The following is a 113,735-nucleotide window of genomic DNA, read 5'->3' as shown; positions in this document are numbered from 1 at the left end:
CGCTGCGCCCCGTGCCCGCGGCATCCTTCACCGTCGAGGTCGCCACCGCCGACCTCGTCATCACCTGCACCAGCGCCGAGCACCCCGTGCTGTCGGCCGAGACGTTCGCGGCGGGCGTCGCCGCCGCGGATCCCGCCCTGGTTCCGGCCCGCCGCCTGGTCATCGACCTCGGGCTGCCGCGCAACGTCGACCACGACGTCGCCGAGGTCGAGGGGACCGACCTGCTGGACCTCGAGACCATCCGGCTGCACGCGCCGCTGGAGGAGCTGCAGGCCACCGACGACGCCCGCCGGCTCGTCGACGACGCCGCGCAGCGCTTCGTCATGACCGGTGAGCGCCGCAGCGTCGCGCCCGCCGTCGTGGCGCTGCGCGCCCACGTCGCAACGGTGCTCGAGACCGAGATCGCCCGCGCCCGCGGCCGCGGCGACGACGGGACGACCGAGCAGGCGTTGCGCCATCTCGCGGGCGTGCTGATGCACACCCCGACCGTGCGGGCGCACGAGCTCGCCGAGCAGGGACGTTCCGACGACGTGTTCGCGGCCGTGACGGCGTTGTTCGGCCTCGAGGTCACGGAGCCCGTCACCCTCGCCGCCCCCGGCGAGATCGCCACCGCCGGCTGACTCGCGAGCACACGGTGCGGCAGGCGCCGCTGCGCCGTCGCCCTTCGGCGCAGCAGCACGGGTGGTGGGAAACTGGTCCCATGGCACTGCACATCACCGACGACCCGGCCGCCGACGAGCTGCTCACGCGTGACCCCCTCGCGCTGCTCATCGGCATGCTGCTGGACCAGCAGGTGCCGATGGAGACCGCGTTCGCCGGCCCGTTGAAGATCAGCGAGCGTCTCGGCACGCTGGATGCCGCGACGATCGCCGGCACGGATCCGGAGCGGTTCGCCGAACTGTTCGCCCAGACCCCGGCTGTGCACCGCTTCCCCGGGTCGATGGCCGGCCGCGTACAGGCGCTGTGCGCCGCGGTGTCCGACGGCTACGGCGGGGATGCCGCGGCCATCTGGACCCAGGGCGACCCCGACGGGCCCGCCGTGCTGAAGCGACTGAAGGCACTGCCCGGCTTCGGCGAGCAGAAGGCGAAGATCTTCCTCGCTCTGCTCGGCAAGCAGTACGGCTACACCGGTGGCGGGTGGCGCGAGGCATCCGCCCCGTACAGCGAGGAGGGGTCGCACCGCAGCGTCGCCGACATCGTCTCGCCCGAGTCCCTGCAGCAGGTGCGGGCGTTCAAGAAGGCCGCCAAGGCGGCGGCGAAGGACGCCGCCGCGAACCCGGCCTGAAAAAAGCACGCCGCACACTCCCAGGTTTCTCATAGGGTGGGAGGACCGAACCCGACACCCGCGGAGGCCCGGCATGCTCACGCCGTTCATCATCATCGGCAGCATCGGTCTTCTGGTGCTGGTCATCTCGCTCGTGGTCGGCGACATCTTCGACCACTTCGAGATCGGCGAAGGCGCCCTGTCGGGCACCGCGCTCGGGATCGCGGCGGTGGTCTTCGGCGCGAGCGGTGTCTTCAGCGCCTCGTCGAACCTCGATGACGTGTATGTCTACGTCATCGCGGCGGCGCTCGCCCTGGTCACCTACGTCGTCGCGGTGCTGTTCATCCGCAAGCTCGCGGCGAGCTCGGACGGCACGCCCGTCAACGCCGTCGGACTGACCGGCGTCTGCCGCTCCCCGATCACCCCGGCCGGCGGCGAGGTCTCCCTCGACGGCCCGCACGAGATCGAGCGGCGTCTGGCGTACTCGGACACCCCCATCCCCGAAGGCGTGCGCATCCGCGTCGTCGAACACACCGGCACGCGCGTCAAGGTCGTCGCCGACTAAACCCGCGGCGACCAGCCGCGTCCACGGAAGGAACACCATGCCGGTCGACATCGTCCAGATCGCCGCCGTCCTCGCCCTCATCGTCGCGGTCCTCGGACTTCTGACCTTCATCGCCCGGCGCATCCGCCGCGTGCCCCCGAACGAGGCGCTCATCATCGTCGGACGCGGCGCCGGCAAGCCCGTGCCGGGCGAGGCCACCGGCCAGCGCGTGGTCATCGGCGGGCGCACGTTCGTGTGGCCGATCCTGCAGCAGGGATTCCCGATCTCGCTCGAGCAGCGCCAGATCGGCATCACCGTCGAGGGCGTCGACAAGAACCGCATCAAGATCGCCATCAAGGCGTCGATCAACTTCAAGGTCTCGGGCACCGAAGAGGGCGTCCGCCGCGCCGGCCAGCGCTTCCTGTCGCAGCAGGAGACCCTCACCGACATCATCCGCGAATCGCTCGAGGGCTCGCTGCGCTCGATCGTCGGCGACATGACGATCGAGCAGATCATCTCCGACCGCAAGAGCCTGTCGGACCGCGTCGTCGCCGAGACCAAGGCCGACCTCGTCGAGCAGGGCCTGCAGGTGGACCTGCTCAACATCAGCGACATCTCGACCCCCGGCAGCGACTACCTCGCCAACCTGGGTCGCGCCGAGGCCGCCCGCGCCCGCCAGGTGGCGGAGGTCAGCGAAGCCGAGGCTTCGCGCGCCAGCGAGTTCGCGCGCATCGAAGCCGCCGAGCAGATCGCCGAGCGCCAGAAGGCGCTGAGCCTGCGCCAGGCATCCATCAAGGCCGAGACCGACCGCGCCAACGCGGAAGCCGAGGCCGCCGGTACGTTCACCAAGGCCGAGCAGGACCGCCTCGTCGCCCAGCAGGAGCGCGAGGCGCTCATCGAGCAGGCCCTCGTGACGCAGGAGCGTCTCGACATCGAGATCCGCAAGCCCGCCGAGGCCGAGGCCTACGCCGAGGTGCAGCGCGCCACCGCCCTGCGCGACGCGGCCAACGCCGCGACCGAGGCCGACGCGTACAAGCGCACGAAGATCGCCGAGGCCAACAAGGTCGCCGCCGTGCAGGATGCCGAGGCATCGGCGACCTCGGTGCGCTTCGCCGGTGAGGCCGAGCGCGACAAGCAGGTGGCCCTGGCCGCCGGTATCCGCGCCGAGGGTGAGGCGCGCGCCGCCGCCATCCAGGCAGAGGGTATCGCCGAGGCGACCGCGACGGACGCGAAGGCCGAGGCGCTGAAGAAGTACGGCGAGGCCGCGCTCGCGCAGGAGATCATCTCGCGCCTTCCGGAGATCGTGCGCGCCGCCGCCGAGCCGATCAGCAACATCGATCAGCTCACCGTCATCTCCACCGACGGCGCGTCGGCGGTCACGAAGACGGTCGGCACCGTGCTCGGCGAGGGCACCGAGGTCGTCAAGTCGCTGACCGGGCTCGACCTCGGCACGCTGCTGGCCGGGTTCGCCGGCGCCCGCACCGGCGCCTCCGCCAACGGCAACGCCCCGGCGGCGCCCTCGAACAACTGACCGCAGCACCCCGCGCCCGTCACGAACGCCTGCGAGGGCGGTCGTGACGGGCGCAGGCCGTGCGAGGCCGCGCGCTACTTGCCGAAGCCCGCGGTCAGTCCCGCCACCAGCTGGCGGCGACCGAAGATGTACAGCGTCAGGATCGGCAGCACCGAGAGGGTCACGGCGGCCATGATCGCCGGAACATCCACGGTGAGCTCGCTCTGGAAGCTCCACAGGGCCAGGGGCAGCACGCGCACCGATGGGCTCTGCGTCAGCACCAGCGGGAAGAGGAAGCCATTCCACACCTGCATGCCGTTGTAGATGGCCACCGTGATGAGCGCCGGCTTGGACAGCGGCAGCACCAGCTGCCACAGCATCGCCCAGTTCGACGCGCCGTCGATGCGCATGGACTCGAAGATCTCGTTCGGGATGTCGCGCAGGAAGTTCACCAGGATGACGACCGTCAGCGGCAGCGCGAACGCGGCCGACGGGATGATGAGCGCCACCAGGGTGTCGTAGAGACCGAGCTGCGTGATCATGTAATAGATCGGGATGATCGCCGCTTGGAGCGGGATGGCCAGCCCCAGCAGGGCGAACGAGAACGAACCCCGTGCCACCGGGTGGGCGTTGCGGACGATCGTGTAGGCCGCCAGGAGCGAGCAGAAGACGGCGATCACGACGGTCGCGACGGTCACGATCACCGAGTTCATGAAGAACCCCAGGAATCCGGAGTCGAACACCTTGCCGTAGTTCTCCAGCGTCGGCTCCGACGGCAGGGAGAGGGGGCTGTCGACGAAGAACGTCGGACCCGATCGCAGGCTCGTCACCACCACCCAGTACAGCGGGAGCACGACGATCACGAGCCAGAGCAGCCCCAGGATGCCGCCGGGCACGTTGGGTCGTGAGCGGCGCGCGCGACGCCGGGTGCCCTGGGCGCGCGGCGGGAGTGCGACGGGGGAGCCGGACGCGGCGACGGGGGCGGTCACGGTCATCTCAGGCGCCTTCCTGCTGGCTCTGCATCTTGGTGAAGCCGCTGAGGCGGGTCAGCAGCAGCGCGAGGATGAGGCCGAACACCGCGAGGAACGTCGCGATCACGCTCGCTTTTCCCATCTCGGCCGAGCGGAACCCGGTGAGGTACATGTGCAGCGGCAGCACCCGGGTGGCATACCCGGGTCCCCCCGCCGTCATCACGAAGATGAGGTCGAAGTACGTCAGCGACCCCACGAGCATGAGCGTCGAGCTCGTGACGATGGTGTGTTTGAGCTGCGGGATGGTGATGGTGAAGAACTGCGTGACGCGTCCGGCGCCGTCCAACGAGGCCGCCTCGTACATCGAGGTGGGCACCTGCCGCACCGCCCCCTGGTACAGCAGCGTGTGCAACGGGATGAAATGCCACGAGATGATGAGGATGACCACGAGCAGCACGGTGTTCCGGTCCCCGAGCCAGTTGTGGGCGAGCCACCCGAAGCCGGTCTCGGTGGAGAGTCCGAAGTTCGGGTCGAGCAGGTTCTTGTAGGCCAGCGCGACGGCGGCCGATGACAGCAGCAACGGCACGAAGAAGACGAGGCCCGCCACCGACCGGAAGCCTCCGGAACGGGCGATCCACGTGCCCAGCAGCAGGCTGATCGGAGTCTGCACGAGCCAGCTGCCCACCATGACGAGCAGCGTGACCTGCAGGGTGATGTAGGTGACATCGTCGGTCAGGAACCAGGCCCAGTTGTCCCCTCCGGTCCACTCCGGCGAGCCGAGCCCACTCCACCGGGTGAACGACAGCCCCACCGCGCCCACGAGAGGGATCACGGCGAAGCCGAGGAACAGGATGCCGGCGGGGGCGAGGAACCACAGACTCGGCCCGCCGCCCCCGCGGGAGGGTCGCGAGCGCGGCCCTCCCGCGGTCCGCCGTGTGGCGGTGGTGGTCATCAGAGGGTCGCGTTCATGGCGTCGGCGAACTCCTGCGGGGTGATCTCGAGGAGGAAGATGCGGTCCAGCTGCGTGGTCAGCTCCGCGCCCTGTGCCGGCGAGAGCGCCTGATCCCACGACAGCTGGAAGGACGGGGCATCTTCGGAGAGGCCGAAGACGAACTCCTGGAAGTCGTTGTCCTCCCGCTCGGCGATGAGCTCGCCCGCTGCCTCGACGCCCGGCACGGCGGACCGGTCGAGGATCTCCGCCATGTAGTCGGTGCTCATGACCTCGGTCGCCAGGAACTCCTGCACGGTCTCCTTGTGCGCGTCGGATGCCGCGCTCGTGACCGACCAGAAGTTGGAGGGGTTGCCCACGAGCGCCCCCGGGTCTCCCTTGCCCCCCTCGACGATGGGGAAGGGTGCGTAGCCGAGCTTCCCGTCGGCGACGAACTGCTCGGCGTTGGTCTGGATGTTCGAGTAGGCCTGGGACAGCACCACCATCATCGCGGCCTTGCCGGAGTACAGGAGGGCGTCTGCGGCACCACTGGCGTAGTCGATGGCGGCGTAGTCGGAGTTGAACCCTCCGGCTTCGACGAGGGACTGGATCATCTCCAGCGACTCGATGACGGCCGGGTCCGACCAGGCATCCGCCTCGCCCGTCATGATCCGCTCGACGACCTCACTGCCTCCGACACGGTCGACGAGGTACGAGAGGTAGGGCAGCTGCGGCCATTTGCTGGCGCCGGCGAGCGCGATCGGTGCAACGCCCGCCTCGTTGAACACCGGCACCAGGTCGAGCAGCTCGTCCCAGGTCTCGGGCGGGCTCGCTCCCACGGCGTCGAAGACGTCGGTGTTGTAGAGCACCACCACCGGCTGGATGTTGTTGATCGCCGCGCCGTAGACAGAGCCGTCGAACGTCACGTTCTCGATCACCGAGTCGAGGTAGCGATCGGTGATCTCCGCGTCCCCGATCGGGTCGACGAAGCCGCCGTCGACATAGCTCTGGAGCACGCCGCCGCCCCAGCCGAACATCAGCGCCGGGCCCTCGCCGGCGCCCATCGCGATGCGCAGCTTGTCCTGGTAGCCGTCATTGCCGAACATCTGCAGTTCGATCGGCCGGTCGGGGTTCGCCTCGTTCCAGCGATCGACCGCGGCCTCGTACGAGGCGGACTGACCGCCTTCGACCCCCCAGACGACGGCCGCCGAGCCGTCGCCCGATCCGGTGTTCCCTGCATCGTCGTCCGACGGTCCGCATGCGCTCAGCGCCAGTGCGCCCACGGCGACGGCGGCGACCGCCACGGTCGCCCGAGTTCCTTTACCCAACATCATTGTCCTCGCTGTCTGTGACGGAGTACCGAAACTTTTCGGTGAACTTTCGGTAGGTGGAGGTGAGGATAGCCGCAGGATTACGCGGAGTCAAACATCGTCTTTTCTGGTGTGCCGCACCGTCTCCCGTATAGTGAGTGCAACTTTTCGAGGCCGCGACGACGTGGACTCAGAGCAGAGGAGCGATGGAAACTCACCGCAGCGAGCGCCCCACCCTCGCGGATGTCGCCCGCCACGCCGGTGTATCGATCGCGACCGCCTCGAAAGCACTCAATGGGCATCATGAGGTCGCCGCGAGCACCCGAGCGCGCATCGAGGCGGCGATCGCCGCCACCGGTTACGTGGGGCAGCGGGGGCGACGACGGGATGCGCGGGCGAGCGTGGAATTCCTCGTCGACCGCCTCACCAGCCCGTACGCGATGGAGATCCTCCGCGGCGCGACGCTGGCGGCGGAGGAGGCGGACATCGACATCGTGGTGGCGCGTTTCCACCACCCCGGCAGCGCGCGGACCGACGCCCAGGTCATCCGCCGGCTGGCAGCCTCCGACCGACTCGGTGCGATCGTGGTGACTGCCGAGGTCACCGAGACGACCTACAGCGCCATCTCGGGGTCGGGCATCCCCGTCGTGTTCGTCGACCCGTTGCGGGTGGACGACGCATCGATCGTGTCGGTCGCCTCGACGAACTGGACCGGCGGTCGCAGCGCGACCGCCCACCTGCTCGGGCTGGGCCACACGCGCCTGGGCATCGTGGGCGGCCCGCGCGAGTCGATGAGCGCGAAGGCGCGCATCGACGGCTTCCGCTCGGCCGCGGCGGAGGCGGGGGTGCCGATCGACCCCGCGTTCGTCGCGCACGCCCTGTTCACGCACGACGCAGCCCTGGCCGTCGCGCTGGAGTGGCTGCGCCGGCCGGACCGACCCACGGCGATCCTCGCCTCGAACGACGCACAGGCCATGGGGGTGCTCGAAGCCGCCCGACGCCTGGCCATCCGCGTGCCCGAGGACCTCAGCGTCGTGGGCTACGACGACACCTACGTCGCCGCGTGGGCGCATCCGCCGCTCACCTCGGTCTACCAGCCGCTGCAGGACATCGGCCGGGTGTCGCTGCGCACGATCCAGCGGCTGAGCGCCGGCGAACAACTGGACTCCCACCACATCGAACTGGCCACGCGTCTCGTCGTGCGCGAATCGACCGCCCCGCCCCCGACCGACAGGAACGCTCCGTGACCGACACCGCTCCCTCCTCCGCCGGGACCGCCTCATGGCAGGACACCACCCGCACGGCCACCGAGCGCGCCGAGGCTCTGCTGGCGCAGCTCACCGTCGAGGAGAAGGTCGCTCAGCTCACCGGCTACTGGTTCGACAAGCGCGGCGCCGGCGAGGTGGTCGCGCCGATGCAGGACACCCTCGGCGCAGGGCGCCCGCCGTTCGAGGTCGCCGCGCGCGACGGGCTCGGCCACCTCACGCGGGTGATCGGCACCACCCCCGCACCGACGGAAGAGGTGGTGACGCGCCTGGCCGACGTGCAGCGGGTGCTCATGCGCGACACCCGGCTCGGCATCCCCGCCATCGCCCACGAGGAGTGCCTGACCGGCGTCAACGCGCTCGGCGCCACCGTCTACCCGGCACCCATCGCGTGGGGCGCGTCGTTCGATGCGGCGCTCACGCAGCGCATCGGCGCAGCCATCGGCGCCGACCTGCGCGCACTGGGCGTGCACCAGGGGCTCTCCCCCGTGCTGGACGTGGTGCGCGACTACCGGTGGGGCCGCGTCGAGGAGACGATCGGCGAGGACCCGGTGCTGGTCGGCGGCGTGGGCGGCGCCTATGTGCGCGGGCTGGAGGATGCCGGGATCATCGCGACCCTCAAGCACTTCGTCGGCTATTCGGCCTCATTGTCGGGACGCAACCATGCCCCCGTCGCGGTGGGGCCCCGCGAGCTCGCCGATGTGCTGCTGGTGCCGTTCGAGCTCGCCGTCCGCGACAGCGGCGTGCGGTCGGTGATGAACTCCTACAGCGATCTGGACGGGCTTCCGGTGGCGGCCGACCGGCATCTGCTCACCGACCTGCTGCGCGGGGAATGGGGCTTCACCGGCACCGTCGTGTCGGACTACTGGGCGGTCGCCTTCCTCGCTACTGCGCATCGCGTCGCGCGGGATGCGGCGCACGCCGGCCGCCTCGCACTGGAGGCGGGGCTTGACGTGGAGCTCCCCAACGGCATGTGCTTCCCCCCGCTGGGCGAGATGGTGCGCGCCGGCGACCTCGACGTCGCCGTCGTCGACACCGCGGTGCGGCGCGTCCTGCGGCAGAAGGCCGAGCTCGGACTGCTCGACGCGCAGCCGGCGATCGCGGGCACCGCGGTCGATCTCGATCCGCCCGCCAACCGTGCGCTGGCGCGTGAAGCGGCCGAGGCATCCGTCGTGCTGCTGCGCAACGAGGGCGACCTGCTGCCCCTCTCCGCCCAGACGCGCCGTCGCATCGCCGTCATCGGGCCCACCGCCGACACCGCCCGCGCACTGCTGGGGTGCTACTCCTACCCGGTGCACGTGCTTCCCCGGCATCCGGAGCTCGGGCTCGGCATTGACGTGCCGACCGTGCTGGATGCCCTGCGTGCAGAGTTCCCGCACGCAGACATCGTCCACGAGCGCGGCGCCGACTTCCTCGACGCCGACGAGTCCGGCATCCCCGCCGCCGTGGCCGCCGCCCGCGACGCCGACCTCGTGATCCTCACCGTGGGTGATCTCCCCGGAATGTTCGGCCGCGGCACCTCCGGCGAGGGCTGCGACGCCACCGACCTGACCCTGCCCGGCGGCCAGTCCGCCCTCGTCGATGCCGTCCTGGCGGTCGGCACCCCGGTCGTGCTCGTGACCAACAGCGGCCGGCCGTACGCGTTCGACCACCCGGCGTCGATCGTGCCGGCAGCGGTGCAGGCGTTCATCCCGGGCGAAGAGGGCGCGGCGGCCGTCGCCGGCGTGCTGAGCGGGCGCGTGAACCCCGGCGGGCGGCTGCCGGTGCAGATCCCGCGCATCGCCGGCGGCGGTCAGCACGTGTACCTGGGAGCCCCGCTGACCCGCACGATCGACCGCATCTCGAACCTGCCCACCGAGCCGGCGTTCCCCTTCGGGCACGGCCTGTCGTACGGGTCGGTCGACATCGCCCCCGGCATCCTCGACGCAGAGGCGATCGCCACCGACGGTACCGCCGCGCTGTCCACGGTCGTCCGCAACACCGGGACGAGCACCACACCCGTGGTGGTGCAGCTGTACGTGTCGGACCCGGTCGCCGAGGTCGCCCGCCCGGTACGCCGACTCGTCGGGTTCGCCAAGGCGACCCTGCAACCGGGCGCCGCCGCGGCCATCGCCTTCACCGTGTCGCCGGAGCTGGCGGCCTACACCGGCATCGACCTGCGCCGGCGGGTGGATGCCGGCACCCTCGTGTTCAGCCTCGGTCGCTCGAGCGAAGATCTGGTGTCCGAGCACGCCGTCGAGGTGGTCGGCGACGCACGGCACGTGGGTGCCGAGCGGATGATCGTCGCGCCCGTCACCGTCGCGGCCGACTGACGCGCGGGTGCAGCGGTGCACTGCCGGGCGCAAGCCCGGCGTGCACCGCGGGTGCGCGTCAGGCGCCGCGCAGGCGCTCGGCCAGGTACCCCTCCAGCGCGTCGAGACCGATGCGCTCCTGCGCCATCGTGTCGCGGTCGCGCACCGTGACGGCGCGGTCGTCGAGCGAGTCGAAATCGACCGTCACGCACAGCGGGGTGCCGATCTCGTCCTGGCGGCGGTAGCGGCGGCCGATGGCGCCGGCGTCGTCGAAGTCGATGTTCCAGCCGCGCCCGCGCAGCGTCTCGGCGACCTCGCGCGCCAGCGGCGAAAGCCGCTCATTGCGCGACAGCGGCAGCACGGCCACCTTGACCGGCGCCAGACGGGGGTCGAGGTGCAGCACGGTGCGGGTGTCGACGCCACCCTTGGCGTTGGGCACCTCTTCCTCGTCGTACGCGTCGACGAGGAACGCCATCATCGCGCGGGTCAGGCCGAACGACGGCTCGATGACATACGGGGTGTACTTCTCGCCGGTGGCCTGGTCGAAGTAGGTCAGCGACTGGCCGGATGCCTCGGAGTGGCTGCCGAGGTCGTAGTCGGTGCGGTTGGCGACGCCCATGAGCTCGCCCCACTCCTTGCCGGTGAACCCGAACCGGTACTCCACGTCGATCGTGCCGGCGGAGTAGTGCGCACGGTCCTCCTCGGGCACGTCGAAGCGGCGCATGTTGTCGGGGTTCACCCCCAGGTCCACGAACCAGTTCCAGCAGGCCTCGACCCAGTGGTCGAACCACTCCGGCGCCTCGGCGGGCGGGGTGAAGAACTCGATCTCCATCTGCTCGAACTCGCGGGTGCGGAAGATGAAGTTGCCGGGGGTGATCTCGTTGCGGAAGGCCTTGCCCACCTGACCGATGCCGAACGGCGGCTTCTTGCGCGACGCGGTCAGCACGTTGGTGAAGTTGACGAAGATGCCCTGGGCGGTCTCGGGGCGCAGGAAGTGCAGCCCCGACTCGTCGTCGACGACGCCCAGATACGTCTTCACCAGTCCCGAGAACGCCTTCGGCTCGGTGTACTTGCCCTTGGTGCCGCAGTTGGGGCACGGGATGTCGGCCAGGCCGTTGGCGGCGGGGCGCCCCTTGCGGGCCTCGAAGTCCTCGATGAGGTTGTCGGCGCGGAACCGCTTGTGGCACTGCAGGCACTCCACCAGCGGGTCGGTGAAGGTGGCGACGTGGCCGGAGGCCTCCCACACGCGCTTGGGCAGGATGATCGAGGAGTCCAGGCCCACCATGTCGCCACGGCCGCGGACGAACGTCTGCCACCACTGACGGCGGATGTTCTCCTTCAGCTCCGTGCCGAGGGGGCCGTAGTCCCATGCCGAGCGGGATCCGCCGTAGATCTCACCGGCCTGGAACACGAACCCGCGGTGACGGGCGAGGGCGATGACTTTGTCGAGGCGGGACTGCTCGGCCACAGGTGGCTCCAAATGGTCGTGGTGCGGCGCGGAAAATCGCGGATGCCGCAAGGCGGCGGCATCCGTCGATTCTAGTCCGCGCCGATGGGCGCCCACCTGTGCGCGCGGGTCAGCGCACGAACGTGATCGACAGCGGGTAGCGGTACCACTGCCCCTGGGCGGCCTTGACGGCCGCGATGATCGAGAGGATCAGATCGAGGATCCCCACGGCGATCAGCACGAAGAAGCCGATCAGCACGAACAGCAGAACCGTTCCGACGGCGACGGCGATCAGCACCGTGAGCTGGAAGTTCAGCGCCGTCGCGGCGTGGGCGCGGATGAAGGGGCCGCGGTCGCGCAGCGCCAGGTATCCGATCAGCGCGGGAATGAAGCCGAAGAAGAGGCCGCCCACGTGGATGAGGGTGGCCCACATCTTCTCGTCGGCGGGGCTGAGGGGGGTGGGCCCGTAGGGCGCGCCGTACGGCGGCTGCGGGGGCGGAGGCGGCATGGTCACGATCTCAGCCTACGGCGGAGTGCCGATCGGTGCGGCGCGCGCCGTTCTGGGCGACGGCGCCGGCGCCTGCGCCTCAGCCGAACCCGCACCAGCGCGCCACCCACGCCAGGATCGCCCCCCGGTGCTCGGCCGTCGCGGCCACCTCGATCACGCCTTCGGCCCCGGCGGTCTCGACGGCGACGACGAAGACGGTGCCACGCTTGTCCTCCTGCACGGCGTGCGCGTCGCACCGCAGCGGGACGAGCGGCACCTGGATCGACGACGGCCCGTCCCGCCCGTCGATCTCGCGGCCGACCGGGAACGGGTCCGTGCTCGGCGCGGCGAACTGCAGCAGATTGGTCGGGCGCACGTCGACGATGCGCACCGTGCCGGCAGCGCCGGTCGGAACGAGATCCAGGCGCAGCGCGGCGGGTGCGCCCGGCGCCGACGGTGTGAACGCCCCCCACGACAGGGAGGTCACGGCGGCCACCGCGGCGGCGAGGCACTCCCGCTCGTGGAGCGCGGCGATGAAGCCGAGCGGGTCGGCGGCGCGCACGCGATGCGCCGTGCCGTCGGCGGTGGTGACCACGACGGTGCTCTCCGCCCTCGCGTCGGACGGCACACTGCAGTCCGACGCGCTCAGCTCGATCCGCAGGTCCACGGTGCGTCCGGCCGGCACGGTGCTGTCCCGCTCCCTCGCCAGGGCACCGATGAACCGGTCGTCCTGCAGCTCGACGCGGTCGATGCGCAGATCCTCCGCGCTGTCGTTGACCACCCGCACCTGGGCCGTGCGCGCGGCGACGTCGGACCGCAGCTGCTGCACCGTCACCGCGACCCCCTCGGGCAGCTCGGCGCGCTCCGCAGCGCACCCGCCCAGGGCCAGAACGACCGCGACCACCGCCGTCACCGCGCCGGCCCGTGCACCACGTCGCCTTTCCGTGCCGCCGCAGGCCCGCGCCCCCCTCGCGCGGCCCGCGCGAACCCGGATCGGCGACGTTGCGCACACGGCGTCGGCCTGCCCGCTACCGCCGCAGCGTCTCGCGGGCGACGGTGAAGTCCTCGAGCGCCACCGGGTCGATCTCGATCCCGATCCCCGGGCCGGTGGGCACGCGCACGTGGCCGTCCTCGAGCACGATCGGGTCGATGACGATGTCGCGGGGGTAGAAGCGGTCGGACGCGGACACGTCGCCGGGCAGTGTGAACCCGGGAAGCGCCGCGAGCGCCGCGTTGGCCGCGCGGCCGATGCCGGTCTCGAGCATGCCGCCGCACCACACCGGGATGTCGTCGCCGCGGCAGAGGTCGTGGATGGCGACGGCCTCGAGGTAGCCGCCGACCCGGCCCGCCTTGATGTTGATGACGGATGCCGCACCCAGCGCGCGCGCGTCCTGCGCGGCCTTGAGCGACACGATCGATTCATCGAGGCACAGCGGCGTGCGCAGCCGCCCGGCGAGCACGGCGTGGTCGACGAGGTCGTCTTCCTGCAACGGCTGCTCGATCAGCAGCAGGTCGAACCGGTCGAGTTCGACGAGGGTGTCCACGTCGGCGAGCGTGTAGGCGGAGTTGGCATCGACCTGCAGCGGGATCGTGCCGAACGCGTCGCGCACCGCGGCGGTGTCACCGACATCGCGCCCGGGCTTGATCTTGATCTTGATGCGCACGTAGCCGGCGTCGAGGTACTCCCCGACCGCGTCGACGAGCGCGGCGGGGTCGCGCTGGATGCCGACCGACACTCCGCTGGGCACCCGGTCGCGCGTCGCGCCGAGGTACGCGCCCAGCGGCCGCCCCTGCGCACGCAGGCTCGCATCGAGCACGGCCAGCTCCAGCCCCGCCTTGGCCATGCGGTGGCCCTTGAACGGCTGCAGAACGCCGGCGACCTCTTCGGGCGCGAGCGTGCCCCGGTCCAGCAGCGCCGGACCCAGCCAGCGCAGCGTCACATCCCACGCACCCTGCGTGTACTCGCTCGAGTACAGCGGCGCCTGCTGGGTGACGATCTCTCCCCACCCGTCGCCGTCGGCCGTCAGCGCCCTCACCACGATCACCTCGCGCTCGGTCTCGGTGCCGAACGAGGTGGTGAACGGTGAGACCAGCGGCATCCGCAGCACGCGCAGCTCGATGCCTTCGAGGGCGACGGATGCCGCGGGGGTGGCGATGGGCATGCGCTCAGGCTAGCGGGCGCCCGGGCAGCCGGGACAGGCGAGGCGGGAGCGCGGCGGGGCCGGCCTCATCTGCGCACGAACAGATACCCCGCCGTGTCGTCGAAGCCGCCGACAACGAAGCCGAAAGCGGTGTGCTCGGCGAACTGCTCGCGCACCCGCAGCCGCCACGCCGCAGCCTCGGCGGGCGTCTCCCGGCGCAGCCGTTCGATGTCGCGCGGCACGGCGACCGTCGCCACCACGGCGTCGGGGGCAGGCGAGGGGGCCGGGGCCGCGAGCGCCCACGACGCCATCAACCGGTCGGTCTCGTCGCCGCGGTTGACGCCGTCGTCCATGGGGCCGTAGTGGTCGACCAGATACTCGGTGACGCGCGCGCCCAGCACGGAGAGGTTGAAGTGGGCGTTGCGGGCGATCAGCGGATCGAAGGTCCACGTGATGTGCCCAACGCCGCGGTCGAACGCCCAGTCGCGCTGGTGCTGCTTGAGCAGCCGGCCGAGCCCCTGGCCGCGGTACCCGGCCAGCAGACCGGTGACGTGCGAGTGCATCGAACGCTCCCCCGGCGCGGCGAAGAACGCCACCGACGCCCCGACCATGAGGTCGCCGTCGTAGATCCCGACGGCGTAGTTGCCGGAGTGGGCGAGCGCCCGCAGCAGGTTCGGCGGCATCGCGTCGCTGTCCCCGTCCCAGACGTCGGAGAGCACCTGGGCGGCGGTGAAGACCTCATCCACGGTCTCGAGCTCGCGGATCCCGATCCCGGAGGGGGCGATGAGGCTGTTGAGATCGGCCATGCCCTCACCTTAGGACCGGACGGGCCGAGCCTGCACGGGCGGCAGTAGCCTTGACGGATGGGCCGGGAAGAGGACGCACGTCGGCGCCTCACCCGCATGCCCCGCCAGGGAGCGATCGTCGCGGTGCTGGCGCTGGCGGGCCTGGCATCCTCGTTCATGTTCACGCTCGTCGTGCCGATCCAGGCAAAGCTGCCCGAACTGCTCGACGCCAGCCGCGAGGACACCGCGTGGGTGGTCACGGCGACCCTGCTGGCAGCCGCGGTCGTCACCCCCATCGCCGGGCGGCTGGGCGATATGTACGGCAAACGTCGCATCGTGCTGGTGCTGCTGGGCGTGCTGGTGCTCGGCTCGGTCGTCGCCGCGCTGTCCACCGAGATCATCGGGGTCATCGTCGGCCGCGCGCTGCAGGGAGCCGTCACCGGAGTCGTGCCGTTGGCGATCTCGATCCTGCGGGACGTGCTGCACGAAGACCGGGTGGATGCCGCGATCGCGCTGATCAGCGCGACCATGGGCGTGGGCGGCGCTCTCGGCATGCCGCTGAGCGCCCTGGTCACGCAGTACAGCGACTGGCACGCCCTGTTCTGGCTGGCAGCCGGCCTGGGGGTCGCGGTCTTCGTGCTGGTGGTCTGGATCGTGCCGGTGAGCGTGCTGCGCACGGCGGGCCGCTTCGACTACGTCGGCGCGGCGGGACTCGCGGTCGGTCTCACGGGCGTGCTGCTGGCGGTCTCACGGGGGAACGAGTGGGGCTGGACCTCTCCGGCCGTGCTGGCCTGCGGCCTGGGAGGTGGCGCGGTGCTGCTGGTCTGGGGCTGGTACGAGCTGCGCATCGCCGAGCCGCTGCTGGACCTGCGGGTGGCCGCGCGCCGCCCGGTGCTGCTCACCAACATCGCCTCCCTCGCGATGGGGTTCTCCCTGTTCGCCTCGAACGTGGCCTATCCGCAGCTCCTCGAGCTGCCCGCGCCGGCCGGTTTCGGCCTGTCGCTGCTGAGCGCCAGCCTGGTGATCGCGCCCGCGGGCCTGGTGATGATGGTCCTCTCCCCCTACTCGGGACGTTTGGCGCGCACCGTCGGTCCGCGGCTGCTGCTTGTGCTCGGCGCGATCGCGCTCATCGTCGCGTACGGGTTCACGCTGCTGTTCTCCTCCGAGGTGTGGCACATCCTGGTGGCGAACCTGCTGGTCGGCGTCGGGATCGGCTTCGGTTACGCGAGCATGCCGATGCTGATCATGCGCAGCGTGCCGCAGAACGAGACGGGAGCCTCCAACGGGCTCAACGCCCTCTTCCGCTCCCTCGGCACCAGCGTGGCCGCGGCGGTCATCGGCGCGGTCCTGGCGAGCCTGTCGGTCACACAGGGCGGCGCGCAGGTGCCGACGGCATCCGCCTTCGACGTCGCGTTCGTGCTGGGCGGCGCCGCCGCAGTGATGGCCCTGGTGCTCGCCCTGTTCATCCCCCAACGCCCTGCGGGCGAACCCCATCCCTCTCTGCCTCGCTGAGGTCTACCCTTGGGCGCATGAGCGCGCACGAGCCTGAGCAGGTTCCGGTCGGCCCTCCGACGGGGCCGGTCGAGGTCGCCGAAGGCGACAACGGCGACCGCGACAGCCGGTTCTTCGGGCAGCCCTGGGCCCTCGCGCACATCTTCGGTGTGGAGATGTGGGAGCGGTTCAGCTTCTACGGCATGCAGGGCATCCTGCTCATCTACCTGTACTACTCGGCGACCGACGGCGGGCTGGGACTCGACCGCGCCGTGGCGGCGGGCATCGTGGGGGCCTACGGCGGTTCGGTGTACCTCTCGACGATCCTCGGGGCGTGGATCGCCGACCGCATCCTCGGCTCGGAGCGGGTGCTGTTCTACAGCGCGATCGTCATCGTCGCCGGGCACGTGGCCCTCGCCCTGATCCCCGGATTCCTCGGGGTGGGCGTCGGCCTCATTCTCATCGCGCTGGGGTCGGGGGGCCTCAAGGCCAACGCCACGAGCGTGGTGGGAACGCTGTACCGCAAGGACGATCCCCGGCGGGATGCCGGGTTCTCGCTGTTCTACCTCGGCATCAACCTGGGCGCGCTGGCCGGCCCCCTGCTGACCGGGCTGCTGCAGTCGACGCTCGGCTTCCACTGGGGCTTCGGACTCGCCGCCGTCGGCATGGCGCTCGGCCTCCTCCAGTACTCGTTCGGGCGCAAATCCCTGCCCGCCGCGTCCCGACGCGTGGCGAACCCGCTGCCGCGCAGCCGCTACGGGCTCGTCGGCGGCATCGCCGCGGCGGCGGTCGTGACGATCGTCCTGCTGGTGCTCGTCGGGGTGATCCGCGCCGACAACCTCTCCCTCATCGTGATCATCACGACGGTGGCGGCGACGATCGCGTACTTCGTCGTCATCCTCTCGAGCCGGCATATCGACGCCGTCGAGCGCAGCCGGGTGTGGGGGTTCATGCCGCTGTTCGTCACCTCGGTGGCGTTCTGGTCGCTGTACCAGCAGCAGTTCACGGTCGTGACGATCTACGCCGACGTCAAGCTCAACCGCGACCTCTTCGGCTGGGAGATGCCGGTGCCGTGGGTGCAGTCCATCAACCCGATCTTCATCATCATCCTGTCGGGCGTCTTCGCATGGCTGTGGACGAAGCTCGGCACCCGTCAGCCCTCCACCCCGGTGAAGTTCGGCCTGGGCGTGATGATCATGGGCGCGGCGTTCCTGCTGTTCCTCCCCTTCGCGGGCGGCGGGGCGGGGTCGACGCCGCTGCTGGCGATGGTCGGCATCCTGCTGGTGTTCACGGTGGCCGAGCTGCTGCTGTCGCCGGTGGGCCTCTCGGTGACGACGAAGCTCGCGCCCGCGCGCTTCCACACCCAGATGGTCGCGCTGTTCTTCCTGTCGGTGGCGCTGGGCACCGCGATCTCGGGCCTGCTGGCGGAGTACTACGACCCCGACAATGAGGTGCCCTACTTCTCGACCCTCGGCTTCATCGCGATCGGCGTGGGCGTCCTGCTGCTGGTGTTCGCGCGGCCCGTGCTGCGGCTCATGAAGGGCGTGCGCTGAGCCGAGGGGTCGCCTGCCCGCGCCCCGCGCCCGCTCCCGCGGAGCCCCGCCGCGCCCGCGCGCCCGCGGAGCCGCCCCGCGCCCGCTCCCGCGGAGCCGCTTCGGTGTCACTTTCGCACCATGCCCGCCCGTCGCACCCGCCATTCGCGACACCCGAGCAGCGCGCACACGGCCACACCCGCCATTCGCGTCACCCGAGCAGCGCGCACACGGCCACACCCGCCATTCGCGCCACCCGGGCAGCGCGCACACGGCCGCACCCGCCGATCGTCGCGCCCGGCACCGCGACGCGCGACTCCGGTGTCACTTCCGCACAATCCCCGCGCACGCCACCCACCATTCGCGACACCGGAGCAGCGCTCGCAGCGCTCGCAGCACTCGCAGCGCTCGCAGCGCTCGCGGCCGGCGCGCACGCGCACCGCTGCCGTCAGCGGCGCCAGTCCTCCTGCGCGGTGAGCGGAACGAGCGACGGACGCCGCGCGGTCGTGGTGAGCGTGACGCGCTCACCGGTGTGCGCGGAGTCGATGAGCGCGGTCATGATCTCGAGCACGTGCAGGGCGAGTTCACCGCTCGCGCGCCCCTCGCCGTCGCGCACGTGATCGATGACGCCGATCCCGCGCCCCGCGCCGACGTATCCGGCCGCGGCGGGCAGCGTCGTCCAGTCCGCCTCGCCGCGGCGGCGCACGCGCACATCGCCGGCGAACGTGTTCGGGTCGGGAACGCTCAGCGACCCCTCCTCGCCGTGCACCTCGATCGGCGCTGCGGTCGACCCGACGGCGTCGAAGCTGAAGGTCACCGTCGACAGCGCGCCGCCGTCGTGCTCGAGCACGCCGGTGACGTGGGTGTCGATCTCCACGGGGATGATCTCGCCCGCACGGGGACCCGAGCCGATCCGGCGCGTGTCGCGGGTGCGCGATGACGCGCCGCTGACCCGCACGACCGGGCCGAGCAGGTGCACGAGCGACGTGAGGTAGTACGGCCCCATGTCGAACAGCGGCCCCCCGCCGTCGCGGTAGTAGAAGTCGGGGTGCGGATGCCACGACTCGTGGCCGCCCGAGACCCAGGTCGCCGCCGCCGAGACGGGGCGGCCGATGTCGCCGGCCTCGACGGCGGCGCGCGCGGTCTGGATGCCGGTGCCGAGCACGGTGTCGGGCGCTCCCCCGAGCCACCGGTCGCCGGCGGCATCCCTCATCGCCGTGGCTTGGGTGAGCGTCGCCGCGAGCGGCTTCTCCCCGTAGACGCCCTTGCCCGCGGCGAGCGCGGCGAGCGCGATCTCGGCGTGCGCGGCGGGGATCGTGAGATTGATGACGGTGTCGACGGCCGGGTCGGCCAGCAGCTCGTCGACGGTGAGCGCCCGGCATCCGGGGATCTCGTCCGCCACCGCTGCGGCGCGTTCGGCATCCAGATCGGCGACCGCAGTGATGCGCACGCTGTCGACGCCCGCGAGGGTGTCGAGGTACTGCCGGGAGATGACGCCGAGCCCGATTATGCCGATTCCGTGCGGCTGGCCCACAGCAGGCCCCTCTCGATGATCGTGCGGACGTTGTCGTCCTGCAGCACATCCAGGCTGTGCCCGGGGGTGGCGACGAAGATGCGCCCCCGACCCCACAGCCGGGTCCACACCGCGGGGGACGTGATCGGCCGGTGCCACGGGTGGTAGGGCTGCACCGGGTGCGTGGTGGTGGCCAGCACGTCGATGAGGTCGTCGTGCAGCACCCAGTACTGCTCGGTGTGCAGGGTGAAGTCGTCGAGCCCCGCCATGATCTCGTGCTCACGGCCGAGGTCGGTGAGTTCGACGGTGTACGGCAGGAAGTTGTCGGACTCGTCGCCGGAGCACTGATCCGGATGCTTCGACGGGTGCGTCGCGAACTGGCCGCCGACGAGCTGCAGGTAGTCGGAGCTGTTGCGATACGAGTCGGCGATGCCACCGTGCCAGCCGGCCAGCCCGGTGCCGCGCTCCACCGCCGCCTTCACGCCGGCGAAGGCTTCGCGGGAGATCTCGGACATCGTCACCGACTGCAGGATCAGATCGGTGGATGCCATGACCTCCTCGTCGGCGTAGATCTCGTTGGATTCTTCGACCCGCACGTCGAACCCGCTGCGCTCGAGGAAGGGGAGGAACAGGTCGGTGGCCTCGACCGGGTGGTGGCCCTCCCACCCGCCCCGGACGACGAGTGCGGTGCGTGCGGTCATGCGGTTTCTCCTTCGACGGTGACGTACCGGCTGTCGCGTGCGGCGCTGTGCTCGACGGCGGCCAGCACCCGCTGCACGCGGGCGGCGTCGGCAAAGGTCGGCGCCACCGCGGTCCCGTCCGAGATCGCACGCACGAGGTCGACGATCTGGTGGGTGAACAGGTGCTCGTACCCGAGACCGTGGCCGGCGGGCCACCAGGCGTCGGCGTAGGGATGCTCGGGCTCGTTGGCCTGGATGCGACGGAATCCCTGCTCGCCGGCGGGATCGGTGGCGTCGTAGAAGTCCAGCTCGTTCATCGCCCGGAAGTCGAACGCGATCGAGCCGCGGTCGCCGTTGATCTCGATGCGGTTGGAGTTGCGGTGGCCCGTCGCCAGCCGCGTCGCCTCGAAGACGCCGAGCGCCCCCGAGCCGAAGCGGGCGGTGAACGCGGCCGCGTCGTCGACGGTGACGTCGCGGCGGGGAGCCTCCGCCGAGGCGCGGCCGCCGAGGCCGACCTGCTCCTCGAGCACGGGACGGGTCTCGACGAAGGTGCGCAGCATCGCGGAGACGCCCACGATGTCGTCGCCGGTCAGCCACTGCGCGGTGTCGATGCTGTGGGCTCCGATGTCGCCCAGGGTGCCGGAGCCCGCCCGGTCGCGGTCGAGGCGCCAGGTGAAGGGCGCATCCGGATCGCTCAGCCAGTCCTGCAGGTACTGCGCCCGCACATGCCGCACCTGTCCGATGCGCCCGTCCTCGATGAGACGCCGCGCGAGCGACAGCGCCGGCGTGCGGCGGTAGCTGAAGCCGCACATGCTGACGACTCCGGCGGCGGCGGCCCGCTCGGCGGCCGCCACCATGCGGTCCGCTTGCACCACGTCGTTGGCCAGCGGCTTCTCGCACAGCACGTGCTTGCCCGCGGCGAGCGCGGCCAGCGCGATCTCGGCGTGCGTGTCCCCGGGGGTGCAGATGTCGACCAGGTCGATGTCCTCGCGCTCGATCGCGGCACGCCAGTCGGTGGCGGCCTCGGCGAACCCGAGCCGGTCGGCCGCCTCCGCGGTGCGCTGCGGGTCGCGGCCGACCAGCAGGGCAGGCTCCGGCGTCAGCGGCAGGTCGAAGAAGCGGTGCGCGGTGCGCCAGGCGTGGGCGTGCATTCGCCCCATGAACCCGGTGCCGATCAGCGCGACCCGCAAGGGGGCGGTCGTCATCGTCGTCTCCTTATGGCGCCGACCGGACGGTGTCGACGGCGCATCGAGGGGTGTCAGCGGCCGGTGACCGCCGGCTCGGCCGCGTCGACGTCCACCGGGCCGACGCCCGGCTCGACCTCGACGCGCACCCAGGCGGGCGCCTGACCGGTCACATCGTTGACCGGGCCGGTCAAGGTGAGCTCGGCGGTCGCCTCCATGGTTTCGCAGTCGGGGCCGACCCAGAGTTTCAGCAGCCCCGGCTCGACGATGCGGCGCAGGTCGCGTCCGGTGAACGCCAGCTGCGATGCCGGCAGGCGGAAGGTCACCTCCGCCTGCTCACCGGGCTGCAGCGGCACCCGGCGGTAACCGAGCAGCTGCGCCACCGGGCGCGTGACGCTCGCGTACACGTCACGGCCGTACAGCTGCACGACATCGGTCCCGGCACGATCACCGGTGTTGCGCACCTGCACCCGCGCGACGATCTCACCGTCGGTCGGCGTCTCGGGGTCGACCCGCAGGTCGCTGTGCGCGAACGACGTGTACGACAGGCCGAAGCCGAACGGCCGCAGCGGCGTGCTGTCGGCGCTCGTGATCTCGTTCGCACCGCCCAGGATCGGGTGCAGGTAGCTGTACGGCTGTGCACCCGCCGACCGCGGCAGCGAGATCGGCAGGCGACCGGACGGCGTCACACTGCCGGACAGGATGCCGGCGATGGCGTGCCCGCCCTCCTCACCGGGGAAGAACGCCTGCACGACCGCACCGATGCTCCCGTCCAGTGCCCAGTCGATCGCATAGGGGCGACCGGTGAGCAGCACCATCACCACGGGGGTGCCGGTGGCGGCGACGGCCTCGACCAGCTCGCGCTGCACACCGGGCAGATCCAGGCTCTCCACGTCGTTGCCCTCGCCGACGGTGCCGCGGCCGAACAGGCCGGCGCGGTCGCCGACCACGACGATGGCCACGTCGGCACCGGATGCCGAGGCGACGGCATCCGCGAAGCCGGAGCGGTCATCGCCCTCGACGTCGGCGCCGACGGCGAAGCAGATCTCCGCGTCGCGGAACTGCTCGCCGAGCGCGGTGCGCAGGGTGGGCGCCTCGAGCTCGGACGGCACGTCGGGGTGATGGGCCAGCACGTGGTTGAGGAAGGAGTAGCAGCCGAACAGCGCACGCTCGTCATCGGCGTTGGGGCCGATGACCGCGATGCGCCGGGGGGATGCCAGGGGCAGCACGCCGTCGTTGGCCAGCAGCACCACCGACTCCTCGGCCAGCTCCCGGGCAACGGCCCGGTGCGCAGGGGTGTCGAGGTCGATCGCGGTGGGCGGGGCGTCGAAGGTGGCGTCCAGCAGACCCAGGTCCTCCTTCTGCGCCAGCACGCGCAGCACGGAGCGATCGACGAGCGCCTCGTCGAACAGGCCGGCGCGCACGCGCTCGGCCAGCGGCTCGAGGTAGGCGTCACCGGTCGGCAGCTCGACATCGATGCCCGCCGCCAGCGCGAGGGCTGCGGCCTCGCCGCGGTCGGCGGCGACGGCGTGCATGGTGTGGAGGAAGGCCACGGCGAAGTAGTCCGAGACGACGACGCCGTCGAACCCCCACTCGCCGCGCAGCAGGTCGGTCAACAGTGTCGGGTCGGAGGCCACGGGCACGCCGTCGATCTCGGTGTAGGAGTTCATCACCGACCGCACGCCACCCTCGCGCACCGCCATCTCGAACGGCGGCAGCATCACGTCGCGCATCTCGCGCTCACCGATGTGCACCGGCGCGTGGTTGCGCCCTGCGTGCGACAGCGAGTAGCCGACGAAGTGCTTCAGGGTCGCGTGCACGCCGGCATCCTGCATGCCCCGCACGTACGCCGTGCCGATGGTCCCCACCACGTAGGGGTCCTCCGCGATGCACTCGTCGACGCGGCCCCAGCGGGGGTCGCGGATCACGTCGAGCACGGGCGCCAGCGTCTGGTGCACGCCCAGCTCGCGCATCGACTCCCCGATGAGGTGGCCCATCCGCTCCACGAGGTCGGGGTCGAAGGCGGCGCCCCACGCCAGCGGCGTGGGGAAGGTGGCCGCCTTCCACGCGGCGAGTCCGGTGAGGCTCTCCTCGTGGACGATGGCCGGGATCCCCAGGCGGGTCTCCTGCTGCAGACGACGCTGCTCGCCCCAGAGCCACTCGGCGCGCTCCACGGGGTCGACCGGCCGGGTGCCGTAGACGCGGGTGAGATGCCCCAGCCCATGGGTCGTGGCGTCGTCGTACCGGGTGCTGGTGGCCATCTCGCCGGCCATGGGCGCGACCACCTCGTCGCCCTGGTCGACCCAGTAGCCGACCAGCTGTGCCAGCTTCTCGTCGAGCGTCATGCTCTCGAGCAGGGCGCGAACGCGCGCCGAAACAGGGGTGTCCACGGAGGAGTCCTCGATCTTTCTTTCAGCCCTTGACGGCGCCGGTGAGGCCACCGACGATACGACGCTCGAACAGGCTGAAGAAGACCAGAGCGGGGATCATCGACAGCGAGGTGAAGGCCAGTACGCGCGCCGTATCGACGGAGTACTGGGAGGAGAAGGCCTGCACACCCAGCGGGAGGGTGTAGCTGGCCTCGTTGTTGAGGATGAACAGCGGCAGCAGGTAGCTGTTCCAGCTGCCGATGAACGCGAGGATGCCGACGGTGATCACGCCGGGGAGGGCGAGTGGAATCACCATGCGCCAGAAGAATCCCAGCCGGCTGGCGCCGTCGATGAAGGCCGCCTCCTCGATCTCATCGGGGATGGCCTTGAGGAACGGCACCAGGATGATGATCGTCGTCGGCAGCGCGAACGCGATCTGCGGAAGGATGATGCCCGGCAGCGAGTTCATCAGGCCGAGGTCGCGCACCACGATGTACAGCGGGGTGATGGCGACGGTGATGGGGAACATCAGGCCGGCCGCGAACATCGCGTACAGCGCTCCCCGCCCGCGGAAGCGGTAGCGGGCGAGTACGTAGCTGGCCATGAGTCCGAGGATCACGGCGCCCGCGGTCGTCGACAGGGCGGCGATGGCGGAGTTGAGCACCTGTCGCCAGAACATCGACCCGCTGAGCACGTCGAGGTAGTTGCCGAAGTTCCAGGGGCTCGGAAGCCCCGACGGGTCGGCGGTGATCTGTGCGTTCGTGCGGAACCCGCCGAGGATGATGTACGCCACCGGCACGAGGATCACGGCGATGACCACCAGGGCGATGAAGTAGACCACCGGGTTGCCCCAGGGCAGCTTCTCCTTCGGCTTCCTGCCCGCCTTGAGCAGCGGCTCGTCGGGCGGAGTCGTGGTGATGAGGGCTGTCGCGGTCATCGACGCTTACCTCCCGTGAGGGCGCCGGCGGTATCGCGGCGCAGGACGAAGCGCTGATAGATCAGCGCGACGACCAGTGAGATGAGGAACAGGACGACTGCCACGGCGCTGCCGTAGCCGTAGTTCCCGGAGTTGCGGCCCTCGGACACCATGTAGGTCGCCATGGTCGAGGTGCCCGCCGTGGAGGCGACGTACTGGCCCCAGATGATGTAGACGAGGTCGAACAGCTGCAGGGAGCCGATGATCGACAGGAACGCCCAGATGCGCACGGTCGGCCCCAGCAGCGGCACCGTGATGCGCCACTGGGTCTGCCAGAACGAGGCCCCGTCGATCGCGGCGGCCTCCGACAGCTCCTCGGGGATGCCCTGGAGACCGGCGAGGAAGAGGATGACGGCGAAGCCGAAGTACTTCCACGTGATGATCACCATCAGGGTCCAGATGGCGATGTCGGGGTTGGCGAGCCAGTCCTGCTCGAGGCCGCTGAGCCCGACGTTCTCGAGGAAGCCGTTCAGGGCGCCGCGCTGCTGGAGCATGAGGCTCCAGCCGACGCCGACGACGACCTCGGCGATGACGTAGGGGACGAAGATCAGCACGCGGATGACCGACTGGCCGCGCATGCGGCGGTTCAGCAGAAGCGCCAGCAGCAGGGCTGCGGGGCCCTGGAGCACGAGCGACATCACGACGATGAACGCGTTGTGGCTGAGGGCCGCATGGAAGGCGGGGTCCTGCAGGATCAGCAGGTAGTTGTTGAAACCGACGAAGTCGGTGGGCGGGCCGTAGCCCTGCCACCGGAAGAAGCCGTAGTACGCGGCGGCGACCACAGGGAAGATGACGAAGCCGAGGAAGACCAGCAGCGCTGGCCCCACCAGGATCGCGATCTCGAGGCGCCCAGCCCAGCCCAGTCCCTTGCGCCGCCGCCGCACGGGCGGGGACGACACCTGGGTGTCGCCCCCGCCGCGCCGCGCGAGCTCGCCGGATGTGCCGCTCTCCGTCAACGAGTTCTCGCGAACAGACATGTGCGGATTCCTAGCCCTTCGCTGCGGCTGCGTTGACCGCCTCGACGAGCTGCTCCGGACCACTGTTGCCTGCCAGCATGTCCACGACCGCCACGTTCAGCGCGTTGCCGACGTTCAGGCCGTAGATGGTGTCGAGCCACTGCGAGACGTAGGGCGCCTCGTTGTAGGCCTCGATGATCTGCAGCAGGTAGGGCTCGGTGACGGCCTCCTGGGCGACGGTGTTCACCGGCGGGGCGTCGAAGGCGTCGTAGTACGCCTCCTGCACCTCGGCGGTGGCCAGGTAGTTCAGGAAGTCCACGCACGCGTCGGGAGCGTCCACATAGCAGGAGTAGCCGTCGATGCCGCCGAGGATCGAGCCGGGCTCGCCCTCACCACCGGGAACCTCGGGGAAGGGGAACCACGCCAGGTCGGGCAGCGGCTTCTCGTCGGGCGTCAGACCCGCGATGACACCCGGGTTCCAGGCGCCCATGAGCTCCATGCCGGCCAGGTGGTTGGCGATGAGGCCGGCCGACGAACCGGCGCCCTGCTGGGCCTCGGTGGTCAGGAAGCCCTGGTTGAACGGCTCGGTCTCGGCGAAGTCGGCGAGGTTCTGTGCGGCATCCAGCCAGCACGGGTCGCTGAAGTCCATCTCCTCGGCTGCGGTCGCCATGGTGTCCGGGCTGCAGGCGCGCAGAGCGAAGAAGTAGTACCAGTGGGCGGCGGGCCACGCGTTCTTGCCGCCGAGGGCGATGGGCTCGACGCCCGATGCCTTGAGCGCTTCGACAGCGGCGCCCATCTCCTCGATCGTCTTCGGGTTCTCGGTGATGCCCGCGGCGTCGAAGAGGTCCTGGCTGTAGAACATGCCGCCGGGGAGCACGGCGATCGGCATCCCGTAGAGCTTGTCGTCGACGCGCAGGTTGTCGAGCGTCGTGTCGGGGATCTCCTCGACGGCCGTGTCGGAGATCGAGTCGCTGATGTCCTTGATCTGGCCCGCGGCGACCATGGCCGCGAGCTTGCCGCCGCCACGCTGCAGGAACAGGTCGGGTGCGTCCCCGGAGTTCAGCGCGGTCTGCAGCTTGCCGTCGAGCTCCTCGTTCTGCACGACCTGCACCTTGATGGTGACGCCGGGGTTCTCCTCCGAGAATGCCGCGGCCGTCTGGTCCCAGAACTCCTTGCCGGGGCCGGTGGTCGAGTTGTGCCACAGCGTCATCTCGACGTCGCCGTCTTCGCCGGCACCGCCTCCGCCGCCGGAACAGCCGGCGAGCGCGAGCACACCGGCGGTGACCGCTGCCGCTGCTGCGAGCGTCCTCTTCGCAAACATGTGATTCCTCTCTTCGTTGAGTGCGCGCCGGGGTCGTCATGGACCTCTGCGTTGCACGTCATCCTCATGCCGCGCGGAAAGCCTGTCAAACGTTTTCGAAATCCTTTTCTATGCGTATGCTCACCTGCATGTCCCGCCGCGCCACCATCCACGACGTCGCCGCCGCCGCCGGCGTCTCGGTCTCGACCGTCTCCAAGGCCGTCAACGGCCGCTACGGCGTCGCCGAGGACACCGTCGCGCGGGTGCTCGAGGTCGTCGAGCGCCTCGGCTACGAGTCCTCGCTCGTCGCCAGCAGCATGCGCTCCCAGCGCACCGGCGTGATCGGAGTGCTGGTCGCCGACTTCGAGCCGTTCAGCGCCGAAGTGCTCAAGGGTGTCGGCTCGGCGCTGCGCGACTCCCGCTACGACCTTCTCGCCTACAGCGGATCGCGTCAGGCCGGCAGCGCAGGCTGGGAGCGCCGCTCGCTCAGCCGGCTGAGCGGCACGCTCATCGACGGGGCGATCATGGTCACGCCGACCGTGATCGGGGTGACCGCCGACGTGCCCATCGTGGCGGTGGACCCCCACACCGGGCGCGCGGATCTGCCCACGGTCGAATCCGACAGCTACGGCGGCGCCCTCCACGCCATGCAGTACCTCGTGCAGCTCGGCCACCGCCGCATCGGGTTCATCGCCGGCCGCCCGGACCTGCGCTCATCGGAGGCGCGCGAGGCGGGGTACCGGGCGGGGCTTCGCGAAGCCGGCATCCTGGCCGACCCGTCGCTCGTCAGGGTCGGTCTGTACCAGCCCGAGACGGTGCGCGAGCAGGCGTTCGCGATGCTGCAGCAACCCGACCGCCCCACGGCGGTGTTCGCCGCGAACGATCTCTCGGCCATCGCGGTGATCGAGGTGGCAGCGGAGCTGGGACTCCGGGTGCCGCTGGATCTGTCGGTCGTCGGCTTCGACGATGTGCCCGAAGCCTCACGGGTGCACCCGGCGCTCACGACCGTGGCTCAGCCGATGCGACGGCTGGGCGCGGTGGCGGCCGAGTTCGTCAGCGCGCTGCTGGCCGGCGAGACCCGCGACCAGCTTCACGTCACCCTGCCGACACGGCTCGTGGTGCGCGGCACGACGGCGCCGCCCGCCGGGGTCTGAGCGCCGCGACCGGCGCCGGCGTCACGGACCGTCACACACCGGGTCCGGCGACGGCCCCGAACCTAGACTCGGGGCGGCTCGAGAACCGGAAGCCTCCGCCTTGAGCAGTGCTGCGCGTGCGCCGCTGCGAGAGCCTCCCACCCGCCGCCGGCGCCGCGCGCGCCGGCATCCGTCCCCGGAGGAATCATGACCGACATCCAGACCACCACCGCCGGCAGCCTGCCCCGCACGCAGGCGCTCATCGAGGCGAACGCTGCGCGCACGTTCGCCGACGACGGGTTCACGCTGCAGTCGACGCCCGAGTTCGAGCAGCTCGTCGCGGACGCGGTCGACGATGTCGTGGAGCGTCAGCGCGAAGCCGGGATCACGCTCGTAGGCGACGGCGAGTTCGGCAAGGCGATGTCGAACGCCGTCGACTACGGGGCGTGGTGGTCGTACTCGTTCCAGCGGGCCGCCGGACTGTCGATGACCGAGGTCAACGCGTTCAACGAGCCGCCGGTGCGCTCGGAGCCCGGGCACATCCGCTTGACCTCGTTCCTCGACCGCCGCGACCGGCAGCTGTTCCCGGACGTCTACGCGGAGTCGGTGGAGGTCGGGCGCAACGCCACCGGCTTCCCCACGACGACGGGCCCCATCACCTATCGCGGCCAGGAGGCCGTGGCATCCGACATCCGTCACCTGAAGGCGTCGCTGCGCGAGGGTGAGCAGGGGTTCCTCACGGCGATCGCCCCCGGGTCGGCGGCGCGGGTGCGCAACGAGTACTACGCCACCGACGAGGAGCACATCTGGGCGTGGGCGGATGCCCTGCGCGAGGAGTACCGGGCGATCGTGGATGCCGGGCTCATCCTGCAGCTGGACGACCCGTCGCTGGCGGAGAACTTCGACCAGATCAACCCGGAGCCCTCGATCGCCGACTACCAGGCGTTCACGAAGATCCGCATCGACGCGATCAACCACGCGATCGCCGGGCTGCCGAAGGAGCAGGTGCGTCTGCACCTGTGCTGGGGATCGTGGCACGGGCCGCACACGACCGACATCGAGCTGCGGCACATCCTGCCCGTGGTGCTCGGCGCGAACGTCGGGTCGATCTCGTTCGAGGCCGGCAACGTGCGCCACGAGCACGAGCACACCGTGTGGGGCGAGGTCGCGGTGCCCGATGACCTCGTGCTCGTTCCCGGTGTCGTCAGCCACGCGACCAACGTCGTGGAGCACCCCGACCTGGTCGCCCAGCGCATCGGGCGCTTCGCCGACATCGTCGGCGCGGACCGCGTCATCGCCTCCACCGACTGCGGACTGGGCGGGCGCATCCACCCCGACCTCGCGTGGGCGAAGCTCGCGTCGCTGGGCGAGGGCGCGCGCCGCGCCGCCGCCCGCGCCTGACCCGGGGACCCACGCCGGGGCCCGGCGCCGCGGGGGCTCCCGCCCGCCGCGCCCATGCCGGGGGCCCGGCGCTGCTCGAGTGTCGCGTCCGCACAGTGGTGCGGCATCCCACCCACCACACGTGACACTCGAGCAGCGCGGGCGGGCGGGCAGCGCGCCGCGGGCGCGGGCGGGCAGCGCGGCGCGGCGGGCGCGGGGGCGGGTGCACGCGGCATCCGCTCGGACACGGCAGAATCGAAGGATGACCGCGCACGTCGCCACCCTGCTGCCCGCCCACGCATGCCTCATCGTGCACGGCAGGGACCAGCCCGGTATCGTCGCCGCCGTCTCGGCCATGATCACCCGCATCGGCGGCAACATCGTCGCGTTCGACCAGTACTCGGACGACCCGACGGGGGGCGCGTACTTCCAGCGCGTGGTGTTCCACCGGCCGGATTTCGCCGCGGCCCGCCCCGCGATCGAAGCCGAGATCGCCGCCACCCTGCAGGGATTCGATCTGCAGTGGTCGCTCACCGACCAGTCGGTGCCCAAGCGGATGGCGATCCTGTCGTCGAAGCAGGACCACTGCCTGCTCGACCTGCTGTGGCGTCACCGCCGGGGCGACCTCCCGGTCACCGTGCCGATGGTGGTGTCGAACCACACCACGTCCGCCGAGGACGTGCGCTCGTTCGGCGTGCCGTTCTTCCACGTCCCCTCGACCCCCGGCCCCGACAAGTCCGAGTCGGAAGCGAAGATCCTCGAACTCCTCCAGGGCAACGTCGACTTCGTGGTGCTGGCGCGCTACATGCAGATCCTCTCGGCGGACTTCCTCGACGCGCTCGGGGTGCCGGTGATCAACATCCATCACTCCTTCCTGCCGGCGTTCATCGGCGCCGAGCCGTACAAGAAGGCCAAGGAACGCGGCGTCAAGCTCATCGGCGCGACGAGCCACTACGTCACGACGGATCTCGATGAGGGCCCGATCATCGAGCAGGACACGATCCGCGTCACCCACGCCGACACGACGGCCGAGCTCGCCCGGCGCGGCGCCGACGTCGAGCGCCAGGTGCTCTCGCGCGCGGTGCTGTGGCACGCGCAGGACCGCGTGATCCGCCACGGCAACCACACCATCGTCTTCTGAGGCGGATGCCGCGACGCGGATGCCGTGACGCGGGCACCGTGAGGCGGGCACCGTGACGCGGGCACCGTGAGGCGGGCTCCGCGACGCGGATGCCGTGAGGCGGATGCCGTGAGGCGGATGCCGTGAGGCGGATGCCGTGAGGCGGATGCCGTGAGGCGGATGCCGTGAGGCGGATGCCGTGAGGCGGATGCCGTGAGGCGGATGCCGTGAGGCGGATGCCGCGACACGACCGCCGCCACCCCGGCGGCTGCCGCGGACGATCGCCGAAACCGGGTCAGGCACCCGCCGGATGCGCCTCATCGAACGGCACACGCAGGTACTTCGGCGCCTGCACCCGCCAGGCTTCGGTCACCAGCTCCGTCAGGTGCTCGGGATCGATCCCGGCCAGCCGGAACGCGACCTTCGGCTCGCTCCAGCGCGTCGTCTCGCGCAGGAACACCGACGGCGCCATCTCGATCAGAGCACGGGCGTCCACACGGTCGGCCACCCTCACCGCCACGACGGATTCGGCCGCGATGACCGCGCGCATGTCGGCGGGGATGCTCGGCCACGGATGGCACTCCCAGGCGTACAGCCGACCGCGCACGAACCACGCCGCGCCGCCCGTGGTGGCGCGCTCCTCGCTGCCGGGCAGGCCCGCCGCGATCCGTCGCACGTCGTCGAGGGTGGCCATGCCGCCAGGGTACGCGCGGGTGCGGACATGGACGACGCCGCGGGACGACCCTGCGACCGCCGTCCGCTCCCGGTCGGCTCAGCTTTCGCCGGCCATAACGGCGGGCGGGTTGTGCATGAACTCGATGCGGATGCCATCGGCGTTCTCCAGGAACGACGCGTAGTACCGCTCGCTGAAGCGCGGGTAGGTCTTCGGCTCGCGCACCACCGACCATCCGGCATCCACCGCCACCTGGTGCAGGCGGTCGACATCGGCGCGCGAGTCGACGGCGAAGGCCAGGTGCTGCCACCCGACGCGGCCGTGCCGGTGCGGACCCGACCCGGGCTCGCGGGCGGGCATGAGGATGAACTCGGTCTCCCCCTCGGCATACCACGCCGCCCCGTTGCCGTCGCCGCTCTCACGCGCGAGCCCCAGCGCCGTCAGCACGGGGTCGAACTCTGCGATGGCGCGGTCGAGGTCGTCGACGGAGACTCCGAGGTGATCGAAAAGCGGCATCCCTGCATTCTGGCGCAGAGAGCAGCGTCCCCGCCGGGGCCGGGCGCGCGCTTCGCCCCAACTGCTAGGTTACGAGCGTGACGACCTCCACCCCCGTCAGGACGTACATCGCCGCCCTCTTCCTCGGCGGGCTCGCGCTGGGCGTCTGGGGCACGATCCTCCCCCTCGGCGGCGGCACCCTGATCGCGCTGATCGGCGCCGCAGCGATCGGCGCCGCTCTGGTGCTCGTCGGCATCCGTCTGATGGGGCCGGAGCGCTGAGGCCCTCGGCACACCGGATGCCGCAGGCCCGCGGATACAGGGCGACACCGATCCTGGCGCTCGTCGCGGCATCCGCCGCCCTGATGGCCGCCGTCGTGCTGCTGACGGCGACACTCCCCTACACGCGCACGGGACCCGCGACGCCGCTCGCGGTCGCGCTGGGACTCGCCGGGTTCGTCGTCGCGGCGTGGGCGGTGGGCGACATCCGGCGCCTGGGTGCCCTGAGCCCCGAGGCGGTCGCCAGGAGGACAGGACTCCCCGACGGCGACCCGGGCCCCGCTAGTCCAGCAGCCTCGCCAGGCGGGCCGGAGCGGTCACCCGGTAGGAGGCGTCGACGAGCTCCGCGACCTCGTCCCAGTCCAGGTCGGCGAGGTCGATGCCGAGCCACCCCGAGGGGCCGAGGTAGGCGGGCACGAAGAATCGGGCATCCTGACGCAGCGCGGGCTCATCGACGGGGTCGGGCCGCACGATGATCGCCCCGTCATGCGGCACCCAATCGCCCGGTCCCACCCGGGCGCTGCCGCCGAAGTAGCAGAAAGTGCGCACGGTGAAGAAGTTCGGCCGGCCGTGGCTGATCCTCTCCTGCGCTTCGGGGAGCGCCAGGCACACCGCGCGCAGCCGCTGCAGCTGCGGATCGTCGTGGTCGAACATCAGCGGATGCTCCATGCCGACATCCTGCCGCGGGGTATGGCGGGGGGAAACCGCCGACCCCGACGACCGGGGCGTTTCGTCTCGCTGCGCTCGCTCAACGACCGAGGTGCCGCGACGCGGCGGTTGTTGAGCGAGGGAGCACAGCGACCGGGGCGGGCGGGGCGTTTCGTCTCGCTGCGCTCGCTCAACGACCGAGGGCGTACCGCTCGTTGAGCGAGGGAGCGCAGCGACCGAGACGAAACGCCGAAGGGCACGGGGCGTTTCGTCTCGCTGCGCTCGCTCAACGACCGGGGTCTCGCTGCGCTCGCTCAACGACCGGTCAGTACACGTACTCCATGAGCTCGACGCCCAGGGTGCGGAAGGCCTCGTGAACGCGCAGGCGGTGGGCGATCGACAGGTCATCGAACGCGACCAGCATCGCGTAGGCCACCCCCGCGCGGGGGCCGGCCAGGACGCCGCCCTCGGCCCGGATCCCGTCGCCTCGCCCGGTCTTGTTGACGAACAGCAGGCCGTGGGCGTCGTCCTCGTGCGCAAAGGGGTCGAGCCCCGTGGCGGATGCCGCGAGCGTGAGGTCCACGTTCAGGCTCAGCCACTCCGACACCTGAGCGCTGACCCCCGGAGAGACCGCCCGGGCGTTCACCAGCGACGAGAACAGTCCCGCCAGCTCACGAGCGGTGCCCAGCGCCACCTGAGGGGCGTCGTCGGGACCGCGCTCGTTGCGGAATCCGTCCATGAGCGCGGTGTGGTCGATGCCCAGAGACTCCAGCCGGGAGCGCACCGCCGGCAGCCCCACCCGCTCGAGCAGGGCGTTGGTGGCGAGCGCATCACCGGTCGCCGAGGCGAGCACGGCCAGGTCGGCCAGGGGCAGCGCCGGCGCCTTGAGGTGCTGCCAGACGCCGGCGACGGCCACCGGCGGCAGCTGCTGGCGGTCGACGATCTCCAGCGGATCCAGCCTTCCGTCTTCGAAGGCCGCCGCCGTCTCGAGGAGGAGGGGGACGACCCCCAGCCCGGCGACGGGCAGGGTGCGGTGGTCGTCACCCGCGAGCACCGCCTCGCCGTTGTCGAGGTCCTCCACGCGCACGGACAGCCGTGCGCCCGACGCGGCGAGCTCGTCGAGCACCTTCCACGTCGCGGTGAATGAGCGCCGCGCAGCTGCCTCACGGCGCGGCTTTCGTCGCGCACCCCGCAGGGGTGGCTGCTTCTCGCGGCTGCGCTGCGGGTCGGGATTGCCCACGCGTGCGTCCTTCCGAAATGAGGGGGTGCCGCTCACGCCGGCCGGAGTCGGCGTGAGCGGCGGGTGGTCACCAGATCGTGACCCGGTCGGCGGGAGGCATCCACAGGGCGTCGCCCTCGGTCACATCGAATGCGTCGTAGAACGCGTCGATGTTGCGCACGATCTGGTTGCACCGGAACTCGTTGGGCGAGTGCGGGTCGATCGTGAGCAGGCGGATCGTCTCGGCGTCGCGGCTCTTCTGCTCCCACACCTGCGCCCAGCTCATCAGCAGGCGCTGGATGCCGGTGTAACCGTCGATCACGGGCGCCTCGGCGGCGATGCCGTCCTCGTCGGTACCCAGCGAGAGGGCGTACGCCTTGAGCGCGATGCCGAGGCCGCCGAGGTCGCCGATGTTCTCACCGATGGTGAGCGCGCCGTTGACGTGGTGCTCCGCCGAGAGCCCGACCGGCACGAGAGCGTCGTACTGCGCGATGAGGTTCTTCGTGCGCTCTTCGAACGCGGCGCGGTCGGCGTCCGTCCACCAGTCGCGCAGCGACCCGTCGCCGTCGAACCGGCTCCCCTGGTCGTCGAAGCCGTGGCCGATCTCGTGCCCGATCACGGCGCCGATGCCGCCGTAGTTCGCCGCGGCATCCCGCCCGGCGTCGAAGAAGGGGTACTGCAGGATCGCGGCAGGGAAGACGATCTCGTTCATCAGCGGGTTGTAGTAGGCGTTGACCGTCTGCGGGGTCATGTACCACTCGTCGCGGTCGATCGGCTGACCCACGCGGGCCAGCTGGCGGTCGTGCTCCCACACGTGGGCGCGGCGCACGTTGCCGACGAGGTCGGTGGGGTCGATCTCGAGGGTGGCGTAGTCCTTCCACTTCACCGGGTAGCCGATCTTGGGTGTGAAGGCTTCGAGCTTGGCGAGGGCCCGCTCGCGGGTCTCCGGGCTCATCCACTCCAGGCCCGAGATCGATCGACGGTACGCCTCGACGAGATTGGCGACCAGCTCATCCATCGCGGTCTTGGCCTCAGGCGGGAAGTGCCGCTCGACGTAGACCTTGCCCACGGCCTCGCCCAGCGCCGCCTCGACGAGGCCCACGCCGCGCTTCCACCGCTCGCGGTTCACCGGAACACCGGTGAGCTGGGTGCCGTAGAAGGAGAAGTTCTCCTCGACGAAGTCATCGGACAGGAAGGCCGCCATGCTGTGCACGATCTGGAAGCGCAGCCACGCCTTCCAGTCCTCCAGTCGCTCCTCGGTGAGCACGGAGCCCAGTCCCTCGAGATACGAGGGCTGGTTGACGTTGAGCTCGGCGAACGCGCCGTCATGTCCGGGGGCGACGGCCTCGCGCCACGGGTCGAGGTCGACGCCGACCAGGGCGCGCACCTCGTCCCACGTCTTGAGGTTGTACGTGGCGACCGCGTCACGGCTGCGCACGTTGTCCCAGTGGTGCGACGCCAGTTCCGTCTCGAGCGCCACGACGCGGTCGGCCTGGGCGCCGGCGTCCGCGACGCCGGCCATCTCCAGGATGCGGTGGATGTGCGCACGGTGGGCGGCCCGCGTCTCGGCGAAGCTCTCGAGCCGGTAGTAGCTCTCGTCGGGCAGCGACAGCCCGTTCTGCAGCACGAACGGCACGTAGCGCTCGGGGTTGCCGGGGTCGGGCTCGATGTAGATGCCGAAGAAGCTGCCGACCCCGTCGCGCTCGAGACGACCGACCGTGCTCAGCAGCTCGGGCACCGTGGTGACGGCATCCACCTGGGACAGCAGCGCCTGCAGCGGCTCGGCGCCGAGGGCGGCGATGCGCTCGGTGTCCATGAAGCTCGTGTAGAGGTCGCCGATCTTGCGCGCCTCGGTGCCGGGCTCGGCGTCCTGGGACTCGTCGACGATCGCGCGGACGTGCTGCTCCGCCTGCTCGGCGAGGAGGTGGAACGATCCCCAGCGCGCCTTGTCTTCGGGGATCTCGGTACGGTCGAGCCACGCACCGTTGACGTGGCGGAACAGGTCATCCTGGGGGCGGATCTCGGGGCTCAGGTCGTCGAGCGCAAGGCCGGAGGGGAGGGCGTCGGTCATGCTTCCCAGGATAGGCGCGGCACCTGTGCCTGCGCGGCGCGGATGCCGCGCTCTCGCGGCCGTAGGCTCGACGGGTGACCACGCGCGACCCGCTCAACCGCGACATCCTGCGGCTGGCCGTGCCGGCGCTGGGCGCCCTGGTGGCCGAGCCGCTGTTCCTCATCGTGGATGCCGCCCTCGTCGGCCACCTCGGGGTGGTGCCGCTGGCGGGCCTGGGGATCGCCGGGGCGGTGCTGCAGACGATCGTGGGCCTGATGGTCTTCCTCGCCTACGCGACCACGCCGGCCGTCGCCCGCCGCTTCGGTGCGGGCGAGATGGGCTCGGCGGTGCGCGCGGGGATCGACGGGCTGTGGCTCGCGCTGGGGCTGGGCGCCGTGCTGGCCTTGGTCGGCTCGCTGGCGACCCCGACCGTCGTCGGCCTGTTCGGCGCAACGGCGGAGGTGGCCGAGCAGGCCGAGATCTACCTCGGCATCTCGATGTGGGGCCTGCCGGCGATGCTCATCGTGTTCGCGGCCACCGGCCTGCTGCGCGGGATGCAGGACACCGTGACGCCCCTGTGGATCGCCGGCCTCGGGTTCACCGCGAACGCCCTGCTGAACTGGCTGTTCATCTACGGTCTCGGCTGGGGCATCGCCGGCTCTGCAGCCGGCACCGTCGTCGCCCAGTGGGCGATGGTGGCCGCCTACGCGGTCGTCGTGCAGCGACTGGCCCAGCGCCATGCGGCATCCGTCCTGCCCCACCGCGAGGGCGTGCGCGGATCGGCGCGCTCAGGCGGGTGGCTGTTCCTGCGTACCGTGTCGCTGCGCGCCGCACTGCTGGCCACGGTGGGGGTGGCGACGGCACTGGGCACGGAGGAGCTCGCGGGCTGGCAGGTCGCGTTCACGATCTTCTCCACGGCCGCCTTCGCTCTGGACGCACTGGCGATCGCCGCGCAGGCGCTCATCGGCAAGAGCCTCGGTGCCGGCGACGAGCGCGCGGTGCGCAAGGTGCTGCAGCGCACCGTGGCGTGGGGTGGATGCTTCGGCGTGCTCGTGGGCGTGGTCGTCGCCGCGGCGTCGGGCGTGATCGGGCTGCTGTTCACCGGCGATCCCGCGATTGCGGCGCTGGTGCAGCCGGCGCTGCTCGTGCTGGCGCTGGCGCAGCCGGTGTGCGGGGTGGTCTTCGTGCTCGACGGTGTGCTGATGGGCGCCGGCGACGTGCGCTATCTCGCGATCGCCGGGGGGCTGAACCTGCTGCCCTTCGTGCCGGCGCTGCTGCTGGTCGGCGCGCTGCAGCCGCAGGGCGCGGCCGGGCTGGCGTGGCTGGCGGCGACGTTCTTCGGCGTGTACATGCTGGCGCGGCTGGCGACCCTCACCTGGCGGGTGCGGCGGCCGCAGTGGATCAGCGCCGGCGTGTGACGCTCACGCCCAGCGCCGGCACCACTCGTACATGACGATGGCCGCCGCGGCGCTGGCGTTGATGGAGCGGGTCGAGCCGTACTGCGCGATCTCGACGACCCCGTCGGCGGCGGCGAGCGCCTCCTCCGAGAGGCCCGGACCTTCCTGACCGAACAGCAGCACGCACCGCTGGGGCAGCTCGGCGCGATCCACGGGGACCGACCCGGGCACGTTGTCGACGGCGACGACCGGCAGGCCGGCCTCGTCCGCCCAGGCGGCGAATGCCGCGACGTCCTCGTGGTGACGCACGTGCTGGTAGCGGTCGGTGACCATCGCACCGCGCCGGTTCCAGCGCCGCTTTCCGATGATGTGCACCTCGGCGGCGGCGAACGCGTTGGCGCTGCGCACGATCGATCCGATGTTCATGTCGTGCTGCCAGTTCTCGATGGCGACGTGGAACGGATGCCGCTTCGCATCGAGGTCGGCCACGATCGCCGCCATCGTCCAATACCGGTAGTGGTCCACGACGTTGCGCCGGTCGCCCTCGGCGAGCAGGTCGCGGTCGTAGCGGGGGTCGTCGGGCCACGCCTCGGGACCACCCGGCCACGGGCCGACGCCGTAGGGCAGCGTCGGCTCGGCGGGCTCCGGCACCTCGGCGGGCACGACGGCGCCGTCGGGAGCGGAGGCGGCGCGGTCAGTCACCCCTTCAGGCTACCCAGCGTTCCCGGGGGAGCCCCGCGCAGACCCCTGTCCGGCCTGGTCATCCCGGAGGGGCGCAGGTGCGCAGAAACACTTTTCGGCGTACCGAAATCTCTGCTAATTTTTCGGCATGCCGAAAACTCCGCGCGGCCCGATCCCCGCTCTTCTGGCCATCGTCACCGCGAGCGCCCTCGCACTGACGGGGTGCTCGGAGGCTTCCACCGCGCGTGACGACGACCGTCCCGTCGTCGTCACGACCTTCACGGTGCTGCAGGACATCGCGCAGAACGTGGCCGGCGAACACCTGCGGGTGGAGTCGATCACCAAGATCGGTGCGGAGATCCACGGGTACGAGCCGACCCCCGGCGACGTCGCCCGCGCAGGCGAGGCGGACCTGCTGCTGGACAACGGGCTGGGCCTGGAGGCCTGGTTCGAACAGTTCATCGCCGACCTCGACGTCCCCCGCGTCGTCGTGAGCGAGGGTGTCGACACGATCGCGATCGGGGAGGACGCCTACGCCGGCCGAGACAACCCGCACGCCTGGATGTCTCCCCTCAACGCCCAGGTCTACGTCGACAACCTCGTCGCCGCGTTCACTGAGCTCGATCCCGACAACGCCGCCGCCTTCCAGAGCAACGGCGCCGCCTACACGCGGCAGCTGCAGGCGCTGCACGACGAGCTGACGGCGGTGCTCGACACCCTTCCCTCCGAGCACCGCGCGCTCGTGACGTGCGAGGGGGCGTTCTCGTACCTCGCCCGCGACGCGGGGCTCACCGAGCACTACATCTGGCCGGTCAACGCCGAACAGCAGGCCACGCCGCGCCGCATCGCCGCGACCATCGATGCCGTGCGGGACACCGGCATCCCCGCGGTGTTCTGCGAATCGACCGTCTCGGATGCCGCGATGCAGCGTGTCGTCGAGGCCACCGACGCGGTGTTCGGAGGGGTTCTCTATGTCGATTCGCTGTCGGATCCTGACGGGCCCGTGCCCACCTACCTCGACCTGCTGCGGCACGACGCCGCCGTGATCGCGGCGGGGCTGGCGGGGACGGAGCAGCAGTGACGCCCGCGCTGGAGGCGCACGACGTCACGGTGCGGTACGGCGACGTGATCGCGGTCGACCACGCATCCCTCACCCTCGGGCGGGGAGTGGTGTGCGGCCTGGTCGGGATGAACGGCTCCGGGAAGTCGTCGCTGTTCAAAGCGGTGATGGGTGTCGCACGACCCGTCTCCGGTTCGGTGCGCATCGGAGGACTCACCGCGCCGGAGGCACGTCGGGCCGGCTTGGTCGGCTACGTCCCCCAGTCCGAGGCAGTCGACTGGTCGTTCCCGCTCAGTGTGCGCGAGGTCGTCATGATGGGGCGGTACGGCTATCAGGGCCTCACCCGCCGGCCGCGCCCCGCGGACCGGGCAGCCGTGGCGGAAGCCCTCGACCGCGTCGAGCTCGCCGACCTGGCGGATCGTCAGATCGGCGCGCTGTCGGGAGGACAGCGCAAGCGGGCGTTCGTGGCGCGCGGTCTCGCACAGCAGGCGCGCGTGCTGCTGCTGGACGAGCCCTTCGCCGGCGTCGACAAGCGCACGGAGGCGACACTCACGGCGGTGCTGCGCGAAGCGGCGGCCGACGGGGCGAGCATCCTCGTCTCGACCCATGATCTCCAGGCCCTCCCGGCGCTGTGCGACGAGGTCGCGCTGTTCCTGCATCGCGTGCTGCTGAAGGGCAGCCCGGAGCAGGCGCTGCAGCCCGACAACCTCGCCCGCACGTTCGGCCTGGACGTTCTGCAGCGTCCGGCGGCGGAGGGAGGGGAATGAATCCCGTGGACTGGCTGCTGGAGCCGCTGCAGTACGACTTCATCGTGCGCGCGCTGATGGTCACCACGGTCGCGGCGATCGTCACGGGGGTGCTCAGCTGCTGGCTGGTGCTCATCGGCTGGTCGCTCATGGGCGACGCGGTCTCCCACGCCGTGCTCCCCGGCGTCGTGCTCGCGTACGTGATCGGCGCGCCGTTCGCGGTGGGCGCGCTCGTGTTCGCCGTCGCGGCCGTCGCAGCCATCGGAATCGTGCGCACCACCAGCAGGGTGAAGGAGGATGCCGCGATCGGCGTCGTCTTCACGACGCTGTTCGCGCTGGGGCTCGTGCTGATCTCGGTGACTCCCTCGCAGACCGACCTCAGCCATATCCTGTTCGGCAACCTGCTGGGCGTCGGCATGGCCGACCTCGTGCAGGTGCTCGGGCTCGGGGCGTTGACGCTCGCGGTGCTGATGGTCAAGCGCCGCGACCTGACGCTCTTCGCGTTCGACCCCGCGCATGCGCAGGCGATCGGACTGAGTCCGCGCCGCCTGAGCGCGCTCCTGCTGGGGGCGCTCGCGGTGACGGTCGTCGTGGCCTTGCAGGCGGTGGGCGTCATCCTCGTCGTCGCGATGCTGATCATCCCCGGGGCGACGGCATATCTGCTCACCGACCGCTTCGGGCGGATGCTGCTGATCGCACCCGCCGTCGCCGCGTTCAGCGCCGTCACCGGCATCCTGCTGAGCTACTACCTCGACGCCTCCTCCGGGGGTCTGGTCGTCCTGACGATGGGTGCGCTGTTCCTGCTCGCCTATCTGTTCGCCCCTCGGCAGGGGGTCATCGGGCGCGCGCTCGCCCATCGACGCTCTGCGGCCGCTGGGTAGGCTGGAGCGCTGATCCCGGAGGCCCGCATGCCCAAACCCGACCCGCGTCCCGTCGTCGACGACTACCTCAAGACGATCTACCACCACACCGAGTGGCAGACCGATCCGGTGACGCCGTCGCGGCTGGCATCCGAGTTGGGGCTCGCCCCCTCCAGCGTCACGGAGATGGTGCAGAAGCTCGCCGCGCTGGGCCTGGTCAGCCACCGCCCGTACGGACCGGTCACCCTCACCCCCGAGGGCACGCGCCGCGCGGCCGCGGTGATCCGGCGGCACCGCCTGGTGGAGACGTGGCTGGTGCGGGAGTTCGGCTACGCCTGGGACGAGGTGCACGACGAGGCCGAAGTGCTCGAGCACACCATCAGCGACCGCCTGCTCGAGGGCATCTCCGCGCGGCTCGGACACCCGCGTTTCGACCCGCACGGCGACGCCATTCCCGATGCCGACGGCGTCGTGCACCGCGAGCCCTTCGTGCTGCTGGCCCAGGCGGTCCCCGGCCACGAAGGCCGGGTGCTGCGGGTGAGCGACCGCGACCCGGCGCTGCTGCGCGCGTGCGAGGAGGCCGGGCTCGACGTCGGCCACACCGTCACGGTGGTCGGTGACGGCACCGTGTCGATCGATGGCGCGGCGCCCACCGCGCTGCCTGCGGGCGCCGACGACGCCATCTGGGTCACCGCCTGACCGGCGGGCTGGGCACGGCCGATCAGGCCCGGCTGCGGCGCCGCGTGCGCGCGGCCTTGTCGAACGGCCAGGCAACGCGCGTGGCCGTCTCGCAGAACGCCCACAGTCGTGCGGCACGATCGGTGTCGCGGGTGATCTTCGACGCGCGTGCCACACGCGGTGCACCGCGGACCACCGCTCCCGGACCCCAGAACGATCCGCTCTCCACGTGCGGATCGACCAGCGCACGCACGAGCGGCCAGGCGCCGCGCTCCTTCGACTGGGCGAACGCCGCCTGCAGGTTGTCGGTGAACCGCTTGGCGCGGTCGGGCTCGTTCACGCCGAGGATGCCGCGGGTGCGGCCGCCGATGGCGTAGCCGGGATGGGCGACGACGCTTCCCACCGGCACGCCCGCAGCGCTCAGCCGACGAGCGGCTTCGAAGCCGAGGGCGGTGGTCATCACCTTCGACTGCACGTACGCGCGCCAGCCGGTGTACCCCTCCTCGAGCTCAGGGTCGGCCGGGTCGAAAGGCCACAGCGTGGTGGCCATACTTCCCAGCCACACCATGCGCCCGCCCGCGGCGGCGAGCGCGGGAAGCATCTCCCCGGCGAGCGAGAAGTGGCCGAGCACGTTGGTCGCCAGCACCACTTCGTGGCCGTCGGCGGTCAGCTCGCGGGTCTTCGGCGGATGCACGACGCCGGCGTTCAGCAGCAGGCCGTCGAGCCCGCGCCGGCCGCGGGCCGTCGCTGCGGCGGCGCGCACCGAGCCGAGGTTGCTGGTGTCCAGCAGCAGCGTCTCGACGGTGACGGAGGTGGCGTGCGGCACCAGCCGCAGCAGTGCCGCCCTGGCCGCGGCGAGACGATTCGGGTTGCGCCCGGTCATCACCACCTGCGCTCCGGCGCCGGCGAGCTGCAGCGCGGCGAAGAACCCGAGCCCCTTATTGGAGCCGGTGATCAGGTAACGGCGGCCCTCGAGGTCGGGAAGGCGCTCGGGGTCCCAGTCATCGCGTCGCGGCACACGTCAGAGACTACGGGCAGAGCCGCCGATAGGCTGGCCACATGCGGACCCGCGCCGACATCGACTGCTGGCTGACCGACATGGACGGCGTGCTCGTCCACGACAACCGACCGGTCCCCGGTGCCGCCGAGCTGCTGACGCAGTGGCGCGACACCGGCACGCCGTTCCTGGTGCTGACGAACAATCCCATCTTCACGCCGCGCGATCTCAGCGCACGGCTGCGGGCGTCGGGGCTGGACGTGCCAGAGGAGAGCATCTGGACGTCGGCGCTGGCGACGGCGGACTTCCTCCGCTCGCAGCTGCCCGGCGGCAGCGCGTTCGTCATCGGCGAGGCGGGGCTGACGACGGCGTTGCACGAGGCCGGCTACATCATGACCGAGACCCAGCCCGACTACGTGGTGGTGGGAGAGACGAGGCAGTACTCGTTCGAGGCCATCACGAGGGCGATCCGGTTCATCAACAACGGCGCGCGATTCATCGTCACCAACCCCGACGCCACCGGCCCGACCCCCTACGGCGTGGTGCCGGCCACCGGCGCTTTCGCGGCCCTCATCACGAAGGCCACCGGCCGCGAGCCGTACGTGGTCGGCAAGCCCAACCCGATGATGTTCCGCTCGGCGCTCAACCGCATCGGCGCCCACTCCGAGTCGACCGGCATGATCGGCGACCGCATGGACACCGACGTCGTCGCCGCGATCGAGGCCGGACTGCACTCCGTGCTGGTGCTCACCGGCATCAGCGACCGCAGCGAGGTGGAGCGCTACCCGTTCCGTCCCGACGAGATCCTCGACTCCGTGGCCGACCTCCTCACGTCCGAACCGATCGAAACCGAGCTTCCCGAGGTGCTGTGATGGGCGTGCACGACGACGCCGAGGCGCTGCGGGCGACGGATGCCGCCGCCTGGCGGGCCTGGCTCGAGGAGCACCACGCCACGGCGCGCGGCGTGTGGCTGCTGCGCCCGCGGGCGGGGGTCGTGCGGGAACTCGTGGGCTACGACGACGCGGTGCGCCAGGCGCTGTGCTTCGGATGGATCGACGGCACCGTGCGCCCCCACGACGACGAGACGATCGGGCAGTGGTACTCGCCGCGACGACCCGGGAGCGGATGGGCGGCAACGAACAAGGCGCGGGTGGCGCAGCTCGAAGCCTCCGGCGAGATGGCCGAGGCCGGGCGGCGGGTCGTCGCCGAGGCGAAGGCGAGCGGCGCGTGGGAGCTGCTCGACGGCCCGGAGGCGGGCATCGAGCCTCCCGAGCTCACCGCGGCCCTCGACGCGGTTCCGCAGGCGCGGGCGAACTGGGACGCCTTTCCCGCCTCGGCGCGCAAGATGGGACTGACGGCGGTGGCGATGGCCAAGCGGCCCGAGACGAAGACGATGCGCATCGCCAAGATCGTGGCCGACGCGGCGGAAGGACGGCGCCCGTGAACGAGTTCGAACAGACCCTGTTGCTGCTGTCTGCGGCGGCCATGACCGCCACCACGCTGGTCGTCTTCGTCGTGCAGTACATCCGCGGGCGCGGGCGCGACCACTGACGGGACAGCTCGCGCGCGAGCCGCCGATCGCGGGCGGGCGGGCTACTGCGGCTGCAGCCCCAGGTCGTCGAGGTCGATGGCGGCCAGCCACTGCAGGCCCGCCGCTTCGACGGCAGCCTGCGCGCCGGTCTTGCGGTCGACGATGACGGCCACCGCGACCGGCTCGGCGCCCTCGCGACGCAGCGCCTCGACGGCCTTCAGCGCGGACTGCCCGGTCGTTGAGGTGTCCTCGACCACGATGACGCGCTTTCCGGCGACGTCGGCCCCCTCGACCTGACGGCCGCGACCGTGGTCCTTCGGCTCCTTGCGCACGACGAACGCGTCCAGCGGCGTGCCGGCGTGCACCGACTCGTGCATGATCGCGTTGGCGATCGGGTCGGCGCCGAGGGTCAGCCCTCCCACCGCCACGACGCCGTCCACGTCGCGCACCAGGTCGAGCATGATGCGCCCGATCGCGGGCGCGGCGCGGTGGTCGAGCGTGAGCTTGCGCATGTCGACGTAGTACGTGGCCTTCTTGCCGCTGGAGAGGGTGAAGTCGCCGTGGAAGACGGCCTCATCCTTGATCAGCGCGATGAGCGCCTGGCGGTCGGCTTCGAGAGCGGGCGTGGAGGCGACGGTCATGGCTTCGAGTCTACGGATGCCGCCCGGCCCGTCCCGCCCGCACTGCCCGCCCCGCGGCGGCATCGACGCGGTGGCCTGCTTTCCCGGCGCGGGGAGCGCCGTCTGCGTTCCCCCTAGAGTCATCATCGACAGTACGAACGCGGCGGCGAAGCCTGAGCGCGCGCCGTCCGCCCCGAGCACAGGAGTGCGCATGACGCCCATGGGGATCGTCGCGGAGCACGCGGGTGAAGCCCGCGTCGCCGCCACACCCGCGACGGTCGCGAAGCTGACTGCGCTCGGGTACGAGGTGATCGTCGAGACCGGCGCGGGTGCCGCGTCGTCGTTCCCGGATGCCGCCTACCGCGAGGCCGGCGCGCGCATCGTCGACCGACGCGCGGCCTGGGCCGCCGACGTCGTGCTCAAGGTGAATCCACCGACACCGGAGGAAGTGGCACTGCTGGCCGACGGGGCGACGCTCATCGGACTGCTCGCCCCGGCCCTGCGCCCCGACGTGCGCGCATCGCTGCAGACGCGTGGCATCACCGCGCTCGCGCTCGACGCCGTGCCGCGCATCTCCCGCGCGCAGTCGATGGACGTGCTCAGCTCCATGGCCAACATCTCCGGCTACCGCGCGGTGGTCGAGGCGGCGCACGAGTTCGGGCGCTTCTTCACCGGCCAGGTGACCGCCGCCGGCAAGGTTCCCCCCGCCAAAGTGCTGATCGCCGGCGCCGGAGTCGCGGGTCTGGCCGCCATCGGCGCGGCGTCGTCGCTGGGCGCGATCGTGCGCGCGACCGATCCACGCCCCGAGGTCGCCGATCAGGTGCGCTCGATCGGCGGCGAGTATCTGCCCGTGGTCGTCGACGAGCAGATGGACTCCAGCGACGGCTACGCCACGGCGACGAGCGAGGCGTACGACCGTGCCGCCGCGGCGCTGTACTCGGCACAGGCGCGCGAGGTGGACATCGTGATCACGACCGCGCTGATCCCGGGGCGTGCGGCGCCGCGGCTGCTGACCGCCGCCGACGTCGCGAGCATGAAGCCGGGCAGTGTCATCGTGGACATGGCCGCCGCGCAGGGCGGCAACGTCGAGGGCTCGGTGGACGGCGAGCGCGTCGTCACCGACAACGGTGTGATCATCCTCGGCTACTCCGACCTGGCATCCCGCCTGCCCGCCCAGGCGTCGCAGCTCTACGGCACGAACCTCGTGAACCTGGTGAAGCTGCTCACCCCCGGCAAGGACGGCCGGCTGGTCCTCGACCTCGACGACGTCGTGCAGCGCTCGATCACGGTGGTGCAGGACGGCGAGTCGACGTGGCCACCGCCCCCCGTGCAGGTGTCGGCGGCACCGCCGGCGGCGACGACGGATGCCGCGGCTCCCGTACCCGCCCAGAAGCGCACCCTGTCACCGGCCGGCCGCACCGGGCTGATCGCCCTCGGCATCGCCGCGTTGTTCGCCGTGTCGGCGATCGCACCCGCTCCGCTGCCGCAGCACCTCACCGTGCTGGTGCTGTCGGTGATCGTCGGCTTCTACGTGATCGGCAAGGTGCACCACGCCCTGCATACGCCGCTGATGAGCGTGACGAACGCGATCTCGGGCATCATCATCGTCGGCGCGATGCTGCAGGTGACGACCCCCGACCCGCCGGTGCAGATCCTCGCCGCGGTCGCCGTGCTGCTGGCATCGGTCAACATCTTCGGTGGGTTCGCCGTCACGCGGCGCATGCTCGCCATGTTCTCGAAGGGTGACCGATGACCGCCGCCGCCGTGGCCACCGCCGCCTACCTCGTCGCGGCGGTGCTGTTCGTGCTCAGCCTGCGCGGTCTCAGCACCCACGAAACGGCCCGCACGGGCGTCGGCTACGGCATCGCCGGCATGGTGATCGCGCTGGCGGCGACCGCCTGGGTGACGGTGCAGGATGCGTGGGGCGACCCGCAGGCGACCCTCGGGCTGGTGCTGCTGGCCGCGGCGGTGCTGATCGGCGCGGCGATCGGGCTGTGGCGGGCGCGCGTGGTGGAGATGACCGGCATGCCCGAGCTGATCGCGCTGCTGCACTCCTTCGTGGGCCTCGCAGCGGTGCTGGTGGGCTGGAACGGCGCCCTGCACGACCCCGGCCTGTCCGGCGCGCTGCGCGACATCCACCATGCCGAGGTCTTCATCGGCGTGTTCATCGGCGGCGTCACCTTCACCGGATCGATCGTGGCGTTCCTGAAGCTGTCGGCGCGCATGTCGTCGCGCCCGCTGATGCTGCCGGGCAAGAACGCGCTCAACGTCGGTGCGCTGGTCGCTTTCGTCGCCCTCACGACCTGGTACGTGATCACCCCGCAGCTGTGGCTGCTGGTGGCCGTGACCGTGCTGGCGCTCGCGCTGGGCTGGCACCTCGTGGCATCCATCGGCGGGGGCGACATGCCCGTGGTCGTCTCGATGCTCAACAGCTACTCGGGTTGGGCGGCCGCCGCGGCGGGGTTCCTCCTGAACAACGACCTGCTGATCGTCACGGGCGCCCTCGTCGGGTCGTCGGGCGCGTATCTGTCGTACATCATGTGCAAGGCGATGAACCGGTCGTTCCTGTCGGTGATCGCCGGAGGGTTCGGCATCGAGCGGCCCGTCGCGGGAGACGTCGACCACGGCGAGTATCGCGAGGTGGATGCCGCGACCGTCGCGGACATGCTGCGCGAGGCGTCATCGGTCGTGATCACCCCCGGATACGGCATGGCCGTCGCGCAGGCGCAGTATCCGGTGGCGGACCTCGCCCGGCGGCTGCGCGAACGGGGCGTGGACGTGCGCTTCGGCATCCACCCGGTCGCCGGCCGACTGCCCGGCCACATGAACGTGCTGCTGGCCGAGGCGAAGGTGCCGTACGACATCGTGCTGGAGATGGACGAGATCAACGATGACTTCGCCTCGACGTCGGTCGTGCTGGTGATCGGCGCGAACGACACGGTGAACCCCGCCGCAGCCGAGGACCCGTCGTCGCCGATCGCCGGGATGCCGGTGCTGCGGGTGTGGGAGGCCGAGAACGTGATCGTCTTCAAGCGGTCGATGGCCGCCGGCTACGCCGGAGTGCAGAACCCGCTGTTCTACCGTGAGAACACGCAGATGCTCTTCGGTGACGCGAAGGAGCGAGTGGAGGACATCCTTCGGGACGCCGAGTGAGTATGCGGCGCGGCGGGCTAGACCTCGTCGCGCCAGGAGTGCTGGGGCTCATAGCCGAGCAGCCGGCGCGCCTTGTCGGTCGAGAACAGCGACGCGTGCGGTGCGAGTTCACCCCGCACCGGCACATCGGGGAACACCTCCGCCACGAGCTCCGCCGCGGGACGGGACATCACGGTGTCGGCTGCCGCGATGAGGAATCGGTCGAAACCCGCCGGCGCGTTCTCGAGCGCGCGCAGCACCGCCTGGGCGCCGTCGCGGGCGTCGATGTAGGACCAGAGGTTCCACTTGCGCAGCGTGGCATCGTCGTCGAACGAAGGGAATTCCGCGTAGTCCTCGGGGTCCATGACGTTCGAGAACCGCAGCGCCGTGATCGACAGCGTCGGGTGCCACCGCACCAGCTCGATCGCCAGCTGCTCTTCGAGATGCTTGACGAGCGAATAGACCGACTCGGGCCGCGCGGGGTAGTCCTCGTCGACGGGGATGTACGGCGGCGGCGCATCGAACGGGAGACCCTGCACCGTCTCGCTCGAGGCGTAGACGATCTTCTCGACGCCGAGCCGCACGGCGGCCCAGAAGACGTTGAAGGTCGCGGCGATGTTGTTGTGGAACGTCGCGACGTCGGTGCGGATGCCGGGCGCGGGCACCGCGGCGAGGTGCACGAGGGCATCGATGCCGTCGTGCTGGTCGTTCACCCCGGCCAGCGCGTCGATGACCTGCCCGTAGTCGGTGAGGTCGACCTGCACGAAGCCCGGCCCCCGCTGCCCGACCTGATCCAGGCCGATCACGGTGTGCCCCGCCTCACGGAGGACACGGACGACGGTTCGGCCCAGCTTGCCGGATGACCCGGTGACGGCGATGCGCATGTGATCACCCTGTCACGGTCTGAGCCGAAGTGGCCCGAAGAGCAGCCCGGCAGAGCGAATACCCACCCGGCGGCGAAAGTAGGGTGGAGGACATGCGGCTTGCCACCTGGAACGTCAACTCCATCCGGGCGCGCGTCGTGCGCACCGTCGACTTCGCCGTGCGCGAAGGCATCGACGTGCTCGCGATGCAGGAGATCAAGTGCAAGCCCGAGCAATTCCCCTACGAGGCGTTCGAGGATGCCGGCTATCACGTCGTCGCGCATGGCCTGAACCAGTGGAACGGCGTCGCGATCGCCAGCCGCGAGCCGATCGAAGACGTCGCGACCTCGTTCCCCGGCATGCCCGGCTTCGCGAAGGGCCACGAAGGACCCGACCAGCCGCTGGAAGCACGTGCGCTCGGCGCCACGATCGGCGGCATCCGGGTCTGGAGCCTCTACGTGCCGAACGGCCGATCGCTCGACGACCCGCACTACGTCTACAAGCTCGACTGGCTGGGTGCCCTCGCCCAGCACGCCCGCGAGAGCCTCACGGAGAACCCCGACCTCGCCCTCGCGATGGTCGGCGACTTCAACATCGCCCCGACGGATGCCGACAACGGCGACCCCACCGTCGTCGAGGGGATCTCGACGCACGTCTCCCCGCCGGAGCGCGCGGCATTCCGTGCCATCGAGGATGCCGGGATGATCGACGTGGTGCGCCCGCTGGTGCCCACCGGGTTCACCTACTGGGACTACAAGCAGCTGCGCTTCCCCCGCAACCAGGGCATGCGCATCGACTTCATCCTCGGCTCGCACGCCTTCGCCGATCGGGTCACCGGAGCGTCGATCCACCGCGATGAGCGCAAGGGCGAGATCCCCAGCGACCACGTGCCGGTCGTGGTCGACCTCGACCTGGCTTCACCCGACGACGACGACGACCGTCCGATGATCTTCGGCTGACGCGAGACCGCTCTCGCCGCCGCGCGTGCCCGCTCGGCGGCGGCGTCAGCCCATGTCGGCGGTGGCGACCTCGGGGCCGGGGCCGTAACGCAGCAGCAGCGCGCCGGCCGGGCCCGCCACCGGCGGCTCCAGCAGCGTGAGCCCGAACGCGGGCCCGTCCGGCGGGAACAGCCGCTTGCCCGGCCCGAGCACCAGCGGATACACCCACAGGTTCAGCACGTCGAACAAGCGCTCCTGCACGAGGCTGCGAGCGAAGTCGATGCTGCCGATCACGTGCACCTCCTCGTGGCGCTCCCGCAGCCCCGCGACCTCGGCGGCGAGGTCGGCACCGAGCAGATGCGAGTTCTCCCACGGCAGCGGCGGCTCACCCCGCGACGCCACGTACTTCGGCACGGCGGTGAACCGCTCGGCGATCTCCGCCGCCGGTCCCTCGTACTGCGGCCAGTACCCCGCGAAGATCTCGTAGGTGCGGCGCCCCAGCAGCAGGGCGTCGAGGCGTCGGATGCCGGCCATCACCCGCTCGCCGACCGCATCGTCATCCACGGGGGCCTGCCAGCCGCCGTAGGCGAACCCGTCGTCCGGGTCTTCCGCGCGGCTCCCGGGTGACTGCGCGACACCGTCGAGCGAGGTGAACAGGTCGATATGGATCACGCCCGACATGGGGAGTCCCTTCGTTCGCGTCATGCCGCGGCAGCGGCGGGGTCGATGTGGAACGTCCGGGCGAACCGGCCGAGGAGCGCGACATCGCCCCGTGGCACGCGCACCACGCCGCGGGCGATCGCGTCGTCGGGGCGCAGCTCCCCGGAGATGATCTCGCGGATCGCCGGCCCGGCGACGATCACGGCATCCGCGCCTCCCGCACCGTGCTCATCCGCTGCACCCTCCGCGCCCTCCGCGCCCTCCGCGCCCTCCGCGCTCGAGGGGAACGCACCCGCGTCCAGCCGCCGCACCGCGAGTGCGGCGCCGTCCACCCGTGCACGCAGGCCCACCTCTCCGATGTGCAGGTCGTATCCGGTCGAGGGCAGGGCGGCGGCGGCATCCGGACGGAATGCCGTGCGCAGCGCGATGGTCAACGAGTCGGCGGTGACGATGTCGTCAGGCTCCGGCTCGCCCATCGCCACGAACCCCCAGCGCCCGAGCGCCAGCACGATGGGCTCGAGCTCGCGGCCGTACGCGGTGAGGTCGTACACCAGCCCGCGGTGCGACAGCGGCACGCGCCGCACCACACCGGCATCCTGAAGCTCCTTCAGACGGGCCGCGAGGATGTTCGTGGGAATCCGCGGCAGACCGGCCTTGAGGTCGGTGTACCGGCGCGGCCCCACCAGCAGGTCGCGGACGATCAGCAACGCCCACCGCTCGCCGATCAACTCGGCGGCGGTGGTGACGCCGCAGTACTGGCCGTAGCTTCGCGCGGCCACCTACGACCGCGCCTGGTCCGCGAACGCTTCCGGACCCTGCTCCGCGGCGACGGGGTCCATGTAGAAGAAGCTCAGTACGTTGCCGTCGGGGTCTTCCAGGTCCCGCGAGTACATGAACCCGAGGTTCTCCGGCTCGCGGGGCTCGGTGCCGCCGGCCGCCAGGCCCGTGGCCATCACGGCATCCACGTCGTCGTTCGACGCCCGGCTGAGCCCCACCATCACCTGCGCCGTCGCCGCTGGATCGGCCACCGGCTTGGGGGTGAAGGTCGCGAAGAACTCCCGGGTGAGCATCATGAAGTAGACGCCATCCCCCCACGCGACACAGGCGGCGTTCTCGTCCGTGAACATCGGATTGATCTCCGCTCCCAGCGCGGTGTAGAAGGCCTTGCAGCGGTCGAGGTCGGCCGTGGGCAGATTGACGAAGATGTCGGTCATGGCGTGCTCCCTTGCAAGCCGCCGCGGTGGGCGGATGCCTCATGCTTGCAAAAAGCAAGTAGAGGGTCAAGAGCCCCCGGTGCAAGGTTGCGAAATCCGTCCGGCGGGGGATGTCCGCGGTCCCGCCCGCCCCTACCGTGGAACGATGAGCACGACCCCGACCGCCGCCCCGCCCCGCCGGCACCCACCCACCGATGCCCAGCTGCGCGTCGACGTCTGGCTCGCCGTTTGCCTGCTCGTCGGCGCCGTCATCAGCTCGTGGCTCGGCCAGGTCGCCGGGTTCTTCGGCGGCGACACCCCCGGGCTCGGCTGGGCGCTGCTGTACTCGGCGGCGGCCACCCTGCCACTGGCGCTGCGCCGCCGTTACCCCGAGGCCGTGCTGATCGTCGTCGCGGTCGCCTTCTTCGCCGGCGCGACCTTCCGCATCCCCGACCTCTATGTCGGCCAGGTCGCCCTCTTCGTGGCGATGTACACCGTCGGCGCCTGGGTCGACGATCGCCGTCGGGCGACCATCGTGCGCGTGGCCACGGTGGCCGCGATGTTCATCTGGCTGCTCGTGACGATGTTCCAGACCGCCACCGAGCCGTCGCCCGACGGCCTCTCCGCCGACGGTGCGTTCTCGCCGATGGCCGCGTACATGGTGATCCAGTTCATCGTGAACGTCGTGTACTTCGGTGGTGCCTACTATCTGGGCGACCGCGCCTACACCACCGCCCTCGCGTGGGCGGCCCTGCAGCAGCGCACCGCCGAACTCGAACGCGAGCGCGAGCTGACCGCGGCGCAGGCCGTCGCGCTCGACCGGGTGCGCATTGCGCGCGAACTGCACGATGTCGTCGCCCACCACGTCTCGGCGATGGGAGTGCAGGCCGGCGCGGCGCGGATGGTGCTGGAGCGCGACCCCCATGCCGCACGCGCCGCGCTCGGCGGGGTCGAAGCGTCGGCGCGGTCTGCGCTGGACGAGCTGCGCCAGCTGCTGGAGACCTTGCGCACGCCCGATGCCGAGAGCCCCGGCGCCTCCACGCTGCGGCTGTCGGCCATCGCCGAGCTCGCTGCGCACGCGAGCGAGAACGGCCTGCCCACCACCTTCACCGTCGTCGGAGAGCCGACCGAGCCGTCGGAGCTCGTGCAGGTGAACCTCTACCGCATCGCACAGGAGGCCCTCACCAACGCCCGCCGCCACGGCGGTCCCGCAGCCACCGCCGACGTGCGCCTGCGCTACGACCACGATGCGGTCGAGCTCGAGATCACCAACACCGGCCGCGTGCGCACCACGGACCGCCCCGGCCTCGGACTCGTCGGCATGCGCGAGCGCGCCGCGGCGTCGGGCGGGACGATCGAGGCCGGTCCGCGCGCGCGGGGCGGGTTCCTGGTGCGGGTGCGGATGCCGTTGCGCGCGGCGGTGCCCGCATGAGCCGCGCCGCGACCCGCGTGCTGCTCGTCGACGACCACGCGGTCATGCGTGCCGGGTTCCGGATGATCCTTGACGCCGCCGACGACATCGAGGTGGTGGGTGAGGCGGCGACGGGCGTGGAGGCCGTGTCCGCGGCATCCGCCCTGCGGCCGGACGTCATCTGCATGGATGTGCAGATGCCCGACATGGACGGAATCGAAGCCACGCGACGCATCGTGTCGGATGCCGCGCTGCGCGCGGCCGTCGTCATCGTGACCACCTTCGACCGCGATGACTACCTGTTCCAGGCGCTGGAGTCGGGGGCGAGCGGATTCCTGCTGAAGAACGCGGGGCCGGAGGAGCTCGTCACCGCGGTGCGGGTGGCTGCGGCCGGTGACGCGCTTCTCGCGCCGGAGGTCACGCGGCGCGTGATCGCTCGCTTCGCGGCCGGCGCGCAGGGGCGCGCGGCGGGCGACGGCGCGACCGGGGGCGACGCGCCCGTGGCCGTGTCCCCCGCGGCACGGCCGCGCGCCGCGCACCCCGACCTCACCGAGCGCGAGACGGAGGTGCTGCGGCTGGTCGCCGCGGCCCGCAGCAACGCCGAGATCGCGCAGCAGCTGTTCATCGGCGAAGCCACGGTGAAGACCCACGTGTCGAACGTGCTGCAGAAGCTCGGGGCGCGCGACCGCGTGGCTGCCGTCGTCTACGCCCACACCCACGGGCTGGTCTGACGTCTCCGCCGGCCCCGGCACGCGCGCCGGGGCCGGCGGGGGACGAGTCCGAGAGCGTCAGACGGCGGCGGGCACCGGCGCGTAGCGCTCGATCAGCGCCACGAACGCGCTCAGGTACGCCGTGAAGAACGCCGCGGTCTCGTCGCTGGTGACCTCGCCGGTTTCGGTGAACAGGCCGGGCGTCGACTGCACGTAGCCTTCGGGCTGGCCGAGCGTCGGGGCGTTGAAGTGGCTCAGGATCGCCTTGAGGTGCTGCTGCGCGGCGGCGGTGGCGATGCCCCCGCCCGAGGTGCCGATCACGGCGGTGGGCTTGCCGTCGAACGAGCCCTGCCCGTAGGGGCGGGCCGCCCAGTCCAGCGCGTTCTTCAGCACGCCGGGGATCGAGCGGCTGTACTCGGGCGTGACGATGATCACGCCGTCGACGCGGTCGATGGCGTCCTTGAACTCGCGCGCCGCCGGGGGCATGTCGTTCTCGATGTCGACGGAGAAGAACGGCAGGTCGGCGATCGGGATCTCCACGAGGGTGGTGTCCTGCGGCGCGAGGTGCTCGAGTGCCATCGCCAGGCGGCGGTTGATCGACGTGGACGAGATGCTGCCGACGATGTAGCCGATGGTGCGCTCGGTCATGGGTGTGTCTCCTGAGGTCTCGGTGGCCACGGGGTGCCCGCGACCTTCAGGCTCCCCAACCGGAGGCCTGCGAGATCTATTCCAGTGCATATACCTCCGTGTCAGCTGAGCGCATCCCTCCCCCGCGAGGGGGAGACGGCGGCGGCCGCCGTCCCCCGCAGAACCCGACCGCAGGGGGAGGTCCGCGGCCATCGCGGCGCGTACCGTCGAAGTATCGATGGAGGAGGAGCTTCATGCTCGAATTGACCGGGATCACCAAGAGCTACGGCGGACGCCGTGTGCTCGACGACGTCGGCTTCACCGTCGCCCCCGGGCGACTGACCGGCTTCGTCGGCGGCAACGGCGCCGGCAAGACCACGACCATGCGCATCATCCTGGGCGTGCTGGCGAAGGATGCCGGCACGGTCACCCTCGACGGCGCGCCCGTCACCGCGGCCGACCGGCGCCGCTTCGGGTACATGCCCGAAGAGCGCGGCCTGTACCCGAAGATGAAGGTGCTCGAGCACATCGTCTACCTCGCCCGCCTGCACGGGTTCTCGAAGGCGGATGCCACCACCCGTGCGACCGCCCTGCTCGAGGAGCTGGGCCTCGGCGAGCGGCTGAACGACAACGTCGAGACCCTGTCGCTCGGCAACCAGCAGCGCGCGCAGATCGCCGCCGCGCTGGTGCACGACCCCCAGGTGCTGATCCTCGACGAGCCGTTCTCGGGCCTGGACCCGCTGGCCGTCGACGTCGTCGCCGCCGTGCTGCAGGCCCGCGCCGCCCAGGGCGCCGCGGTGCTGTTCTCCTCGCACCAGCTCGACGTCGTCGAGCGCCTGTGCGACGACCTCGTGATCATCGCCAGCGGCACCATCCGCGCTGCCGGGTCCCGCGACGGCCTGCGCGCCGCCCACTCCACCCGCCGGTTCGAACTCGTTTCCGCCGGCGATGCCGGCTGGCTGCGCGAGGAGCCGGGCATCACCGTGCTCGAGTTCGACGGGGGCTACGCCCTCTTCGACGCCGACTCCGACGCCACCGTGCAGACGGTGCTGCGGCGCGCCGTCGCCGCGGGCGACGTGGCAAGCTTCGCCCCCCGGCATCCGTCCCTCGCCCAGATCTTCAAGGAGGTCATCCAGTGAGCACCGCACCCTCCTTCGCCCAGAGCGTCTGGCTCGTCGCCGAGCGTGAGATCGGCTCGAAGCTGCGCAGCAAGGCGTTCCTCATCTCCACCGGCATCCTGTTCCTCATCGCCCTCGCCGGCGTGGTCTGGGGCGGGTTCGCCGCCCAGCAGGACAGCCGCACCACCGTGGCCGTCACGTCCGACACCGCTGCCGTCGTGGCACCGCTGGAGTCCATCGTCGACGCGACGGAGGTCGGCTCGGCCGATGAGGCCCGCGATCTCGTCCGCGAGGGCGAGGTGGATGCCGCGATCGTGCCGGGAGGCGACGGGTTCGGCTTCACCGTCGTCGGCGACGACTCCGTGCCCTCCGGGCTGATGACGGCGCTGAGCACGTCACCGCCGGTGGAACTGCTGCAGACCGATTCGGATGACGCCGACGGCCTGCTGCGCTACATCATCTCGCTGCTCTTCGGCGCGGTGTTCTTCATGGCCGCGCTGACCTTCGGCACGACGATCTCTCAGAGCGTCGTCGAAGAGAAGGCCACGCGCGTCGTGGAGCTCCTGATCTCGGCCGTCCCCACCCGGGCCCTGCTGGCCGGCAAGGTCGTCGGAAACACGGTGCTCGCGATGGGGCAGATCATCGGCCTGGCGGCGGTCTCCGTGGTGGGCCTGACCGTCACCGGGCAGGCGGAGCTGCTGTCGGGCCTGGGCGCGCCGCTGGTGTGGTTCGCGGTGTTCTTCCTCTTCGGCTTCGTGCTGCTCGCGTCGCTGTTCGCCGCGGCCGCCGCGATGGTCTCGCGGCAGGAGGACATCGGCTCCACCACGACGCCGCTGACCTTCCTCGTCATGGCGCCGTACTTCTTGGCGATCTTCTTCAACGACAACCCCACCGTCATGACGATCATGTCGTACGTGCCGTTCTCCGCCCCCGTCGGGATGCCGGTGCGCATCTTCTTCGGCGACGCGCAGTGGTGGGAGCCGCTCGTGTCGCTGGTGATCCTGCTCATCACCTGCGTCGGCGCGATCTGGGTGGGCGCCAAGATCTACGAGAACTCGATCCTGCGGATGGGCGCCCGCGTGCACCTCAAGGAGGCGCTGAAGGGCTGACACCCTGCCCAGCCTCACGACGCAGCGGCGGATGCCGCGACCTGGGCCGATCGGCCGGGTCGCGGCATCCGTCGTGTCAGCCGTCCTCGAGCACGCTCAGCACGTTGCCGGCGGGATCGCGGAACCACGCGATCGCCGGGCCGCCGTTGCCGCGCGCGATGCCCCGCTCATCGGTGCCGAAGTCGGGGTCGCTGTAGATCTTCGTCTCGACGCCGCGCTGCTGCAGGTCGTCGACCGCGGCATCCACGTCGTCGACGACGAAGTTGAGGATCGTGAACGTCGCCGGCTCATGGTCGCGCTTGGGGTACGCGATCGCCTGACCGCCGCCGGCCAGATGGAGGTGGACGATGCCCATCTCACCGAGCGACGCGTCGAGGCCGAGGGTGTCGCGGTAGAAGGCGAGGGCGGCGTCGATGTCGTCCACCGAGAAGCCGCTGAAGCTGGGAGCGTCTCTGAGCACAACTTGCTCCTGTCATCGGGTGGTGCCGCCAGCATGCGCTCGCGGCGGCCACCTGTCGAGAGGGGCGGCGCGTCAGCGCTCGACGAGCACGCCGTCGGCGTCGGCCCAGACGTGCTTGCCGGTGGCGAAGACGATGCCCGCGATCGTCACGTGCACGTCGATCTCGCCGACGCCCATCTTCGCGCTCGTGCGCGGGTTCGAACCGAGCGCCTTGACGCCGATCGGCAGCGCAGCCAGCGCCTCGCGGTCGCGCACGGCACCGTGCACGATGAGGCCGGCCCAGCCGTTCTCGACGGCGGATGCCGCGATGCGGTCGCCCACGAGGGCCGATTCGAGCGAGCCCGCACCGTCGATGACGAGCACGGCACCGTCGCCGGGGGTGGCGAGCGTCTGCTTCACGAGGGCGTTGTCGCGGTGGCAGCGGATGGTGCGCACCGGGCCGTCGAAGGCGGTGTGCCCGCCGAAGTCGTGGAATTGGAGGGCGACGGAGTCGAGCTCGTCGCCGCGCTGGTCGTAGAGGTCTGCGGTCGCGATGGTCATCCCGCCACGCTAACGCCCGCCCCGCATCCGCCGCGTGCGTCTTCGCGGGTTCGTGCGGGTCTTCACGGTTGCGGCCGTGGCGCGGGGCGCGTCGGGACCCCCGGGGAGGGCGATTATCGTTGAATGCAGCGGGCCGATGGTGTCCCCGAAGTCCCCCTAGCTCTGGAACCATCACATGACCGACATGCTCGACCGCACCGCCACCACCGACGCCCCCATCCTCGATGTGCTCGCCTCCCGATGGAGCACCCGGGTCTTCGACGCCGAGGCACCCATCGACGAGGCGGCCCTCGCCAGCGCGCTCGAAGCCGCACGCTGGGCGCCGTCGGCCAACAACTCCCAGCCGTGGCGCTTCATCGTCGCCCGTCGCGGCACCGCCGCGCACGACGCCGTCGTGGCCACCCTCATGGGCTTCAACCAGGCCTGGGCGGCTGCGGCATCCGCGCTGGTCGTCTTCGCCGCCGCCACCAGCCACGACGGCACGCCCCTCGCCTGGGCCGCTTACGACACCGGCCAGGCAGCCGCGCACTTCACGGTGCAGGCCCACGCCTCCGGCCTGCACACCCACCAGATGGGCGGTTTCGACCGCGACGCGCTCGCGGCGGCCTTCGACCTGGACTCCGATCTGATGCCGGTCACCGTCATGGCGGTCGGCACGCTGGGCGACGTCGCCGCCGCGCCCGAGGCGCTGCGCGAGCGCGAGAACGCACCGCGCGTGCGCCTGCCGCTGACGGAGCTGCTCGCCGTCGACGCCTGATCGCCCCGCCTCCTACCCTCGCGACGGCGACGGCGCGGCGGGGCGCACACTGTAGACGGCCCACGCCGGGCGCACCAGTCCGACCCACCGGGGCCTCCGCCTGGATATCGTGAAGCATGGTCACCTGCGTCCTGTCGATCGGCACAGCAGTCCCGCCGACCCGGCTGGATCAGCGACAGGTGCGCGACCTGTTCGTCGCCCAGCCCGGCGCCAGCCGGCTCACGCAGCGTCTCATCGGCGCCGCGTTCGACGCGTCGGGCATCGAGAGCCGCCACACCGTGCTGGCGGAGTTCTCGGGCGAACCGCCGGAGACGCCCTCCGGCATCCCCGTGATCGACGAGACCGGTCGCATCCTGTCGCCGTCCACCGGCGCCCGCAACGACGAGTACATCCGCCAGGCCCCTCCCCTGTTCGCCGCAGCGGCGGATGCCGCCATTCGCGGCGCCGGCATCGCCCCCGACCAGGTGACGCACGTGGTGACCGTGTCGTGCACGGGCCTGTTCGCCCCCGGGCCGGACTACCGCCTGGTGCGCGATCTCGGCCTGCCGGTCACGGTCGAGCGCTACCATCTCGGCTTCGTGGGCTGCGCGGCCGCCCTCCCTGGCCTGCGCACGGCGGCGCGCATCTGCGCCGGCGACCCGAAAGCGGTCGTGCTGGTCGTGTGCGCTGAACTGTGCACGCTGCACTTCCGGGTCTCGGACGACCCGCAGCAGATCGTCTCCTCGTCGGTGTTCGCCGACGGCGCCGCCGCAGCGGTCGTCAGCGCCGACCCGTCGCTGCGCGGCGCGCAGTGGCTGGAGCTCGAGAGGTTCGGCACCGCCGTGACCGACGACGGCGAACAGGACATGGCGTGGACCATCGGCGACGAGGGATTCGAGATGGTCCTCTCCGCCGAGGTGCCCCGCATCATCGGCCGTGAGATCCGCGGCGCCGTCGCCCGCTTCCTCGGAGACGACGAGGTGGATGCGTGGGCAGTGCACCCCGGCGGCCGCAGTGTGCTGGACCGCGTCGAGACCGGGCTGGGGCTCCCGGCATCCGCGCTGGAGGTCTCCCGACGCATCCTGCGCGACTACGGCAACATGTCCAGCGCCACGATCCTGTTCATCCTTCGCGAGTTCCTCAACGGCACCGGGGACGGCGAGCGTCCCGACGCGCAGCGCATCGCGACGCTCGCGTTCGGCCCGGGGTTGACGGTGGAATCGGTCCTCGTCAACCGCCGCACGGCAGACACGGCGTGAACCTGGGCGAGCGCGACGTGGCGTTGCGCGAACTGATGGACGATCCGGAGTGCGACCCGGCACGACTGCATGCCACGCTCCGCCGATTCGGCGCCGTCAACCGACTCGTCTCGGGCTGGGGCCGCGTCTACCGCGACCATCTGCGCCCGCACCTCGCCGCGCTCGGGCGCCCGGCACGCGTGCTGGACCTCGGCTCCGGAGGCGGCGATCTGGTGGTGCGACTCGCACAGCTCGCCCGGCGCGACGGCCTGGACGTGCGGTGGCTCGGCGCCGACCCCGACCTGCGCGCCCACGCGGTCGCCCGCGAGCGGGCACGTGACGACGTGGGCTTCCGCTGCACCGATTCGACGGTGCTGCGCGCCGAGGGGGAGCGGTTCGACGCGGTGGTGTCCAACCACGTGCTCCATCACCTGAGCGCGGCCGAGCTGGCCGGGTTCGCGGCTGATTCGCTCGCCCTGTCCACCGGCCCCGTGCTGCACGCCGACATCGCCCGTGACCGCCTGGCCTACGGCCTCTACGCCGTCGGGATCACGCCGCTCGCGCCCGGCACGTTCCTGCGCACCGATGGGTTGCGCTCGATCCGGCGCAGCTACCGGGCTGACGAGCTGCAACGGGCACTCGCCGTCGGGCACCCGGGATGGCAGGTCGAGACGCCCGCTCCCTTCCGCCTGCTCGCGCGGGGGCAGGGTCATGCCTGAGGTCCTGATCGTCGGGGCCGGCCCGGTCGGCACCTTCCTCGCCTCGGAGCTGGCCCGCCTCCACGTCGACGTCACCCTGTGGGACCGCCGGCCGGAGCCGGGGGGCGGCACCCGCGCCATCGGCCTGCACGCGCCCGTGCTGGCCGCGCTCGAAGCCGGAGGCGCAACCGAGCGCATCCTCCAGGACGCGGTGCGCGTGCGACGCGGAGAGGCCCGCAGCGACGGGCGGCTGCTGGGTGTCGTGCGGTTCGACCGGCTGAACCGCCGGCATCCGTATGTCGCCACCCTCCCCCAGCCGCAGACCGAGGCAGCACTCGCGGTACACGCCCCCGCCGTCCGCCGCGGCGTCGACGTCACCGGCATCCGCCGCGGACCCGACATGGTGCGCGTGCAGGGCCGGGAGGCCGACGCCTTCCTGGCTGAGTCGGCATCCCTGGTCGTGCTCGCCGGCGGAGCGGGGGCGCGGCCGCTCGTGTACCGCGCAGGCGCGGTGCCCACGACGGCCTACCCCGACCGCTACCTCATGTCGGATGCGACCCTGCCGCCGCGCGCCGACGCCGAGCTCGCGGTCGTGCACCTGGACGAGCCCGGCGTGCTCGAGTCCTTCCCGCTGCCCGGCGGGCGGCGACGGTTCGTCGCCTGGGATTCCGACGGCGGCGACGCCGACCCGACCGACGATGCGGCGCGACTGGCGCGGCTGCAGACGGCGCTGCGGCGGCGCGGGGAGCACGCCGGCGCCGAGGCGGTCACGGCGGCGACCGCGTTCCGCGTGCGGCGGGTGGTCGCACCGCAGCTGCGGCGGGGCCGCGTCTTCGCAATCGGCGACACCGCGCACGAAGTCAGTCCGATCGGCGGCCAGGGGATGAACCTCGGCCTGCTGGATGCCGCCGGGCTCGCGCCGCTGCTCATGCGCTGGCTGCGGGAGGGCGCCGCCCCCGAGCCGGAGCTTGCGCGGTGGGAGCGTGACCGCGTGCGCTCGGCGAGATGGGCGGCGCGGCTGGCGGCGGCCAACACCCGGCTCGGCCGGCCGGTCGACGCCACCACGCACGCGGTGCGGGCGCAGGTGATGCGGGCGGCGCTCGCGGTGGGCGGCCCACTGTTCGCGCACGCCTACGCGATGGGCTTCGACGCGGCGAACTGACGGCAGCGGCTCATCCCCCGCGGGTGGGCGCTCGCTCGCCGGCGCGCGTAGTGGATCACAGCCGCGAACACCCGCGCGGTCAGGAGGCGAGGGTGCCGGGCGTCGCAACCAGCTGCACGGCGAGCAGCAGCGCGGCGACCATCACCAGGCGGAACACGATGCGATCGGGCGGCCGCACGATCACCCGGACGACCGTCGCCAGCGCGAGCGCGGCGACCACCGCGAAGAGGATCCAGGCCACGGCGCCCAGGGGGCCGGCATCCACCGCGCCCCACAGCACCGCTCCGGCGCCGATGAGCACGGCGATGCCGGCCAGCGCGGCGGCGGGGCGCGCGCCCAGTCGGTGCGCGAAGCCCCGCACGCCGGTGCGGCGGTCGTCCTCGAGGTCGGGCAGCACGTTGGTCAGGTGCACGGCGGCGCCGAGCGCCCCGCCGGCGACCCAGGCCCACCAGGCGGCGAGCGCGGGCGGGTCGGCGGAGAGGGTCGCGAGCGACGGGAAGACGCCGAAGCTGACCACGAAGGGCACGATCGACACCGGGGTCGACTTCAGCCCGGCGTTGTACGACCACGCCGAGGCGAGGGCGATCGCGTGGGCGGCGAGCATGCCCGCCCCCAGCGGAGCCGAGAGCACGAGAGCCGCCGCGACACTCGCGATGGCGGCGATCCACGCGGTGCGCGCGCTCACCTCCCCCCGCACGAGGGGTTTGTCGGTGCGCCCGACGCTGCGGTCGCGCTCGTGGTCGATGGCGTCGTTGGAGATGCCCACCGACAGCTGACCGCAGAAGACGGCGGCCCCCAGCAGCACGACGCGCCAGGGTTCGAGCCCGGCGGCGATGCCGAGGGCCACGGCGAGCACCGTGACGACGACCGACGGGCCGGGGTGCGAAGCGCCCCACAGTGCCCGGATCGTCCTCACGCCTCGATGCTCTCACGCCGATGCCGGGTGCCGCGCGAGGCGGCACCCGGCGGGGCGTCAGTCGTCGAGCAGCTCGGCTTCGACGACGTCGTCGTCGGCACCGGCCGCCGGGGCGTCGGCGGGGCCCGCGCTGGTGAGCACCAGCGACGACCCGTCGGCCGCGACGTCGACGCGCACGAGATCGCCGTCGTGCACTCCGCCGCCGAGGATCGCCATGGCGAGGCGGTCCTGGATCTCCGACTGGATGAGGCGGCGCAGCGGCCGGGCGCCGAAGAGCGGGTCGTACCCGCGCTCGGCGAGCCAGGCCCGCGCGTCGGGGGTGACGGCCAGCGTGAGTCGGCGATCCTTCAGCCGACGCTGCAGAGCGTCGACGGACAGCTCGACGATCTGCGACAGGTCGTCCTCGGTGAGCGCCTGGAACACCACGACGTCATCGAGCCGGTTGACGAACTCGGGCCGGAACGCCTGGCGCACCAGCGCCAGCACCTGCTCGCGCTTCTCTTCGAACGACAGCGTCGGGTCGATCAGGATCGGGGACCCCAGGTTCGACGTGAGGATCAGGATGACGTTCTTGAAGTCCACCGTGCGACCCTGGCCGTCGGTCAGGCGCCCGTCGTCCATGACCTGCAGCAGCACGTCGAACACCTCGGGGTGGGCCTTCTCCACCTCGTCCAGGAGCACCACCGAGTAGGGCCGACGGCGCACCGCCTCGGTCAGCTGGCCGCCCTGCTCGTAGCCGATGTACCCGGGAGGGGCACCGACCAGCCGCGACACCGAGTGCTTCTCGCCGTACTCGGACATGTCGATGCGCACCATGGCGTGCTCGTCGTCGAAGAGGAACTCCGCCAGCGCCTTGGCGAGCTCGGTCTTTCCCACGCCGGTGGGCCCGAGGAACAGGAACGATCCGGTCGGCCGGTTCGGGTCGCTGATGCCGGCGCGAGAGCGCCGCACCGCGTCGGACACCGCCTTCACCGCATCGCGCTGGCCGATGATGCGCTTGCCGAGCTCGCGCTCGAGGTGCAACAGCTTCTCGGTCTCGCCCTGCAGCAGGCGACCGAGCGGGATGCCGGTCCAGGCGGAGATGACGGCGGCGATGTCCTCGTCGGTCACCTGGTCGCCCACCATGCGCTCACCGTCGGCGCCTTCGGCGCGCTCGGCCTCCATCACCTGCCGCTCGAGGGCGGGGATCTCGGCGTACAGCAGCCGCGATGCGCGCTCGAGGTTGCCTTCGCGCTGCGCACGCTCGGCCTCGACGCGGGCCGCGTCGAGCTGGGTCTTCAGGTCGCCGACCCGGTTGAGCGAGGCGCGCTCGCGCTCCCAGCGGGCCTGCAGCTCGGCGAGCTTCTCCCGCTCCGCGGCGAGGTTCTCGCGCAGGGCGGCGAGCCGCTCCTTCGACGCGGCATCCTTCTCCTTCTTCAGCGCCAGCTCCTCCAGCGCCAGCCGGTCGACGTGGCGACGCAGCTCGTCGATCTCCAGCGGGGCGGAGTCGATCTCCATGCGCAGGCGCGACGCGGCCTCGTCGATGAGGTCGATGGCCTTGTCGGGCAGCTGACGCGAGGGGATGTAGCGGTTCGACAGGGATGCGGCGGCCACCAGCGCCGCGTCGGCGATGGCCACCTTGTGGTGGGCCTCGTAGCGCTCCTTGAGACCGCGGAGGATCGCGATGGTGTCCTCCACGCTCGGCTCCCCCACGTACACCTGCTGGAAGCGGCGCTCGAGAGCGGCATCCTTCTCGATGAACTCGCGGTACTCGTTGAGCGTGGTGGCGCCGATCATGCGCAGCTCGCCGCGGGCGAGCATGGGCTTGAGCATGTTGGATGCCGCGACGGATCCCTCCCCGCCGCCCGCGCCCATCAGCACGTGCAGTTCGTCGATGAACGTGATGATGCGACCCTCGGACTCGGTGATCTCCTTCAGCACGCTCTTCAGCCGCTCTTCGAACTGGCCGCGGTACATGGCGCCTGCGACGAGTGCGGAGATGTCGAGGGCGACCAGCTCCTTGCCCTTCAGCGAATCGGCGACATCGCCGGCGACGATGCGCTGCGCGAGCCCTTCGACCACGGCGGTCTTGCCCACGCCGGGCTCGCCGATGAGCACGGGGTTGTTCTTCGTGCGTCGCGTGAGCACCTGGCTGATGCGACGGATCTCGCTGTCGCGGCCGATCACGGGGTCGAGCTTGCCCTGCCGGGCGCGGTCGGTGAGGTTGATGCCGAACTGCTCGAGAGGGCTCTGCTGCTCCTCCTGCCCCGGCATGGGTTGTGCGTTCATGGTTCTCCTGTGAAGTCTGGGCGCTCAAAACTTGAGCCGTTGTCACTCAAGTTTATCATTCGCACCCCGCCGCGTCGAGATGCTTGACCCTGTTCCGAGCACAGCCCCTTGCATGGGCCGCATGAGACACACAGATCAGACGACACGACGACGGTCAGGGCGCGTGTTCGCGTTGGCAGCACTGGGGATCATCGCGATGGTGCTCAGCGCATGCGCGCCCCCTTCCTCTCCCGACCCCGCCCCCAGCGCCTCGGCTGCGCTGGACGAGTTCTACGCGCAGGAACTCGAGTTCACCGGATGTGCGGAGTTCGCGCAGACGGAGGCCGCCTCTCAGTTCTTCGCGGCCGAAGGCCTCGAGTGCGCTCACCTCGCCGTGCCGATGGACTACTCCTCCCCGTCGGAGGAGCGCATGCAGATCGGCGTGCTGCGCGTTCCGGCACAGGGGAACCCCGATGAGCGCATCGGCTCGCTCGTCATGAACCCGGGCGGGCCCGGGGAATCGGGGATGCTCATCGCCGCCGCCCTCAGCCTCCGGCTCGCGGAGTCTCCGGTGCTGCAGCGATTCGATCTGATCGGGGTCGACCCCCGGGGCGTCGGCGCGTCGACTCCGTCGATCCGGTGCTTCACCGACGCGGAACGCGATGCCGGCGCGGCCAAGACCACCCTGGTCGGCGCGTCGGGCGCATGGACGCAGGAGGACACGGCCGCCCTCGTCGACAAGTGCGCGCACGCATCCGGTGGGGAGGACGTGCTCGCCGCGGTGGGCACCCGTGACGCCGCCCGCGATCTCGACGTGCTGCGCGCCGTCCTCGGCGACGAAAAGCTGACCTTCTTCGGCATGAGCTACGGGACCCGGCTGGGGGCGGTCTACGCCGAGCAGTTCCCGGACAGGGTCCGCGCCCTGGTGCTCGACGGGGCGGTCGACCCGCGTGCGGATGGCGAAGGCCAGAGGCTGGCGACCTTCTCCGGGTTCCAGCGCTCCTTCGAGCAGGTCGCCGCCTACTGCGCGCAGAGCGTCGAGTGTCCGCTCGGCTCCGACCCGGACCAGGCCACGAGGATGTTCCAGGAGCTGGTGCAGCCCCTGGTGAATGAGCCCGTTCCGGCCGGAGAAGGCCGCACGGCCACCTTCGATCAGGTCATCGGCGGCGTCGGCGGCAGTCTGTATGCGGAGGAGAGCTGGGATGCGGCGATCGCGGGCATCGCGCAACTGAAGCACGAGGGTCGCGCAGACCAGCTCCTCGCGCTCAACGACCTCTACACCGGTCGAGGCGGCGACGGCACCTGGTCGACGTTCCTCGACGCGAACCTCGCGATCAACTGCATGGACGAGGAACGTCGGACGCCCGCGGCGGAGGAGAAGCTACGCGCTCAGGCCGTCGCGATCAGCCCCTGGCTGGACTCGGGCGAGGATGTCATCGGCAGCACCCGTCACGCATGCGAGGGCTGGCCCGCCGCTCCCACCCTCGGGTTACCGTACGCGCAGGACATCACAGGGCTGCCGGACACGCTCGTCATCTCCATCACCGGCGACCCCAGCACTCCGTACGAGGGTGGCGTCAGCCTCGCCGAGTCGCTCGGATCTGCGCTGTTGACCGTCGAAGGCGAACGGCACACGATCGCGCTGCAGGGCATCAGCCCGTGCGTCGACCAGGCTGTCGCCGACTACCTGATCGATCTCAGGGTGCCCCAGGCAGACGCCAGGTGCACCTTGTGATCCGCCCGCCGAGACGCGGCGCGCTCGGCGGACTGCGGGGCCACGACCGGCTCAGGCTGCCGAGACGTCGGCGTCGCGTGCGCAGCTGAAACGCGAGCGGTAGGCGCTCGGGGTCATGCCGAGGGTGCGCGCGAAGTTCTGCCGCAGCACCGCCGCGGACCCGAATCCCGACTCGGTCGCGATGCGGTCCAGCCCGAAGTCGGTCTGCTCCAGCAGCCGCTGCGCGTGGATCAGCCGCTGGCGCCCCAGCCACGCGGCCGGCGTCGCGCCGAAGTCGGCCTTGAACCGGCGGGCGAAGGTGCGGGGGGACATGTGGGCGCGGGCGGCGAGCTGCTCGACGGTGAGGTCCTCGCGCAGGTTCGCCACCATCCAGTCGCTCACCGGCGCGAGGGAGTCGCTGGCCGCCATCGGCAGCGGCCGGGAGATGAACTGCGCCTGACCGCCGTCGCGCTGCGGTGGCACCACCATGCGTCGCGCGATCGTGTTGGTCATCTCGGCGCCGAGCTCCTGACGCAGCAGGTGCAGACAGGCGTCGAGACCCGCGGCGGTGCCGGCGCTGGTGATGATCCGGCCGTCCTGCACGTAGAGCACGTCGGGGTCGACCTCGATGCGGGGGAACCGGCGGGCCATCTCGTCGGCGTACATCCAGTGCGTCGTCGCGCGCCGGCCGTCCAGCACGCCCGCCTCGGCGAGCACGAAGGATCCGCTGCAGACGCTCAGCACCCAGGCCTTGCGTGCGACGGCGCGCCGCACGACGTCGAGCACGCGCGCATCACCGCGCCCCCACCACTCGCGCGGCACCGGCGACACCACGACGAGATCGGCCTCGTCCGCGAAGGCCAGGTCGTGCTCGACGTTGATCGAGAACCCCATCTTCGACGGAATCGCCCCGGGCTCGGCCGCGACGATGCGGAAGTCGAAGTTCGGGATGCCGTCATCGCTGCGGTCCAACCCGAAGGCCTCGCAGGCCACTCCGAACTCGAAGGGGGCGAACCCCGGCTGCACGATGCACGCGACCGTCTTCATGGCAGTCATGCTACGGGTGATGGCCGCCCTGCCACTAGTGGCAGTTTTCCCACGGGCGTAGCTTTCCAGCCATGCTCGCTCTTCTGATCATCACCGCCCTCGCGGCCGCTGCGCTGGTCGCGACGGCCGTCGAGCTTCGGCGCGACGGCTACCGCCGCGTGCCCACCGACCCCACCCGTCTCCCCTGAGTCCGCGCGCAACGCCACGATCGACGGGGTGTCAGCGCCGGCGCCCGCGGCGACGCGGGCCGCGCGCCGCGAGCCCGGCCGCGGTGTCGAGCAGGATGCCGGCCGAGCGTTGCCAGGTGAACCGTGCGATGTGCGCGGTCCCCGCCGCGATCACGGCGTCTCGCGTCTCGACGTCGTCGAGCGCGCTCACCGCGTCGGCGACCGCGCGCTCGTCTCGCGGGTCGACGTAGATCGCGCCGTCGCCGGCGACCTCGTGGAAGATCTCCATGTCGGTCACGACCGCCGGCACACCCAGCGCGAGGGCCTCGGCCAGCGGGAGCCCATAGCCTTCGTCGAGGCTCGTCGAGGCGAGCACGGCGTGATCGGCCAGGGCCGCGGCGTAGGCGGCATCCGTCACTCCGCCGTGGAACACGACGGAGCCCTCGCCCGCGAGCGCCTCCAGCTCCGCGCGGCGCGCGGGGCTGATCCGCGAGAGCAGATGCAGGGTGCGACCGGGCAGCAGCCGCATCGCCCGCACGAGGGTCTCGACGTTCTTGTAGGGCATGAACGAGCCCATGTAGACGATGTTGCGGACGGGACCGTCGGTGCGCACGTCGCCCTGACCGCCGGGCAGCAGCTCCGCCAGCCGCTGCGGGGCGTTGGGGATCACCACGACCGGCCGCTTCGTCAGGCGCACGGCGGCGAACTGGCGCCTGCTGGTCTCGCTGACGGTGGCGACGACGTCGGCTGCGTCGAGCGTGAGCCGCTGCGGCACGTAGCTGAGGTGGAACAGCCGCCACCCCACCCGCACCGGGGCGGGAAGGTCGCGCGGGGGCGTGCGGTGCCGGTAGTAGATCGTGTCGTGCAGGGTGAGGATGAGCCGGAACCGGCGCCCCGCCGAGCCGAGCGTCTGCATCGGGGAGAAGACCACGTCGGGGGCGAACCGGTTGAGGTGGCGCGCTGCGAACGGCTCCCGCCACGACGTCGGCCCGTGCATCAGCAGCGTCTGCGCCCCATCGGGCAGCAGCGCGCGCTGCGCGGGATCGTGGATGAGGAAGGTCGGCTCCACCGCGCGGGCGGGCGCGGCGGCGTGCACGGCCGCGGCCAGTTCGGCCGAGTACCGGCTGATGCCGTCGTGGAAGTCGGTGCGGATGTAGCGGGCGTCGAAGAACAGGCGGATGCCGCTGGCGGCGGCCTCCGGCATGCTCACGGTTCGACCGGCTCGCCCCGGTACAGCGCCTCGAAGGTGTCGAGCGTGCGGGCGATGTCGTGGATCTCGACGCCCTTCAGCGACGCCTTCTGCATGGCGAGGTGCTCCTCGGGCCCGGCGGTGAGCACGCGCGTGAGCTTGAGCGCGAGGTCGTCGGCGTCGCGCGGACGGAACAGCCAGCCGTTGACGCCGTCCTGCACGAGGTGCGGCAGCGCGAGCGCATCGGCGGCGACGACGGGAAGACCCGACGCCATCGCCTCCATCGTCGCGATGGACTGCAGCTCGGCGATCGACGGCATCGCGAAGACGCTGGCACGCGTGTACAGCGACCGCAGCTCGTCCTCGTCGACCCGGCCATGGAAGCGCACGCGGTCGGTGAGGCCCAGCTGCGCGGTGAGCGCGTCCAGCGCCTTGCGCTGGTCGCCGCCGCCCACGATGTCGACGGTCACGTCCAGGGCGGGGTCGAGCTTGGTGACCGCGTGCAGCAGCGTGTCGAGGTGCTTCTCGCTGGTGAGGCGGCCGACGAACAGGATGCGGTTGTTCTCCCGGGGCGCCAGGTGCGGGGTGTAGTTCGACGCGTCGATGCCGCAGCTGATCGGGATGACGCCGGAGACGTCGATGGTCGACTCGAGGAAGTCGGCCGCGCGACGGGTCGGGGTCGTGACCGCGCGGGCCAGCGCGAACGTGCGGGCGGCGTCGTCCCACGCGGCCTTCAGCATGACCTTGTCCAGCAGCGGCGGCAGCGTCGTGAAATCGAGGATGTTCTCGGCCATGACGTGGTTCGTGGCGATGACCGGGATGCCGCGCTGGGTGGCGATGCGGGCGAGACCGCGGCCGATGACGATGTGCGACTGGATGTGCACCACGTCGGGACGCACCTCGCTCAGCACCTTGCGCGCGTAGTGCTTGGAGCGCCACGGCCACACGAAGCGCAGCCAGTCGTGCGGAGGCCAGCGCACCGACGGGAGGCGGTGCACCGTGAGGGGCACGCCCTCGATCACCTCGGTGGCGGCAGGGACGCGCTTGTACTTGCGGCCGGGGGCCACCACATGCACGTCGTGGCCACGGGCGGCGAGGCCGGCGGCGAGGCGCTCGGCGAAGCGCGCTGCTCCATTGACGTCGGGGGCGAAGGTGTCGCATCCGATCAGGATGGTCAGCGGTCGACGAACGGCGGGTTTCGCGGGTTCGGGGGTCGCGGGGGAAGTCACGGAGGGTGGCTGCCTATCTCTGCGTCGCGCCGCCCGGGTCTGACGGCGGCGGCCCCACTCTACCCGAGCAACCCGGGCGCCCCCCAAGATCACGCCCCGTGACGCCGCCTACGCTGGGGGCATGTCCCGACTGCACGCCGACGCCGACCCCGTTCGCTGGGTGCCCGTGACGGGCTCACTCGGATGGCGCGGCCGACGTCACCGCAAGGCGGCGATCGGCATGCTGATGCAGCAGGCCGGCGCCGCGGTGGGCGCCCAGGCGCGCCCCGGCGGGCGCTTCGCCGCGTGGGCGATGAGCCAGGCGGCACCGCTGCTCATGCGCAAGGCCGACGGTCGCGTGCTGGTGTGGGTGTGGAAAGACGACCCGCGACTGCTGGTGGCCATGGCGCAGATCCAGGAGGCGACGCCGCAGCTGCGCACCGCCCGGGCGATGATGCCGATGGAGTACGACGACACCGAGCCATTCCGCACTCCCGCACTCGGGGCCGGCGAGAAGCTCGTCATGGCGCTCCCGCCCGACGGGGCGAGCCCGCCGTTCGCCTCGTACACGTGGGACACCGGCACCCATCTCGTGACCCTCTCGGCCGTCGGCGGCGACCGCGAGCGCTTCGGCACGGTGATCGATGCGGTGGACGACCTCGCTCGCAGCCTGCGGATCGTCGATGACCTCACGGTCGGCGGCGACCCGGGCGTGCTGCGCCTCGACCCGAGCTGACCCGCTCCAGGTCACCTGCTGCCGCGGCAGCAGGTGGGGAGTCCTCCCCATCGGCAGCCCGCCGGGGCCCCTCCTATGCTGTCGCTATGGCCAGCACCCTCCGCATCGACACCGAGACGGTCACCGATCTCGCGAGGAACCTCCGGCGCATCCATGGCATCCTCGACCGCGTCGACCGCGACTCCGACGCCCTCGCCGACGCCCTCGGGCACGACAGGCTGGCCGGCGCGGTGCAGCAGTTCGGAGACGGCTGGGACCGCCGGCGCGCGGAACTGATGGACGACGTCGACGTGCTTCGACAGAAGGCGAAGACGGTCGCCGACGCGTTCCGCGACGTCGACGAGCAGCTCGGCGACGCCGTGGAAGGGGAAGGCTGAGATGCCCGACGTCACACCCGCCGACCAGATCGGCCCGATCCAAGGCGACCCCGACCGGGTGCGCCGCAAGGCCGAGAAGTACCAGCGCATGGCCGACGCGATCGTCGACGCCACTGCGCAGCTCGAACAGGTGATGGCGCAGGCCGGCTCGCAGCAGAGCGACGCCCTCGAGGCGCTCGCCGATTCGGTGGGCGACACGAAGGAGCGCCTGCGCAGCCTGCACGGCCGCTACGAGGTGGCCGGTTCCCAGCTGCTGGCATACGCGGAGGTGCTGGCCACCGCGCAGCGGCAGGCGCTGCAGGCGATGGAGGCCCGCGATGAGGCCCGCGTCGCCGAGCGGCGCCTCGAGTACCGGCTCGCCGAAGCGCGCGACGCCGTCACCTCCACGGTGGACCCGGCCGAGCGCACCGACGCCGCCCGCTTCGCCTCGGGTGTCTCGCAGCACCTCATGATGGCGCGCGGCGACCTGCGCGATGCCGGCATCCTGCACGCCGCGGCGGTGGCGAACGTCCGCGAGGCGGGCAACCTCGCCGCGGAGGCGATCGCCCAGGCGGTCAACGGCGACCGGGTCAAGGACTCGCTGTGGGACAAGGTCTCGGGAGCGGTGAAGGACTGGGTCAGCGCCAACGCCGGGTGGCTCTCGGCGGTGAAGAACATCCTCGGCACGATCACCGCGATCGTCGGCATCCTGAGCATCTTCTTCCCGGTGCTCGCGCCGATCGCTCTGGGGCTGGCTGCGGCGACCGCCCTGCTCAGCTTCGGCTTGGCTTTCGCCGGCGAGGGTTCGTGGCTGTCCTTCGGGCTCGACATGCTCGGCGTGCTCACCTTCGGCGTCGGCGCCGTCGCGGCCAAGGGCGTCGGGTTCGCGCTGCGCGGCACGCAGGTGCTGCGCGGCCTCACGCACAACCGCCAGGCGACGTCACTGTTCCAGCGCATCGTGCACCCGATCTCCACGCGCCGCAGCGCGATCGCGGCCGTCGGCGACGAGTTCCAGCGGCTGCTGCCGGCCGGCCAGCAGCTGATGACGCGGATGCCGCAGGCGACGATCCCGCAGCGGTTCACGCGGGAGTGGCTGGAGCTCTCCGGACGCCAGGTCGAGCAGTTCCGCACGATCATGCCGCAGGCGCAGCTGGGCGCGAACGGACTGCGCGCCTCCTTCGTCGAGGGGATGGGGCAGGCGGCCGTAGGGGTCCACCGCGGCGCGGCGACGCTCGGAACGGGTCTGGACCTCACCAGCCTCGGTCTCACCACCCTCGAGAGCCTCCCCGCCTCGGCCCTGGAATCGGTGCCCCACCTCGATGACGTCGCCTCGGGCTGGTCATCGGCGAAGGAGTCCTTCACCGCACCGGCCAGGACGAACTGGCAGCCGGGCGTGCGCTGATGACGCCCGAGCGACGCGACCGCATCGAGCGGCTGTCCAAGCCGCTGGCCCTGCTGACGGCCGGGGCGGTGATCGTGTGCGACCTGGTGCCGTTCCTCGTGCTCACGGTGGCCGCGCTGATCGTCGGAGCGACCACCGGCGAGCAGCCCGCGCACAACGGCTTCGCCCCCGACGGGGCGTTCCCCGCCTTCGACCCGCAGCTCTGGCTGACGTGGGGGCCGGTGTTCTGCCTCGCCGCCTGGATCCTCGTCACCTTCCCCGTGCCGCTCACCCGCCCCGGGATCTTCGGCCGCGGCATGCAGCTGGGCTTCGCACTGATCGCGATCCTCGCGACCGCGCCGCGCGTGCTGGGCTTCTTCGACGCACCCGGCGTCGCGGGCGCGGCATCGCTCGCCGTGTTCCCGGCCCTGGCAGGCCTGGCCGCCCTCGTGCTCGTGCGCGTCGTGCTCGCCGCGCTGGGGGCGCTGCCGCGCTCGTGGCGGCTCTACCTCGATGCGGCGGGAGACCGGGTGCGCCCCGAACCGCTGGACGCCCGGCGTCCGCCGCTGGCGGAGGTGCCGCAGTGACCGCCGCCGCGGCCGGGGTCTCCTACCGCGTCGTGCTGCCTCCGGGCTGGCTGCTGCTGCCGGTGCGCGACTGCTCCGACGACGAGCTGCGTCGGCTCATCACCGACCAGTACGCGCACCTCCCGCGTGACAGCGCCGGCCCCTACATCGGGCGCCTCGCCGATGCCGTCGTCGACGGCGCCCGGCAGGCGCGCCGGCTCGACGTCATCGACATCCTGCTGCCACTGGGCACGCCGTGGCAGGCGCCGGTGTCGACCTCCATCGCCATCGCCGTCGGGCGCGACGACGACGCCGGACTCGCCGGCGAGGTCGTCGAGACCGCGGCCGGTGACGCGTGGCGGGTGCAGCTCGAGCGACCCGACCAGGCGCTGCGGCGCGTGGAGTACGTGTGGCGCGTGCCGGATGCCGCCGGGATGCTGCTCGCGGCATCCTTCTCGATCGTCGGCGACGACGAACCCGAGCTTCAGCCCATCGTCGACGCTCTCACCGGGCTGTGCGACGCCATCGTGGCCACCGTGCGGTGGGACGACGACCCACCCGCGACCACGGAGGCGCCGGCATGACGCTGCTCATCGACTGGGACCGGGAGCGCTGGCTGTACGTGCCGGGAGCCTTCCCGTGGCACGTCTACCCCGACGAGGACGCCTGGGTCGACACCATCGCCGGCGCCTTCGGGCGCGCCAGCTGGACCGACGCCGAGACCGGCTGGCTCGGCGACTACCTGCGCGGGCTGCGCGCCAACAACCAGGCCGGCGCGCACCGGTTCGCGTGGCTGGTCGATCCGCGCACGCTGCTGGTGTCGGTCGACGTGTTCGACCTGCCACCGGACCCGTCCGCGACGCTGCACGACCTCACCGGGTCGGACGGCACCGCCGCCGACGCGCGCGAGCCCCTCGTGGTCGACATCGTCGCGGCGGGACTCGGACCCGGCACGCGCGTCGAGCGGGTGCTGCGCGTGCCCCACACCACCGCAGAGAGCCTCGGCCCGCCGCAGGACGAACTGCTGGCGATGGTCTTCTGGGTCTTCCGCTCGGCCGAGGCGGACGTGGTCGTCACCGTCAGCCACAGCGAGCCGGCGATGATCGCGGCGGTCCTCCCCGAGATCGAGCAGCTCGTCGACACGATCGCACCGGCGCCGGCCGCAGTCTGACACCGCGCCGACCCGGCGCCGGCGGCCCGCCGCCGGCCCGTCGGCGGCCCGTCGCCCCGGGATTGGGGACGGATACGCGCCCCGAACCCCCACACCCCCGGGATCGGGGACCGATACGCGCCCCGAACCCCCACACCCCCGGGATCGGGGACCGATACGCGCCCCGAACCCCCACACCCCCGGGATCGGGAACCGATACGCGCCCCGAACCGCGCGCCCGCGGCGCGACAGCGGGTGGAATCCGGCGTCACGCCGCCCTGTGGCCGCATGCTAGGGTCATACCGACCGGGCGGTATGCGGCCGGTGTGTCGCGCGAGGAGGCGCCATGCAGAGGTTCGAGGGCACCGTATCGCTCATCACCGGCGCAAGCCGCGGCATCGGGTTCGCCATCGCTCGACGGCTCGTAGCCGAGGGCGGCTCGGTCGTCATCACCGGCCGGCACTCCGACGCCCTCGCCGAAGCGGTGGCGGCGCTCGGCCCGAACGCCACGTCCGTCACCGGTCATGCCGACGATCCCGCCCACCGCGCCGCGGTCTTCGCCCACATCGCCAAGACCCACGGGCGCCTGGACCACCTGGTCAACAACACCGGGATCAACCCCGTGTACGGCCCCATGCTCGGCGTCGACGCCGCTGCGGCCCGCAAGATCCTCGAGGTCAACGTCATCGGCGCCCTGGAATGGACGCGCGATGCGGTGGCGGCGGGCCTGTCGACGGCGGTCGTCAACATCGCCTCGGTCGCGGGCGTCGCCGCGAGCCCCGGCATCGCGTTCTACGGGGTGTCCAAGGCCGCGCTGATCAACCTCACCATGCAGCTGGCCGACGAGGTCGCACCCGGCCTGCGGGTCAACGCCGTCGCCCCGGCGGTGGTCAAGACCCGCTTCGCGCAGGCGCTCTACGAGGGACGCGAGGATCAGGCGGCCGCGGCCTACCCGCTGCGGCGGCTGGGCGAGCCCGACGACGTGGCCGGCCCGGTGGCCTTCCTGCTGTCGTCGGATGCCGCCTGGGTGACCGGGCAGACCCTGCTCATCGACGGGGGCGCGTCGGTACGCGCCATCGGTTGAGAGGATGAACGCATGAAGCAGACCAACGTCGCCGATGCCGTCACCCGCGCCGCCGTCGACCTCTTCGCCCAGCGGGGCTACGCCAACACCAGCGTGCAGCAGATCGTCGAGGCGGCCGGCGTCACCAAGGGCGCGATGTACCACTACTTCGAGTCCAAGGACGACCTGCTGTTCGGCATCTACGACCGGCTGCTGACCCTCCAGAAGGGCCGGCTCGACGAGATCGTCGCCCGCGGCGGCACCGCCGACGAGGTGCTGCGGGCCGTGTGCGTGGACGTGATCGAGACCTCCATCGCCTTCCTGCCCGAGGGCACGGTGTTCTTCCGCAGCGCGCACATGCTTTCCGCTCCCCGGCAGCAGGAGGTCACCCGCCGTCGGCGCGCGTACCACGACGAGGTCGCCGCGCTCATCGAGCAGGGGCGCGCGGAAGGCCTGTTCCGCACCGACATCCCCGTGCCCGTGCTCATCGCCCACTTCTTCAGCGACGTGCATTACCTCTCGCACTGGTACTCCCCCTCGGGGCCGGAATCCGCCACGCAGGTCGCCGAGCAACTGACCGATCTCTTCCTCACCAGCATCAGGACCACGAAGGAGTAGCCCATGCGCGCTTGGCACGTCACCCGAAACGGAGAGCCCGAGGACGTCCTCGAACTGGTCGAGGTCGATGACCCGACTCCCGGTGCCGGTGAGGTGCTGGTGCGAGTGGCGGCTGTCGCGGCCAACTTCCCCGACGTGCTGCTGTCGCGCGGGCAGTACCAGGTGCGCCCTGAGCTGCCTTTCATCCCGGGCATCGAGTTCGCCGGAAGGATCGTCGCCGTGGGACCCGACGTGACCGGACTGCAGGTCGGCCAGCGCGTCGTCGGCGCATCGATCGGGGTGCTGAGCGAGCTCGCCGTGGTGCCGGCATCGGACGTGCACCCGACGCCCGATGCCCTCGACGACATCGCCGCCTCGGGCCTCATGATCGCGTACCAGACCGCGTGGTTCGCCCTGCATCGCCGCGCCCGCCTGCAGGAGGGCGAGTGGGTGCTCGTGCACGCCGCCGCCGGAGGCGTGGGGGCGGCGACCGTGCAGCTGGCCGTCGCCGCGGGCGCCCGCGTCATCGCCGTGGTCGGCAGCGACGCGAAGGCGCCGCTGGTGCGCGAGCTCGGCGCGGAGGCGGTGCTGGTGCGTGGGGTCGATGACATCCCGGCACGGGTGAAGGAGATCACCGCCGGCCACGGCGCCGACGTCGTCTTCGACCCGGTGGGGGGCCCGGCGTTCGAGGCATCCGTCCGGTGCGTCGCCTTCGAGGGCCGCATCGTCGTCATCGGGTTCGCCAGCGGCGAGATCCCGACGCTCAAGACCAATGTGGCGCTGGTGAAGAACTTCGCGGTGCTGGGGCTGTACTGGGCGCTGTACTCCCAGACCCGGCCCGACCTCGTCGCCGAAGCGCACGCCGAGCTGTCGCGGCTGGCCGCGTCGGGGGAGATACGCCCCGTCGTCGACGAGGTGGTGCCCTTCGAGCGCGCGCCCGAGGCGATCCGCAAGCTGGCCGACGGCCGCACCACGGGTCGGGTCGTGATCGAGGTCGCCCGGTGACGATCCCTGCGGCGTCCCCGTTCGACCTGACCGGGCGCACCACCCTCGTCACCGGCGGGGGCCGAGGACTCGGCGCCGCCTACGTACGCGCGCTGCACGACGCCGGCGGCTCCGTCGTCATCGCCGACGTCCTGCGCGACGAGGGCGAGGCGCTCGCCCGTGAGCTGGGGCCGCGCGCGGTGTTCGCGCCCCTGGACGTGACCGACGAACAGGCGTGGGATGCCGCCGTGGCCACCACCGTCGACCGCTTCGGCGGGCTCGACGTGCTGGTCAACAACGCCGGCATCGCCAACGCCGCCCCCATCGAGCACTACTCCACGGCGAAGTGGGACGCCGTCATCGCCGTCAACCTCACCGGCACCTTCCTCGGCTGCCGGGCGGTCGTTCCGGTGATGGCCGCCGCGGGCGGCGGGTCGATCGTGAACATCTCGTCGGTCGAGGGCCTGCGCGGCAGCCCCGGACTGCACGGCTACACCGCGGCGAAGTTCGGGGTGCGCGGACTGACCAAGTCCCTCGCCGTCGAGCTCGGGCCCCGGGGCATCCGCGTCAACTCGGTGCACCCGGGCCTCATCCTCACCGATATGACCAGCCGCATCGACCCCGCGCGCATCGACATCCCCCTGGGGCGCGCCGGCACTCCCGACGACGTCGCCGGCACGATCGTCTTCCTCGCCTCCGACGCATCGCGCTTCACCAGCGGCGCGGAGTTCATCGTGGACGGCGGCATGGTCGCCGGCATCCCCCACAAATAGCCCCCGCGCCCCGGGCCGGAGGTCCCCGCGCGGGGCATCCGAACGCAACATACCGTCTGGTCGGTTTATGCGCTACAGTGGGGCCACCCGACACGAAGAGGTGCCGATGACTACCGTTGCCGAACCCGATCCGCGGCTGACCGTGAGTGGCCTGAGCGTCACCTTCGGCGGCCTCACCGCCCTCGACGACGTCTCGTTCGACGTCGCAGCCGGCCAGGTGGTCGCGCTGATCGGACCCAACGGCGCCGGCAAGACCACGGTCTTCAACGCCGTCTGCGGTCTCGTCCGCAGCCGCGGGCGCATCGCGATCGACGGTCGCCCGGCCCCCGCCCGCACATCGGACCTGACCGGCCGCGGCGTCGCCCGCACCCTGCAGGGCCTCGGACTCTTCGACGGCGCCACGGTGCGTGAGAACGTCGCCGTGCCGGTGAGCGGCAGCCGCGACCATCGGGATGCCGCGACGCGCGTCGCCGCGCAGCTGGCCGCCCACGACCTCACCACGGTCGCCGATCGCCCCGTGGCCGCCCTCCCCTATCCGCTGCGCAAGCGCGTCGCCCTCGCCCGCGCCCTCGTGACCGAGCCGCGCCTGCTGCTGCTGGACGAACCCGCCGGCGGCCTCGGCCACGACGACATCGACGCCCTCGGCCACACGGTGCGCGCCGTCGCCGACGCCGGCTGCGCCGTGCTGCTGGTGGAGCATCACGTCGATTTCGTGATGTCGGTGGCCGACCAGGTGGTCGTGCTCGACTTCGGGCGCGTCATCGCACGCGGCGCCCCCGACGACGTGCGCAACGACCCCGCCGTCGAAGAGGCGTACCTCGGCATCAAGGCGACGGCATGAGCGGCGCGCTGTCCTTCCACGGCCTCACCGTCGGCTACGGCGGGGAGCCGGTGCTGCACGAGGTGACGTTCTCCCTCGCGCCGGGCGAGATGGTCGCGCTCCTCGGCGCGAACGGCGCAGGCAAGACGACGCTGCTGCGCACCCTCGCCGGCTTCGTGCACCCCACCGCCGGCGGCATCCGCCTGGACGGGGTGGATCTCGGCCGGCTGAGCCCGGAGCAGCGCGCCCGTCGCGGCATCGCCCAGGTGCCCGAGGGGCGCAGCGTCGTGGCGGAGCTCACCGTCGATGAGAACCTGCGGCTGGGCGCCCTCTGGCGTCACCGCGGGCGCGCCCGCGAGGCGGCCGTCGCCGAGGTGTACGACCTGTTCGAGCCCCTCGCGCGCCGCCGCTCGGCCGACGGGCACCAGCTCTCCGGCGGAGAGCGGCAGATGCTCGCGCTCGGGCGGGCCCTGGTGTCCCGCCCCCAGGTGCTGACCCTCGACGAGCCGTCGCTCGGACTCGCGCCCCTCGTGGTGGCGCACCTCATGGCGACCCTGCGCGATGCGGCGGCCCGCGACGGCATGACCGTGCTGCTGGCCGAGCAGAACATCACCAGCGCCCTGTCGATCGCCGATCGAGGGGTCGTGCTCGACCTCGGTCACGTCGTGGCGGATGCCGCAGCATCCGCCCTCGCCGACGACGCCGCCCTGCGCCACGCCTACCTGGGATTCTGATGGAACGCCTCGCCTTCCTCCTGGCCACCGGCCTCGCCCGCGGCGCGATCTTCGCGCTGTTCGCCCTGTCGCTCGTGCTCATCTGGCGCGCGGCGCGCATCATCAACTTCGCCCAGGGCGCCATGGCGCTCGTGGCCACCTACCTGGCGTTCGCGGTCACGGCCCTCACCGGGTCGTACCCGGCGGGGCTGGCCGCAGGCATCCTCGGCGGCGCGGCCATGGGGTTCGTCGTGGAGCGCGGGCTCATGCGGCATGCGCCGCACCACTCCCCGCTGGCCGGCATCATCGTGGCCATCGGGCTCGTGATGGTGCTGCAGTCGCTGCTCGGCATCCTGTTCGGCGCGCAGTACCGGCCGATGGCGGCACCCTTCGACCAGTCCCCGATCTTCGTCGGCGGCGTGCCACTGCTGTCGCCGTACGACCTGTTCGTCCTGGTCACCGCCCTCGGCGTCATGGGGGTGCTGGCCCTGCTGTTCACCCGCACCTCCCTCGGGCTGCAGCTGCGAGCGTCCGCGTTCGCCCCCGAGGTCTCGCGGCTGCTGGGGGTGCGCGTGGACCGCATGGTCACGATCGGCTGGATGCTCTCGGCGGCCGTCGCGGCCCTCGCCGCGATGCTGCTGATCCCGACCGAACTGGGCCTCAACCCGCACTCCACCGACATGCTCTTCGTCTACGCCTTCACCGTCGCCGTCGTGGGCGGTCTCGACTCGCCGGTCGGCGCCCTGCTCGGCGGGCTCACGGTCGGCGTCGTGATGAGCCTGGTCACCGGGTACCTCGGCTCCACCGTCGCCCCCATCGCCGTCCTGGTGCTGCTGGTGACGGTGCTGCTGGTCAAACCCGGCGGAGTGTTCTCGCTGCGAGAGGCGCGTACCGCATGAACGTCCCCACCCGCCCCCGTCTCCTCCCCGGCCTGACCGGCACGCCCCGCGTGCTCGTGCTCGCGGTGCTGCTCACCGTGCTGGCGATCGGCGCGACGTTCCTGCTGGATCCCTTCCGCAACTTCCAGCTCGCCACCGCCGCGGCGTACCTCTGCGCCGTCGCCGGACTCACGCTGCTCATCGGCCTGAGCGGCCAGCTGTCGCTCGGGCACGCCGCCCTCATGATCGCCGGAGGATACGGGTACGCCCTCACCTCGAACGCGCTGACGGATGCCGGGATCGACGGCGTGCCGCGCTTCGTCGCCTCACTGGCGGCCGGGGTGCTGACGGCGACGCTGCTGGGACTGCTGCTCGGGCTCGCCGCCGCACGGCTGCGCGGCCCCTACCTGGCCGGGCTCACCCTCGCCCTGGTCGTCGCGGTGCCCGCCATCACGAGCGTGTGGTCCGGCGTCTTCCGAGGCGACCAGGGATTGCAGACCGCCTACAACCCGGTGCCGCCCGCGCTGGAGCGGCTGATCGCCCTCGAGCAGTGGCAGGCGTGGGTCGCGATCATCGTGGCATCCGTCGTCGTCACCGCGCTGGCGCTGCTGCGCCGCGGTCCGCTCGGGCTGCGCATGCGGGCCGTGCGCGACGACGAGACCGCCGCGCGCCTGAACGGTGTGCCCGCCCGGCGTGTGAAGGTCACCGCCTTCACCGTCAGCGCCGCGGGGGCCGGCGCCGGCGGCGCGGTGCTCTGCTTCGTCACGCAGTCGGTCGGCCCCGGCGCGTACACGCTCGCCTTCTCGCTGCTGCTGGTGGTCGCCGCGGTCGTGGGGGGCCTCGGGAGCCTCGGGGGCGCCGCACTGGGCTCGGCCGTCATCGTCGTGCTGCCGTGGGCGCTGAACGCGGGCACCGCCGCGCTGGATCTTCCCGCCGACCTCTCCCAGCGGCTCGCGGGCAACCTGTCGCTGCTGGTGTTCGGCGCGCTGCTCATCGCTGTGATGCTGCTGCGGCCGACGGGCCTCGCCGGCCTGGCGACCTCGTGGCGGCGACGCGGAACCGCCGGTCGCCGCCCGGCGGCCGGCGGTTCCGGCCCGGCGGCTGCGGTCGCCGGTGCCGGCCCGGCCGCTGCGGGCACCGGCGCCGCGAGTGCCGCCCCTGCCCCTGCCCCTGCCCCTGCCGGCACCGGCGCCGCGCTCTCCGATGCCGATGCCACCCCCGACGTCGCCCGCTCCGCCGCCACGGAGCCGACCGACGCCGCCGCGCACCCCCGTCCGGCGGGCACGCCGGCATCCACCGACCCTTCCCGCACCATCCCGATTGAAAGGTGATCCCATGTCCCAACAGAGCTCGACGCTGCGCTCTGCCGCCCGTCGCACGGGCGGTCTGATCGCGGCATCCGCCCTCGCTGTGAGCCTCGCGGCCTGCAGCACTCCCGCCGCTCCGGGGGCCGCCGACGACGACGACGCCACCGAGGGGAACAGCACCGGCGTGACCGACACGACGGTGACCATCGGCACGCACACGCCGCTGACCGGGCCCGCCGCGGCGGGGTACTCCTCGATCAGCGCCGCCTCGAACGCGTACTTCGACTACCTCAACGACCAGGGCGGGGTGAACGGCCGCACGATCGAGTACATCGTGAAGGACGACGGGTACAACCCGGCCAACTCGCAGACGGTCGTGCGCGAGCTCGTGCAGCAGGACGAGGTCTTCGCGATCCTCAACGGCCTGGGCACGGCGACGCACCAGTCGGTGCTGGACTTCCTCGACCAGAACTCGGTGCCCGACCTGTTCGTGGCGTCGGGATCCACCGCCTGGAACCAGCCCGACACCTACCCGAACACGTTCGGATTCAACGCCGACTACGTCGTGGAAGGCGCCGCGCTGGGCCAGTACGCAGCCGACGAGTTCCCCGACGCCGCGGTGTGCATGCTCGGTCAGGACGACGACTTCGGCGACGAGTTCCTCGAGGGCCTCGAGCTGGCCCTCGGCGCCGACGGGATCACCGAGGTGCAGCGGTATTCGGTGTCGAACCAGGACGTCACCGCCCAGATCGGTGCGCTGCAGGGCGCCGGCTGCGACATCGTGACCCTCGCGACGATCAACGGCTTCACCGCGCTCGCGGTGGGCACCGCCGCCCAGCTGGGCTGGTTCCCGCAGTGGTTCGCCTCGTCGTCGGGTGCGGACTACCCGACGCTCGTGGGCTACCTGGGCGAGGACATGGCGCCGAAGCTCCTGCAGGGCTTCACCGGCACCAACTACCTGCCGATGGCCGACGACGAGTGGGTGGAGCTCTTCCGCGAGATCAACACCGAGTACAACGGCGACGCCCCGTTCGACGGCAACACGATCTTCGGCATGAGCGTGGCGTACGTGTTCGCCGAGGCACTGGCGGCAGCGGGCGAGAACCCGACGCGAGAGAGCCTCGTGGCGGCGGTGCAGTCCGGCGACCTCGTGGGCAACGGCATCCTGCCGCTCGCCTTCGGGCCCGACAGCCACGCGGCGTACCTGGGGGTCGGCATCACGACGGTCGACCAGGGCGTGCAGGACTACCTCGACGCGACCTACGAAGTGCGTGACGGCAGCGTCTCGGCCGTGGAGCGCCAGGCGGTGCCGCTGACCGGCGCCGGCGTCCCCGGCAACTGACGCCGAGCGCGTCAACGCACAACACCCCCTGACGGGCCTGCGGGCTCCGTCAGGGGGTGTGGTGCGTCTGGCGCGGGGTGATGTGCGGCTACCGCAAGTCGTGGGGTGCGTCTGGCGCGGAGGCCTGGGCCTCGACCCCGGGGCGGCGCGCGTCTCCCGCGGCGGGGTGGGGTGCGTCCTCGCCATCGATGCCCGTGGTCCGCACCCGGCATTCCCATCGTCCGCACCCGCCATGCCCGCGGTCCGCACCCGGCAGCGCAACGCCGCGCCAGGGGATCCCCGGCGCGGCGTCGTCCAGCAGGTTCGGTCAGGCGATGGGGCGCACCCCGGCGTCGGGGACCACGGCGGCGGCAGTGGCGCTCGGCACCGGCGAGTATCGCGCCACCAGCTCCCGCTTGAGCACCTTGCCGCTTCCACCGAGGGGCAGTTCCGCGACCAGGTGCACGACCCGCGGGTACTTGTACGCCGCGATGCGCTCCCGGGTGAAGGCGATCAGCTCATCGGCATCCACGCTGTGCCCGTCGTGCGGGACGACCGCCACGTGCACCTCCTGCCCGCGCAGGTCGTCGGCCACGCCGAACACCGCGGCGACGGCGACGCCCGGATGACGCGCGATCACGGCCTCGACCTCGGTCGGGTACACGTTGTAGCCGCTGCGCACGATCATGTCCTTCTTGCGGTCCACGATCGTGAGCACACCATCGATGAGACGCCCGAGGTCACCGGTGCGGAACCAGCCGTCGACGATCGCGGCTTCCGTCGCCTCGGGGCGTCCGAGGTATCCCTTGAACAGGTTGTGCCCGCGCACCACCACCTCTCCGAGCGCCTCCGGGTCGGTGAGCAGCGTGATCCGCTCGTCCACGTCGGGGTCGGCGATCGCCACGTCGACGCCCCAGAGGGGACGCCCGACGGTGCCGGGCCGGATCGGCTCGACCAGCGAGTTCGACGACACGATCGGTGCCGTCTCGGTCAGGCCGTACCCCTCGTGCACGTCCGCGCCGAACGTGTCGCGGAACGCCTCGAGCACGGCGACGGGCAGGGCCGCGCCCCCCGAGACCGCGTAACGCAGCGGCGGCCGGACATCGCTGCGGCGGGCCGCCTCCAGCATCCCGACGTACATCGTCGGCACCGCGGTGAACACGGTCGCGCCGTGCGTCACCATCAGCGCCAGCGCCTCGTCGGCGTCGAACCGCGGCAGCAGGATGATCGCAGCGCCCACCCGGAACGCCATGTTCATCACCGCGGTCTGCCCGAAGGTGTGGAACAGCGGCAGGCCGCCGAAGACGATGTCACCGGAGTGCAGGTTGAACGAGTCGATGAGGGTGCAGTGCACCTGCTCGACGAGAGCCAGGTGCGACCCCACGGCGCCCTTCGGCGTGCCGGTGGTGCCGCTGGTGTAGAGGATCGTCGCGGGGTCGGACGGCCGGGTGCCGGCGTGCCGGGCGATGGGCTCGGCGGCGGCGGCTTCCTGCTCCAGCCGGGGAAGGTCCCCGACGGGCGCGGGCATTCCGGCCGGCAGCAGCACGGTGACGACGGGGATGCCGGTGGCCGCAGCCGCCGGCATCGCCTCACCCAGCAGCGGAGCGGCGACGACGAAGATGTCGGCCTCGGCATCGCGCAGCACGTACGCGATCTCCTCCGCCTTGAACAGCAGGTGCACGGGCACGACGACCGCGCCGAGCGCGAGCGCGGCGTAGTAGACGCGGGCGAAGTCGGGCACGTTCGGCACGATCATCGCCACGCGGTCCCCTGGGCCGATGCCGCGGGCGCGCAGCGCGCCCGCGTACGCGCGCACCTCGTCCCACAGCTCGCCGTAGGTCGTGGTGGCTCCGGCGAACACCAGCGCGGGGCGCTCGGCGTGGCGCTGTGCGGATTCGGCGAGGATGCTCGCGACTGACAGCGTCGCGAAGCCGGGGTCGTCGATGGCGGGGTCATTTCGGTGGGTCACGATGGTCCTTTCGTCGTTGAACGGAACTTCTGCCGAATACTCACTCGGCGATGCGAATACTCACTCGCGGGAACGAATACTCACTCGGCAGCGCGAATACTCACTCGCGAGCGCAACTGCGCGCGGCCGAGGCTGTTCAGATGCACTTCGTCGGGGCCGTCGGCGATCCGGAGGGTCCGGACCCCCGCGAACAGCTCGGCCAGCGGGGTGTCCTGCGACACACCGGCCGCACCGAACACCTGGATCGCGCGGTCGAGGATCCGCTGCACCGCGCGCGGCACGGCGATCTTGATCGCCTGGATCTCGGTCATCGCCCGGCGGTTGCCGACGGTGTCCATGAGCCAGGCGGTCTTGAGCACGAGCAGCCGCAGCGCCTCGAGCTCGATCCGCGCCTCGGCGATCCATTCGCGGATCACCCCCTGCTCCCCGATGGTGCGACCGAACGCGATGCGCTCGTTGGCGCGGTCGGTCATCAGCGCCAGCGCCCGCTCCCCCATTCCGAGCGCCCGCATGCAGTGGTGGATGCGACCGGGGCCGAGCCGCGCCTGCGCGATCGCGAATCCGTCGCCCTCCCCGGCGAGCAGATTCTCCGCCGGCACCCGCACGTCGTCGAAGACGACCTCGGCGTGTCCGCCGTGGTCGCGGTCGTCGTAGCCGAACACCGTCAGTGGCCGCACGACCCGCACGCCGGGGGCGTCCCGCGGCACGAGGATCATCGACTGCTGGCGATGCCGCTCGGCGTCGGGATCGGTCTTGCCCATCACGATGAAGATCGCGGCATCCGGGCTCATCGCCCCCGTCGACCACCACTTGCGCCCCGTCACGACGTAGGAGTCGCCGTCGCGGCGGATGCGCGTGCCGATGTTGGTCGCGTCGCTCGAGGCGACGTCCGGCTCGGTCATGCAGAACGCCGAGCGGATGCGGGCGTCGAGCAGCGGCTCGAGCCACTTCTCCTGCTGGGCGGGCGTGCCGAAGTCGTGCAGCACCTCCATGTTGCCGGTGTCGGGGGCGGCGCAGTTGAACGCGACCGGCGCGAGCCGCGGGCTCCACCCCGTGATCTCGGCGATCGGCGCGTACTGCAGGTTCGTCAGGCCCGCCCCGTGCTCACCCGGCAGGAACAGGTTCCACAGCCCCGCCGCACGGGCACGCTCCCGCAGCTCCGACACGATCGGCCGAAACCCCCACTCGCCGGGGGTGGCATCCAGCTGCTCCTGCAGCACCGGCTCGGCGGGCATCACGTGCTCGTCGACGAACGCCCGCGCCCGTTCTGCCAGCTGCCGAGTCGTGTCGTCGTGGGCGAAGTGCATCAGAGCGCCTCCAGTCCTTGGTGGGCGAGGGGTTCCACCAGGGCACCCATCCCCTCGAATCCCTCGCCGACGGTGTCGCCGGCGCGGAAGCGGTAGTGGATGCCCTCGAGGATCACGGCGAGCTTGTACGCCGCGAACGCGCGGTACCAGCCGAGGTCGGGCAGATCTGTCCCCGCATGCCTGGCGTACGCCTCGGCCAGTTCGTCGAAGCGGGGGTAGCCGGCGGCCGGGTCGACCGCGCTCGGGATCGCACCCCCGAACGCGGCGGGGAGGGCGGCGATGTCCCAGTACAGCGCGAAGATCCCGAGATCGACGAGCGGGTCGCCCAGCGTCGCCATCTCCCAGTCGAGCACGGCCGACAGGCGCGGCCCGGCCCCGTCGACGAGGGCGTTGTCGAGCCGGAAGTCGCCGTGCACGATGCCGGAGCGCCGGCTCGACGGCATCCCCCCACCCAGTCGCTCCTGCAGGGTGTCGAGCGTCGGGGTGTCCCGCGAACGCGACGCATCGAGCTGCCGCTTCCACGTGGACATCTGCCGCGAGAGGTAACCGTCGGGGCGGCCGAAGTCCGCGAGGCCCACGGATGCCGGGTCCACACCGTGCAGATCGGCGAGGGTCCGCACGAGGTCGACGCTCAGGCGCGCCAGGCCCGCGGGGTCGTATCCGGCGTTGTGCGCAGGGCGCGCCAGCACCCGGCCGGGGGCGCGCTCCATGAGGAAGAAGGTGGTGCCGGTGATCGCTCCGCCGGTGTCGTCGACCACGTCGACGGCGACGGGGACGGGCACCGGGGTGGATGCCAGCGCCGAGATGACCCGGTGCTCACGTCGCATGTCGTGGGCGCTGGCGAGCACGTGCCCCAGCGGCGGGCGCCGCAGCACGAGCGGGCGCCGGGCGCCGTCGACCGAGTAGGTGAGGTTGCTGCGACCGCCGGCGATGACGGTGGCGGTGAGGTCGCCGTCCGCGAGGTCGGGGTGCGCGGTGGCGAGCCACTCCGTGAGCGCCCGCACGTCGAGCCCCGGCACATCGGTCATCGTCGACCCCTCCCCGCGCCGCGTCGCGCCGCCCTGCGAGCATACCGCCTGGTCGGTTTGTGACCAAACCCCGCCGCGCTGGCGACCCGCCGCCCGCCGCCCGGGACCCCCGGCCCCGACGCCCCGCCCCGTTCGGGTCGCGTATCGGCCCCCGAACCCCGCCGAACCCCGGTTTGGGTCGCGTATCGGTCCCCGAACCACCGATCCCGGCCCCACCCCACCCCTGTCCGGCTTGGGTCGCGTATCGGTCCCCGAACCCCGGCCAGACCCCCGTTCGGGTCGCGTATCGGTTCCCAACCCCGGCGCGGTCACGGCGCGGGTCGCGTGTCGGTCCCCAGACCACCGATCCCGGCCCCACCCCACCCCTGTCCGGCTTGGGTCGGATATCGGTCCCCGAACCCCGCGTCGGCCCGGTTCGGGTCGCGTATCGGTCCCCAACCCCGCGTCGGCCCGGTTCGGGTCGCGTATCGGCCCCCGAAGCACGGCGGGACACCGTTCGGGGCGCGAATCGGTTCCCAAACCCGGCGTGGGCCCGGTCGGCGCGCGTATCGGTTCCCGAGCACGGTGGGACACGGTTCGGGTCGCGTATCGCCACCCACACGCCGCGGGGCCGCGGTTCGGGTCGCGTATCGGCTCCCACATGCCGCGGGGCCGCGGTTCGGGTCGCGTACCGGCTCCCAAACCCGCGCCCCACCCGGTTCGGGGCGCGTATCGGCTCCCGAACCGGGCGGGGCCGCGGTTCGGGGCGCGGGAAAGTCCCCGACCCCGGGGAGGGGAGGGGAGAGGGGGGAACCACCGCTACCGCAGCAGCTGCGCCTCCACGGCGGCGCGCACGGCGTCGGGCACCGGCACGGGCCGGCGGGTGCCGGCATCCACGAACACGTGCACGAACCGGCCAACCGCGATCGGCTCGTCCGCGCCCTCCCGCAGGATCGCGAGCGCCCACGTGATGCTGGTGGTTCCCAGCCGGTCGACCCCGATGCCCACGTCGAGCGGCTCGGGGAACGACGCCGAGGCGCGGAAGTCGCAGGACGACGACACGACCAGGGCGATCGCGGGGGATGCCGCCGGGTCCAGTGCCGCCTCGGCGATCATCCAGGCGTTCACGGCGGTGTCCATCGCCTCGTAGTACACGACGTTGTTGAGGTGCCCATACTGGTCGTTGTCGCGCCAGCGGGTCATGAACGGGCGGCGCACGCCGTAGTGCGTCATCGGTCCTCCAGGGGTCAGTCGGCGCGCAGCAGCACGCGGAATGCGGTGCGTGCGCGGGCGGCACTCGGCTCGTCGCCGGCGATGAGGTCGGCGTAGGTGAACGACTCGGAGACCCGCACCAGCAGGTAGGCCAGGTTGCGCGGGTCGATCGCGCCCCCCAGCGGCTCGTCGCCGAGCTCGGCGCGCACGAGCCACTCGGCGGTGGCGACGTAGCGCCGCTGGATCTCGCTCTCCTTCGTCGTCAGCAGCCGCAGCGCCCGCGCAGGCTCACGCCGCAGGAACTCGCGGAAGTACGGCGCCTGGTTGAGGTCCGCGACGAAGCGGGTCAGCAGCTCGGCGAGACGGTCGGCGCCCGCGCGGTCGACCGTCGCGTGGTCGGCCTGAACGAGCGTCGGGACGGCCAGCGACCACAGCACCTCGCTCAGCAGCGCGTCGCGGTTGCCCACCCAGCGGAACAGTGAGGTGCGATCCACCCCCAGCGCGGCGGCGAGCGCGCCCATGTCGATCCGCTGCCCGGCGATGAACTGCTCCCGGGCGAGGTCGAACGCGCGACGCGCATCGGCGTGGGATGCCAGGCGCTCGGAGAGCCACGAGGGGGCGGCATCCACCCCCACCGTCGCGATGACGGCGGTGACCGGCATGGGGGTGGACATGCCGGAACTCTACCGTCGGAAGACAGAGATGCAACATCCTCCGAAATGTTGCATGATAGGCGACAGACCGGATCACCGACGATCGGAGAAGCGATGCCGCTCACCTTCAGCCCACCCGCCGACGCGACCCACGCGCCACCCGCCGAGCGGCTCGACGCCGACTTCTACGACCTGCAGAGCGCGCTGACCGACGCCGAACGCGCGCAGCTGGGCCGCATCCGCGCGTTCCTGCACGACGAGGTCGCCCCCCGGGCGAACGAGTTCTGGGAGCGGGCGGAGAGCCCGCGGCACCTCTTCCCCCGGTTCGCCGAGCTGGGCATGCTGGGCGCCGGCATCCCCGAGGTCGCCCAGTACGACAACAGCGCCCTGTACCGAGGCTGGGTCGCACTGGAGATCTCCCGGGTGGATGCCTCGACGGCCACCTTCCTGGGGGTGCACAGCGGCCTGGCGATGAACGCGATCTGGGTCGGCGGCTCCGACGAGCAGCGGGAGCGGTGGCTGCCGCCGATGGCGCGGGGCGAGCTGGTCGGGGCGTTCGCCCTCACCGAGCCGCTGTCGGGATCCGACACGGCCCGCGGCCTGCGCACGACCGCCACGCGCCGCACGGCGCCCGACGGCACCGACGAGTGGGTGATCGACGGCGCGAAGCGCTGGATCGGCAGCGCCGGGTTCTCCGACATCACCGTGGTCTGGGCGCGGGACACCGAAGACGGGGAGATGAAAGGGTTCATCGTCCCCACCTCCACCCCCGGGTACTCGGCCACCAAGATCGAGCGCAAGCAGTCGCTGCGCGCCGTGGAGAACGCCGACATCACCCTGACGGGCGTCGTCGTCCCCGATGCGCTGCGCCTGCAGCGGATCGAGTCGTTCACCGAAGTCGCGATCGTGCTGCGGCTGACGCGCGCCGAGGTCGCCTGGCAGGGGCTGGGCAACGGCATCGGCGCCTACGAGGCGGCCGTGCGCTACACCGCCACGCGCGAGCAGTTCGGCAAGCCGATCGCCTCGTTCCAGCTGGTGCAGGAGAAGCTCGCCACCGCGCTGTCGAACATCACCGCGTGCCTGGCGATGTGCACCCGGGTGTCGCAGCTGCAGGACGAGGGCGCGCAGACCGACGCCCAGGCGGCGATGGCGAAGGCCTTCGTCTCGGCCCGCATGCGCGAGACCGTCGCCCTCTGCCGCGAGGTGATGGGCGGCAACGGCATCACGCTCGACTACGGCGCGGCGCGCGCCTTCTGCGACGCCGAGGCGATCTACACCTTCGAAGGGACGCACGACATGAACACGCTCATCGTGGGACGCGAGATCACCGGCATCCAGGCGTTCGTCGCATGAGCGAGGCATACATCGTCTCGGTCGCCCGCTCCCCGATCGGCCGCGCCCGCAAGGGTTCCCTCGCCGACGTGCGCCCCGACGATCTGGTCGCGCAGATGGTGCAGGCGGCGCTGGATGCCGTGCCGGGACTGGACCCGGCGCGCATCGACGACCTGATGATCGGCACCGGGCAGCCGGCGGGGCGGCAGGGCATGAACATCGCGCGGATCGTCGCGGTGATGCTCGGACTGGATGCCGTGCCGGGCACGACGGTGAACCGGTACTGCTCGTCGTCGCTGCAGACCACGCGCATGGCGTTCCACGCGATCAAGGCAGGCGAGGGCGACGTGTTCGTCTCGGCGGGGGTGGAGTCGGTGTCGCAGTACGCGCACGGATTCGCGGACCTCCCGGAGGCGGTGAACCCGCTGTTCGCTGCCGCCGGCGAGCGCACCGCGTCACGGTCGACAGCGGACGCTCCCGGGTGGGGCGACCCGCGAGCGGAGGGCGGAATGCCCGACCCGTACATCGCCATGGGGCAGACGGCCGAGAACGTGGCACAGGTGCACGGGGTGACCCGGGAAGAGCAGGATGCCTTCGCCGCGCGGTCGCAGCAGCGGGCCGAAGCCGCGATCGCGTCGGGGTTCTGGGACCGGGAGATCACGCCGGTGACACTCGCGGACGGCCGGGTGGTGCGCGCGGACGACGGACCGCGGGCGGGGGTGACGGAAGCGGGCTTGGCGGGACTCGATCCCGTGTTCCGCCCCGACGGCACGGTGACGGCAGGCAACTGCTGTCCGCTCAACGACGGGGCCGCCGCAGTCGTCATCGTCTCCGAGCGTGTGGTGGACGCGCTCGGACTGCAGCCGCTGGCACGGATCGTCTCGACCGGGGTCAGCGGGCTGTCGCCGGAGATCATGGGGCTGGGGCCGGTGGACGCGTCACGGCAGGCGCTCGCGCGTGCGGGTCTCGGCATCGACGACATGGACCTCGTGGAGATCAACGAGGCCTTCGCGGCGCAGGTGATCCCCTCGGCCCGGGAGCTCGGCATCGACCCCGATCGGCTGAACGTGCACGGCGGGGCGATCGCCGTGGGTCATCCGTTCGGGATGACCGGCGCGCGCATCACGGCGACGCTGCTGAACGGTCTCTCCGCGACGGGCGGCCGCTACGGGCTGGAGACGATGTGCGTCGGCGGCGGCCAGGGCATGGCGATGGTCCTCGCGCGCGAGTGAGCCCCGCTCGCCCCCGGCGTCCTCACTCGGTGAGGACGGCGGGGGCGGTGGGGTCGGAGGACCCAGAGGAATCGGCGGGGTCCGCCGGCGCGGCGAAGCGGTCGGTGGCGGCGCGCAGCGCGGCGGCGATGCCCGGCTCTGCGGCGGAGTGCCCGGCATCCGGCACCACCACGAGCTCGGCCTCCGGCCACGCCCGGTGCAGATCCCACGCGGTCATGATCGGCGTGCACACGTCGTAGCGCCCCTGCACGATCACGGCGGGAATGTGCCGGATCAGCCCCACGTCCTCGATCAGCTGCCCTTCACGCAGCCAGCCGCGGTTGACGAAGTAGTGGTTCTCGATGCGCGCGAACGCCGTCGCCTCGGCGGGGGTGGTCATGTCGGCCACCAGCGCCTCGTCGGGAAGCAGCGTCACCGTCGACGCCTCCCACCGCGTCCACGCGACGGCGGCCGGCACATGCACAGCCGGGTCGGGGTCGGACAGACGCCGGTGGTAGGCCTCGATGAGCTGCGTCCGCTCGAGCACCGGGATCGGGGCGATGAACTCCTCCCAGAGGTCGGGGAAGAGCGCCGATGCCCCGCCCTCGTAGAACCACTCCAGCTCGTGGGCCCGCAGCGTGAAGATCCCCCGCAGCACGAGCTCGCTCACCGCGGCGGGATGCGCCTGCGCGTATGCCAGGGCCAGGGTGCTCCCCCACGACCCGCCGAAGACCATCCACTGGGCGATGCCGAGGCTCCGGCGCAGCAGGTCGACGTCGGCCACAAGATGCCAGGTGGTGTTGTGACGCAGATCGGCGCCGGGGTCGCCGGCGTGCGGGGTGCTGCGCCCGCAGCCGCGCTGATCGAACAGCACGATCCGGTACACCTCCGGATCGAAGAAACGCCGCTGCCAGGGCGAGGTGCCGCCCCCGGGGCCGCCGTGGAGGAACACCACCGGCTTGCCCTCGGGGTTTCCCGACTGCTCCCAGTACACGCGGTTGCCCTCACCGACGAGCAGCTCGCCGGTCTCGTACGGCTCGATCGGCGGGTAGAGGATGCCGTCGAGCTGCGGCTGGCCGCTCACAGTGCCGCCCCCGACACCGAGAACGTGTCGCACGCGGCGGGGCCATCCTCGTAGCCGGTGTCGAACCATCGCTGCCGCTGCTCGCTGGAGCCGTGGGTCCAGCTCTCGCGGTTCACGCCGCCGCCGGACTGCTGCTGGATGTTGTCGTCGCCGACCGTGGCGGCGGCGTCCAGGGCGTCACGCAGCTGCGTCGTCGTGGGCTCCTTCATGAACGGCACCCCTTCCTCATCGACCTGCTCGGGCAGATCGGCGACCCACGCCCCCGCGAAGCAGTCGGCCTGCAGCTCGGCGCGCACGCCGTTGCTGTCAGGGCCGGTGCCGTTGTTCGGGTAGCGATCGAAGACCCCGGTGATCTGCTGCACATGGTGGCCGTACTCGTGCGCGAGCACGTACAGCTGCGCCAGTGGGCCGGCCGTGGTGTCGTACTGCTCGCGCAGCACGCTGAAGAACGTGGGGTCGACGTAGACCGTCTCCTCCGGCGGGCAGTAGAACGGCCCGGTTGCGTTGGATGCCGTGCCGCACGCGGTTTCCGTCGATCCGTCGACGATGATCGGCTGCGGCGGCCGGTAGCCGTCGAGCTCGCGCTCCCAGTACTGGTCGAGGTTGAGCGAGGCGGCGGCCAGCCGGCAGTCGTCCTTGGCGTTGGCGTCGGCGCCGGTGTCGCACCCCTCGATCCTCGACTCGGCCGCGGGCGCCCCCTGCCCCTGGCCACCGCCGCCCAGCAGCCCGCTGAGATCGACGCCGGTGAACATGCCGACCAGCAGCACCACGATGGCCCCGACACCGACCGTTCCACCGCCGACGATGGCGGCATTGCGCCCGCGGCGTTTCGCGGTGTTGCCGCCGACGCGGGCATTGTCGTTGAAGGTCACCCGCACAAGGTACTGCCCCAGCGGTGTCCAGGGTGGGCGCCGGACCGATGAAGGCCCGGTCGGGTATGCTCGCGCCCGTCCGGCGCCCGTAGGCTCAGGGGATGGATGCCATCGCTCCCGTCACCGTGACCATCACCGGAGCCGGCGGGCAGATCGGCTACGCACTGCTCTTCCGCATCGCCGCGGGCGACGCACTCGGCCCCGATCAGCCCGTGCGCCTGCGCCTGCTGGAGATCCCGCAGGGGATGCGCGCAGCGGAGGGCGCCGCGCTCGAGCTGCAGGACTGCGCGTTCCCGCTGCTGCGTGACGTGGAGGTCACCGATGACGCCGCGGTCGCCTTCGCCGGGGCCGACCGGGCGCTGCTCGTGGGGTCGCGCCCGCGCGCGGCCGGCATGGAGCGCAGCGACCTGCTCGCCGCCAACGCCGGCATCTTCGCGCCGCAGGGAGCGGCGATCGCCGCCAACGCCGCCGCAGACGTGCGCGTGCTGGCTGTCGGCAACCCCGCCAACACGAACGCGCTCATCGCCGCCGCGGCGGCCGACGGCATCCCCGGCGAGCGCTTCAGCGCCCTCACCCGCCTCGATCACGACCGCGCCGTCGCGCAGCTCGCCGCCACCCTCGAGGTCGGTCCCGCGCAGCTGCAGGGGGTCACGATCTGGGGCAACCACTCCGCCACGCAGTTCCCCGACATCGACCACGCCACCGTGGACGGTGCTCCCGTGAGAGCGGCCCTGGCAGAGAAGCTGGGCGGTGCGGATGCCGCGGCGGCCTGGCTCGACGAGGTGTTCATCCCGCGGGTCGCCCGCCGCGGGGCGGAGATCATCGAGGTCCGTGGCTCGTCGTCCGCGGCATCGGCCGCCAACGCCGTGATCGCGCACGTGCGCGACGAGGCGCTGGGCACCGGCGCGGGATGGACCTCGGCAGCCCTGGTGTCGCGGGGCGAGTACGGCGTGCCGGAGGGCCTCGTGTGCTCGTTCCCGGTCACCAGCGACGGCACGGGCTACCGCGTGGTGGAGGGCCTGGATCTCGACGCCCGCGCCCGCGCCCGCCTGGACGCGTCGGTCGCCGAGCTCGCCGCCGAGCGCGACGCCGTGCGGGAGCTCGGCGCCCTCCCTCGGTCGTAACCGGTCGGTGAGCGAGGGCCGCAGGCCCGAGACGAAGCGCGGCAAGAACACCGGGAACGACGTTTCGTCTCGCTCCGCTCGCTCAACGACCCCGGGGGCGCTCCGCTCGCTCAACGACCCCGGGGGCGCTCCGCTCGCTCAACGACCCCGGGGGCGCTCCGCTCGCTCACCGACCCGGGGGCGCTGCGCTCGCTCAACGAGCCGCGGGGCACGCTCCTCAGCGGGCGACGTAGGCGCGCAGGTGCTGGGCGGTGAGGGTGTCGGCGCGCGAGACGAGGTTGGCGGGCGTCCCTTCGAACACGACGCGGCCGCCGTCGCGCCCGGCGCCGGGGCCGAGGTCGATGATCCAGTCGGCGTGGGCCATGACCGCCTGGTGGTGCTCGATGACGATGACGGAGTTGCCGGCATCCACCAGTCGGTCGAGCAGCCCCAGCAGGTTGTCGACGTCGGCCAGGTGCAGCCCGGTCGTCGGCTCGTCGAGCACGTACACCGCGCCTTTCTTCGCCATCGAGATCGCGAGCTTCAGCCGCTGCCGCTCTCCGCCCGACAGGGTGTTCAGCCGCTGCCCGAGCGTCAGGTAAGACAGTCCCACATCGACCATGCGCGCCAGCGTCGTGTGAGCGGGCCCGGTGGCGAAGAACTCCGCCGCCTCGCCCACCGACATCGACAGCACCTCGTCGATGCTCTTGCCGTCCAGGCGGTACTGCAGCACCTCGTCGGTGAACCGGCGCCCCTCGCACACCTCGCACACCGTCTCGACGGTGGACATGAAGCCCAGCTCGGTGATGATGACCCCGAGTCCCTTGCACGCCGGGCAGGCGCCCTCGGAGTTGGCGCTGAACAGGCCGGGCTTGACCTTGTTCGCCTTCGCGAACGCGCTGCGGATGCCATCGAGCAGCCCCGTGTACGTCGCGGGGTTGCTGCGACGCGACCCGCGAATGGCGGACTGGTCGACGACGACCACGTCGTCGCGGGCGGGGAGGTTGCCGTGGATCAGCGAGGACTTCCCCGATCCGGCGACCCCGGTGATGACGGTGAGCACACCCAGCGGGATGTCGACGTCGACGTCTTGCAGGTTGTGCTGCGACGCACCCCGGATGCCGAGCACGTCGCGGCCCCCGCGCACGGCGTCCTTCAGCCGCGCGCGGTGGTCGAGGTGCCGCCCGGTGACGGTGTCCGAGGCGCGCAGCCCCGCCACGTCACCCTGGTACATGATGCTGCCGCCGTTGCGGCCCGCGCCGGGACCGAGGTCGACGACGTGGTCGGCGATCTCGATGACCTCGGGCTTGTGCTCCACCACGAGCACGGTGTTGCCCTTGTCGCGGAGGCGCTGCAGCAGGGCGTTCATGCGCTGGATGTCGTGGGGGTGAAGGCCTGCGGTGGGCTCGTCGAAGACGTAGGAGATGTCGGTCAGCGCCGAGCCCAGGTGCCGGATCATGCGGGTGCGCTGGGCCTCGCCGCCCGAGAGCGTGCCGCTCGGGCGGTCGAGCGAGAGGTAGCCGAGACCGATCTCGACGAACGAGTCGATCGTGTCGCGCAGCCCCGCCAGCAGCGGCGCGACGGAGGGGTCGTCGATCGTGCGCAGCCAGGCGGCGAGGTCGGTGATCTGCATGGCCGCGGCATCCGCGATGCTCACCCCGCCGATCGTCGATGAACGCGCGGCGTCGCTCAGCCGAGTGCCCCCGCAGGCCGGGCACGTCGTGAACCTCACCGCCCGGTCGACGAACGCGCGCACATGCGGCTGCAGCGCGTCGCGGTCCTTCTGCAGGAAGCTCTTGGTGACTTTGGGGACCAGCCCTTCGTAGGTCATGTTGATCCCCTGGATCTTGACCTTCGTCGGCTCGCGGTACAGGAAGTCGTGCAACTCCTGCGGCGTGTACTGGGCGATCGGCTTGTCGGCATCGACGAACCCCGACTCGGTGTAGCCGCGCACCATCCAGCCGTCGACGCTGTATCCCGGGATGGTCAACGCGCCCTCGGCGAGCGACTTGCTGCGGTCGAACAGCTCGTCGAGGTCGATGTCGCTGACCTCGCCCGTGCCCTCGCACTGCGGGCACATGCCGCCGGTGACGGTGTACTCGCGCTTCTCGGTCTTCTTGCCCTCGACGGTGACCGCCCCGCTGCCGGTGGCCGACGGGACGTTGAATGAGAACGCCTGGGGCGGGCCGATGTGCGGCACGCCGAGCCGGCTGAACAGGATGCGCAGCATGGCGTGGGCATCGGTGGCGGTGCCTACGGTGGAACGGGAGTTGCCGCCCATGCGCTCCTGGTCGACGAGGATCGCCGTGGTCAGCCCTTCGAGCAGGTCGACGTCGGGTCGCGGCAGGGTGGGCATGAACCCCTGCACGAAGGTGCTGTACGTCTCGTTGATGAGCCGCTGCGACTCGGCGGCGATGGTGCCGAACACGAGCGACGACTTGCCGGACCCGCTGACGCCCGTGAACACCGTGACACGCCGCTTGGGCAGGTCGACGTCGACGTTCTGCAGGTTGTTCTCCCGGGCGCCGACGACGCGGATCACCTCGTGCGCGTCGGCGGCGGAGGCGGCGGGCACGGTGCCGGCGGGGGCGGAATCGGCCATGCGCATCTCCTTTCCGAACCCAGTGTGCCCGTCACCGCGGACAGCCGCAGTCCCCGATCGCCCTCGAGGGGGCACAATCATCACGGAGGTGGTGCCCGTGGACATGGTCCTCATGCTGGCGATCCTCGGCGTGGTCGTGATCGCCACGGCGACGGCGCTGGCCCCCCGGGTGAACATCGCGGGCCCGCTGCTGCTGGTCGTCGTGGGACTGGGCGTGAGCCTGCTGCCGTTCGTGCCGGCGGTCGTGATCGACCCGGAGATCATCCTCGTCGGCATCCTGCCCCCACTGCTGTACTCGGCGGCGGTGTCGCTGCCGGCGATCGAGTTTCGCCGGGACCTCACTCCCATCTCCGGGCTGTCGGTGGTGCTGGTGGTCCTGACGACCCTCGCGCTGGCCGCGTTCTTCCTCTGGGCGATCCCGGAGCTCGGCCTGCTGCTGTCGATCGCGCTCGGCGCGATCCTCAGCCCGACGGATGCCGTGGCGACGTCGATCGTGAAGCAGCTGGGCCTGTCGCGGCGGGTCGTGACGATGCTCGAGGGCGAGAGCCTGCTCAATGACGCCACGTCCCTCGTGCTGCTGCGCACCGCGATCGCCGCCGCCGCGACCGGAGGAGCCGTCGCCGCGGGCGAGTTCGCGGCGGCGTTCGCCTGGGGGGTGTTCATCGCGGTCGTCCTCGGCGCGCTCGTGGGCTTTCTCACCCTGCGCTTCCGCGCCTGGGTGGGCCACTCCGCGGCCAACACCGCGATCGGGTTCGCCGTCCCGTTCGCGGCATACCTGCCCACCGAGCAGCTCGGCGGCTCCGGCCTCGTGGCCGCCGTCGTCGCCGGCATCGTCACCGGCCAGGGATCGGCGCGATGGTTCACCGCGGAGCAGCGGATGTCGGACCGGCTCAACTGGCGCACGATCGAACTCGTTCTCGAGGGCGCGGTCTTCCTCATCATGGGTCTGGAGCTGAAGGACCTGTGGGAGCAGAACCTCGCGGAGCAGAACGGCCCCCAGCGGGCTCTGCTGCTGGCGGCGGGTGCGCTGGTGATCGTGCTGGTCATGCGCACCGGCTGGGTGTCGCTCCTGGTGCTGGTGCAGGGGCGGCGCGCCCACGGCGCGCAGCGCGCCCGGCTGGGGGCCATCGACGCCCGCATCGACGCCTACGAGGAGACCTATCTCGACGACCCGCCGCCGCGCGCCGTCGACCGACGTGGCCGCAGAGTCGACCGGCCCCGCGTCGAGCGCCGACTGGCGACGTGGCGCCGTCGCGTGGCCCGCTCGTTCGCCGACATCGACTACTACCAGGCGTCGCCGATCGGCTGGAAGCACGGCGGGGTGATCGTGTGGGCGGGCATGCGCGGCGTGGTCACGCTCGCCGCGGCCCAGACCCTGCCGCGCGAGACGCCGGCGCGCGAGCTGCTGATCCTCACCGCGTTCCTCGTCGCCCTCATCAGCCTGCTCGTGCAGGGGCTCACCCTGCCGTTCTTCACGCGGCTGCTGAGGCTGCCGCCCGAGTCCGGCGTGCGGTCACGCGAAGAGCAGGAGCGCATCGACGCCGAGCTGCGGAGGGCGGCGCAGCAGGCGCTGGCCGGCAACGCGCTGCGACGCGCCGACGGGACACCCTTTCCGCCGGAGCTGCTCGAACACGCCGGCGCGCGGATGGCGGCGGCGCCCGACGACGACGACACCGTGATGGTGCGCGACCGGCTGGAGCTGCGACTTCGACTGATTGCGGTCATGAGGGACCGCCTCGGAGAGCTGTCGCGCAGCGGCCTCGGCTCGGAGGCGCTGCGTCACGCCCTGGCGGAGCTGGATGCCGAGGAGCTCAGTCTGCGCCTGCGGCTGAGCGGCGAGGACGAATGAGGATCGCGCGGTGCCCTGCGCCAGAATGGAAGGGACGAAGGAGCCCATGATGATCGATGTCACGCCGCAGGATCCCGCGCCCGGCCTCGACGACCAGCACCGGGCACCGGCGGACTACGCCGAGTCCATCGCCCTGCCCGTGGAGCCCGACGCCCTGCCGCCGGCGTTCCGGGACCTCGAGCAGTCGCGGGACTGGTGGCTCGCCCGCCCCGCCGGATCGCGGCTCGTGGGGCTCGTGGTCGCCCGCGACGACATGCCCAGCATCGTGCAGCAGCGCGACGAGCTGTCCCGTTTCGGCGTGCCGATCGAAGGGTTCCGCCACCCCGCGCCCGAGACGATGGAGACCTGGCAGGAGCGCCTCACCCGGCTGTTCGGACGGCTTTCGCGCGGAGACGTCGTCGTGGTCGCCACCGTGCACGCCCTGGGCCGCGACGTCGACGAGGAATCCCGCACGATCGCCGAGCTGCGCCGCCGCGGCGTGATCGTGAAGGTCCTCAGCCACACCGGCGACACCGGACCGGTGCCCACCCGGGCATCCTGATCTCAGGACGCGCAGACCTCGGCGGTCGGCGAGCTCTGCCGATCGGCGCGCACCAGGGTGACCTCGATGCAGGTGCGGCCGCCCGGCTCCGCCGGGACGGTGACCGTGGTGTCGGTCGTGGACTGCAGCTTGGTGTCCTCCCCCAGTCGCTGCACCCCCCACAGGAACGAGTCGCCCTCTTCGGCCGCTCCGTTGCGCCAGGCGAAGACCACCCTGTCGCCCTCGACGGTGCCGGTGAGCTCGGCCACCGCCGGAACCCCACCCCCGGGCAGGATGTCCACCGGCCCTTCCTCGTCGGCCGGGGCGGCTGACGGCTCCGGCGCCGGGGCGAGCAGTCCCGCCCCCGCGGCCACCGCGATGCCGGCGCCACCGAGCACGACGACAGCCGCGAGGATGCCGCCGACGAGCGCGCCCGTCCGGCGTGGCCGGGCCGGCGCAGCCTCCGCGCCGTCGGCGCCGTCGGCGCCGTCGGAGGCGGCGGGATCGGCGGGGGCGGTGTGCCCGCCGGCGGCATCCACCCCCGCGGGAGCGGGCTCGTGGAAGGCGGGCGCAGGCGCCGCGTCGCGCAGCGCCCCGAGCGGAGCGGACCGGCGCACCGTCGCCTCCGGCGGAGCGCTCTGCCACACGGGGACGCCGGCGCCCGGGCGCAGCATCGTCGCGCCCACGGTGGTGCCCGCCGGCGGCGCCGTCGTCGCGGCCACCGGCGCGGTCGCCCCGGAGGGCCGCACGACGGGCGGCGGCAGCGACGGATCGATGCTGACGATCCCGCGGATGCGGGTGAGTGCGCCGTCGTCGTCGTCATCGTGAGCCTCGGGGGCGCTGTCGTCGATGACGTCGATGGGAGTGGCGGCCATGTTCAGCTCGAGCTGCACCCGCTGCAGCGCGCGCGCGAAATCGAGCGCGCTGGCGTAGCGGTCGGCCGGGGCCGTGGCCATCGATCGCTCGAGCACCCGCTGCAGCGACGCCGGCGCGTCGGCGCGACCGAGCGGCGGCAGGGCCATCGTGAGGGCGCGCTGGATGAGATCGGCGCTGCCGTTGCGCTCGCCCGGCAGCTCGAATGGCGAGCGGCCCGCCAGCAGCGTGTACACCGTGGCGCCCAGTGCGTAGACGTCTCCCGCGACGCCCGGCGATCCGGCCTCGGCGAACGCCTCGGGCGGCGACCACGGGATCGACATGCCGGTCAGCTCGGCGTCGGTGTCGGCGGCCGTGGCGATGCCGAAGTCGGTGAGAGCGGGACGGTTGTATTCCGTCACGAGAATATTGGCGGGCTTGATGTCGCGATGCAGGATGCCGGCGCGGTGCGCCGTCTCGACGGCAGCCGCCACCTGCACGCCGACGCGCAGCGCCTCGGCCAGCGAGAACGGTTCGCGGCGGTAGCGCGCCTGCAGGTTGGGTCGGGAGCAGTACTCCATGACCAGGTACGGCCGGCCGTCGTCGGAGACACCCGCCTGATAGATGGTGACGATCGCGGGATGGGTCGACAGCTGCGCCATGATGTTGGCTTCGGCGGCGAAGTCGTCCAGCGAGCCCTGGCTGAGGCGGTCCGCCAGCAGCACCTTCACGGCCACGCGCCGCTGGGGCAGCGCCTGGTCGTAGAGGAACACGTCGGCGAAGCCACCCGAGCCCAGCAGCTCCCGGTAGGTGAATCCGGGGAGCTCCGGAGGCGAGGCGGGAAGGCGCGCGGCGCTCATCAACCCTCCCGGTAGGTGACGGTGACCTCATCGCCGAGGCCGAGCGCGTCGCCGTCGAGCAGGATCGTCGCCTCCCCCGGATGCAGGCGCATCGGGCTCACCCCGTCGCGATGCAGGACCGTGCCGTTGGTGGTGTCGAGGTCCACCACCACAGCGGACTCGCCCTCGCGCCGCACCTCGATGTGACTGCGGGAGATGTCCTGGCTGGGGCTTTCCACCGTGATCAGCTGCGGCGCCTCGCCGCCCACGCGGGTCGCGCGGGGGCGACGCCCGATGACCACGTCCCGATCCAGCAGCAGGGTGCGGCCGGTCGACAGCTCCAGCCTCCCCACCGCGGGCGGGCCGGGCACGGGCGGAGCGGGCACGGGCGGCAGGTCGCCGGCGCGCTGGGCGCGCAGGGCCCGTGCCGCGGCGAGGGAGAGTGTGGCCCCGTCGTGGTCGCCCGCCCGGAGGAGCGGCGGGCCGGCCGCGGCATCGGGGGCGGCCGGCTCGATGGCGGGGGCTCCGATCGGCGGCGTCGGCGCTGCGGCATCCGCTGCCGCCGGGCGCGCCCCGGCGTCGGGTGCGGCGGCGTCGTCCTCGGCGGGTTCGGCCACGGCGGCGGCGGCCACCGAGGACATCACCGTCTCCCCCCACAGATGCGCGAACCGCCCGCGGCTGTCCGACTTCACGGTGTCGAGCGGCTCGGCGTCACCACCGGTCGGCGTGCCCTCGGAATCGGCGGCCACGGCACCTTCCCCGGAGGCGGCGGCGGGGCCGTCGTCACCGGCGGGCGCGCCGCCAGCGCCGGGTGCGACGGCATGGTGGGGCGTCGCCGCCTCCACGTCTCCGGTCACCCAGGCGGGAACCTCGGCGAGGATGCCGGCGACCGGCACCCCGGCGGCAGCGAGACCTCCGGGCGCAGCCGCGCCCGCGACAGGCGGAGCCGCCGCGACAGACGCGGCATCCGCAGCAGGCGCGGCATCCACAGGCGCGGCATCCGCCCGAGTGCCGGCGCCGGCCGCGCCCGCAGCAGAGACGTCCGCGCGCGCGTCGCCGTCATCCACGCTCGCGGAGCGCAGCTCCACGGTGATGGCGTCGGCGCGTGCAACGCCGTCGACGAGCGGCAGCCCGGGGGCGGTGTCCGCCTCGGCAGGGAGCACCGTCAGGGTCACGGCGTGCGCGTCGGCGACGACGTGTTCCGCCCACGTCGCGACCCCCGCCCCGCTGAGCACGCAGGTGCGCCCGGCGGCGTCGGTGACGCGCGCTTCCACCGCCCCTCGCAGCAGCACGCGGGCAGGGTCACCGGTGAACAGCAGCGCCAGCGGCGGCAGGTCGGCGAAACGTCCACCTGCACCGGTGGCGGCATCGAGCACGTCGCCGGGGCCTCCGCCGGCGGCGAGCACCCGCCACACCCCTTCCACGACCGCCACCTCGGCCTCGGCGGCCAGCAGCGCCAGGCCGTGCGGGGCGGCCACGGCGTAGGCGCCGCCAGGGCGATGCCTGGCCGGCTCAGGGCGTGGTGCGGTCATGGCTGCTCCTTCACAGCGGCGGGTGAAGTGCCGCCTCGGGGGGTGCGGCGGTGCGCGCCCGCAGGCGACAGCAGCGACCGCGGGCTCAGCCGCGATCGTAGCCGACGCCAGAACCCGACCGAGCCGCGCAGGCCCCCGATGACCTCGTCGACGTCGCGCCACAGCGCCTCGACGTCCTCGTCGGCCGGCTCTCCCGGGCCGAAGATCCCGGCGTCCGCACGCTCGGCCACGACGACCACCCCGGGCGCCGTGAGCGCCTCCGCCACCTCGCGCGCGTCCTCACGGCGCGTGCCGCCGGTGGGCGGCTTCGCGCCGAGGTCGCGCGCGGTGTCGACGATCTCGTCCCATGCGCCCTGCGCCCGCTCCGACGGCGCGCCCCGCCCGCGGCGACGCCGGTAGCGCAGCAGCTTCAGCAGCAGCACGGCCAGGAACGGCGCCGCCAGCACGAGCAGCAGCCCCACCGCGGCGGCGATGAGACCCAGCACGCCCAGCCAGGCGAAGGCCCCCTCGTCGTCCTCGTCGTCCGCGCCTTCGTCCTCGGGGACGTCGGGCGGAAGGTTCACCGGATCCTGAGCGGGCGGCGGCGGCTGCAGGGTCTGGGGCTGCAGCTGGGTCTGCGGCACGGTCTGCTGGTCGGTGGGGATCTGATCCTCGGGCGGGGTGGGATCGAACACCACCCAGCCGTGTTCGTCGAACGCGATCTCCACCCAGGCGTGCAGGTTGTCGCCCGTCGCGGTGAAGGTGCTGCCGGCGGCATCCTCGTCGGGGTAGAAGCCCATGACGACCCGGGCCGGAAGCCCGAGCTGTCCCGCCAGCAGCGCCATCGTCACGGCGTACTGCTCGTCATCGCCCACCATCCGCTCGGGCGTGGCCAGCAGCGCCTGAACGCGCTCCGATCCGTGGCCGGCCCGCGAGACGGCCTCGCCTTCGAGCCCGTGACTGAAGAACCCCTTGGTCGACAGGGCCGTCGCCAGCGCAGCGGCCTGCTCGAAGGGCGACGACGCTCCGCCGGCCATGGATCCCGCCACCGAGGCGGCACCCTCGGGCACGTTCTTCTGCGGCGGCAGCTGCAGCGGGGCGACGGCGGCTTCCTCGAGCTCGCCTCGGGTGGGGGTGCGGGGAACGACGACGTCCAGCGTGTACCGGTCACCCTCGCGCAGCCCCGAGGTGACCACGCCCACGCCCGTCGCGCGGTTGTAGAACGTCGAGCGACGCAGGTCGTCGGCGCGGTCGCCGTCGTAGCGGATGCCGGTGAGATAGCCGACGCCGGGCAGCCACACGCCGCGCAGCGCGCCGACCTCCACCTCGACGGTGGCCTGCTCGCCGTCGACGGCGGCGGGCACCCGATCGCCCAGCCGCTGGAAGCTGGCCGACGCTCCCGCGCCCTCACTGGCCACGTTGTAGACGACGCCGTCGTAGGCATCGAGGGTGGCCAGGCGCACCCGTGCCCCCTCGGGCAGTCCCTCGACGGTGAACAGCGTGTCGTCGGCCTTGTCGCGCACGTACGCGCGGAACGACTGCAGAGGACTGACGTAGTCCCGCAGGTCGATCGGGGGCAGGATCGCGTCGCGCACGACGTAGCGCGGGCCCGACGGCGCCGCGGCGGCGCTGACGCCGGCGCCGAGCCCGGCCGCGAGGATGAGCACGACCGCGCCGGCCATCAGGCGGCGGGCGGGCTTCTGCGTCACGATGGAGCCCGCCTCGGCGGACTGCTGCCGCGTCGCGAGTGCGCGGCGGTAGGCCGTCCACCCGATGGCCGCCACCGTGAAGACGGCTCCCTGCACGAGCGGCGCGGCGGGCTGCGTGGTGCCGAACGCGATCGCCAGCACGAGCAGCACCCCCGCCGGCAGCAGAGCCCAGCCGTACGCCCGGGCGCGCAGGGCGACCGACGCCGAGATGACCGAGGTCAGCAGCACCGACAGATACGGCACGACCAGGAACGCGTCGGATGCCTCGAAGGGCGCGACGGCGGTGACGAACTGCTTCCATGAGAACACGACCCCGCCGGCGAGGGTCACCAGACTGTCGAGGGTCGGCACCACCCCGCCCAGCGCGGTGGCGGGGACGGCCAGCGCGGCGCCGAAGAGGAAGTAGGCCGCGACGGTGAGGGCGGCCACCGGCAGCAGCCCCCAGCGCAGCCGCGCGCCCGCCACGGCCACGCCCAGGCCGATCAGGAGGGCGCCGAAGCCGGTCACGAGGAAGAACGAGGTCTCGAAGGCCGGGCCGAACCCGACGATGGAGACGCCGATGAGCACCGCCACGGCGGCGAGGTCCACGGCGGCGCGCACCGGCAGGCGAGGCGATGCGACCGGGGTCGCGCCCGGGCCGGTCATGCCAGCACCCGCCGCAGCGCCACGGGAAGATCCGACAGCGCGCCGAGGGTGAGCACCGTGGCGTCCCCCAGCCGCCGCAGATCCGGTGGCCCTCCCTGCGTGCAGGACACCCCCAGCACCCGCGCGCCCGAGGGCAGCGTGCGTGCGGCGGAGCGCAGCACCGACGTGGAGACCCGCGAGCCGGTGAGCATGACGACGATGCTCGCCTGCAGCGCTTCGGTCTTGACGCGGGCGGCGAGCTCGGGGGTCGACGCCACCGCGTGCCCCGTCTCGATGCGCGAGAGGGCATCGAGCAGCGGCCTGCCGGCGACGGTGGGGACGCCGAAGTCCTGGCTCATCACCGAGATCTCGCGGTCGTCACGCAGCGCCTGCACCGCGATCGAGCCGGCGGCGGAGACGGCCAGCTCGAACTCCTCGGGATCGGCGTACTCGGCGGCGTTGCGCGACAGCGCGACCACGATGTGCGAACGGCGGGTGTCTTCGAACTGTCGCACCATGAGCGTTCCCGTGCGCGCGGTCGAGCGCCAGTGCACGTGGCGGCGATCGTCGCCCGGGGCGTAGGGGCGCAGGGCGTGGAAGGACACGTCGTCCCGTGACAGGTCGCGTGTCGGAAGGCCCTCGAGATCGCGCAGGAACCCGGCCGACATCCCGTCGAGCCCCACCGTGTGCGGGTGCACGAACAGCTCCAGCGGATCGCTCCACGCCTGGGTGCGCTGGAAGATGCCCAGCGGGTCGCCGCGCACGGCGCTGACCGGGCCGACGGTGAGCACGGCACGACGGGTGGTGGGAATGGCGAAGAGGTCGTCGTGGGCGGCCCCGGGTGCCAGCCGCGGCACCTCGAACACCGGACGGGCCTGCCCGACGGGGAGGATGGCGCGCGCGGGCAGGATGGCCCGGGTGCCGGGGTTGCGCAGCGTCAGGCTGCCCACCGCGCGCTCTCCCACCACCACGCGCTGGCGCGTGAGATCCAGCGACACGTCGTAGCGGGTGCGTCCGATGAGAAAGCCGGCGCACACCGCCAGCAGGGCCACGCCGCACAGGGCCAGGGTGGTCAGCTCCCACCACCCCAGCACAGCCCCGGCGAGACCGGCGACGACGGTCGCGACCACGACGCCGGCTCCGAGCGGGGTGACGACGCCGAGCACGCGTCCCATCCGGCGCGCGACCGGCGCGACGATCGGCCCGACGACGGGCGCGACGGACGCCTCGTACCGCGCCCGCAGGGTTCGGCGCGGAGCCGCCGTGACCGTGCGGCGGGCACCCCGCCGGGGCAGCGACGGGGTGGCGGGCTCGGCGGCGGCCGTCATGCCGCCGCGCGCGCCTGCGGCGCCGGGGTGTCCTCGAGGACGCGCTGCAGGATGCCGGCTGCGGTGACGCCGGAGAACTCCGCCTCGGGGTCGAGCACGAGTCGGTGGCTCCACACCGGCAGCGCGAGCGCCTTGATGTCGTCGGGCAGCACGTAGTGCCGACCGTCGGATGCCGCGCGCACCTTGGCGGCGCGGACGATCGCGAGCATGCCGCGCACCGACACCCCGAGGGTCGTCTCGCGGGTGTCACGGGTGGCCTCGGCCAGCTGCGCGGCGTAGCGCAGCAGCACCGGGTCCACGTGCACCGTGGCCGCGAGGTCGGCCATCTCCGCCACGGCGTGGGAGGTGATCACGGGCGTGAGGTGTGCGGTGGGGTTGCGGTCGGCGGAGCCGGCGAGGATGCGCTCGGCGGCCGCGAGGTCGGGATAGCCGATCGTCGTCTTCAGCAGGAAGCGGTCGAGCTGCGCTTCGGGCAGCTTGTACGTGCCGGCCTGCTCGATGGGGTTCTGCGTCGCGATGACGAGGAACGGCCGCCCCACCTCGTGGGCGACGCCATCGACGGTCACACGTGACTCCTCCATGACCTCCAGCAGGGCGGACTGGGTCTTGGGCGACGCGCGGTTGATCTCATCGGCGAGCACCACCTGGGCGAACACGGGTCCCTTGTGGAAATCGAACCGGTGGGTGGCCTGGTCGTAGATCGTCACGCCCGTCACGTCCGACGGCAGCAGGTCGGGCGTGAACTGGATGCGGCTGCTCGTGCCCTGCACGGTGGCCGCCAGGGCGCGCGCGAGGCTCGTCTTGCCGGTTCCGGGGGCATCCTCCAGCAGCACGTGCCCCTCGGCGAGCATGGCGGTCAGCACGAGACGCACCACCTCGTCCTTGCCGAGCACGGCGTGACCGACGTTGTCGGCCAGGCGCGTGAAGGTGTCACGGAACCAGGCGGCCTGCTCCACGGTCATCGTCATCTTGCGCATCTCCTCGGGTTGGTCAGTCATCACCACGTCGTGGGTTTCGGCTGGCTCGCGTCGGGCACCCCCGGGAGCTGCACCTGAACGGTGTGCCCCCGCCCCGGGTTTCCGTACCAGCACTGCAGTGGGGTGGTCCCGCCTGCGGCGAAGTAGACGGGGCCCTCCCAGTCGTTGAACTGGCTGCCGTTCGCGAGGCACCGGTAGCGATAGTTCCCCGCGGGGAAGTCCCGCTCGGTCTGCACCGTCAGGAAATAGCAGGTCGTGGCGCACCCGCCCGTCACCGCGCCCTTCGCCGTCTGCGCGCCGTTCTGCGGCGCGGGCCGAGGCGCGGTGGAGGCCTGTGCGGAACCGGCGGCGCTGACCTGACCCTCGGTGTCGACGGCCTGCACGCGGATCCCGTGCGTCTGGTCGTAGCCGTTGCCCACACGGCGGCTGCCGTTGGCCGCGACACTCTCCCAACCGCCGTTGTTGACCTTGATCTGCACCGTCACGTCGCGGCCGTTGAGCGCGGGCTTGGACCAGCTGAACACCACGGAGGTGCCGTCGCGCTGCGCACTGACCCCCGGCGTGTTCGGCTTGCCGTACGGGACCACCTGGTTCGACGCCGGCGAGGCGGCGCTGGCGTAGGCGGCGTCCATCCTGTTGACGGCACGGAGGCGCACCGAGTAACCGGTCCCGTTGCCGAGACCGGCGATCGTGCCGGTGATGGTGGCGCTCTTGTCCAGCGCGGCCCAGTCGCCGCGCCATTCGCCGCCGTTGAGCGAGTACTGGTAGTCGAGCTCCGCCGGGTTCGCCCCGTTGCCCGCAGCGGCCTGCGCGGTGACCACGAGCTGCCGGTCACCCGGTCGGGCCTGTGCGGCGCCCGGCGCGCCCGGATTCACGAAGGCGCGGATCGGGGCCGAGGTGGCGCTGAACGCGCCCCGCCCCGCCTTGTTGGTGGCGGCGACCGAGAACGTGTAGTCCGTGGTCGAGGCTTCCACATTGACGGCCTGCGAGGTCACCCCGCCGCCGATGTTCTCCAGGGTGGTCATGACGGCGCCGCCGCGCATCACCTGCAGCGTGTAGGAGCTGATGGGGTCGCCGTTCGCCGCCGGGGGCGACCAGTTCACCTGCAGCTGCGCCTGCGTTCCGACCGGCGAGAGCCGGGCGGTGGTGGGCGCAGCGGGTGCGGCCGGCGGGCCCGCCGGGATCTCGCTCGGCGACCAGCTGCTCCAGCTCGACGGCTCCGGGGCGCGGTTCACGGCGCGCACCCGCACCTGGTACGAGGTGCCGTTCTCCAGGCCCTCCCACCGCAACGCGTTGCCGGTGACGCCGGTCTTCTGCGTCGCACCGGACGGCGGCGCGGGCGAGATCTCGAGGTCGAACGACTCCACCGGCGATCCCGGTGTCGTCGGCGTCGTCCACGAGATGTCCAGCGCACGGTCGCCGAAGCCCAGTCGCGGGGGCTGCGGCGTGTCCGGTCGCGCGTCGGGGCGCGCGGTGGCCGACGGCGCCGACGCGTCGGAGGTGCCGACGCGGTTCGTCGCCGTGACGGTGAAGTTGTACTCGACGTTGTTGGTCAGCCCGTCCAGCGTGCACGTCGTCGACGCGCACGTCTTCGTGTAGTTCCCCGCGGTCGAGGTGACCGTGTACGACGTGATCTCGGCGCCGTTGTTCGACGGCGGCGTCCACGACAGCACGACGGTGCGATCCTGCACGCTCGAGACGGTGGGCGTGCCGGGGATCTCGGGACGCCCCTGCACGGTGAGGCGGATGCGACCGTCGACGTCGCGGTCCGCGTCGCCGGTGGCGTCGCGCACCCGGTAGCGCACCACGAGGCTGCCGACGAACTCCGCCCCCGGGGTGACCTCGACGCGGCCGTCGGGCAGTGCCCGCGGCTGACCCTTGGTCTGTCCCACCTCGACCTGCGCGTCGATGACGGTCAGCGGCTGGTCGGGGAACGGGCTCTGGTCGTTGGCGAGCACGTCGATCGTCTGCGTCACGCCCTGCGGCGCCTCGGAGAGGACGTCGTCGCTGGCCACGGCGAGCGGGCGGCTGGATGCCGTGACCGTGGCGGTCATCGTGGCTGCGACGGGGTCGCTTTCGCCGTCGGTGACCTCGACCTGGATCGGCGCGATGGTGCCCTTGGGGGTGGAGGTGTCCGCCGACACGCTCAGCACTGCGTCGGACACCGAGGCCGAGAAGCCGTCCGGCACCGATCCGGCCAGGCGGAAGGTGAGCTCGTCCTCCTCGTTCGGGTCGGATGCCAGCGCCCGCAGGTCGAGCGTCGCGGCTTCCTCGCCCGGCGACACGGTGAGCGCCGCGCCCGAGAGGGTGGGCGGCTCGTTGTCGGGCGGCAGCACGGTGATCGGCAGCGTCAGCGTCGCGACCCGGCCCTCGGGGTCGTCGGGGCCGGTGCCGTCGGTGACCTCGAAGGTGATGGCATCCGCCCCGTGGTACCCGTCCGCCGAGGTGTACACGAGCACGTCGGCGTCCTTGACCAGCGGTTCGCCGTTGGAGTGCACCGCCGAGACCTTGGCCGCCTCCGTCACGATCGCCCGGCCGCCACCGGCGACGAGCACGTGGTCGGCGAGGGGGATCTGCACCCGCTCCCCACTCATCACCTCGATGCCACCGGTCGTGCGCAGCGAGGGGCGCAGGTCGGCCATGCCGGGCACGTGGATGAACGCCGCGGCCGACAGGTCGTCGCCGTCGGTGACGTCGTAGCGCACGACGCGCGCCTCCGGCAGCACGGGCACGCGCACGACACCGCCGGAGCGCACCGACACGTCCTCCTCGTCGGTGGTGATCGCGAGGCGATCGCGCACGCCGTCGGGGTCCTCGTCGTTGAGCAGCACCTCGACGTCGACCGTCTCGCCGTCGCCGATGTCGGCGATGGTCACCCGGTCATCGCGTGCGATCGGCGCCTGCAGGGGCACGTCCGGGTCGACCGTGACCACCAGGGCGCCCACGGCCGACGCGCCCTGCGCATCGCGGATCGTGTAGGTGAGGGTCTTGGTCCCCGGCTCCTCACCGCTGGTGATGAACACGCGGTCACCCGTCACCGACGCCTCGATGCCCTCGGGCACCTCCAGCCCGCTCTCGAGCAGCACGATCTCGTCGCCCTCGGGGTCGGAGTCGTTCACGGTGACAGGCACCGCGACGGTGCGCTGCGGCCGCATCAGCACGACGTCCTTCACCGCGAAGGGCGCCTGGTTCACCGCCGCCGACGGGGCGATGCCCACGCGGATCGAGGCGGTCGCCGAGCGGCCGAGCCGGTCCTGCACCGTGTAGGTGAACTCGTCGGTGCCCGTGGCGTCGCCGAAGGGCTCGTACCGCAGGAAGTTCTGTCCCACCTCGAGCACGCGACCCTTGCCGGGCGCGGATGCCACGCCCACCAGTTGCACCGAATCGCCGTCCGGGTCGATCCCGTCGAGCGGAATCGGGATCTTCACCGCCGTGCCGCTGAGCGCGCGGGCGGTCAGGTCGCGCGGGCGCGGCGCCTGGTTGTTCTCCGCGTCGACGGGGAGGATCTGGATGGTGACGTAGCCGGCATCCTTCTGGTCCTGGGAGTCGGCGACCTCGTAGGTGGCGTAGACGGTCTTGGCCTCGGGACCGGCGCGGAACCGCAACGTGTCCTCCGAGACGAACACCTCGCCGTCAGCAGGGTCCATCAACGGGTCGATCAGGTCGGGCAGCACCCGGATCGCGTCGCCGTTGGGGTGGTAGTCGTTCTCCATCACCGGGATCGTCGCCACGTCTCCGGCGCGCACCACGATGGAGTCGTCGGCGGCCACCGGCGGGCGCAGCTGCGCGGGGGCGGGGATGGGGATCACCACGACGTCGCCCTGCGCGGAGTGGCGTCCGTTGGAGATCTGGTACTGGATGGTCACCGGCTGCGACAGACCCGACTGGTCGGTCACGAGCAGGTAGCGGTGGTCGGTGACGGCAACCGAGACGCGGGCGTCGGGCGGCACCGTCACCGACTGCACCACGAGGATGCCGCCGGAGGGGTCGGAGTCGTTGGCGAGCACGTCGATGCGCACATCCTGCCCGGAAGGCAGCAGCGCCACGTCGCGCACGGCGACGGGTTTCTCGTCGGCGTCCGCCTGGGGCAGCACGTCCATGCGGACCAGGCCGATCACCGTCTGCGGCCCGTCGGTGGCCAGATACTGCACGTAGTAGACGCCGGGAGTCGACGACGCGAACGAGAACGTTCCGGCGTTGTAGTCGGGCTGCAATCGGGTACCGGCGACCTCGGTCACCCGGGCGAGACGCAGCGGAGCGCCGCTGGGCGAGACGTCGTTGTCCAGCGGCGAGACGGTGACCTTCTCGTCCACCCGCAGCACGACGTGATCGGGCGTGGTGATCGGCTTCGTGGAGCCGACCGGGCGCACATCGACCTGCACGACGCCGACGGTGTCCTTGTCGCCGTCGGACACGGTGATCGCCACTTCGCGCCGGCCCTGCACCGAGCCCACGGCGCGGAAGGTGATCTCGCCGTCCGAGGCGAAATCGACCTCGTCACCGCCATCGACGACGGCCGACCGCAGGAACATGTCGTCGCCGTCGGGGTCCACCCAGTCCAGCAGGGTGCTGTAGGTCACCTGCCCGCCCTGCTCGACCACCACCACCGGCACCTTGCGCTGCACCGGCGCCTGGTTCACCGTCCAGGGTCGCACCTCGAGGGAGACGGTGGCCTGGTCGGTGCCGCCAGGGCGGCCGTCGTTCACCTCGTAGGTGAACACGTCCCGACCGGTCGCGCCCTCGGGAACCGTGATCTGCAGCGCGCGCCCGCCGTAGATGGGCGCGATCTCCCCGATCGACACCCCGCCCTGCGCCGTCGCGGTCAGCACGTCGCCGTCGGGGTCGTTGTCATTGTCGAGCACGGGCAGCACGGTGGTGCGTCCCGGCCGCACGCCGAAGTCGTCGTCCTCGGCGACCGGCGGGTGGTTGATCTCGGTGCGCTCGGGCAGCGACGTCTCCTCGGCCACCTCCGTCGACGTCTGGTCGGTCTCGTCACCACCCTCCGGCGGGATGATGTCGTCCCAGTTGTCGACGAGCTCGAGCGCGTCGGTGACCGTCCACGCCGAGCCGGCGACGACGTCGTTGAGCACGACGACGTCGCGGTTCACGCGGAACACCACGGCGGCATCCGCCGCCATGCCGGGGATGTCGGAGACCAGGTCGTCGGTGTCGTGCGGGCAGTCGCGCGCGAACCGGGCAGAGCCTCCCCAGGCGCCGTAGACGCAGCCCTTGAGGGAGACGGGCGCGGCGGGCGCACCGGTGCCACCGGCTTCGACCTCGGCGATGGGACCGTCGGAGAGCGGCACGGTCACGAGGCTGGTGGGGGTCGCGTAGCCGACATGGCCGCTGTAGGTCGAGGGATGCTGCAGCACCGCGTCGGCGACGCCGTCGAGGTCGCGCAGGCCGAGACCCGCCACCCACAGCCGCGCGTCCGTGCGGTTCAGCACCACCGGCGTCGTGTCGGCGACCGTGATGGCGACGTCGTCGCCCTTGTCGAGCCCTTCGACCTCCTGCGCCGAGACGTCGGCCTGCTCGGGACCCGGGCGCACCGTGGTGACCGTCCCCTGCTCGGGAGAGGCGACGTAGACGGTGCCGTCGGCACCGGTGACCGACACGGCGCCCTTGCCGAAGCTGGCGACGGGGTCGTCCGCAGCGGCGGCGAAGCCCTGCAGGGCCGAGGGCGAGGTGACCCACAGCGCGCCGTCGGTCGGCTCCAGCACCGAGACCGTGTCGCCGCCCACGCCCACCGACGACCCCGCGGGGATGTCGACATCGGCGGTCGTGGAGACCGTGGCGACGTCCACAGGGGCGACGGAGGAGTTCTCCTCGTCGAGGACGAGCACCGTGCGGCCGTGCTGCACGATGTCGTAGGTGTCCGAGACCGTGCGCAGCCCGGCGTCCAGCACGCCGGAGGCGTCGTTGAAGCGTCCGACGAGGTAGCTGTCCTGCTTGGTGACCCAGACGGAGCCGTCGTTGAGCTCGACGTCGGTTGTCGGGAACCCCTCGTAGAGGAACGCCATCGTGGTGATCGCCAGAGCGGAGACGGTGACGATGCCCGCCGACGCCAGGGTGCGCGGGCGCGCACCGATCCACGCAAAGGACCTCATGGAAGGACGATCCCCCTTGTCTCATCCAGCGATTTGCGTGGCGTCGGGTCCGACTCTCTCGTCGGCGCCGCTGTCCACCCTAACGTGATCGGCGCGCCGCTCCTGTGGGGAGAACTCCCCATGCCGTCGGGCTCACGCGCGCCAGCAGCCGACGAGGTGATCGTCGACCATCCCGGCCGATTGCATGAGCGCGTACATGGTCGTCGGGCCCACGAAGCGCAGGCCGCGCCGGCGCAGCTCCTTCGACAGCGCCGCGGATGCCGGGGTGACCGCGGGCACCTCTGCGAAGGTCGTCGGGCGCTCCGCGCGCTGGGACGGCGCGAACGACCACATCAGCGCGTCCAGCTCACCCGGGTCCCACTCGCGCACGATGCGGGCGTTGCCGATGACGGCGAGGATCTTCGCCCGGTTGCGCACGATTCCGGCATCCGCCATCAGCCGCTCGACGTCGCTCTCGTCGAAGTCGGCGACGACGGCGGGGTCGAAGCCGGCGAACACCTGCCGGAACCGCGGGCGCTTGCGGAGGATCGTGATCCATGACAGGCCGGCCTGGAAGCCCTCGAGGCTCAGCTTCTCGAACAGCGCGCGGTCGCCGTGCAGCGGGCGACCCCACTCCTCGTCGTGGTAGCGGCGGTATTCGTCGTCGGCGTCCGCCCACGCGCACCGGGCCAGGCCGTCGGGGCCGATACGGATGGCGGGATTCACCCCGCCACCCTACGGCCGGACGACGACGGCGGTGCGGGGAGAGTGGGGCGGGCGGGGGTGGGGGCCCCCCCCCGCCCGGGCGGGGCCGGAGGGGGCGGGTGCGGCGGGGTGGGCGCCCCCCGCG

101 protein-coding genes (1 of these 101 running past the window's edge) are annotated in these 113,735 nt (G+C 71.9%); 51 read left to right on the top strand and 50 right to left on the bottom strand.

The annotated features are described in order from the left end of the window. The 4 genes from NQ165_RS09510 to NQ165_RS09495 all read left to right on the top strand — a co-directional run. A protein-coding gene (locus tag NQ165_RS09510) for a glutamyl-tRNA reductase (protein ID WP_257532958.1) crosses the window boundary here: on the top strand, positions 1–620 show its 3' portion. The gene continues 682 nt to the left of window position 1, outside the view; 620 of the gene's 1,302 nt are visible here — the last part of the coding sequence; the start codon falls outside the window, past its left edge; the stop codon is at positions 618–620. Positions 621–700: 80 nt separating this feature from the next. Beyond that, entirely contained in the window at positions 701–1,285 is a 585-nt protein-coding gene (locus NQ165_RS09505) for an HhH-GPD-type base excision DNA repair protein (protein ID WP_257532956.1), read from the top strand. Between the two features lie 73 nt (positions 1,286–1,358). Next, positions 1,359–1,829 (top strand): NfeD family protein, encoded by a 471-nt coding sequence (locus NQ165_RS09500; RefSeq protein WP_257532954.1) that lies wholly within the window; start codon positions 1,359–1,361, stop codon positions 1,827–1,829. 37 nt (positions 1,830–1,866) lie between these two features. Then, positions 1,867–3,339, top strand: a complete 1,473-nt coding sequence (locus NQ165_RS09495) for a flotillin family protein (RefSeq protein WP_257532951.1) — start codon at positions 1,867–1,869, stop codon at positions 3,337–3,339. Between the two features lie 74 nt (positions 3,340–3,413). On the opposite strand, the gene NQ165_RS09490 is transcribed toward NQ165_RS09495, so the two are convergent. Genes NQ165_RS09490 through NQ165_RS09480 form a run of 3 tightly spaced genes read right to left on the bottom strand, consistent with a single transcriptional unit; the run spans position 3,414 to position 6,521 of the window. After that, positions 3,414–4,313: a carbohydrate ABC transporter permease gene (locus NQ165_RS09490; RefSeq protein ID WP_257532949.1), complete on the bottom strand. Its 900-nt coding sequence runs from the start codon at positions 4,311–4,313 to the stop codon at positions 3,414–3,416. A 1-nt stretch (position 4,314) separates the two neighbouring features. Next, the gene (locus NQ165_RS09485) at positions 4,315–5,241 is read right to left on the bottom strand and encodes a carbohydrate ABC transporter permease (RefSeq protein ID WP_257532947.1); all 927 of its coding nucleotides are present in this window, start codon (positions 5,239–5,241) and stop codon (positions 4,315–4,317) included. After that, positions 5,241–6,521 (bottom strand): extracellular solute-binding protein, encoded by a 1,281-nt coding sequence (locus NQ165_RS09480; protein WP_257532945.1) that lies wholly within the window; start codon positions 6,519–6,521, stop codon positions 5,241–5,243. The genes NQ165_RS09485 and NQ165_RS09480 overlap by 1 nt, the downstream gene beginning before the upstream one ends. A gap of 212 nt (positions 6,522–6,733) precedes the next feature. On the opposite strand from NQ165_RS09480, the gene NQ165_RS09475 reads away from it, so the two are divergent. Continuing rightward, the gene (locus tag NQ165_RS09475) at positions 6,734–7,774 is read left to right on the top strand and encodes a substrate-binding domain-containing protein (RefSeq protein WP_257532944.1); all 1,041 of its coding nucleotides are present in this window, start codon (positions 6,734–6,736) and stop codon (positions 7,772–7,774) included. Next, positions 7,771–10,104 (top strand): beta-glucosidase, encoded by a 2,334-nt coding sequence (locus NQ165_RS09470; protein ID WP_257532942.1) that lies wholly within the window; start codon positions 7,771–7,773, stop codon positions 10,102–10,104. The genes NQ165_RS09475 and NQ165_RS09470 overlap by 4 nt, the downstream gene beginning before the upstream one ends. A gap of 58 nt (positions 10,105–10,162) precedes the next feature. On the opposite strand, the gene NQ165_RS09465 is transcribed toward NQ165_RS09470, so the two are convergent. The 5 genes from NQ165_RS09465 to NQ165_RS09445 form a co-directional block, all read right to left on the bottom strand. Next, positions 10,163–11,551, bottom strand: coding sequence for a glycine--tRNA ligase (locus NQ165_RS09465; protein WP_257532940.1), 1,389 nt, complete (start codon positions 11,549–11,551; stop codon positions 10,163–10,165). Positions 11,552–11,660: 109 nt separating this feature from the next. Continuing rightward, complete coding sequence (locus NQ165_RS09460; protein WP_257533143.1) at positions 11,661–12,038, bottom strand: DUF4870 domain-containing protein; 378 nt, start codon at positions 12,036–12,038, stop codon at positions 11,661–11,663. Positions 12,039–12,117: 79 nt separating this feature from the next. Further along, positions 12,118–12,921 (bottom strand): hypothetical protein, encoded by an 804-nt coding sequence (locus NQ165_RS09455; RefSeq protein ID WP_257532938.1) that lies wholly within the window; start codon positions 12,919–12,921, stop codon positions 12,118–12,120. 124 nt (positions 12,922–13,045) lie between these two features. Then, the gene (gene menC / locus NQ165_RS09450) at positions 13,046–14,179 is read right to left on the bottom strand and encodes an o-succinylbenzoate synthase (protein WP_257532936.1); all 1,134 of its coding nucleotides are present in this window, start codon (positions 14,177–14,179) and stop codon (positions 13,046–13,048) included. Between the two features lie 65 nt (positions 14,180–14,244). After that, positions 14,245–14,964 (bottom strand): GNAT family N-acetyltransferase, encoded by a 720-nt coding sequence (locus NQ165_RS09445; protein WP_257532934.1) that lies wholly within the window; start codon positions 14,962–14,964, stop codon positions 14,245–14,247. Between the two features lie 96 nt (positions 14,965–15,060). On the opposite strand from NQ165_RS09445, the gene NQ165_RS09440 reads away from it, so the two are divergent. Both NQ165_RS09440 and NQ165_RS09435 read left to right on the top strand, forming a co-directional pair. Beyond that, positions 15,061–16,455, top strand: a complete 1,395-nt coding sequence (locus NQ165_RS09440) for an MFS transporter (RefSeq protein ID WP_257533142.1) — start codon at positions 15,061–15,063, stop codon at positions 16,453–16,455. A 17-nt stretch (positions 16,456–16,472) separates the two neighbouring features. Next, the gene (locus NQ165_RS09435) at positions 16,473–17,987 is read left to right on the top strand and encodes a peptide MFS transporter (RefSeq protein ID WP_257532931.1); all 1,515 of its coding nucleotides are present in this window, start codon (positions 16,473–16,475) and stop codon (positions 17,985–17,987) included. 427 nt (positions 17,988–18,414) lie between these two features. On the opposite strand, the gene NQ165_RS09430 is transcribed toward NQ165_RS09435, so the two are convergent. The 7 genes from NQ165_RS09430 to NQ165_RS09400 all read right to left on the bottom strand — a co-directional run bounded on the left by NQ165_RS09430 (position 18,415) and on the right by NQ165_RS09400 (position 26,965). Further along, on the bottom strand, positions 18,415–19,500 hold the full coding sequence (locus tag NQ165_RS09430; protein ID WP_257532929.1) for a Gfo/Idh/MocA family protein: 1,086 nt from the start codon (positions 19,498–19,500) through the stop codon (positions 18,415–18,417). Beyond that, entirely contained in the window at positions 19,473–20,180 is a 708-nt protein-coding gene (locus NQ165_RS09425) for a ThuA domain-containing protein (protein WP_257532927.1), read from the bottom strand. The genes NQ165_RS09430 and NQ165_RS09425 overlap by 28 nt, the downstream gene beginning before the upstream one ends. After that, positions 20,177–21,364, bottom strand: a complete 1,188-nt coding sequence (locus tag NQ165_RS09420) for a Gfo/Idh/MocA family protein (RefSeq protein WP_257532925.1) — start codon at positions 21,362–21,364, stop codon at positions 20,177–20,179. Before NQ165_RS09420 ends, NQ165_RS09425 begins: the two co-directional genes overlap by 4 nt. 53 nt (positions 21,365–21,417) lie before the next feature. Continuing rightward, positions 21,418–23,688, bottom strand: coding sequence for a glycoside hydrolase family 3 N-terminal domain-containing protein (locus tag NQ165_RS09415; protein ID WP_257533141.1), 2,271 nt, complete (start codon positions 23,686–23,688; stop codon positions 21,418–21,420). A gap of 67 nt (positions 23,689–23,755) precedes the next feature. After that, the gene (locus NQ165_RS09410; protein WP_257532923.1) at positions 23,756–24,649 is read right to left on the bottom strand and encodes a carbohydrate ABC transporter permease; all 894 of its coding nucleotides are present in this window, start codon (positions 24,647–24,649) and stop codon (positions 23,756–23,758) included. Beyond that, positions 24,646–25,665, bottom strand: coding sequence for a carbohydrate ABC transporter permease (locus NQ165_RS09405; RefSeq protein ID WP_257532921.1), 1,020 nt, complete (start codon positions 25,663–25,665; stop codon positions 24,646–24,648). Before NQ165_RS09405 ends, NQ165_RS09410 begins: the two co-directional genes overlap by 4 nt. A 10-nt stretch (positions 25,666–25,675) precedes the next feature. Beyond that, positions 25,676–26,965: an ABC transporter substrate-binding protein gene (locus tag NQ165_RS09400; protein WP_257532919.1), complete on the bottom strand. Its 1,290-nt coding sequence runs from the start codon at positions 26,963–26,965 to the stop codon at positions 25,676–25,678. A 128-nt stretch (positions 26,966–27,093) separates the two neighbouring features. Between NQ165_RS09400 and NQ165_RS09395 the strand changes: the two genes are divergently transcribed. The 3 genes from NQ165_RS09395 (at position 27,094) to purU (ending at position 30,598) form a co-directional block, all read left to right on the top strand. Beyond that, entirely contained in the window at positions 27,094–28,098 is a 1,005-nt protein-coding gene (locus NQ165_RS09395; protein WP_257532917.1) for a LacI family DNA-binding transcriptional regulator, read from the top strand. A gap of 186 nt (positions 28,099–28,284) precedes the next feature. Continuing rightward, entirely contained in the window at positions 28,285–29,478 is a 1,194-nt protein-coding gene (locus NQ165_RS09390; RefSeq protein WP_257532915.1) for a cobalamin-independent methionine synthase II family protein, read from the top strand. 241 nt (positions 29,479–29,719) lie between these two features. Further along, positions 29,720–30,598 (top strand): formyltetrahydrofolate deformylase, encoded by an 879-nt coding sequence (gene purU / locus NQ165_RS09385; protein WP_257532913.1) that lies wholly within the window; start codon positions 29,720–29,722, stop codon positions 30,596–30,598. A 274-nt stretch (positions 30,599–30,872) separates the two neighbouring features. On the opposite strand, the gene NQ165_RS09380 is transcribed toward purU, so the two are convergent. Together NQ165_RS09380 and NQ165_RS09375 are read right to left on the bottom strand one after the other, a co-directional pair. Beyond that, positions 30,873–31,271, bottom strand: coding sequence for a hypothetical protein (locus NQ165_RS09380; protein ID WP_257532910.1), 399 nt, complete (start codon positions 31,269–31,271; stop codon positions 30,873–30,875). Between the two features lie 78 nt (positions 31,272–31,349). Further along, positions 31,350–31,766 (bottom strand): VOC family protein, encoded by a 417-nt coding sequence (locus NQ165_RS09375; protein WP_257532908.1) that lies wholly within the window; start codon positions 31,764–31,766, stop codon positions 31,350–31,352. Positions 31,767–31,843: 77 nt separating this feature from the next. On the opposite strand from NQ165_RS09375, the gene NQ165_RS09370 reads away from it, so the two are divergent. After that, a complete protein-coding gene (locus tag NQ165_RS09370) occupies positions 31,844–32,026 on the top strand; it encodes a hypothetical protein (protein WP_257532907.1) in 183 nt (60 codons plus the stop codon). A 279-nt stretch (positions 32,027–32,305) separates the two neighbouring features. Here the strand turns inward: NQ165_RS09370 and NQ165_RS09365 are convergent, their stop codons facing one another. The 3 genes from NQ165_RS09365 to NQ165_RS09355 all read right to left on the bottom strand — a co-directional run bounded on the left by NQ165_RS09365 (position 32,306) and on the right by NQ165_RS09355 (position 35,961). After that, positions 32,306–32,692, bottom strand: a complete 387-nt coding sequence (locus NQ165_RS09365; RefSeq protein WP_257532905.1) for an MmcQ/YjbR family DNA-binding protein — start codon at positions 32,690–32,692, stop codon at positions 32,306–32,308. Between the two features lie 304 nt (positions 32,693–32,996). Beyond that, positions 32,997–33,911: a serine hydrolase gene (locus NQ165_RS09360; RefSeq protein WP_257532903.1), complete on the bottom strand. Its 915-nt coding sequence runs from the start codon at positions 33,909–33,911 to the stop codon at positions 32,997–32,999. Between the two features lie 67 nt (positions 33,912–33,978). Continuing rightward, the gene (locus NQ165_RS09355; RefSeq protein WP_257532901.1) at positions 33,979–35,961 is read right to left on the bottom strand and encodes a M13 family metallopeptidase; all 1,983 of its coding nucleotides are present in this window, start codon (positions 35,959–35,961) and stop codon (positions 33,979–33,981) included. A 74-nt stretch (positions 35,962–36,035) separates the two neighbouring features. Between NQ165_RS09355 and NQ165_RS09350 the strand changes: the two genes are divergently transcribed. Beyond that, positions 36,036–37,358, top strand: a complete 1,323-nt coding sequence (locus tag NQ165_RS09350) for an MATE family efflux transporter (protein ID WP_257532899.1) — start codon at positions 36,036–36,038, stop codon at positions 37,356–37,358. 3 nt (positions 37,359–37,361) lie between these two features. Here the strand turns inward: NQ165_RS09350 and NQ165_RS09345 are convergent, their stop codons facing one another. Next, positions 37,362–37,988: a TrmH family RNA methyltransferase gene (locus NQ165_RS09345; RefSeq protein ID WP_257533140.1), complete on the bottom strand. Its 627-nt coding sequence runs from the start codon at positions 37,986–37,988 to the stop codon at positions 37,362–37,364. A gap of 178 nt (positions 37,989–38,166) precedes the next feature. On the opposite strand from NQ165_RS09345, the gene NQ165_RS09340 reads away from it, so the two are divergent. The 4 genes from NQ165_RS09340 to NQ165_RS09325 are packed head-to-tail and all read left to right on the top strand — an operon-like array spanning position 38,167 to position 41,383. Next, positions 38,167–39,099: a metal ABC transporter substrate-binding protein gene (locus NQ165_RS09340; RefSeq protein ID WP_257532898.1), complete on the top strand. Its 933-nt coding sequence runs from the start codon at positions 38,167–38,169 to the stop codon at positions 39,097–39,099. Next, entirely contained in the window at positions 39,096–39,845 is a 750-nt protein-coding gene (locus tag NQ165_RS09335) for a metal ABC transporter ATP-binding protein (protein ID WP_257532896.1), read from the top strand. Before NQ165_RS09340 ends, NQ165_RS09335 begins: the two co-directional genes overlap by 4 nt. Next, positions 39,842–40,705, top strand: coding sequence for a metal ABC transporter permease (locus NQ165_RS09330; protein WP_257532893.1), 864 nt, complete (start codon positions 39,842–39,844; stop codon positions 40,703–40,705). Before NQ165_RS09335 ends, NQ165_RS09330 begins: the two co-directional genes overlap by 4 nt. Positions 40,706–40,732: 27 nt before the next feature. After that, the gene (locus NQ165_RS09325; RefSeq protein ID WP_257532892.1) at positions 40,733–41,383 is read left to right on the top strand and encodes a metal-dependent transcriptional regulator; all 651 of its coding nucleotides are present in this window, start codon (positions 40,733–40,735) and stop codon (positions 41,381–41,383) included. Positions 41,384–41,405: 22 nt separating this feature from the next. Here NQ165_RS09325 and NQ165_RS09320 read toward each other — a convergent pair whose 3' ends face one another. Continuing rightward, positions 41,406–42,380: an SDR family NAD(P)-dependent oxidoreductase gene (locus NQ165_RS09320; protein WP_257532890.1), complete on the bottom strand. Its 975-nt coding sequence runs from the start codon at positions 42,378–42,380 to the stop codon at positions 41,406–41,408. 41 nt (positions 42,381–42,421) lie between these two features. On the opposite strand from NQ165_RS09320, the gene NQ165_RS09315 reads away from it, so the two are divergent. Both NQ165_RS09315 and NQ165_RS09310 read left to right on the top strand, forming a co-directional pair. Then, on the top strand, positions 42,422–43,231 hold the full coding sequence (locus NQ165_RS09315) for an HAD-IIA family hydrolase (RefSeq protein WP_257532887.1): 810 nt from the start codon (positions 42,422–42,424) through the stop codon (positions 43,229–43,231). Further along, positions 43,231–43,803 carry a YdeI family protein gene (locus NQ165_RS09310; protein WP_257532885.1) on the top strand — a complete coding sequence of 191 codons (573 nt, stop codon included), beginning with the start codon at positions 43,231–43,233 and terminating at the stop codon, positions 43,801–43,803. The genes NQ165_RS09315 and NQ165_RS09310 overlap by 1 nt, the downstream gene beginning before the upstream one ends. A 149-nt stretch (positions 43,804–43,952) precedes the next feature. On the opposite strand, the gene pyrE is transcribed toward NQ165_RS09310, so the two are convergent. Further along, a complete protein-coding gene (gene pyrE, locus NQ165_RS09305; protein WP_257532883.1) occupies positions 43,953–44,531 on the bottom strand; it encodes an orotate phosphoribosyltransferase in 579 nt (192 codons plus the stop codon). A gap of 190 nt (positions 44,532–44,721) precedes the next feature. Here pyrE and NQ165_RS09300 point away from each other — a divergent pair, with 190 nt between their 5' ends. Together NQ165_RS09300 and pntB are read left to right on the top strand one after the other, a co-directional pair. Next, entirely contained in the window at positions 44,722–46,263 is a 1,542-nt protein-coding gene (locus NQ165_RS09300) for a Re/Si-specific NAD(P)(+) transhydrogenase subunit alpha (RefSeq protein WP_257532881.1), read from the top strand. Continuing rightward, complete coding sequence (pntB, locus tag NQ165_RS09295) at positions 46,260–47,663, top strand: Re/Si-specific NAD(P)(+) transhydrogenase subunit beta (protein WP_257532879.1); 1,404 nt, start codon at positions 46,260–46,262, stop codon at positions 47,661–47,663. Before NQ165_RS09300 ends, pntB begins: the two co-directional genes overlap by 4 nt. A 17-nt stretch (positions 47,664–47,680) precedes the next feature. Here the strand turns inward: pntB and NQ165_RS09290 are convergent, their stop codons facing one another. Continuing rightward, positions 47,681–48,526, bottom strand: a complete 846-nt coding sequence (locus NQ165_RS09290; protein ID WP_257532877.1) for an NAD(P)-dependent oxidoreductase — start codon at positions 48,524–48,526, stop codon at positions 47,681–47,683. A 92-nt stretch (positions 48,527–48,618) separates the two neighbouring features. On the opposite strand from NQ165_RS09290, the gene NQ165_RS09285 reads away from it, so the two are divergent. Continuing rightward, complete coding sequence (locus NQ165_RS09285; RefSeq protein WP_257532875.1) at positions 48,619–49,464, top strand: exodeoxyribonuclease III; 846 nt, start codon at positions 48,619–48,621, stop codon at positions 49,462–49,464. A 45-nt stretch (positions 49,465–49,509) separates the two neighbouring features. Here the strand turns inward: NQ165_RS09285 and NQ165_RS09280 are convergent, their stop codons facing one another. The 3 genes from NQ165_RS09280 to NQ165_RS09270 are packed head-to-tail and all read right to left on the bottom strand — an operon-like array spanning position 49,510 to position 51,317. Continuing rightward, positions 49,510–50,124: a dihydrofolate reductase family protein gene (locus tag NQ165_RS09280; protein ID WP_257532873.1), complete on the bottom strand. Its 615-nt coding sequence runs from the start codon at positions 50,122–50,124 to the stop codon at positions 49,510–49,512. Between the two features lie 20 nt (positions 50,125–50,144). Further along, positions 50,145–50,882 carry a helix-turn-helix domain-containing protein gene (locus NQ165_RS09275; protein WP_257532871.1) on the bottom strand — a complete coding sequence of 246 codons (738 nt, stop codon included), beginning with the start codon at positions 50,880–50,882 and terminating at the stop codon, positions 50,145–50,147. Continuing rightward, positions 50,883–51,317 (bottom strand): VOC family protein, encoded by a 435-nt coding sequence (locus NQ165_RS09270; RefSeq protein WP_257532869.1) that lies wholly within the window; start codon positions 51,315–51,317, stop codon positions 50,883–50,885. It lies immediately after the preceding gene. A gap of 145 nt (positions 51,318–51,462) precedes the next feature. Between NQ165_RS09270 and NQ165_RS09265 the strand changes: the two genes are divergently transcribed. Together NQ165_RS09265 and NQ165_RS09260 are read left to right on the top strand one after the other, a co-directional pair. Then, the gene (locus NQ165_RS09265) at positions 51,463–52,728 is read left to right on the top strand and encodes a sensor histidine kinase (RefSeq protein WP_257532867.1); all 1,266 of its coding nucleotides are present in this window, start codon (positions 51,463–51,465) and stop codon (positions 52,726–52,728) included. Then, complete coding sequence (locus tag NQ165_RS09260; protein ID WP_257532866.1) at positions 52,725–53,438, top strand: response regulator transcription factor; 714 nt, start codon at positions 52,725–52,727, stop codon at positions 53,436–53,438. The genes NQ165_RS09265 and NQ165_RS09260 overlap by 4 nt, the downstream gene beginning before the upstream one ends. A gap of 57 nt (positions 53,439–53,495) precedes the next feature. On the opposite strand, the gene NQ165_RS09255 is transcribed toward NQ165_RS09260, so the two are convergent. After that, entirely contained in the window at positions 53,496–54,065 is a 570-nt protein-coding gene (locus NQ165_RS09255) for an NADPH-dependent FMN reductase (RefSeq protein ID WP_257532863.1), read from the bottom strand. 233 nt (positions 54,066–54,298) lie between these two features. On the opposite strand from NQ165_RS09255, the gene NQ165_RS09250 reads away from it, so the two are divergent. Both NQ165_RS09250 and NQ165_RS09245 read left to right on the top strand, forming a co-directional pair. Further along, positions 54,299–55,183 (top strand): ABC transporter ATP-binding protein, encoded by an 885-nt coding sequence (locus NQ165_RS09250; RefSeq protein WP_257532861.1) that lies wholly within the window; start codon positions 54,299–54,301, stop codon positions 55,181–55,183. Next, positions 55,180–56,271, top strand: coding sequence for an ABC transporter permease (locus NQ165_RS09245; protein ID WP_257532859.1), 1,092 nt, complete (start codon positions 55,180–55,182; stop codon positions 56,269–56,271). Before NQ165_RS09250 ends, NQ165_RS09245 begins: the two co-directional genes overlap by 4 nt. A gap of 76 nt (positions 56,272–56,347) precedes the next feature. On the opposite strand, the gene NQ165_RS09240 is transcribed toward NQ165_RS09245, so the two are convergent. Then, on the bottom strand, positions 56,348–56,731 hold the full coding sequence (locus NQ165_RS09240; RefSeq protein ID WP_257532857.1) for a VOC family protein: 384 nt from the start codon (positions 56,729–56,731) through the stop codon (positions 56,348–56,350). Positions 56,732–56,803: 72 nt separating this feature from the next. Next, positions 56,804–57,271: a ribonuclease E activity regulator RraA gene (rraA, locus tag NQ165_RS09235; RefSeq protein ID WP_257532855.1), complete on the bottom strand. Its 468-nt coding sequence runs from the start codon at positions 57,269–57,271 to the stop codon at positions 56,804–56,806. A gap of 184 nt (positions 57,272–57,455) precedes the next feature. Between rraA and NQ165_RS09230 the strand changes: the two genes are divergently transcribed. The 4 genes from NQ165_RS09230 to NQ165_RS09215 all read left to right on the top strand — a co-directional run bounded on the left by NQ165_RS09230 (position 57,456) and on the right by NQ165_RS09215 (position 61,105). Next, on the top strand, positions 57,456–58,028 hold the full coding sequence (locus NQ165_RS09230) for a nitroreductase family protein (protein ID WP_257533139.1): 573 nt from the start codon (positions 57,456–57,458) through the stop codon (positions 58,026–58,028). 116 nt (positions 58,029–58,144) lie between these two features. Continuing rightward, positions 58,145–59,266, top strand: a complete 1,122-nt coding sequence (locus tag NQ165_RS09225) for a type III polyketide synthase (protein WP_257532853.1) — start codon at positions 58,145–58,147, stop codon at positions 59,264–59,266. Next, on the top strand, positions 59,263–59,964 hold the full coding sequence (locus NQ165_RS09220) for a methyltransferase domain-containing protein (protein WP_257532850.1): 702 nt from the start codon (positions 59,263–59,265) through the stop codon (positions 59,962–59,964). Before NQ165_RS09225 ends, NQ165_RS09220 begins: the two co-directional genes overlap by 4 nt. Further along, positions 59,957–61,105 (top strand): NAD(P)/FAD-dependent oxidoreductase, encoded by a 1,149-nt coding sequence (locus NQ165_RS09215; RefSeq protein ID WP_257532848.1) that lies wholly within the window; start codon positions 59,957–59,959, stop codon positions 61,103–61,105. Before NQ165_RS09220 ends, NQ165_RS09215 begins: the two co-directional genes overlap by 8 nt. Positions 61,106–61,184: 79 nt before the next feature. Here the strand turns inward: NQ165_RS09215 and NQ165_RS09210 are convergent, their stop codons facing one another. Together NQ165_RS09210 and NQ165_RS09205 are read right to left on the bottom strand one after the other, a co-directional pair. Then, the gene (locus NQ165_RS09210) at positions 61,185–62,021 is read right to left on the bottom strand and encodes a UbiA family prenyltransferase (RefSeq protein WP_257532846.1); all 837 of its coding nucleotides are present in this window, start codon (positions 62,019–62,021) and stop codon (positions 61,185–61,187) included. A gap of 57 nt (positions 62,022–62,078) precedes the next feature. Next, complete coding sequence (locus tag NQ165_RS09205; protein WP_257532844.1) at positions 62,079–64,289, bottom strand: ATP-dependent Clp protease ATP-binding subunit; 2,211 nt, start codon at positions 64,287–64,289, stop codon at positions 62,079–62,081. Positions 64,290–64,410: 121 nt separating this feature from the next. Between NQ165_RS09205 and NQ165_RS09200 the strand changes: the two genes are divergently transcribed. After that, the gene (locus tag NQ165_RS09200) at positions 64,411–66,003 is read left to right on the top strand and encodes an alpha/beta hydrolase (RefSeq protein ID WP_257532842.1); all 1,593 of its coding nucleotides are present in this window, start codon (positions 64,411–64,413) and stop codon (positions 66,001–66,003) included. A 51-nt stretch (positions 66,004–66,054) separates the two neighbouring features. Here the strand turns inward: NQ165_RS09200 and NQ165_RS09195 are convergent, their stop codons facing one another. The 3 genes from NQ165_RS09195 to NQ165_RS09185 form a co-directional block, all read right to left on the bottom strand. Continuing rightward, positions 66,055–67,029 (bottom strand): GlxA family transcriptional regulator, encoded by a 975-nt coding sequence (locus tag NQ165_RS09195; RefSeq protein ID WP_257532840.1) that lies wholly within the window; start codon positions 67,027–67,029, stop codon positions 66,055–66,057. A gap of 219 nt (positions 67,030–67,248) precedes the next feature. Continuing rightward, positions 67,249–68,376: a glycosyltransferase gene (locus NQ165_RS09190; protein WP_257533138.1), complete on the bottom strand. Its 1,128-nt coding sequence runs from the start codon at positions 68,374–68,376 to the stop codon at positions 67,249–67,251. Positions 68,377–68,402: 26 nt separating this feature from the next. Continuing rightward, complete coding sequence (locus NQ165_RS09185; RefSeq protein WP_257532839.1) at positions 68,403–69,614, bottom strand: glycosyltransferase; 1,212 nt, start codon at positions 69,612–69,614, stop codon at positions 68,403–68,405. Positions 69,615–69,735: 121 nt separating this feature from the next. Here NQ165_RS09185 and NQ165_RS09180 point away from each other — a divergent pair, with 121 nt between their 5' ends. The 15 genes from NQ165_RS09180 to NQ165_RS09110 all read left to right on the top strand — a co-directional run bounded on the left by NQ165_RS09180 (position 69,736) and on the right by NQ165_RS09110 (position 82,259). Next, complete coding sequence (locus tag NQ165_RS09180; protein WP_257532835.1) at positions 69,736–70,329, top strand: hypothetical protein; 594 nt, start codon at positions 69,736–69,738, stop codon at positions 70,327–70,329. Positions 70,330–70,415: 86 nt separating this feature from the next. Beyond that, a complete protein-coding gene (locus NQ165_RS09175; protein WP_257532833.1) occupies positions 70,416–70,706 on the top strand; it encodes a hypothetical protein in 291 nt (96 codons plus the stop codon). 1 nt (position 70,707) lies between these two features. Continuing rightward, positions 70,708–72,087 (top strand): hypothetical protein, encoded by a 1,380-nt coding sequence (locus NQ165_RS09170; protein ID WP_257532831.1) that lies wholly within the window; start codon positions 70,708–70,710, stop codon positions 72,085–72,087. After that, on the top strand, positions 72,087–72,653 hold the full coding sequence (locus tag NQ165_RS09165) for a hypothetical protein (protein ID WP_257532829.1): 567 nt from the start codon (positions 72,087–72,089) through the stop codon (positions 72,651–72,653). Before NQ165_RS09170 ends, NQ165_RS09165 begins: the two co-directional genes overlap by 1 nt. Beyond that, a complete protein-coding gene (locus NQ165_RS09160; protein WP_257532827.1) occupies positions 72,650–73,216 on the top strand; it encodes a hypothetical protein in 567 nt (188 codons plus the stop codon). Before NQ165_RS09165 ends, NQ165_RS09160 begins: the two co-directional genes overlap by 4 nt. Next, entirely contained in the window at positions 73,213–73,803 is a 591-nt protein-coding gene (locus tag NQ165_RS09155) for a hypothetical protein (protein ID WP_257532825.1), read from the top strand. The genes NQ165_RS09160 and NQ165_RS09155 overlap by 4 nt, the downstream gene beginning before the upstream one ends. 325 nt (positions 73,804–74,128) lie before the next feature. After that, positions 74,129–74,866, top strand: a complete 738-nt coding sequence (locus tag NQ165_RS09150; protein WP_257532824.1) for an SDR family oxidoreductase — start codon at positions 74,129–74,131, stop codon at positions 74,864–74,866. 12 nt (positions 74,867–74,878) lie between these two features. Next, positions 74,879–75,463, top strand: coding sequence for a TetR/AcrR family transcriptional regulator (locus NQ165_RS09145; protein ID WP_257532822.1), 585 nt, complete (start codon positions 74,879–74,881; stop codon positions 75,461–75,463). 3 nt (positions 75,464–75,466) lie between these two features. Beyond that, positions 75,467–76,447 (top strand): NADPH:quinone oxidoreductase family protein, encoded by a 981-nt coding sequence (locus tag NQ165_RS09140; RefSeq protein ID WP_257532820.1) that lies wholly within the window; start codon positions 75,467–75,469, stop codon positions 76,445–76,447. Then, complete coding sequence (locus NQ165_RS09135; protein WP_257532819.1) at positions 76,444–77,199, top strand: SDR family NAD(P)-dependent oxidoreductase; 756 nt, start codon at positions 76,444–76,446, stop codon at positions 77,197–77,199. Before NQ165_RS09140 ends, NQ165_RS09135 begins: the two co-directional genes overlap by 4 nt. A gap of 106 nt (positions 77,200–77,305) precedes the next feature. Next, complete coding sequence (locus tag NQ165_RS09130) at positions 77,306–78,040, top strand: ABC transporter ATP-binding protein (RefSeq protein WP_257532817.1); 735 nt, start codon at positions 77,306–77,308, stop codon at positions 78,038–78,040. Then, positions 78,037–78,753: an ABC transporter ATP-binding protein gene (locus NQ165_RS09125; protein ID WP_257532815.1), complete on the top strand. Its 717-nt coding sequence runs from the start codon at positions 78,037–78,039 to the stop codon at positions 78,751–78,753. The genes NQ165_RS09130 and NQ165_RS09125 overlap by 4 nt, the downstream gene beginning before the upstream one ends. Next, positions 78,753–79,631 carry a branched-chain amino acid ABC transporter permease gene (locus tag NQ165_RS09120; protein ID WP_257532813.1) on the top strand — a complete coding sequence of 293 codons (879 nt, stop codon included), beginning with the start codon at positions 78,753–78,755 and terminating at the stop codon, positions 79,629–79,631. The genes NQ165_RS09125 and NQ165_RS09120 overlap by 1 nt, the downstream gene beginning before the upstream one ends. Continuing rightward, complete coding sequence (locus NQ165_RS09115; protein WP_257532811.1) at positions 79,628–80,941, top strand: branched-chain amino acid ABC transporter permease; 1,314 nt, start codon at positions 79,628–79,630, stop codon at positions 80,939–80,941. The genes NQ165_RS09120 and NQ165_RS09115 overlap by 4 nt, the downstream gene beginning before the upstream one ends. 4 nt (positions 80,942–80,945) lie before the next feature. Beyond that, positions 80,946–82,259 carry an ABC transporter substrate-binding protein gene (locus tag NQ165_RS09110; RefSeq protein ID WP_257532809.1) on the top strand — a complete coding sequence of 438 codons (1,314 nt, stop codon included), beginning with the start codon at positions 80,946–80,948 and terminating at the stop codon, positions 82,257–82,259. 307 nt (positions 82,260–82,566) lie between these two features. Here the strand turns inward: NQ165_RS09110 and NQ165_RS09105 are convergent, their stop codons facing one another. From NQ165_RS09105 to NQ165_RS09085, 5 genes are all read right to left on the bottom strand, one after another. After that, on the bottom strand, positions 82,567–84,207 hold the full coding sequence (locus NQ165_RS09105; RefSeq protein ID WP_257532807.1) for an AMP-binding protein: 1,641 nt from the start codon (positions 84,205–84,207) through the stop codon (positions 82,567–82,569). 80 nt (positions 84,208–84,287) lie between these two features. After that, entirely contained in the window at positions 84,288–85,514 is a 1,227-nt protein-coding gene (locus tag NQ165_RS09100) for an acyl-CoA dehydrogenase family protein (protein WP_257532805.1), read from the bottom strand. Next, a complete protein-coding gene (locus NQ165_RS09095; protein WP_257532803.1) occupies positions 85,514–86,542 on the bottom strand; it encodes a phosphotransferase family protein in 1,029 nt (342 codons plus the stop codon). Before NQ165_RS09095 ends, NQ165_RS09100 begins: the two co-directional genes overlap by 1 nt. Before the next feature lie 798 nt (positions 86,543–87,340). Beyond that, positions 87,341–87,754 (bottom strand): thioesterase family protein, encoded by a 414-nt coding sequence (locus NQ165_RS09090; protein WP_257532801.1) that lies wholly within the window; start codon positions 87,752–87,754, stop codon positions 87,341–87,343. A gap of 14 nt (positions 87,755–87,768) precedes the next feature. Continuing rightward, positions 87,769–88,407 (bottom strand): QsdR family transcriptional regulator, encoded by a 639-nt coding sequence (locus NQ165_RS09085; protein ID WP_257532799.1) that lies wholly within the window; start codon positions 88,405–88,407, stop codon positions 87,769–87,771. Positions 88,408–88,500: 93 nt separating this feature from the next. Between NQ165_RS09085 and NQ165_RS09080 the strand changes: the two genes are divergently transcribed. After that, a complete protein-coding gene (locus NQ165_RS09080; protein WP_257532797.1) occupies positions 88,501–89,739 on the top strand; it encodes an acyl-CoA dehydrogenase family protein in 1,239 nt (412 codons plus the stop codon). Beyond that, positions 89,736–90,950, top strand: coding sequence for an acetyl-CoA C-acetyltransferase (locus tag NQ165_RS09075; RefSeq protein ID WP_257532795.1), 1,215 nt, complete (start codon positions 89,736–89,738; stop codon positions 90,948–90,950). The genes NQ165_RS09080 and NQ165_RS09075 overlap by 4 nt, the downstream gene beginning before the upstream one ends. Positions 90,951–90,972: 22 nt before the next feature. On the opposite strand, the gene pip is transcribed toward NQ165_RS09075, so the two are convergent. Next, positions 90,973–92,013 (bottom strand): prolyl aminopeptidase, encoded by a 1,041-nt coding sequence (pip, locus tag NQ165_RS09070; RefSeq protein WP_257532793.1) that lies wholly within the window; start codon positions 92,011–92,013, stop codon positions 90,973–90,975. Next, complete coding sequence (locus NQ165_RS09065) at positions 92,010–92,885, bottom strand: neutral zinc metallopeptidase (RefSeq protein ID WP_257532791.1); 876 nt, start codon at positions 92,883–92,885, stop codon at positions 92,010–92,012. The genes pip and NQ165_RS09065 overlap by 4 nt, the downstream gene beginning before the upstream one ends. Positions 92,886–92,986: 101 nt before the next feature. Here NQ165_RS09065 and NQ165_RS09060 point away from each other — a divergent pair, with 101 nt between their 5' ends. Continuing rightward, entirely contained in the window at positions 92,987–94,009 is a 1,023-nt protein-coding gene (locus NQ165_RS09060; RefSeq protein WP_257532789.1) for a malate dehydrogenase, read from the top strand. A 217-nt stretch (positions 94,010–94,226) separates the two neighbouring features. Here the strand turns inward: NQ165_RS09060 and NQ165_RS09055 are convergent, their stop codons facing one another. Beyond that, complete coding sequence (locus NQ165_RS09055; protein WP_257532787.1) at positions 94,227–96,590, bottom strand: excinuclease ABC subunit UvrA; 2,364 nt, start codon at positions 96,588–96,590, stop codon at positions 94,227–94,229. An 88-nt stretch (positions 96,591–96,678) separates the two neighbouring features. Here NQ165_RS09055 and NQ165_RS09050 point away from each other — a divergent pair, with 88 nt between their 5' ends. Both NQ165_RS09050 and NQ165_RS09045 read left to right on the top strand, forming a co-directional pair. Next, the gene (locus NQ165_RS09050) at positions 96,679–98,439 is read left to right on the top strand and encodes a sodium:proton antiporter (protein ID WP_308208985.1); all 1,761 of its coding nucleotides are present in this window, start codon (positions 96,679–96,681) and stop codon (positions 98,437–98,439) included. Positions 98,440–98,488: 49 nt separating this feature from the next. Next, positions 98,489–98,980 (top strand): recombinase family protein, encoded by a 492-nt coding sequence (locus NQ165_RS09045; protein ID WP_257532786.1) that lies wholly within the window; start codon positions 98,489–98,491, stop codon positions 98,978–98,980. A gap of 2 nt (positions 98,981–98,982) precedes the next feature. Here NQ165_RS09045 and NQ165_RS09040 read toward each other — a convergent pair whose 3' ends face one another. The 7 genes from NQ165_RS09040 to NQ165_RS09010 form a co-directional block, all read right to left on the bottom strand. After that, positions 98,983–100,671: a serine/threonine-protein kinase gene (locus NQ165_RS09040; RefSeq protein ID WP_257532784.1), complete on the bottom strand. Its 1,689-nt coding sequence runs from the start codon at positions 100,669–100,671 to the stop codon at positions 98,983–98,985. Next, complete coding sequence (locus tag NQ165_RS09035; RefSeq protein WP_257532782.1) at positions 100,671–102,182, bottom strand: FHA domain-containing protein; 1,512 nt, start codon at positions 102,180–102,182, stop codon at positions 100,671–100,673. Before NQ165_RS09035 ends, NQ165_RS09040 begins: the two co-directional genes overlap by 1 nt. Continuing rightward, positions 102,179–104,515 (bottom strand): transglutaminase domain-containing protein, encoded by a 2,337-nt coding sequence (locus NQ165_RS09030; RefSeq protein ID WP_257532780.1) that lies wholly within the window; start codon positions 104,513–104,515, stop codon positions 102,179–102,181. The genes NQ165_RS09035 and NQ165_RS09030 overlap by 4 nt, the downstream gene beginning before the upstream one ends. Continuing rightward, a complete protein-coding gene (locus NQ165_RS09025) occupies positions 104,512–105,822 on the bottom strand; it encodes a DUF58 domain-containing protein (protein ID WP_257532778.1) in 1,311 nt (436 codons plus the stop codon). The genes NQ165_RS09030 and NQ165_RS09025 overlap by 4 nt, the downstream gene beginning before the upstream one ends. Further along, positions 105,819–106,790 (bottom strand): MoxR family ATPase, encoded by a 972-nt coding sequence (locus NQ165_RS09020; RefSeq protein ID WP_257533136.1) that lies wholly within the window; start codon positions 106,788–106,790, stop codon positions 105,819–105,821. The genes NQ165_RS09025 and NQ165_RS09020 overlap by 4 nt, the downstream gene beginning before the upstream one ends. A 29-nt stretch (positions 106,791–106,819) precedes the next feature. Continuing rightward, positions 106,820–112,906 (bottom strand): Ig-like domain-containing protein, encoded by a 6,087-nt coding sequence (locus NQ165_RS09015; RefSeq protein WP_257532776.1) that lies wholly within the window; start codon positions 112,904–112,906, stop codon positions 106,820–106,822. Between the two features lie 132 nt (positions 112,907–113,038). Further along, positions 113,039–113,611 carry a DNA-3-methyladenine glycosylase I gene (locus tag NQ165_RS09010; protein ID WP_308495340.1) on the bottom strand — a complete coding sequence of 191 codons (573 nt, stop codon included), beginning with the start codon at positions 113,609–113,611 and terminating at the stop codon, positions 113,039–113,041. Between the last annotated feature and the right edge of the window lie 124 nt (positions 113,612–113,735).

Source organism: Microbacterium sp. zg.Y1084 (assembly GCF_024623595.1).
GTDB classification, from domain to species: Bacteria; Actinomycetota; Actinomycetes; order Actinomycetales; family Microbacteriaceae; genus Microbacterium; species Microbacterium wangruii.
This window is presented reverse-complemented; position numbering and strand designations above follow the sequence as displayed.

Coding starts and splice junctions, on each gene's coding strand:
- NQ165_RS09505 (WP_257532956.1), top strand. CDS start 701: ATGGCACTGCACATCACCGACGACCCGGCCGCCGACGAGCTGCTCACG.
- NQ165_RS09500 (WP_257532954.1), top strand. CDS start 1,359: ATGCTCACGCCGTTCATCATCATCGGCAGCATCGGTCTTCTGGTGCTG.
- NQ165_RS09495 (WP_257532951.1), top strand. CDS start 1,867: ATGCCGGTCGACATCGTCCAGATCGCCGCCGTCCTCGCCCTCATCGTC.
- NQ165_RS09490 (WP_257532949.1), bottom strand. CDS start 4,313: ATGACCGTGACCGCCCCCGTCGCCGCGTCCGGCTCCCCCGTCGCACTC.
- NQ165_RS09485 (WP_257532947.1), bottom strand. CDS start 5,241: ATGACCACCACCGCCACACGGCGGACCGCGGGAGGGCCGCGCTCGCGA.
- NQ165_RS09475 (WP_257532944.1), top strand. CDS start 6,734: ATGGAAACTCACCGCAGCGAGCGCCCCACCCTCGCGGATGTCGCCCGC.
- NQ165_RS09460 (WP_257533143.1), bottom strand. CDS start 12,038: ATGCCGCCTCCGCCCCCGCAGCCGCCGTACGGCGCGCCCTACGGGCCC.
- menC (WP_257532936.1), bottom strand. CDS start 14,179: ATGCCCATCGCCACCCCCGCGGCATCCGTCGCCCTCGAAGGCATCGAG.
- NQ165_RS09445 (WP_257532934.1), bottom strand. CDS start 14,964: ATGGCCGATCTCAACAGCCTCATCGCCCCCTCCGGGATCGGGATCCGC.
- NQ165_RS09440 (WP_257533142.1), top strand. CDS start 15,061: ATGCCCCGCCAGGGAGCGATCGTCGCGGTGCTGGCGCTGGCGGGCCTG.
- NQ165_RS09435 (WP_257532931.1), top strand. CDS start 16,473: ATGAGCGCGCACGAGCCTGAGCAGGTTCCGGTCGGCCCTCCGACGGGG.
- NQ165_RS09425 (WP_257532927.1), bottom strand. CDS start 20,180: ATGACCGCACGCACCGCACTCGTCGTCCGGGGCGGGTGGGAGGGCCAC.
- NQ165_RS09420 (WP_257532925.1), bottom strand. CDS start 21,364: ATGACGACCGCCCCCTTGCGGGTCGCGCTGATCGGCACCGGGTTCATG.
- NQ165_RS09415 (WP_257533141.1), bottom strand. CDS start 23,688: ATGACGCTCGACGAGAAGCTGGCACAGCTGGTCGGCTACTGGGTCGAC.
- NQ165_RS09410 (WP_257532923.1), bottom strand. CDS start 24,649: ATGACCGCGACAGCCCTCATCACCACGACTCCGCCCGACGAGCCGCTG.
- NQ165_RS09405 (WP_257532921.1), bottom strand. CDS start 25,665: ATGTCTGTTCGCGAGAACTCGTTGACGGAGAGCGGCACATCCGGCGAG.
- NQ165_RS09400 (WP_257532919.1), bottom strand. CDS start 26,965: ATGTTTGCGAAGAGGACGCTCGCAGCAGCGGCAGCGGTCACCGCCGGT.
- NQ165_RS09395 (WP_257532917.1), top strand. CDS start 27,094: ATGTCCCGCCGCGCCACCATCCACGACGTCGCCGCCGCCGCCGGCGTC.
- NQ165_RS09390 (WP_257532915.1), top strand. CDS start 28,285: ATGACCGACATCCAGACCACCACCGCCGGCAGCCTGCCCCGCACGCAG.
- purU (WP_257532913.1), top strand. CDS start 29,720: ATGACCGCGCACGTCGCCACCCTGCTGCCCGCCCACGCATGCCTCATC.
- NQ165_RS09380 (WP_257532910.1), bottom strand. CDS start 31,271: ATGGCCACCCTCGACGACGTGCGACGGATCGCGGCGGGCCTGCCCGGC.
- NQ165_RS09375 (WP_257532908.1), bottom strand. CDS start 31,766: ATGCCGCTTTTCGATCACCTCGGAGTCTCCGTCGACGACCTCGACCGC.
- NQ165_RS09365 (WP_257532905.1), bottom strand. CDS start 32,692: ATGGAGCATCCGCTGATGTTCGACCACGACGATCCGCAGCTGCAGCGG.
- NQ165_RS09355 (WP_257532901.1), bottom strand. CDS start 35,961: ATGACCGACGCCCTCCCCTCCGGCCTTGCGCTCGACGACCTGAGCCCC.
- NQ165_RS09340 (WP_257532898.1), top strand. CDS start 38,167: ATGCCGAAAACTCCGCGCGGCCCGATCCCCGCTCTTCTGGCCATCGTC.
- NQ165_RS09330 (WP_257532893.1), top strand. CDS start 39,842: ATGAATCCCGTGGACTGGCTGCTGGAGCCGCTGCAGTACGACTTCATC.
- NQ165_RS09325 (WP_257532892.1), top strand. CDS start 40,733: ATGCCCAAACCCGACCCGCGTCCCGTCGTCGACGACTACCTCAAGACG.
- NQ165_RS09315 (WP_257532887.1), top strand. CDS start 42,422: ATGCGGACCCGCGCCGACATCGACTGCTGGCTGACCGACATGGACGGC.
- NQ165_RS09310 (WP_257532885.1), top strand. CDS start 43,231: ATGGGCGTGCACGACGACGCCGAGGCGCTGCGGGCGACGGATGCCGCC.
- pyrE (WP_257532883.1), bottom strand. CDS start 44,531: ATGACCGTCGCCTCCACGCCCGCTCTCGAAGCCGACCGCCAGGCGCTC.
- NQ165_RS09300 (WP_257532881.1), top strand. CDS start 44,722: ATGACGCCCATGGGGATCGTCGCGGAGCACGCGGGTGAAGCCCGCGTC.
- pntB (WP_257532879.1), top strand. CDS start 46,260: ATGACCGCCGCCGCCGTGGCCACCGCCGCCTACCTCGTCGCGGCGGTG.
- NQ165_RS09290 (WP_257532877.1), bottom strand. CDS start 48,526: ATGCGCATCGCCGTCACCGGGTCATCCGGCAAGCTGGGCCGAACCGTC.
- NQ165_RS09285 (WP_257532875.1), top strand. CDS start 48,619: ATGCGGCTTGCCACCTGGAACGTCAACTCCATCCGGGCGCGCGTCGTG.
- NQ165_RS09280 (WP_257532873.1), bottom strand. CDS start 50,124: ATGTCGGGCGTGATCCATATCGACCTGTTCACCTCGCTCGACGGTGTC.
- NQ165_RS09270 (WP_257532869.1), bottom strand. CDS start 51,317: ATGACCGACATCTTCGTCAATCTGCCCACGGCCGACCTCGACCGCTGC.
- NQ165_RS09265 (WP_257532867.1), top strand. CDS start 51,463: ATGAGCACGACCCCGACCGCCGCCCCGCCCCGCCGGCACCCACCCACC.
- NQ165_RS09260 (WP_257532866.1), top strand. CDS start 52,725: ATGAGCCGCGCCGCGACCCGCGTGCTGCTCGTCGACGACCACGCGGTC.
- NQ165_RS09255 (WP_257532863.1), bottom strand. CDS start 54,065: ATGACCGAGCGCACCATCGGCTACATCGTCGGCAGCATCTCGTCCACG.
- NQ165_RS09250 (WP_257532861.1), top strand. CDS start 54,299: ATGCTCGAATTGACCGGGATCACCAAGAGCTACGGCGGACGCCGTGTG.
- rraA (WP_257532855.1), bottom strand. CDS start 57,271: ATGACCATCGCGACCGCAGACCTCTACGACCAGCGCGGCGACGAGCTC.
- NQ165_RS09230 (WP_257533139.1), top strand. CDS start 57,456: ATGCTCGACCGCACCGCCACCACCGACGCCCCCATCCTCGATGTGCTC.
- NQ165_RS09225 (WP_257532853.1), top strand. CDS start 58,145: ATGGTCACCTGCGTCCTGTCGATCGGCACAGCAGTCCCGCCGACCCGG.
- NQ165_RS09215 (WP_257532848.1), top strand. CDS start 59,957: ATGCCTGAGGTCCTGATCGTCGGGGCCGGCCCGGTCGGCACCTTCCTC.
- NQ165_RS09205 (WP_257532844.1), bottom strand. CDS start 64,289: ATGAACGCACAACCCATGCCGGGGCAGGAGGAGCAGCAGAGCCCTCTC.
- NQ165_RS09200 (WP_257532842.1), top strand. CDS start 64,411: ATGAGACACACAGATCAGACGACACGACGACGGTCAGGGCGCGTGTTC.
- NQ165_RS09195 (WP_257532840.1), bottom strand. CDS start 67,029: ATGAAGACGGTCGCGTGCATCGTGCAGCCGGGGTTCGCCCCCTTCGAG.
- NQ165_RS09180 (WP_257532835.1), top strand. CDS start 69,736: ATGTCCCGACTGCACGCCGACGCCGACCCCGTTCGCTGGGTGCCCGTG.
- NQ165_RS09175 (WP_257532833.1), top strand. CDS start 70,416: ATGGCCAGCACCCTCCGCATCGACACCGAGACGGTCACCGATCTCGCG.
- NQ165_RS09170 (WP_257532831.1), top strand. CDS start 70,708: ATGCCCGACGTCACACCCGCCGACCAGATCGGCCCGATCCAAGGCGAC.
- NQ165_RS09165 (WP_257532829.1), top strand. CDS start 72,087: ATGACGCCCGAGCGACGCGACCGCATCGAGCGGCTGTCCAAGCCGCTG.
- NQ165_RS09155 (WP_257532825.1), top strand. CDS start 73,213: ATGACGCTGCTCATCGACTGGGACCGGGAGCGCTGGCTGTACGTGCCG.
- NQ165_RS09150 (WP_257532824.1), top strand. CDS start 74,129: ATGCAGAGGTTCGAGGGCACCGTATCGCTCATCACCGGCGCAAGCCGC.
- NQ165_RS09145 (WP_257532822.1), top strand. CDS start 74,879: ATGAAGCAGACCAACGTCGCCGATGCCGTCACCCGCGCCGCCGTCGAC.
- NQ165_RS09140 (WP_257532820.1), top strand. CDS start 75,467: ATGCGCGCTTGGCACGTCACCCGAAACGGAGAGCCCGAGGACGTCCTC.
- NQ165_RS09130 (WP_257532817.1), top strand. CDS start 77,306: ATGACTACCGTTGCCGAACCCGATCCGCGGCTGACCGTGAGTGGCCTG.
- NQ165_RS09125 (WP_257532815.1), top strand. CDS start 78,037: ATGAGCGGCGCGCTGTCCTTCCACGGCCTCACCGTCGGCTACGGCGGG.
- NQ165_RS09120 (WP_257532813.1), top strand. CDS start 78,753: ATGGAACGCCTCGCCTTCCTCCTGGCCACCGGCCTCGCCCGCGGCGCG.
- NQ165_RS09115 (WP_257532811.1), top strand. CDS start 79,628: ATGAACGTCCCCACCCGCCCCCGTCTCCTCCCCGGCCTGACCGGCACG.
- NQ165_RS09110 (WP_257532809.1), top strand. CDS start 80,946: ATGTCCCAACAGAGCTCGACGCTGCGCTCTGCCGCCCGTCGCACGGGC.
- NQ165_RS09100 (WP_257532805.1), bottom strand. CDS start 85,514: ATGCACTTCGCCCACGACGACACGACTCGGCAGCTGGCAGAACGGGCG.
- NQ165_RS09095 (WP_257532803.1), bottom strand. CDS start 86,542: ATGACCGATGTGCCGGGGCTCGACGTGCGGGCGCTCACGGAGTGGCTC.
- NQ165_RS09090 (WP_257532801.1), bottom strand. CDS start 87,754: ATGACGCACTACGGCGTGCGCCGCCCGTTCATGACCCGCTGGCGCGAC.
- NQ165_RS09085 (WP_257532799.1), bottom strand. CDS start 88,407: ATGTCCACCCCCATGCCGGTCACCGCCGTCATCGCGACGGTGGGGGTG.
- NQ165_RS09080 (WP_257532797.1), top strand. CDS start 88,501: ATGCCGCTCACCTTCAGCCCACCCGCCGACGCGACCCACGCGCCACCC.
- NQ165_RS09075 (WP_257532795.1), top strand. CDS start 89,736: ATGAGCGAGGCATACATCGTCTCGGTCGCCCGCTCCCCGATCGGCCGC.
- NQ165_RS09060 (WP_257532789.1), top strand. CDS start 92,987: ATGGATGCCATCGCTCCCGTCACCGTGACCATCACCGGAGCCGGCGGG.
- NQ165_RS09055 (WP_257532787.1), bottom strand. CDS start 96,590: ATGGCCGATTCCGCCCCCGCCGGCACCGTGCCCGCCGCCTCCGCCGCC.
- NQ165_RS09045 (WP_257532786.1), top strand. CDS start 98,489: ATGATCGATGTCACGCCGCAGGATCCCGCGCCCGGCCTCGACGACCAG.
- NQ165_RS09040 (WP_257532784.1), bottom strand. CDS start 100,671: ATGAGCGCCGCGCGCCTTCCCGCCTCGCCTCCGGAGCTCCCCGGATTC.
- NQ165_RS09035 (WP_257532782.1), bottom strand. CDS start 102,182: ATGACCGCACCACGCCCTGAGCCGGCCAGGCATCGCCCTGGCGGCGCC.
- NQ165_RS09030 (WP_257532780.1), bottom strand. CDS start 104,515: ATGACCGGCCCGGGCGCGACCCCGGTCGCATCGCCTCGCCTGCCGGTG.
- NQ165_RS09025 (WP_257532778.1), bottom strand. CDS start 105,822: ATGACGGCCGCCGCCGAGCCCGCCACCCCGTCGCTGCCCCGGCGGGGT.
- NQ165_RS09020 (WP_257533136.1), bottom strand. CDS start 106,790: ATGACGATGACCGTGGAGCAGGCCGCCTGGTTCCGTGACACCTTCACG.
- NQ165_RS09015 (WP_257532776.1), bottom strand. CDS start 112,906: ATGAGGTCCTTTGCGTGGATCGGTGCGCGCCCGCGCACCCTGGCGTCG.